Annotated in this window: 115 protein-coding genes, 4 tRNA genes, 2 pseudogenes and 1 riboswitch (2 of these 122 cut by a window edge); of the genes and pseudogenes, 51 read left to right on the top strand and 70 right to left on the bottom strand. The window is 59.4% G+C overall.

The features are described 5' to 3' along the window. The 26 genes and pseudogenes from KVG88_RS12395 to KVG88_RS12270 form a co-directional block, all read right to left on the bottom strand. Window positions 1–476 carry the 5' portion of a DNA adenine methylase gene (locus tag KVG88_RS12395; RefSeq protein WP_217871522.1) on the bottom strand. 319 nt of this gene lie to the left of the window's left edge, so 476 of the gene's 795 nt are visible here — the first part of the coding sequence; it begins with the start codon at window positions 474–476; its stop codon lies beyond the left edge, outside the window. A 150-nt stretch (window positions 477–626) separates the two neighbouring features. Then, window positions 627–1,169 (bottom strand): lysis system spanin subunit, encoded by a 543-nt coding sequence (locus tag KVG88_RS12390; protein ID WP_217871520.1) that lies wholly within the window; start codon window positions 1,167–1,169, stop codon window positions 627–629. After that, a complete protein-coding gene (locus KVG88_RS12385; RefSeq protein ID WP_217871519.1) occupies window positions 1,151–1,714 on the bottom strand; it encodes a glycoside hydrolase family 19 protein in 564 nt (187 codons plus the stop codon). Before KVG88_RS12385 ends, KVG88_RS12390 begins: the two co-directional genes overlap by 19 nt. 54 nt (window positions 1,715–1,768) lie before the next feature. Then, a complete protein-coding gene (locus KVG88_RS12380; protein WP_217871516.1) occupies window positions 1,769–2,815 on the bottom strand; it encodes a phage late control D family protein in 1,047 nt (348 codons plus the stop codon). An 80-nt stretch (window positions 2,816–2,895) separates the two neighbouring features. Continuing rightward, window positions 2,896–3,102, bottom strand: a complete 207-nt coding sequence (locus KVG88_RS12375; protein ID WP_217871514.1) for a tail protein X — start codon at window positions 3,100–3,102, stop codon at window positions 2,896–2,898. Continuing rightward, window positions 3,077–3,922, bottom strand: coding sequence for a phage tail protein (locus tag KVG88_RS12370; RefSeq protein WP_217871512.1), 846 nt, complete (start codon window positions 3,920–3,922; stop codon window positions 3,077–3,079). Before KVG88_RS12370 ends, KVG88_RS12375 begins: the two co-directional genes overlap by 26 nt. A 12-nt stretch (window positions 3,923–3,934) precedes the next feature. Next, window positions 3,935–6,409: a phage tail tape measure protein gene (locus KVG88_RS12365; protein WP_217871511.1), complete on the bottom strand. Its 2,475-nt coding sequence runs from the start codon at window positions 6,407–6,409 to the stop codon at window positions 3,935–3,937. A 148-nt stretch (window positions 6,410–6,557) separates the two neighbouring features. Then, window positions 6,558–6,863 (bottom strand): phage tail assembly protein, encoded by a 306-nt coding sequence (locus tag KVG88_RS12360; RefSeq protein WP_217871509.1) that lies wholly within the window; start codon window positions 6,861–6,863, stop codon window positions 6,558–6,560. A gap of 12 nt (window positions 6,864–6,875) precedes the next feature. After that, window positions 6,876–7,379: a phage major tail tube protein gene (locus tag KVG88_RS12355; protein ID WP_217871506.1), complete on the bottom strand. Its 504-nt coding sequence runs from the start codon at window positions 7,377–7,379 to the stop codon at window positions 6,876–6,878. Window positions 7,380–7,391: 12 nt separating this feature from the next. Continuing rightward, window positions 7,392–8,555 carry a phage tail sheath subtilisin-like domain-containing protein gene (locus tag KVG88_RS12350; protein ID WP_217871503.1) on the bottom strand — a complete coding sequence of 388 codons (1,164 nt, stop codon included), beginning with the start codon at window positions 8,553–8,555 and terminating at the stop codon, window positions 7,392–7,394. Window positions 8,556–8,656: 101 nt separating this feature from the next. Then, window positions 8,657–9,094: a phage tail assembly chaperone gene (locus KVG88_RS12345; RefSeq protein WP_225933970.1), complete on the bottom strand. Its 438-nt coding sequence runs from the start codon at window positions 9,092–9,094 to the stop codon at window positions 8,657–8,659. Between the two features lie 9 nt (window positions 9,095–9,103). Then, entirely contained in the window at window positions 9,104–9,820 is a 717-nt protein-coding gene (locus KVG88_RS12340) for a gp53-like domain-containing protein (protein WP_437179945.1), read from the bottom strand. 3 nt (window positions 9,821–9,823) lie between these two features. Further along, window positions 9,824–10,711 (bottom strand): annotated as a pseudogene (locus tag KVG88_RS12335) (phage tail-collar fiber domain-containing protein); the annotation flags it as partial. Beyond that, a complete protein-coding gene (locus tag KVG88_RS12330; protein ID WP_217871500.1) occupies window positions 10,704–11,312 on the bottom strand; it encodes a phage tail protein I in 609 nt (202 codons plus the stop codon). The gene KVG88_RS12330 and the pseudogene KVG88_RS12335, both read right to left, overlap by 8 nt. Beyond that, window positions 11,309–12,199, bottom strand: coding sequence for a baseplate assembly protein (locus tag KVG88_RS12325; protein ID WP_217871499.1), 891 nt, complete (start codon window positions 12,197–12,199; stop codon window positions 11,309–11,311). Before KVG88_RS12325 ends, KVG88_RS12330 begins: the two co-directional genes overlap by 4 nt. Further along, complete coding sequence (locus KVG88_RS12320) at window positions 12,196–12,522, bottom strand: GPW/gp25 family protein (protein WP_217871497.1); 327 nt, start codon at window positions 12,520–12,522, stop codon at window positions 12,196–12,198. Before KVG88_RS12320 ends, KVG88_RS12325 begins: the two co-directional genes overlap by 4 nt. A 5-nt stretch (window positions 12,523–12,527) precedes the next feature. After that, window positions 12,528–12,746 carry a hypothetical protein gene (locus KVG88_RS12315; RefSeq protein WP_217871496.1) on the bottom strand — a complete coding sequence of 73 codons (219 nt, stop codon included), beginning with the start codon at window positions 12,744–12,746 and terminating at the stop codon, window positions 12,528–12,530. Between the two features lie 52 nt (window positions 12,747–12,798). Beyond that, window positions 12,799–13,343 (bottom strand): annotated as a pseudogene (locus KVG88_RS12310) (phage baseplate assembly protein V). 44 nt (window positions 13,344–13,387) lie between these two features. Continuing rightward, window positions 13,388–13,897: a hypothetical protein gene (locus KVG88_RS12305; protein WP_217871494.1), complete on the bottom strand. Its 510-nt coding sequence runs from the start codon at window positions 13,895–13,897 to the stop codon at window positions 13,388–13,390. Continuing rightward, window positions 13,890–14,555 carry a hypothetical protein gene (locus tag KVG88_RS12300; RefSeq protein WP_217871493.1) on the bottom strand — a complete coding sequence of 222 codons (666 nt, stop codon included), beginning with the start codon at window positions 14,553–14,555 and terminating at the stop codon, window positions 13,890–13,892. The genes KVG88_RS12305 and KVG88_RS12300 overlap by 8 nt, the downstream gene beginning before the upstream one ends. Then, a complete protein-coding gene (locus tag KVG88_RS12295) occupies window positions 14,552–14,872 on the bottom strand; it encodes a head-tail joining protein (RefSeq protein WP_217871489.1) in 321 nt (106 codons plus the stop codon). The genes KVG88_RS12300 and KVG88_RS12295 overlap by 4 nt, the downstream gene beginning before the upstream one ends. Before the next feature lie 2 nt (window positions 14,873–14,874). Beyond that, window positions 14,875–15,870: a major capsid protein gene (locus KVG88_RS12290; RefSeq protein WP_074877060.1), complete on the bottom strand. Its 996-nt coding sequence runs from the start codon at window positions 15,868–15,870 to the stop codon at window positions 14,875–14,877. Window positions 15,871–15,930: 60 nt separating this feature from the next. Continuing rightward, entirely contained in the window at window positions 15,931–16,275 is a 345-nt protein-coding gene (locus KVG88_RS12285) for a head decoration protein (protein WP_217871487.1), read from the bottom strand. Then, window positions 16,272–17,420, bottom strand: a complete 1,149-nt coding sequence (locus KVG88_RS12280) for a head maturation protease, ClpP-related (RefSeq protein ID WP_217871485.1) — start codon at window positions 17,418–17,420, stop codon at window positions 16,272–16,274. Before KVG88_RS12280 ends, KVG88_RS12285 begins: the two co-directional genes overlap by 4 nt. Then, entirely contained in the window at window positions 17,417–18,895 is a 1,479-nt protein-coding gene (locus tag KVG88_RS12275; protein WP_217871483.1) for a phage portal protein, read from the bottom strand. The genes KVG88_RS12280 and KVG88_RS12275 overlap by 4 nt, the downstream gene beginning before the upstream one ends. Next, entirely contained in the window at window positions 18,895–19,101 is a 207-nt protein-coding gene (locus KVG88_RS12270; RefSeq protein ID WP_217871482.1) for a phage head-tail joining protein, read from the bottom strand. Before KVG88_RS12270 ends, KVG88_RS12275 begins: the two co-directional genes overlap by 1 nt. Before the next feature lie 295 nt (window positions 19,102–19,396). Here KVG88_RS12270 and KVG88_RS12265 point away from each other — a divergent pair, with 295 nt between their 5' ends. Next, the gene (locus tag KVG88_RS12265) at window positions 19,397–19,834 is read left to right on the top strand and encodes a hypothetical protein (RefSeq protein ID WP_217871480.1); all 438 of its coding nucleotides are present in this window, start codon (window positions 19,397–19,399) and stop codon (window positions 19,832–19,834) included. 2 nt (window positions 19,835–19,836) lie between these two features. Here the strand turns inward: KVG88_RS12265 and KVG88_RS12260 are convergent, their stop codons facing one another. From KVG88_RS12260 to KVG88_RS12225, 8 genes are all read right to left on the bottom strand, one after another. Next, window positions 19,837–21,852 carry a phage terminase large subunit family protein gene (locus KVG88_RS12260; RefSeq protein ID WP_217871479.1) on the bottom strand — a complete coding sequence of 672 codons (2,016 nt, stop codon included), beginning with the start codon at window positions 21,850–21,852 and terminating at the stop codon, window positions 19,837–19,839. Window positions 21,853–21,856: 4 nt separating this feature from the next. Then, window positions 21,857–22,447 (bottom strand): terminase small subunit, encoded by a 591-nt coding sequence (locus KVG88_RS12255; RefSeq protein WP_217871478.1) that lies wholly within the window; start codon window positions 22,445–22,447, stop codon window positions 21,857–21,859. Between the two features lie 233 nt (window positions 22,448–22,680). After that, the gene (locus tag KVG88_RS12250; protein WP_217871477.1) at window positions 22,681–23,181 is read right to left on the bottom strand and encodes a hypothetical protein; all 501 of its coding nucleotides are present in this window, start codon (window positions 23,179–23,181) and stop codon (window positions 22,681–22,683) included. Between the two features lie 35 nt (window positions 23,182–23,216). Beyond that, complete coding sequence (locus tag KVG88_RS12245) at window positions 23,217–23,561, bottom strand: phage holin family protein (RefSeq protein ID WP_217871475.1); 345 nt, start codon at window positions 23,559–23,561, stop codon at window positions 23,217–23,219. Window positions 23,562–23,747: 186 nt separating this feature from the next. Continuing rightward, window positions 23,748–24,206 carry a hypothetical protein gene (locus tag KVG88_RS12240; RefSeq protein WP_225933967.1) on the bottom strand — a complete coding sequence of 153 codons (459 nt, stop codon included), beginning with the start codon at window positions 24,204–24,206 and terminating at the stop codon, window positions 23,748–23,750. A 352-nt stretch (window positions 24,207–24,558) separates the two neighbouring features. Beyond that, window positions 24,559–27,261, bottom strand: coding sequence for a bifunctional DNA primase/polymerase (locus tag KVG88_RS12235; RefSeq protein WP_217871472.1), 2,703 nt, complete (start codon window positions 27,259–27,261; stop codon window positions 24,559–24,561). Then, window positions 27,258–27,461, bottom strand: coding sequence for a TraR/DksA C4-type zinc finger protein (locus KVG88_RS12230; protein ID WP_217871471.1), 204 nt, complete (start codon window positions 27,459–27,461; stop codon window positions 27,258–27,260). The genes KVG88_RS12235 and KVG88_RS12230 overlap by 4 nt, the downstream gene beginning before the upstream one ends. Next, entirely contained in the window at window positions 27,454–27,942 is a 489-nt protein-coding gene (locus KVG88_RS12225) for a phage regulatory CII family protein (protein WP_217871470.1), read from the bottom strand. Before KVG88_RS12225 ends, KVG88_RS12230 begins: the two co-directional genes overlap by 8 nt. 325 nt (window positions 27,943–28,267) lie before the next feature. Between KVG88_RS12225 and KVG88_RS12220 the strand changes: the two genes are divergently transcribed. The 11 genes from KVG88_RS12220 (at window position 28,268) to KVG88_RS12170 (ending at window position 34,888) form a co-directional block, all read left to right on the top strand. Next, window positions 28,268–29,059 (top strand): LexA family protein, encoded by a 792-nt coding sequence (locus tag KVG88_RS12220; RefSeq protein WP_225933966.1) that lies wholly within the window; start codon window positions 28,268–28,270, stop codon window positions 29,057–29,059. A gap of 336 nt (window positions 29,060–29,395) precedes the next feature. Beyond that, window positions 29,396–29,767 carry a hypothetical protein gene (locus tag KVG88_RS12215; protein WP_217871469.1) on the top strand — a complete coding sequence of 124 codons (372 nt, stop codon included), beginning with the start codon at window positions 29,396–29,398 and terminating at the stop codon, window positions 29,765–29,767. A gap of 10 nt (window positions 29,768–29,777) precedes the next feature. After that, a complete protein-coding gene (locus KVG88_RS12210; protein ID WP_217871468.1) occupies window positions 29,778–30,059 on the top strand; it encodes a phage antirepressor KilAC domain-containing protein in 282 nt (93 codons plus the stop codon). Beyond that, entirely contained in the window at window positions 30,056–30,439 is a 384-nt protein-coding gene (locus tag KVG88_RS12205) for a hypothetical protein (RefSeq protein ID WP_217871467.1), read from the top strand. Before KVG88_RS12210 ends, KVG88_RS12205 begins: the two co-directional genes overlap by 4 nt. Next, the gene (locus KVG88_RS12200) at window positions 30,436–30,678 is read left to right on the top strand and encodes a pyocin activator PrtN family protein (protein WP_217871465.1); all 243 of its coding nucleotides are present in this window, start codon (window positions 30,436–30,438) and stop codon (window positions 30,676–30,678) included. The genes KVG88_RS12205 and KVG88_RS12200 overlap by 4 nt, the downstream gene beginning before the upstream one ends. A 59-nt stretch (window positions 30,679–30,737) precedes the next feature. Then, on the top strand, window positions 30,738–31,079 hold the full coding sequence (locus tag KVG88_RS12195; protein ID WP_217871464.1) for a YfdP family phage-associated protein: 342 nt from the start codon (window positions 30,738–30,740) through the stop codon (window positions 31,077–31,079). Window positions 31,080–31,129: 50 nt separating this feature from the next. Further along, window positions 31,130–31,939: a DUF2303 family protein gene (locus KVG88_RS12190; protein ID WP_217871463.1), complete on the top strand. Its 810-nt coding sequence runs from the start codon at window positions 31,130–31,132 to the stop codon at window positions 31,937–31,939. A gap of 80 nt (window positions 31,940–32,019) precedes the next feature. Continuing rightward, entirely contained in the window at window positions 32,020–32,439 is a 420-nt protein-coding gene (locus KVG88_RS12185; protein ID WP_217871462.1) for a hypothetical protein, read from the top strand. A gap of 196 nt (window positions 32,440–32,635) precedes the next feature. Next, entirely contained in the window at window positions 32,636–33,844 is a 1,209-nt protein-coding gene (locus KVG88_RS12180) for a tyrosine-type recombinase/integrase (protein WP_217871461.1), read from the top strand. 22 nt (window positions 33,845–33,866) lie between these two features. Beyond that, the gene (gene folE, locus KVG88_RS12175; RefSeq protein ID WP_010456659.1) at window positions 33,867–34,412 is read left to right on the top strand and encodes a GTP cyclohydrolase I FolE; all 546 of its coding nucleotides are present in this window, start codon (window positions 33,867–33,869) and stop codon (window positions 34,410–34,412) included. A gap of 104 nt (window positions 34,413–34,516) precedes the next feature. Then, window positions 34,517–34,888: a glutathione S-transferase N-terminal domain-containing protein gene (locus KVG88_RS12170; protein WP_150702845.1), complete on the top strand. Its 372-nt coding sequence runs from the start codon at window positions 34,517–34,519 to the stop codon at window positions 34,886–34,888. 164 nt (window positions 34,889–35,052) lie between these two features. Here the strand turns inward: KVG88_RS12170 and KVG88_RS12165 are convergent, their stop codons facing one another. Then, entirely contained in the window at window positions 35,053–36,219 is a 1,167-nt protein-coding gene (locus tag KVG88_RS12165; protein ID WP_217871460.1) for an aminotransferase-like domain-containing protein, read from the bottom strand. 81 nt (window positions 36,220–36,300) lie between these two features. Here KVG88_RS12165 and KVG88_RS12160 point away from each other — a divergent pair, with 81 nt between their 5' ends. From KVG88_RS12160 to KVG88_RS12150, 3 genes are all read left to right on the top strand, one after another. Continuing rightward, complete coding sequence (locus tag KVG88_RS12160) at window positions 36,301–36,747, top strand: MarR family winged helix-turn-helix transcriptional regulator (RefSeq protein WP_217871458.1); 447 nt, start codon at window positions 36,301–36,303, stop codon at window positions 36,745–36,747. Between the two features lie 297 nt (window positions 36,748–37,044). Next, window positions 37,045–38,394, top strand: a complete 1,350-nt coding sequence (locus KVG88_RS12155) for an NCS2 family permease (protein WP_150702848.1) — start codon at window positions 37,045–37,047, stop codon at window positions 38,392–38,394. Window positions 38,395–38,466: 72 nt separating this feature from the next. Next, on the top strand, window positions 38,467–39,093 hold the full coding sequence (locus tag KVG88_RS12150) for a LysE family translocator (protein WP_150702849.1): 627 nt from the start codon (window positions 38,467–38,469) through the stop codon (window positions 39,091–39,093). Window positions 39,094–39,304: 211 nt separating this feature from the next. Here KVG88_RS12150 and uraH read toward each other — a convergent pair whose 3' ends face one another. Continuing rightward, the gene (gene uraH, locus KVG88_RS12145; RefSeq protein ID WP_003223171.1) at window positions 39,305–39,658 is read right to left on the bottom strand and encodes a hydroxyisourate hydrolase; all 354 of its coding nucleotides are present in this window, start codon (window positions 39,656–39,658) and stop codon (window positions 39,305–39,307) included. 436 nt (window positions 39,659–40,094) lie between these two features. Between uraH and puuE the strand changes: the two genes are divergently transcribed. The 8 genes from puuE (at window position 40,095) to KVG88_RS12105 (ending at window position 48,213) form a co-directional block, all read left to right on the top strand. After that, the gene (puuE, locus tag KVG88_RS12140) at window positions 40,095–41,021 is read left to right on the top strand and encodes an allantoinase PuuE (protein ID WP_150702850.1); all 927 of its coding nucleotides are present in this window, start codon (window positions 40,095–40,097) and stop codon (window positions 41,019–41,021) included. Continuing rightward, complete coding sequence (uraD, locus tag KVG88_RS12135) at window positions 41,018–41,533, top strand: 2-oxo-4-hydroxy-4-carboxy-5-ureidoimidazoline decarboxylase (protein WP_150702851.1); 516 nt, start codon at window positions 41,018–41,020, stop codon at window positions 41,531–41,533. The genes puuE and uraD overlap by 4 nt, the downstream gene beginning before the upstream one ends. A gap of 88 nt (window positions 41,534–41,621) precedes the next feature. Next, the gene (gene alc, locus KVG88_RS12130; RefSeq protein WP_150702852.1) at window positions 41,622–42,617 is read left to right on the top strand and encodes an allantoicase; all 996 of its coding nucleotides are present in this window, start codon (window positions 41,622–41,624) and stop codon (window positions 42,615–42,617) included. A gap of 138 nt (window positions 42,618–42,755) precedes the next feature. After that, entirely contained in the window at window positions 42,756–43,259 is a 504-nt protein-coding gene (locus KVG88_RS12125; RefSeq protein WP_150702853.1) for an ureidoglycolate lyase, read from the top strand. Between the two features lie 50 nt (window positions 43,260–43,309). Further along, window positions 43,310–44,614 (top strand): urate hydroxylase PuuD, encoded by a 1,305-nt coding sequence (locus tag KVG88_RS12120; RefSeq protein WP_217871456.1) that lies wholly within the window; start codon window positions 43,310–43,312, stop codon window positions 44,612–44,614. Between the two features lie 139 nt (window positions 44,615–44,753). Continuing rightward, window positions 44,754–46,106: a nucleobase:cation symporter-2 family protein gene (locus KVG88_RS12115; protein ID WP_150702855.1), complete on the top strand. Its 1,353-nt coding sequence runs from the start codon at window positions 44,754–44,756 to the stop codon at window positions 46,104–46,106. 161 nt (window positions 46,107–46,267) lie between these two features. Next, on the top strand, window positions 46,268–47,053 hold the full coding sequence (locus KVG88_RS12110; RefSeq protein WP_217871455.1) for an outer membrane protein OmpK: 786 nt from the start codon (window positions 46,268–46,270) through the stop codon (window positions 47,051–47,053). A 374-nt stretch (window positions 47,054–47,427) separates the two neighbouring features. Beyond that, complete coding sequence (locus tag KVG88_RS12105; protein WP_217871454.1) at window positions 47,428–48,213, top strand: outer membrane protein OmpK; 786 nt, start codon at window positions 47,428–47,430, stop codon at window positions 48,211–48,213. Between the two features lie 88 nt (window positions 48,214–48,301). Here the strand turns inward: KVG88_RS12105 and KVG88_RS12100 are convergent, their stop codons facing one another. Further along, window positions 48,302–49,456 carry a patatin-like phospholipase family protein gene (locus tag KVG88_RS12100; protein ID WP_217871453.1) on the bottom strand — a complete coding sequence of 385 codons (1,155 nt, stop codon included), beginning with the start codon at window positions 49,454–49,456 and terminating at the stop codon, window positions 48,302–48,304. A 35-nt stretch (window positions 49,457–49,491) separates the two neighbouring features. Continuing rightward, a complete protein-coding gene (locus KVG88_RS12095) occupies window positions 49,492–50,424 on the bottom strand; it encodes a lipid A biosynthesis lauroyl acyltransferase (RefSeq protein ID WP_150702859.1) in 933 nt (310 codons plus the stop codon). 118 nt (window positions 50,425–50,542) lie between these two features. On the opposite strand from KVG88_RS12095, the gene minC reads away from it, so the two are divergent. The 8 genes from minC to KVG88_RS12055 all read left to right on the top strand — a co-directional run bounded on the left by minC (window position 50,543) and on the right by KVG88_RS12055 (window position 58,229). Beyond that, window positions 50,543–51,280, top strand: a complete 738-nt coding sequence (gene minC / locus KVG88_RS12090) for a septum site-determining protein MinC (RefSeq protein ID WP_150702860.1) — start codon at window positions 50,543–50,545, stop codon at window positions 51,278–51,280. Window positions 51,281–51,480: 200 nt separating this feature from the next. Then, window positions 51,481–52,293: a septum site-determining protein MinD gene (gene minD / locus KVG88_RS12085; RefSeq protein WP_007974946.1), complete on the top strand. Its 813-nt coding sequence runs from the start codon at window positions 51,481–51,483 to the stop codon at window positions 52,291–52,293. 3 nt (window positions 52,294–52,296) lie between these two features. Then, window positions 52,297–52,551: a cell division topological specificity factor MinE gene (gene minE, locus KVG88_RS12080; protein WP_007974947.1), complete on the top strand. Its 255-nt coding sequence runs from the start codon at window positions 52,297–52,299 to the stop codon at window positions 52,549–52,551. A gap of 91 nt (window positions 52,552–52,642) precedes the next feature. After that, a complete protein-coding gene (locus KVG88_RS12075; protein WP_150702861.1) occupies window positions 52,643–53,278 on the top strand; it encodes an RluA family pseudouridine synthase in 636 nt (211 codons plus the stop codon). A gap of 153 nt (window positions 53,279–53,431) precedes the next feature. Further along, window positions 53,432–54,274 carry a protein kinase family protein gene (locus KVG88_RS12070; protein ID WP_217871451.1) on the top strand — a complete coding sequence of 281 codons (843 nt, stop codon included), beginning with the start codon at window positions 53,432–53,434 and terminating at the stop codon, window positions 54,272–54,274. A gap of 85 nt (window positions 54,275–54,359) precedes the next feature. Then, window positions 54,360–55,649 (top strand): M18 family aminopeptidase, encoded by a 1,290-nt coding sequence (locus tag KVG88_RS12065; RefSeq protein WP_150702863.1) that lies wholly within the window; start codon window positions 54,360–54,362, stop codon window positions 55,647–55,649. A 161-nt stretch (window positions 55,650–55,810) separates the two neighbouring features. Continuing rightward, a complete protein-coding gene (locus KVG88_RS12060; protein ID WP_191630491.1) occupies window positions 55,811–55,987 on the top strand; it encodes a hypothetical protein in 177 nt (58 codons plus the stop codon). A gap of 76 nt (window positions 55,988–56,063) precedes the next feature. Further along, window positions 56,064–58,229 (top strand): mechanosensitive ion channel family protein, encoded by a 2,166-nt coding sequence (locus KVG88_RS12055; RefSeq protein ID WP_217871449.1) that lies wholly within the window; start codon window positions 56,064–56,066, stop codon window positions 58,227–58,229. A 71-nt stretch (window positions 58,230–58,300) separates the two neighbouring features. Here KVG88_RS12055 and KVG88_RS12050 read toward each other — a convergent pair whose 3' ends face one another. Next, window positions 58,301–59,014 carry a UTRA domain-containing protein gene (locus KVG88_RS12050; RefSeq protein ID WP_217871448.1) on the bottom strand — a complete coding sequence of 238 codons (714 nt, stop codon included), beginning with the start codon at window positions 59,012–59,014 and terminating at the stop codon, window positions 58,301–58,303. Window positions 59,015–59,376: 362 nt separating this feature from the next. Between KVG88_RS12050 and KVG88_RS12045 the strand changes: the two genes are divergently transcribed. The 6 genes from KVG88_RS12045 to KVG88_RS12020 all read left to right on the top strand — a co-directional run bounded on the left by KVG88_RS12045 (window position 59,377) and on the right by KVG88_RS12020 (window position 64,737). Beyond that, complete coding sequence (locus tag KVG88_RS12045) at window positions 59,377–60,441, top strand: ABC transporter substrate-binding protein (RefSeq protein WP_217871447.1); 1,065 nt, start codon at window positions 59,377–59,379, stop codon at window positions 60,439–60,441. Window positions 60,442–60,627: 186 nt separating this feature from the next. After that, complete coding sequence (locus KVG88_RS12040; RefSeq protein ID WP_217871445.1) at window positions 60,628–61,434, top strand: alkaline phosphatase family protein; 807 nt, start codon at window positions 60,628–60,630, stop codon at window positions 61,432–61,434. Window positions 61,435–61,439: 5 nt separating this feature from the next. Then, a complete protein-coding gene (locus tag KVG88_RS12035) occupies window positions 61,440–62,276 on the top strand; it encodes an ABC transporter permease (protein WP_191630599.1) in 837 nt (278 codons plus the stop codon). Further along, a complete protein-coding gene (locus KVG88_RS12030; protein ID WP_150705481.1) occupies window positions 62,263–63,063 on the top strand; it encodes an ABC transporter permease in 801 nt (266 codons plus the stop codon). The genes KVG88_RS12035 and KVG88_RS12030 overlap by 14 nt, the downstream gene beginning before the upstream one ends. Continuing rightward, entirely contained in the window at window positions 63,060–64,049 is a 990-nt protein-coding gene (locus tag KVG88_RS12025; protein WP_150705482.1) for an ABC transporter ATP-binding protein, read from the top strand. The genes KVG88_RS12030 and KVG88_RS12025 overlap by 4 nt, the downstream gene beginning before the upstream one ends. 34 nt (window positions 64,050–64,083) lie before the next feature. Then, complete coding sequence (locus KVG88_RS12020; RefSeq protein WP_150705483.1) at window positions 64,084–64,737, top strand: HAD family hydrolase; 654 nt, start codon at window positions 64,084–64,086, stop codon at window positions 64,735–64,737. 95 nt (window positions 64,738–64,832) lie between these two features. On the opposite strand, the gene KVG88_RS12015 is transcribed toward KVG88_RS12020, so the two are convergent. After that, window positions 64,833–65,795: a zinc-binding dehydrogenase gene (locus tag KVG88_RS12015; protein WP_217871443.1), complete on the bottom strand. Its 963-nt coding sequence runs from the start codon at window positions 65,793–65,795 to the stop codon at window positions 64,833–64,835. 138 nt (window positions 65,796–65,933) lie between these two features. Between KVG88_RS12015 and KVG88_RS12010 the strand changes: the two genes are divergently transcribed. Together KVG88_RS12010 and KVG88_RS12005 are read left to right on the top strand one after the other, a co-directional pair. Beyond that, window positions 65,934–68,015 (top strand): carboxy terminal-processing peptidase, encoded by a 2,082-nt coding sequence (locus KVG88_RS12010; protein WP_217871828.1) that lies wholly within the window; start codon window positions 65,934–65,936, stop codon window positions 68,013–68,015. Between the two features lie 146 nt (window positions 68,016–68,161). Beyond that, window positions 68,162–69,952, top strand: coding sequence for a bifunctional diguanylate cyclase/phosphodiesterase (locus KVG88_RS12005; protein WP_217871442.1), 1,791 nt, complete (start codon window positions 68,162–68,164; stop codon window positions 69,950–69,952). 62 nt (window positions 69,953–70,014) lie between these two features. Here KVG88_RS12005 and KVG88_RS12000 read toward each other — a convergent pair whose 3' ends face one another. The 7 genes from KVG88_RS12000 to bamJ all read right to left on the bottom strand — a co-directional run bounded on the left by KVG88_RS12000 (window position 70,015) and on the right by bamJ (window position 78,041). After that, a complete protein-coding gene (locus tag KVG88_RS12000; RefSeq protein WP_217871441.1) occupies window positions 70,015–70,374 on the bottom strand; it encodes a hypothetical protein in 360 nt (119 codons plus the stop codon). After that, window positions 70,371–75,137, bottom strand: a complete 4,767-nt coding sequence (locus KVG88_RS11995; RefSeq protein ID WP_217871440.1) for an RHS repeat-associated core domain-containing protein — start codon at window positions 75,135–75,137, stop codon at window positions 70,371–70,373. The genes KVG88_RS12000 and KVG88_RS11995 overlap by 4 nt, the downstream gene beginning before the upstream one ends. A gap of 209 nt (window positions 75,138–75,346) precedes the next feature. After that, window positions 75,347–75,754: an SEL1-like repeat protein gene (locus KVG88_RS11990; RefSeq protein WP_217871439.1), complete on the bottom strand. Its 408-nt coding sequence runs from the start codon at window positions 75,752–75,754 to the stop codon at window positions 75,347–75,349. Beyond that, the gene (locus KVG88_RS11985; RefSeq protein ID WP_003223109.1) at window positions 75,755–76,126 is read right to left on the bottom strand and encodes a hypothetical protein; all 372 of its coding nucleotides are present in this window, start codon (window positions 76,124–76,126) and stop codon (window positions 75,755–75,757) included. Then, a complete protein-coding gene (locus KVG88_RS11980) occupies window positions 76,123–76,464 on the bottom strand; it encodes a helix-turn-helix domain-containing protein (RefSeq protein ID WP_150702808.1) in 342 nt (113 codons plus the stop codon). Before KVG88_RS11980 ends, KVG88_RS11985 begins: the two co-directional genes overlap by 4 nt. A 117-nt stretch (window positions 76,465–76,581) precedes the next feature. Beyond that, window positions 76,582–77,034: a YkvA family protein gene (locus tag KVG88_RS11975; RefSeq protein ID WP_150702807.1), complete on the bottom strand. Its 453-nt coding sequence runs from the start codon at window positions 77,032–77,034 to the stop codon at window positions 76,582–76,584. A 293-nt stretch (window positions 77,035–77,327) separates the two neighbouring features. Continuing rightward, window positions 77,328–78,041 (bottom strand): BamJ family beta-barrel-assembly machinery protein, encoded by a 714-nt coding sequence (gene bamJ, locus KVG88_RS11970; RefSeq protein ID WP_217871438.1) that lies wholly within the window; start codon window positions 78,039–78,041, stop codon window positions 77,328–77,330. Between the two features lie 267 nt (window positions 78,042–78,308). Here bamJ and KVG88_RS11965 point away from each other — a divergent pair, with 267 nt between their 5' ends. After that, window positions 78,309–80,117 carry a di-heme-cytochrome C peroxidase gene (locus KVG88_RS11965; protein WP_217871436.1) on the top strand — a complete coding sequence of 603 codons (1,809 nt, stop codon included), beginning with the start codon at window positions 78,309–78,311 and terminating at the stop codon, window positions 80,115–80,117. Beyond that, the gene (locus KVG88_RS11960; RefSeq protein ID WP_217871435.1) at window positions 80,114–81,283 is read left to right on the top strand and encodes a catalase family protein; all 1,170 of its coding nucleotides are present in this window, start codon (window positions 80,114–80,116) and stop codon (window positions 81,281–81,283) included. Before KVG88_RS11965 ends, KVG88_RS11960 begins: the two co-directional genes overlap by 4 nt. Window positions 81,284–81,414: 131 nt before the next feature. Here KVG88_RS11960 and KVG88_RS11955 read toward each other — a convergent pair. The 4 genes from KVG88_RS11955 to KVG88_RS11940 form a co-directional block, all read right to left on the bottom strand. Beyond that, window positions 81,415–81,491, bottom strand: a tRNA-Asp gene (locus KVG88_RS11955). A gap of 15 nt (window positions 81,492–81,506) precedes the next feature. Further along, window positions 81,507–81,582: transfer RNA gene (locus tag KVG88_RS11950), tRNA-Val, on the bottom strand. 187 nt (window positions 81,583–81,769) lie between these two features. Beyond that, a tRNA-Asp gene (locus KVG88_RS11945) sits at window positions 81,770–81,846 on the bottom strand. A gap of 19 nt (window positions 81,847–81,865) precedes the next feature. Next, window positions 81,866–81,941: transfer RNA gene (locus tag KVG88_RS11940), tRNA-Val, on the bottom strand. 159 nt (window positions 81,942–82,100) lie between these two features. Here KVG88_RS11940 and rdgC point away from each other — a divergent pair. From rdgC to sugE, 3 genes are all read left to right on the top strand, one after another. Next, window positions 82,101–83,021: a recombination-associated protein RdgC gene (gene rdgC, locus KVG88_RS11935; RefSeq protein WP_008060875.1), complete on the top strand. Its 921-nt coding sequence runs from the start codon at window positions 82,101–82,103 to the stop codon at window positions 83,019–83,021. 159 nt (window positions 83,022–83,180) lie between these two features. After that, window positions 83,181–84,146: a bile acid:sodium symporter family protein gene (locus KVG88_RS11930; protein ID WP_217871433.1), complete on the top strand. Its 966-nt coding sequence runs from the start codon at window positions 83,181–83,183 to the stop codon at window positions 84,144–84,146. Between the two features lie 119 nt (window positions 84,147–84,265). Beyond that, a complete protein-coding gene (sugE, locus tag KVG88_RS11925; RefSeq protein WP_217871432.1) occupies window positions 84,266–84,580 on the top strand; it encodes a quaternary ammonium compound efflux SMR transporter SugE in 315 nt (104 codons plus the stop codon). A gap of 122 nt (window positions 84,581–84,702) precedes the next feature. On the opposite strand, the gene KVG88_RS11920 is transcribed toward sugE, so the two are convergent. The 3 genes from KVG88_RS11920 to KVG88_RS11910 form a co-directional block, all read right to left on the bottom strand. After that, the gene (locus tag KVG88_RS11920) at window positions 84,703–86,571 is read right to left on the bottom strand and encodes an MFS transporter (protein ID WP_217871431.1); all 1,869 of its coding nucleotides are present in this window, start codon (window positions 86,569–86,571) and stop codon (window positions 84,703–84,705) included. A 97-nt stretch (window positions 86,572–86,668) separates the two neighbouring features. Then, window positions 86,669–87,820, bottom strand: coding sequence for a TDT family transporter (locus tag KVG88_RS11915; RefSeq protein WP_217871430.1), 1,152 nt, complete (start codon window positions 87,818–87,820; stop codon window positions 86,669–86,671). A gap of 174 nt (window positions 87,821–87,994) precedes the next feature. After that, window positions 87,995–89,191, bottom strand: a complete 1,197-nt coding sequence (locus KVG88_RS11910; RefSeq protein ID WP_217871429.1) for an MFS transporter — start codon at window positions 89,189–89,191, stop codon at window positions 87,995–87,997. Window positions 89,192–89,342: 151 nt separating this feature from the next. On the opposite strand from KVG88_RS11910, the gene KVG88_RS11905 reads away from it, so the two are divergent. Beyond that, entirely contained in the window at window positions 89,343–89,879 is a 537-nt protein-coding gene (locus tag KVG88_RS11905; protein ID WP_217871428.1) for a TetR/AcrR family transcriptional regulator, read from the top strand. A gap of 137 nt (window positions 89,880–90,016) precedes the next feature. Then, window positions 90,017–93,487: a hybrid sensor histidine kinase/response regulator gene (locus KVG88_RS11900; RefSeq protein WP_217871426.1), complete on the top strand. Its 3,471-nt coding sequence runs from the start codon at window positions 90,017–90,019 to the stop codon at window positions 93,485–93,487. 109 nt (window positions 93,488–93,596) lie between these two features. Here the strand turns inward: KVG88_RS11900 and KVG88_RS11895 are convergent, their stop codons facing one another. Beyond that, the gene (locus KVG88_RS11895) at window positions 93,597–94,940 is read right to left on the bottom strand and encodes a DNA recombination protein RmuC (protein WP_217871827.1); all 1,344 of its coding nucleotides are present in this window, start codon (window positions 94,938–94,940) and stop codon (window positions 93,597–93,599) included. Window positions 94,941–95,136: 196 nt separating this feature from the next. Beyond that, window positions 95,137–95,460 (bottom strand): SEL1-like repeat protein, encoded by a 324-nt coding sequence (locus tag KVG88_RS11890; RefSeq protein ID WP_150702796.1) that lies wholly within the window; start codon window positions 95,458–95,460, stop codon window positions 95,137–95,139. 996 nt (window positions 95,461–96,456) lie between these two features. On the opposite strand from KVG88_RS11890, the gene KVG88_RS11885 reads away from it, so the two are divergent. The 3 genes from KVG88_RS11885 to KVG88_RS11875 all read left to right on the top strand — a co-directional run bounded on the left by KVG88_RS11885 (window position 96,457) and on the right by KVG88_RS11875 (window position 98,849). Then, complete coding sequence (locus KVG88_RS11885) at window positions 96,457–96,681, top strand: hypothetical protein (RefSeq protein ID WP_003204606.1); 225 nt, start codon at window positions 96,457–96,459, stop codon at window positions 96,679–96,681. 275 nt (window positions 96,682–96,956) lie between these two features. Next, window positions 96,957–97,439, top strand: coding sequence for a hypothetical protein (locus KVG88_RS11880; protein ID WP_150702795.1), 483 nt, complete (start codon window positions 96,957–96,959; stop codon window positions 97,437–97,439). 147 nt (window positions 97,440–97,586) lie between these two features. Continuing rightward, entirely contained in the window at window positions 97,587–98,849 is a 1,263-nt protein-coding gene (locus KVG88_RS11875; protein ID WP_150702794.1) for an OmpP1/FadL family transporter, read from the top strand. Between the two features lie 89 nt (window positions 98,850–98,938). On the opposite strand, the gene KVG88_RS11870 is transcribed toward KVG88_RS11875, so the two are convergent. The 14 genes from KVG88_RS11870 to cobO form a co-directional block, all read right to left on the bottom strand. Continuing rightward, a complete protein-coding gene (locus tag KVG88_RS11870) occupies window positions 98,939–99,508 on the bottom strand; it encodes a glutathione peroxidase (protein ID WP_150702793.1) in 570 nt (189 codons plus the stop codon). Window positions 99,509–99,579: 71 nt separating this feature from the next. Further along, complete coding sequence (locus tag KVG88_RS31190; RefSeq protein WP_264084097.1) at window positions 99,580–99,702, bottom strand: hypothetical protein; 123 nt, start codon at window positions 99,700–99,702, stop codon at window positions 99,580–99,582. Further along, window positions 99,699–100,907 carry an MFS transporter gene (locus KVG88_RS11865; RefSeq protein WP_150702792.1) on the bottom strand — a complete coding sequence of 403 codons (1,209 nt, stop codon included), beginning with the start codon at window positions 100,905–100,907 and terminating at the stop codon, window positions 99,699–99,701. The genes KVG88_RS31190 and KVG88_RS11865 overlap by 4 nt, the downstream gene beginning before the upstream one ends. Window positions 100,908–100,959: 52 nt before the next feature. Continuing rightward, a complete protein-coding gene (locus KVG88_RS11860) occupies window positions 100,960–101,364 on the bottom strand; it encodes a MarR family winged helix-turn-helix transcriptional regulator (RefSeq protein ID WP_034146381.1) in 405 nt (134 codons plus the stop codon). 93 nt (window positions 101,365–101,457) lie between these two features. Next, entirely contained in the window at window positions 101,458–102,189 is a 732-nt protein-coding gene (locus KVG88_RS11855; RefSeq protein ID WP_217871424.1) for an adenosylcobinamide-GDP ribazoletransferase, read from the bottom strand. 2 nt (window positions 102,190–102,191) lie between these two features. Further along, entirely contained in the window at window positions 102,192–102,767 is a 576-nt protein-coding gene (gene cobC, locus KVG88_RS11850; RefSeq protein ID WP_217871423.1) for an alpha-ribazole phosphatase family protein, read from the bottom strand. Beyond that, window positions 102,764–103,819, bottom strand: a complete 1,056-nt coding sequence (gene cobT, locus KVG88_RS11845) for a nicotinate-nucleotide--dimethylbenzimidazole phosphoribosyltransferase (protein ID WP_217871421.1) — start codon at window positions 103,817–103,819, stop codon at window positions 102,764–102,766. Before cobT ends, cobC begins: the two co-directional genes overlap by 4 nt. Further along, entirely contained in the window at window positions 103,816–104,337 is a 522-nt protein-coding gene (gene cobU, locus KVG88_RS11840; RefSeq protein ID WP_217871420.1) for a bifunctional adenosylcobinamide kinase/adenosylcobinamide-phosphate guanylyltransferase, read from the bottom strand. Before cobU ends, cobT begins: the two co-directional genes overlap by 4 nt. Before the next feature lie 36 nt (window positions 104,338–104,373). Further along, complete coding sequence (locus KVG88_RS11835; protein WP_217871419.1) at window positions 104,374–105,825, bottom strand: cobyric acid synthase; 1,452 nt, start codon at window positions 105,823–105,825, stop codon at window positions 104,374–104,376. Then, window positions 105,822–106,814, bottom strand: a complete 993-nt coding sequence (cobD, locus tag KVG88_RS11830) for a threonine-phosphate decarboxylase CobD (RefSeq protein WP_217871416.1) — start codon at window positions 106,812–106,814, stop codon at window positions 105,822–105,824. The genes KVG88_RS11835 and cobD overlap by 4 nt, the downstream gene beginning before the upstream one ends. Further along, entirely contained in the window at window positions 106,807–107,715 is a 909-nt protein-coding gene (gene cbiB / locus KVG88_RS11825; protein WP_150702785.1) for an adenosylcobinamide-phosphate synthase CbiB, read from the bottom strand. The genes cobD and cbiB overlap by 8 nt, the downstream gene beginning before the upstream one ends. After that, window positions 107,712–108,362: a 5,6-dimethylbenzimidazole synthase gene (gene bluB, locus KVG88_RS11820; protein WP_217871415.1), complete on the bottom strand. Its 651-nt coding sequence runs from the start codon at window positions 108,360–108,362 to the stop codon at window positions 107,712–107,714. The genes cbiB and bluB overlap by 4 nt, the downstream gene beginning before the upstream one ends. Further along, window positions 108,359–109,759: a cobyrinic acid a,c-diamide synthase CobB gene (locus KVG88_RS11815; RefSeq protein ID WP_217871413.1), complete on the bottom strand. Its 1,401-nt coding sequence runs from the start codon at window positions 109,757–109,759 to the stop codon at window positions 108,359–108,361. Before KVG88_RS11815 ends, bluB begins: the two co-directional genes overlap by 4 nt. Next, window positions 109,756–110,367 carry a cob(I)yrinic acid a,c-diamide adenosyltransferase gene (gene cobO, locus KVG88_RS11810; protein ID WP_217871412.1) on the bottom strand — a complete coding sequence of 204 codons (612 nt, stop codon included), beginning with the start codon at window positions 110,365–110,367 and terminating at the stop codon, window positions 109,756–109,758. The genes KVG88_RS11815 and cobO overlap by 4 nt, the downstream gene beginning before the upstream one ends. Window positions 110,368–110,451: 84 nt before the next feature. After that, window positions 110,452–110,681: riboswitch (cobalamin riboswitch) on the bottom strand. Between the two features lie 148 nt (window positions 110,682–110,829). On the opposite strand from cobO, the gene KVG88_RS11805 reads away from it, so the two are divergent. Both KVG88_RS11805 and KVG88_RS11800 read left to right on the top strand, forming a co-directional pair. Further along, a complete protein-coding gene (locus tag KVG88_RS11805; protein WP_217871411.1) occupies window positions 110,830–111,414 on the top strand; it encodes a hypothetical protein in 585 nt (194 codons plus the stop codon). A gap of 68 nt (window positions 111,415–111,482) precedes the next feature. After that, window positions 111,483–112,518, top strand: the 5' portion of a protein-coding gene (locus KVG88_RS11800; protein WP_217871410.1) for a PQQ-dependent sugar dehydrogenase. 278 nt of this gene lie beyond the right edge of the window; the window shows 1,036 of its 1,314 coding nt (coding positions 1–1,036); the start codon lies at window positions 111,483–111,485; the stop codon falls past the right edge of the window.

Genomic DNA, 112,518 nt, shown 5'->3' with positions numbered 1-112,518 from the left:
CAGGGTAGGTTTTCGACGTAGGTGCCAGACAGCCGCTGCCACGCGGCCGAGAGGTTTTCCTCGATCCGCAGCAGGTTGATGGCCGGGGCAGTGGTCGCCGTGCCAAACGTCTGCCCCGAGACCTTGCCGGCGAAGGCGTGGTGCTGCAGGTAGAAGAATCGGGCGGCGCGCTGGATGTCGGTGAGGGTTTCGGGGCGGGTCATTTTCTGCCATTCGAACACCTGCCGGGAACTGAGCGCCCATTTGAACTGGCGCACGAACTCTTCGAGGTGGTGCTGCACGACGCGGTAAAGCGTGACCAGGTCGCCGTTGATGTCGTTCAGGACCTCGACAGGCGATGGCTGGGGCTTCATGAAGTAGAGCGCGGCACCGCCGGCAAAGACTTCGACGTAGCATTCGTGTGGCGGAAAAAGCGGGATGAGTCGGTCGGCCAGGCGGCGTTTGCCGCCCATCCAAGGGATGATGGGTGTGGACATTGAGAGCAAGACCTTTACTGTATGGATAGACAGGTGCTAGGCTCGCCGCGCTTCGTGCACGGAGTAAGAGCCTTGGCTGGACTTGCAGGGGCAATCTGCGGGGACGGCGACCGGATTGGATGTTGACGCATCCACTCCGGTCGCTCTTTTTCACTTCACTGTTGAGACTTCTTTGGCGTAGGCCTGACAGGCCGCCAGGGCGATCAGTCCTTGGTCGCCGGCATCGGTGATGCCGATAATTCGTTGAGCATGCGCTGGGTCAAGTTGGGCTCTTTTGGGGCCATGAACCACGCCGCCGGTGGCGGTGGTGGCTGACGCCGATCCGTTGCCGGCGCCAGTGGTGGCGTCGAGTAGGACTGACAGGCGCAGATCAGCAGTGGCAAGGCGGTCGCGCAGGCGACCTTGATCACGTTGGACATCGCTCAAGGCTCGGTAATGGGATTGTTCACTGGTTGCCAGGCGCTGCTCAAGCGCGAGGCGTTTTTCTTGTTCGACACGCTGCTGCGCGGCCGAAGCAAGGGTTATCTGATTGAGCGTTTCGGTGTGCAGCCGGCCCTGTTCGGCGAGCTGGTTGCCATATCGCCAGTCCTGGACTTGCCAGGTAATGGCCGCAGAACCACCGACCAAGACGACCATCAGCACACTTTTTGCCAGCAGCCGATACGGCGCCGGGATCAGTTCGCCGATACGCATAGCACCGCCCTCGCCCGCTCCCACAACTCCAACCGATCCTGCAGACCATTAAGACCACCGTTGATCCTGCGTGTGATCGTGTTGAACTCGTTTTGATCGGCCAGCGCGTTCAGCCCATTCACGAACCAGAACCACGCGGCCGATTCTGCGGCCCACTGCGGCAGCTCCAGCAGCTCAGGGGTGCGCAGCAATCGCTCGTCGCCGAACAACGCCAAGCTGCAGCGCAGATAATTGTCATGGCCGGTGATCTGGATCAGGCCGCGACCGCGATAACGCTGACCATCGCCATCCGCCTCTGGCGTATTGCCCAATCTGGCAGCCAGTGACCCGGTGTCGTACTTGCTCAGGTATTGATCACCGCCCAGTTCCCGCACGTACTGCAGTTGACCTGACTCATGGCCCGCTTGGGCGAGGAATGCCGCTTGGCGTTTCGGTGTATTGATCTGCCGGGGTGCCATCGCGGCATTCAGTGCGGATACAAAAACGCCCGCTTGTCGGCGGGCGTTGGGCATGATGCGTTGCAGCTGTTGCTCTGTAATGGGCATACAAACTCCAGACATAAAAAAACCGCACAGGGCGGCAATGAGGGTTTTGTGGCGTTACGCCAAGCTGACCACCTTAACCGGTTTGTCGGCTTTCTTTTTCTTGCCCTTGGCTTTGGCTTTACCCTTTTTTCCGCCGTTGCACTCGACCGTGGTCGACCAGCCTGCCTGGGTGTAAACCTGCTCCACCGAGTCGGCCAGGTACTCGCCATCGAGCCCGACCTTGAAGCCCTGGGCATTGATTGAGCGCTCGGCAAAAATGTCGGTGCGCCCGGGCATTTCAAAGCGCACGCCGGCGGTCGATCGGTTAAACGCGGCCAGGCGTGCTTTGGCCGCTGCCTCGGCGGCAGTCTTGTTGGGGTGAATGTGTCGATCGGTATGCACCGCCGGCAGGCCGTCCGGCACGTCATCGTTGTCCAGGGACACCACGGCGAGCTGGCCGGTCTTCTTGTCCTGATGCGTGGCGGCCACCGACTTGTGCGCGTTGCGATCGCCAAGGCGGAATTGCCAGCGGCTGACATCGCTACGCGTGAGGGTGATCACGCCAAAGGCCTTGCCGCTTGCACTTTCGCCCCCCTGGCGCGGCATCACCAACAGCTTTCCGTCGGCGACCTTGGCCGTGCAGTCGTATTGCTTGGCCAGGCGCGTGATGAAATTGAAATCAGACTCGCCAATTTGATCGGCGCGCTCGACCTTGGTGGCCACCGGGCACACCGGCTGCCAGCCGTTACGCGCAGCGATATCGGCGACGATCTTCGACAGCGGCACGTTTTCCCAACTGCCGCTACGAATGGTCTTGCCACTGCCGCGCATGTCGCTGGCTTTGCCCTGAATCACGATCGTGTCGGGCGGACCTGACACGGTGATTTCGTCCACCACGTAACGACCCATGCAGGACAGGGACGTCTCGGCGTAACCCAGGTAGACCTCGATCCCCGCGCCACGGCTCGGCAGCGCCACCAGGCCGTCTCGGTCATCAATGCGCAATTCGAACTCGTCTGACTCCATGCCGGTCTTGTCAGTGGTGCGAAGCTGAATCAGCCGATCATTGATCAGGCTAGTGATGTCGGCCCCGTCGGCCACGATGCGAAACATGGGCGTCATGAATTTTTTCCGTAAAAAAACCCGCACAAGGCGGGCTGAAGTAAGGAGCTTGATGAATCAAGCCAATCGAGTTTAGACCATCAATCCCAGAGTGTTACCTGCTCTTCGATCGGCTTGGGCAGATCCGGCAGCACGATCAGCACACCAGCGCGGTACGGCTGGGCCTCATCGGCCAGGCCCTGATTGGCGTTCAGGACCGCTTCCACACTGCCGACCAGATGGCCATAAAAGTTATGACAAATGGTGTCCAGCAGATCCCCGTCAGACGTTCTGCATGTCGTCGCCATAGCGCACAAACTCCAGTGAGAACCCTTGTTTACGTGGAATACCGCCCTGCATCAGCGCGCTTTGCTCTTCCTCAAGGTTTTTCAGGCACCAGGTGCCCAGCACATCCCCATAACCGGTGGTCAGGGTCAGCGGCTGGAGCTGGGCGCCGAGCATGCGCAGCGTGTCGAGCTGTTTCAAGCCGCCCTTAAGGCCGGGAATGATCGCGCCCTTGAGGGTGATTTTCTCGTCGCCCATGCCCACCGCTTGCTGCGCCGGGCGCCGTGATAGGCGCTCTTGCGAGGCCCAACGGAATTCAGTCGAGCGGCGCAGCTCATCAAAGGCGGCCGTGTCGAGGTTGAAGAAATACGGCGGCGCCTTGGGGTCTTGGGGCTGGATGATCAGCAGGTGCGGAAACGGCTTAACCGCCTCCGGCGCCGGCGTCTGATCCGTGGCAAAGGTGCCCGTGGGCACAATGTTGGCCAACGCCGGACTGGCCTTGCCGGCGATCTTGTTAATCGCCGTCGCCGCTTTCCCGGCCTGTTCCTTGAGCGTGCCCAAGCGCTCATCCATCCCCGACAGCGCCCGGGTTGCCTTGTTGTAGGTGGCAACCACCGCGCCGACCTTGGCTTGCGCGGCATTCACCCCGCGCATGACCCGCTGAAGCTTGGCTCCGACCACCGGGTCGACAAAGGGCAGATCCTCCAGCTCAGACGCGGCGCCGGTGATTTCGCTGATCGCGCCATTCATCGGCCCCAGCATACCGTCCAGGCTGCGCCGTCCGGTTTCCCCCGCCGAGGCCAGGTATTTGAGCCCCGACTGTAATTGGTCCAATGCAGGCATAAGCCCTCCGCGTTAAATGTTCGGCGAGTCGTACAACTTGCGGCTTTCCAGTTGCTGGGCGATGTTGCGTTGCTGTTGCTCCCAAAACGGCCGCAATTGCTCCGCGAGATGCGCCGGATCTTTCGCATCGCCCTGTACCGTTACCGTCAATGGCGCATGAATTTCGACCTTGGAATCGACCTTTACCCCTCCGGCCTCGGACTTGGCAGGCGATAGCGGGGCCAACTTGGCGACCGCCCCGTCGGCACTGGCCGGCGGCAACATCATGGCGCGTGCCGCATCACCGGGCTGCGTCTCGACCACCGGCGCCGCCCGGCCGGGACTGGCCAACAGCGACACACCACTGGCGCCAGGCTTGGCGAACGACTGCACAATGCTGCCCAGCGTCGGCGGAATGTCCTTGCCGGCGTTGGCCATCATCAGCGGACCCGCGTCAGGCAGACGCTTGAGTGATTCGTCGGCACCAAACATCGTCTTGCCGAGCACCCCACCCAACAGATCGCCACCCATACCGCCCAGGGCGGCGCCGATCGCGCCACCCACCACCGTGCCGATCACCGGCACCACCGAGCCGATGAAAGCCCCCGCCGAAGCGCCGGCGATCGCGCCGGCCAAACCGCCCGCCGCACCGCCGTAGCCCTCGGCCTTTTCGTCTTGGGTTTCGGCGTTCTGGTAGGTGTCCACTGCCTTAAACATGGAATCAACCGCCGCAAAGATCGCCGGCCCCTTCACCCCCAGTCCGATACTCGCACCGCGACCACCGCCAAACCGACCGCCCTTGCCACCCCTCTTGCCCTTGCCGCCGTCGGCATCGACGCCGGCACCATCCAGGCCACCGACCGGCATGTTGGTGACGATCACCTTTTGCGGAATGTTGGGATTGCCCCCCAGCGAACCGCGACCGATGTTCAGCAGGCCCTTGGCAATCTTGAAACTGCTAAACGCCGTCTGCGCGGCGATCACCGCCGCCACGGCCGCACCGATCCCCGTCATCAGGCGCGGCGATTCATCCGACAGCTTGCTCAGGCCCTGGGCGACCGACGTCAAACCACCGGCCACGGCATCCGTCACTGGCCGAAAGGCGTCGCCGATCGCGCGCATGGCGTCATCCATGCCCTGGGCCATTTCTGCCCACTTCTGCGCCGAGGACTGGCGCCGCTCTTCCAGGTTCTTATCCAAGATCCCGCTGGCATTGGCCGACTCGTTTTTCAACTTGTCGTAAAGATCCTTGTTCTGCATGTACGCCGTCAGCGCGCCCTTTACCTGCATGTCGGCGAAGAGGTCGCCGGTGCGCAGGGCCTGCTCCAGAGACGCAATCATGGCCTTGGCTTTTTCTGGATCGGCTTCCTTGCTGATCCTGGCGGTGGCTTCCGCCATCGCGGCGGCCTTCTTCGGATCGGTCGCGGCAATGTACTTCTGCGCCAATTCAAAGCTGGATTCCAGGGTCGACTTGCCATTCTGCAGGCCAGTGTTCATCGACGCTTGATAATCAATACCGGCGTCTGCATAGGCCTTGACGGTGTCGCCCGAGCCGATTTTTTCCATCCAGTTTTTGAGGTTGTTCGCTGCCTCATCGGAACCGCCGGCCGTCTTCATCTGGACCTGAAGCATGGCGCCCAGTTGCGACACCGAGTCCATACCAGTGATGCCCAGCTTGCCCATGCCCGCGAGTAATTCGGGGAACCAACGCGCCATGTCGGCCGCCTCAAAGCTGCCGGCCTGACCTTGGTAGGCGATCGCCTCAAGGGCCTTTTGCATCTGCGCCGGGTCGGTGATCTTGGCGTTCTGCCCCAGGGCATTGATCATGCGCGCCGTTTCGGTACCGTCCGAACCCTGGCCCACGGCAAACTTGGCCGCCGTCGGCGCATATTGCAGGGCCTTGTCCAGCTCCATGCCAGCACCGACCAGGGCATTGACCACTTCGGCCACCTTATTGCGCGCCATGCCGGTATCGCGCGACGTGCCGATAATCGTCTTGGACAGCTGCGCCTCTTCCGGCTTGTTGGCAATACCGGCCTTGATCGAAATGTCGCGAATGATCGCGCCATAGTCCGCGCTGACCTTGGTCGGAACAGCCATGGCCACCGTGGCCGCCGCTGCCTGGCCGACGCTGCTTTTCAGGTTCTGTTTGCCCTCATCGAGCTGCATGTGTCCCTTGGCTTTCAGCTCGGCCTTGGCCGCCACGGCGCCCATGCTGGTGTAAGCCTTGGTCAGATTGCGGACTTCAACGCCCTGTTTTTTCAGGCTACTGATATTGGACTCAAGCCGTTTCAGCAGTGCGCCGGCCCCCTGTTCACCCGCCAGATGCGCCTTACGCCACTCATCACGCAAGCGGATGGTGTCGCCAATGGTCTTTTCCAGCACCCGAGCTTTTTTGCCTTCGGCTTCCAGCTTCTTGATGCGCCCGGTGACATCCTTAAAGGCGTTGCCCACCGAGGAACTGACCGCCCCACCAATGACCAGGCCGAGCGCGAGTTTGTTCGCCATGTACGTGCCCTATGCGTCGAGTCGATCGAAGGCGGCTCAATCCGTGAGCCACCACACCATCCGATCAAAAGTCATGGCCTCGATCTCGGCCGCCGAGAACCCCGTCTCTTTAGACAAGCGTTTAGCCGCGATCTTGAGCGTGGTTGCGTTACACGTCGTCTTCTTCGACCAGGCGAAAATAGCCGGCCTGCAAGCGGTTATAGTCCTTGAGTTTCAGGGCTAACAGATCCGCCTCGGCGACCGAGAGCAAGGAGCAAAAAAGGTGCAGCTCCATCTTTTCCATGTCGCCGGCGGCGATGAGTTTCGCGGCGTTGAATTCCTTCACGCTGGGCGCGCGCATGGTCAACTTGTCGACCAGCACACCGTTGAAGCTGGCCTTATAACGCAGCGTTACGGTAACGCCTTCCTCGGTGACGGCGAGCCAGGCCGGCGACGCTTGGGTAACTAGGGTCATGTGTTTTTATCCTTAAAGGCCAACGGCCGAGCGTTCGGCAGCGAGTTGATCAACACCGTCGATCACCTGAATCATGTTGAGCGGATCGATCTCGTACATCACGCGCCCGTCGATTTCGAGCTTGTAGTAAACGAGCTTCACCGCGTGTTTGATTTCGGCCTGATCGCCCGGCTTCCAGTCGCCCATGTCGACTTCTTTCACGCCGCCGCGCATGGTGACGACCACTGGCGTGACCGCCCCCTTGAGGCCCTTGTACGCACCGCGAAACACCAGATTGCAGGCGGTCTGATCGGACAGACCCAAATACTTCAGCGTCTCGCGGCGCACGCCGTTGGTGGTAAACGCGGACTCCAGCTTTTCCATGCCCACAGCGAACTCAATCGGCACCGACATGCCTCCGCCCTGATAGTCGAGGGTCTTTTGCGTCAGCTTCGGCAGGGTCAGGCTGGGCACTTCACCGGACAGGCTCACGCCGTCGATAAACGCGACGCAGTTGGTCAGAACTTGAGGAATCATTGAACGGCCCCCTTAGGCTGTTTCGAGAACTTCGGTCAGCCACTCGTTGGTGACTTCGATAAGGAAATTCGGGTTTTCCGCCGGCGGCACGTCGGTGAAACGGATGCGCCAGTAAATTTTGCCCTGCTCGATTTGGCTGGCCGTGTTCATTTCCTTGTCCGCGTAGACTTCGAAATTGATCACTGCGCCGGCGTTTTTCTGATCGCGCATGAACGCTTGCAGACCTTCGGTGACGTCCTGCACGTAGGTCTTGGTGATCGAACGATCTACCGCCCACTTGTGCCCGGCCTGGATCGCATCCATCAGGATGTCGCAGGTACGCACGCGGGTGACAAACGACCACTTCGCATCTGCGGAGCAAGTGCGGTTGCCCCACAGGCGATAGCCGCCGTCGCGAATAATCGTGGTGATATTGGCGTTGTTGAGCAGGTTGGACCGGCAGGTGTCGTCGCCGTCCAGATACTCGATCGGGCGACTCGTGCCGGTGATGCCGACAAACTCTTTGTTCGACGGCGATGCCCAATAGCCGTAATTGGCATCGGTCCAGGCGAACAGGCCAGCGACCCAAGCCGAACCCGGCGCATCGACCGTCTTGCTTTGTGCCGTGTCCCAAAACTGCACACCGGGATCGACCAGATACACCCGCTTGCTGCCGAAGTTTTCGGCGTAGGCCAGCGCGTCCTCGTCGGTGGTGTTCGGCCCGTCGACAATGGCGATCGCGCGCAACTTGCCAGCCAGGGCATCCATGGCGGTGGCCACCGCTTGCGTGGCGGAATGCCCCGGGGCGATCAACAGTTTCGGTTGGGCATTGTGTTTGCTCTTGCCGTCCAGCAGCGCTTGCAGGCCGGTACGCTGGCCATTGGCGAGAACGCCGCCGATGATCGCCGAGGTTTGCAGCGCCTCGTCTTCCAGCTTGGGCACGCCGATGGCCACGATCACCGCTTTGGCGCGGACATAGATCGCCTGGCAGGCCCGGGTGATCGCCGAGTCAGCGCCGAACGCGGCAATGGCCTCGCGCTCGGTTGTGATCAGCACCAGTTCGCCGGCTTTGGCCGTGGCCAGAAGGCCCGGGGTAAAGGTGTCGCATAGACCAATGATCGACGACGACGGCAGCGAAATGGTGCGCGCGCCGGTATCAATCAGCGTCGTGGTGACGCCGTGAAAAAAGCCAGCCATAGATCAATCTCCAGAAACGAGAAAACCCCGCATGAACGAGGCTGTGAGGGTGTTGGTGATACGCGTAATGGAAAAGAAAACGCCCCGTCAGTGCGGGGCGTTTATTGGGTTTGTTCGGCGATCCACGCCGGCGCGATTGGCCGGTGCTGGCTATCGGGAAAGTCGAGCGATTGAGGCCAGTCGCGCAAGGCCTGAATGTACGTCAGCAGCTCGCTGAATTGCTCGGGCGTCAGCGTCGTTTGCTCGCCAATGTCGAGCTGGTCACGGTGCCGCTCACGCAGCCACTTTACACTCTCAATCTCTGCATCACGCCATGACCGCTCTCGCACCGAAAGCGCCTCGGCCGTTGGCGGTAAGGGATCGATCAGAATCGGCAGTCCCTGCGCATCGTGACCCCGAACCTTTCCGGGGTCCGGGTTGCCAATCACCAACAGAAAGCGCTCTTCATCGATCGGGACCACATCGGCCGGCATATTGGCGCCGTGCAAGCTTGTCACGTAGGTACAACCCGTGGTTTTACTGTAATAGCGAGTGTCCATGACGTTCCCCTAGGAACCGATAGAGAGATAAGTAACTTTGGCATTCTGGACAACTGCTGCGAACTCATTCGCCGCCCACGAGAAGCCCAGCAAACTCTTGCTAATGAGGTACACATTCCATTGGCCCGCGCCCGTTTCCCCACAGGACAGTAGTGTCTGATAGTGAGCATTAGGAAACGCGAGCGGCAGCGAGTAAGGCACTGCGGCGGCATTGGCAATGTCACCGACCTGAATTTGACCCCACTGAAGAATTAGGCCGCCCAACCAGGTCGGGAAAGTGATGTAACCATTGGCGGCGAGGCTAATCCCGAAGCCCCAGCGCATCTTTTTCGGGGTGACGATCGTGGTGTCATCCACGCCGGCATTCGTCAGCGCCTGGGTGGCGATTTTGGCCGTGCCCTGATTGGTTTCAGTGGCCTGAGCGGCCAACGCCACCAGCGCGGCAATGTCGATGTTTCCCTGATTAATCGGCGCGTTCCATGCCTTGATGCACATCACCACCGCGATGTTACGCGGGCGCGCCGCGCCGCCATGCAACGCAATCGGCACCGGATCGGCGGTAGACGCCCCGCTCGCCGACGTATACCGCACCGTGCCCGGCGCAGGCGCACCCGTGAAGGCGTCCCAGCCTAGACCGGCCTTATCGCCAGAGTTATGGACATAAATGTTTTCGTCGGCCGCGTTGTTGTCACCCGGCAGATAACTACCGATTTGCGCACTGCCCACAGCCCGGCCGACGTCTACGCCCCGCCCATGATCCCAGCCCCGCTCAAACTCACCGCGCGACTCCGGCAGACGGAAATTGCCCGCACCCTCATCGCCCTTGTTGAAAGCACCATCCAAGAACGCCGACAGATCCGGATAAGCCGCAACGCTCTTCACACTGCCGTCACGCTCCAGAAAGCCCGGCGGCACCTTGTTCACTGGAAATGAGACTTGCGCACCGACAGGCAACGCCGAAGCCTAGGCAATCATCGCCTCGATTTGCGTCTTGGTGTAAGTGTCGGTGATCCCCATCTCGGCCAAGGTGCTCGGGTTGTCACCCGACACCACAACCCCGCGATCGTTGGTCTTGACCCGAGTCCATTCGCCCGGCGTCTTGTTCTTCGGTAACACTTCCAGAATGGCCGCGTCGACGTAGGCGCGCGAAGCCAGCACCACCGCCGGGTCGATCTTCAGCGTGATGTTGCCGGCGTTGCTGACGATGAAATTCATCCGCACCACTTGCGTGCGGCCCGAGCCTTGCGACAACAGCGGCTTGTAGCTCGGCGCGCAGTTGGCCACTGCCACCAGATCGCCGGCCTCGTCATACAGACCGATTTCACGAATCCAGCGCCCGCCCTCGTCGGCCGGGACAATCTGCTCTGCGATGATGATCGCCGGGTTGGCCGGGTCGATTTTGAGCTGATTCAGCGGCCGGCGCCGCCACTCGTTGATCAGCTTGGTTTGCGTGGGAGACGGGACGGGGTTAGGTGGATCAGCCACCCCGGCAAGGTTGGCATCCCCCAGGCCCATGTCGGTGATCTTCCAGGGAATGCCGAGCGCGTCGGCGTTCGCCTGTTTGGCCAGCCCCACGTTGGTGAGGATGGCGAAAAACTGCGAATTCGCGTCAATCATAATAAACGTCCAGGGTGTCTATGGTGTGTTCATGGCCGAGCACGGAAAAGCTGCCCGTGACCTCGATGTCACGCATCACCGGCGGGTAAACGTCGATTTCGTCGCCGTCGTAGAGACAGGCCGCGATGTTCAAATGGCCTTGCGTTTCCAGGCTGATCGCAAGCCCAGTCAACTTGCGGCTGACAGGCTTCGCGTCGTCGATCAGGCGTTCAAGCTCCTGATACATTTCCTCGGTGATCCCGGTGTCCAACACGCCAACCTTCAGCGCAAAGGTGCCCGGCACCCCTTCGGGCACCGTCTTGAACCACTCGATGATTTCGATCAGATAACCCAGCGGCTCGACCACGCGGCGCAGGGCGCCGATCGTGCCCTTGTGGGCATGAATGTAATAAGACGCCTTGATCGCCGCGCGCTTGGTCGCTTCGGACCACCGATAATCCCAGCGGTCGACCGACCAGGCCCACGCCAGGTGGGGCAGCAAATGCACCGGGCACGTATCGGCGTTGTACAAGGTGCGCAACGGCACAATGGTTTTGTCATAGAACGACGCCTCCAGGGCGCGCTCCAGTTGCGTGCTATTGCTCGGCAGTAGGCTTCTCATGTTGCCCCCGCCAGAACCACGCTCCACTCGGTGCAATACGCCGCCTGCGCTTTGCTCGGGGCCAGGTCAACCCACCCGACCAGCTCAACCCGGGAAACGCCGGCGACGTGAAGTTGCGCATCCACCGCCGAGCGCGCCACCTCGACGCCTAGGCGCTTGCGTGGATTGACCCAGGCCGCCAGGCGCTTTTTGGCTTCGGCCAGGCTGGCATCGCCCTCCGGCCCGGCGCTGCTCATGTGCAAAATGGCGTCAACGCGATAGTCGAGAATCTCAGCGCTTTGCACCGTGACCCGATCGCCCACCGGCCTGACTTCATCGTCATCCAGCGCATCGGCGACGATCGCCAGCAGCTCGGGACCGGCTTCGCCTTTTCGTTCGGTACTCAACACCGTGACCGTCACGCAGGCGGGGGATGGGCTTTCCGCCGAGGCATCCACGACCAGGCCCGAGGCGTTGCGCGCATGCAGAATGTAGCTGTTACGCGGACCGGCCGTGGTCAACCCTTCAAAGGCCAACTGGATACGCTCGCGGTAAGGGTCGTCCAGCTCCATGACCTTCGGCACTGGCGGCACGGCCAGCAGATCCTCGGTCTGGATCACCAGGCGCGGCAGATTGACGTTGGCCCCCAGGTGATCCAGATCCGGGCCGATCGCGTGGGCCAACAGCAGAGCCTTGGCGCCATCGTTGACCCGGGCACGGTTGCCCACTTTGTTATAGGCCCCGACCTCGATCAGCTTCACCACCGGATCACTCTCCAGCGGCGCGCTCCAGTTTTCGCCCATGTAGCCACGAAAGGTGGCCAGCCCTTCCTCATACGTCGCCTCAAAGTCCAACGGCTCCAGCACATCCGGCGCCGGCAGTTCCGACAGATCCACGATGCTACTCATACGCTCACCTCTAGCAGAAAGCGGTCGCCGAGGTAGTCGCCGGCAATGCTCAGATCGATCTTCCCGCCCAGCACCGCCAGCACGCGGACGCTCTGCAACTTCAGGCGCGGCTCCCAACGGCCCAAGGCGCGCACGGCCTCGGCTTGCACCGAGCTTTTCCAGCCCTCGTTAACCGGCAGGTCGACATAAGCTCGCAACTTACTGCCGTACTCCGGCCGGTGCCGGCGGCTGCCCAGCGGCGTGCCGAGGATGTCGGCCATGGACTGACGCAAGTGCTCGATACCCGAAATGGGCTGCCCGGTGTGGCGATCCATTCCGATCATCGACATCACTCCTTCAGCGGTTCGAACTCAGGGTTGGCTTTCAGGTAACTGATCGCCTGCTCATCAGACGCCGACACCTCGACTCGCCCTTTGATCACGGCCAGCGAACGCTTGCTTCGAGGGAGGATCAGGGTGCGCGAGGTGTAGACCTTGTCGCGAAAGGTCAGCAACAGATCAGGCGCTGACGATGGTTCGTCAACGGGTACATCGGAAGGCTTGGCCATGTTTTCTCCAGACATGAAAAAGCCCGCACTGGGCGGGCTGGATGATTGCGGGTTAGTGCGAGTGATGATTGTCGCTATTGCCAGTGGCGAGAATATCGGCGCCGCTGGTGATGCTCCCCACCGCGTGCAAGGCGCCGCCAATTTCAACGCCTTCCGTTACACGTAACGGCCCTTGAATTTCCACGGCCGCGACAAACTTCATGTTGTTCGTCGTCACGGTGATATTGGTGTCGGTGGTGATGGATTCGGTCGCCCCCACTTTGGTGATCACTTTCCCCGTCGGCAGCGTGATGGTGTAGCTATTGGCTTCCCAGTCGTAGACAAGGGAGCCGCCATCGTCGAAGCGCCAGACCTCAACATGATCGCGGTTATCAGGGGGGGCCCGGCGTTGCCGTACAGCCCCGGGATAAACGTTCCCATGCCCGCCTGGCCGCTCGGGTTGAACAACACCCCTTGCTCGCCCAAGCTGGGCGCCCGCCAGTGCCGCGCCTTGCCGGCTGCGAGACTGTGCCAGCGCACCCAGGCGCTGGTCCATGCACCATTGGAGACGCGCACCGTCGCCGCTGGCAGATCCACACCGACCACCGCGCACGGCATCAGCATGGCGGCGATCATCCGATCATGTTCGGCCAAGGCGTGGCTCATAGATCCTCCGGACTTACCGGGCCATCGCCGGGCTCGATATCGAACACCAACGAGCCCGGCGGCTCATCTGGCCACGGCCACTCCTCAACACCCAGGTAAATCTGGTGCGTCCATTCCACCAGCCAGACTGTGTAACCATCGAGCTCCGGTTTGGTCCAGTCCTGCAAGGCCTGGACGAACTCGGCCGGTTCGATGGCGAGCCCCCAATTTTGCATGCGCAGCAATACCGCCAGTTGGGCCGCCAACTGCGCGGCCTGTTGGCAATGTTGCGGGCGGATGGGATCAACAATAATCCGTGCTTCGAAACGGCAAATCAGGGTTGTTTGTCCGGTACCAATATCCTTGCCCGGTTCAATCTCGGCCATCTCGATGAACACCACCGGTAACGCAATACGGTCCTTGATGGTCGGCCAGGCCGTGACCGCTTTGATGCCGGGTAACTGACTGAGCAGGTGTTGCTCAATCGCCTTGTACAACTGATCGAGGCTAAATGGTTCATCAGACATTCGCCGTCCCCTTCAGGTACTTCTGCAGCTCAAAGTTGAATTCTTGCTGCAGGATTTCCAGCAAGCGCGAATTGGCCTTTTTGATCCATTCGTCGAAGTGCGGCCGAGCTTGCTCCAGCGACACCTTGGCCTTGGCCAACGGAAAGCGATTGCCGTTTTCCGCCGCCCAGCCAGAGCTGGCACCAGCAGCACCTGACACGGTGCTGTCGGGGTAATCGTCCGCGTTGAAATGCTTGCTCGCGGTACGAATCCAGATGTCGGGTTTGTTACCGTAAACCTGCTTCAGGAAGGCCCCCTGATAGCGCCGCCCTGCCACCGACACACCACGGCCGGACTGCCGTGCACGGCCGATACGGCTGGACTCGATGGCATTAAGACCGAACCACAATTTGCCGCTGGTTGCGCCGCCGGATACCGGGTAAGCCCGCAGACGCTGACGGACCGCCGCGACGGCGATCCGCTCCTGGCGACTGACCGCCCGGGCAATGTGGGTACGTAGCCAGCCCAACGTTTTGTTGATCGCTCGACGCTGGGCTGCAGCGGCGGCTTTGGGTACCAGGCTGGAGAAGTTTTCAAAGGCTTGCAGATCTGCGGTCGACGCCTGGATAGAAATCATCCCGCCGTCGGCTGAGGGTTTGTAGAAGCTGCCGATACTCATGCGCGCATCCTCAGGATCAAGGCGACCAGACCGTCACCGCTCGGTTCGAGCTGCAGCAGGTCGTAATCGCCACCACCGTCCAGCTCGGGCAGATCGACTTTGACCAACATGCCCTGCTCCAGTCCTTGCGAATCGCTGACGCGAATCTCGAACCGAGGCTCACGCAGGCCGGTATTGAGTTTGCCGATCTTTGGCTGCAACCAAGGCGCCGAGAACATGCCGAGCACGGGTTCCTCGCGACCTTCGATCCGCGCGCTGTCGCCCAGGGTTTCGAACACCACCGCGTCGATGTCGGCGATCAGATCGCGAAAGCCCATGATCAGAGCTCCAGCAGGATCTGCGCCAGAGGGCGGGTGCAAAGGTGCAATGGGTTGGACTGCGCTTCACCGGCCATGCCTTTGTTGAACGGCATCGGCTCGATCTTGCTGTAGTACGGCACGCCCTCGGTGTTGACCGTTTCCATGTAGTCGGCCGGGGCGAAGACCGAGATGTACAGGTCCGGTACGCCTTCGGGAATCAGCAACGCTTTGTCGTCATGGATGAAGGTCACGCCGGCGATTTTGCCGCGATAGCGCTCCCAGACAATACCGCCGAACTCGAAGCTTTCACGGGCGTCGCCACGCAAGGCGGCGGCTTGCTGACTGTTGAGAAAGGTCTCTTTCACCGACTTGTGGACGATCAGCTTATTCCAGAAGTTTTTGCCACACAGGGCGCGCGAGCCACTGCTGGTAATGCTGCCCAGCGCATCTTCCTGCAGATCCAGCGCTTCACCGCACTTTACGCGCAGCTCCGTCTCAGCATTGGCGAGTCCCATGGACATTTTCTTGCGGGTCACGCCGAAGGTTTTGTAGATGTCCAACAGCACCGTCGATCCGTCGGCATCGAGAATCTGCCCGTTCAACGCGCCCATGCGCTGAAATTCGTGAGTGGCATCCAGCTGTCGACGCGCTTTCGCCAGGCGCTTATTCACCACGTCCTGGACAGCCTGCAACTCGGAGCGCGTTCCGAAGGCTCGGATACCCTGAATCTCATCGGCCTTGATCGCAAAGCGTTGCGGCAAGTGCACGGTATTGAACGGGATCAGGTTGCGTTTCGTGCCACTGACTACCAAGCCAGACGTACCGCGCTCACCGGCTGGCACCAAAGCAAGGATGTCGCCATCCTTTTCGATTTGCACCGTCAGGGTGGTAATGCCCTCTTCCTGGAACAGACCCAAGCTGCTGATGCGGCCCGGCAGGTATTCCTGTTCGTTGATGGCGGCGGTCAGCGAAGAGACCGAGAACGCGTCGTCGTTAAAGATTTCAATATCAGCCATGAAGCAATCTCCAGGAAATAAAAAACCCGCACTCGGCGGGCTGGAAAAACAGGGATCGTCTTAGCGGACGATCAGGAAGTGGGTGGCGAGCGCCTTTTCGGCAGCAGGGTCCAGGCCCGTGAGGTGGGCTTCGCTGACTTCAGCCAGACGCACCACGGCACGACCACGACGCACCACATCCGATTCGCCGAGCGGGCCGTAAAGGATGGCGATCGCGTTTTCGCTACCGTCTTCGGCCGTTGGGTTATACGGAGCAAATTCACCGGTCAGGCTGACCAGACCGAGGATCTGCCCAGGCTCCAGTGCAGGGCCGGCAGCGACGTTGATGGCTTCGCGGGAAATGGTGCCGGCTCCTTCGGACAGGAGGAATTCACCTGCATGCATCGGCTCTCGTTGAATGGTCATCGTCTTACTCCTGAAGCAGGTTGGGATTTACCGGTCTGCGCGGCTTGGCGGGCGGACCAGATGGAAGGTTGATCGATTTTTTTGGCCTGCACCTTCAGGGCAGGATCATCGTCCAGCGGCAAGCTGTTATCGATTTCGAAACCCTTGCCACTGCCGACGATCTTATCGAACAGGCGCGCACGCACCGCCGCGACGTCCAGGCCAGCGGCGACATACTCGGCACTGAACTCAGGCAACCGCGCAGCCACGCAAAGATCGTTCACCGCCTTAGCCCGCGTCAGGCCGGCCTGGACGATGGCTTCGCTTTCGAGTTTGGTGGAGCTGAGCAGTGGCTCAATCAAATTGCTGATGCCCGACTCGGCACAACGCTGGGTGATCATCAGGGCCAACTTCGTCGAGTCGACCACGGGAGGCGTCAACGGCGGATCATCTGGTTCCGGATCGGGCTCTGGCGGCTCGTCGAGCTGGGCCAGTAGCTCGGCCGGTGCGTGCTGATAACGCTGCAACACGGCACCTTGGCCGACGCACGCCTTGACCGTGACACCGTCACCCACTTCGTCAGCCAGCCCCAAGGCCACCGCTTCATTCGCGGTGAGCCAGGTTTCATTGGCCACAAGGCGCCGCAATTCGACTTCATCAATATCTGGTGCCTTGGCCTTATAGGCCGCGATGATCGCCTCCATGGTTTGGTCCAGGACATCGGCCACCTTGCGGAAGTCTTCGGCATCCCCTGCCGCATACGTCCAGGGGTTGTGAATCATCAGCATGGCGTTGGAGGCGATCACCACCCGGTGAGCCCCACACACCGCCACGCTGGCAGCACTGGCGGCCAACGCATCCACACGACCGGTGCAACGTTCGCCCAAACGCGACAACGCGTTGTGCATGGCAAGGCCGTCGAACAGGTCGCCGCCGATGCTGTTGAAAGCGGCGATCACGGGCGAGACGCCATCGTCCATGGCACGCAGATCCTGCACGAACTGGTTGGCGGTGATACCCCAGCCACCGATCTCGCCGTAGACAAAGACTTCGATCACCCGCTCGGTGGCTTCACCGCTCGCGTGTACCGCGTACCAGGTTTTGTCTTGCACCGGCACGCGCTCGCCCGCCCGGTTGTAAACGCGCGGTCGCGTTTTCTTGCTCATGGTTGCTCCTTGTCGTCGATCGGGACGAAAGCGTCGAGGGTGGTGTAATTGAGTCCGAGGGTGGTGGCCCGGGCCAGATCGGCTGCGTTTTCCGCGTCGACCGTTTCCGCGTCGTAACCGGTGCGCAGGACCATCTCGCTGCGTGAGGCGAAGCCGGCCTGCACTTCCATCCGCCGGGCTTGCACGTCCTGCACAGGCTGGATGTAGGCCCAGCCTTGGGGGACCCAACGCGTGCGCAAGTACTCACGGCGCCGTTGGGTGTAGTCCTCCAACACCAGAACACCCGACAACACTGCCATGTCCATCCAGGCCGCACGGATCGGTCGGCAAAGCTGATGCACGTAGACGCCGAACTGCAGTTGCTCCAATCGGCGCCGGAACTCGTTGAGCACTACCCGCAGCGCCCGGTCGTTGACCTCGCGCATGTCGCCGGTGAGGATCTCGTACGGTGTGCCGGTACCGGCAGCAGCTGCCATCAGTTGCTGTCGCATGAAGTCGGGATAGTTGTTGCCCGCATCCGGCGGTTTCGAGAACTCGACCTCTTCACCCGGCCCCAGCTCCTGCATGGTCCCAGGTTCCAGCGCCACCATCGGTGTGAAACCGTCGCGATCCATATTTAACGGTTGGCCGGTGACCGGGTCTCTAGGCGTCTGGACGCTATCCGGCGCCGGACGACTGATAAACCCGGCAAACAGGTTGGCGACTTCCTGGCGAAACAACACCGCATCGTCGTAGTTGTCGAGGCTGCGCAGGCGCTTCAACACCGGCGATAAACGCGGCACGCCACGCAACTGGCCTGGCTCGACCGGTTCGAAAATATGCAGCACCTGCGCGGCCGGCACTCGCACCAGTTGGTTGTAACCGGCATTCAGCGAAGAAGCATCACGCGGGTGCGAGAGGTACATCCAGTAGGCCACGCGCTTGCCTCCCGGGGTGAACTCGATCCCGGCGCGTATGAAGTTGCCGTCGCGAGTGGTTTCGAACTTATCGTGAGGGACAAACTCGGGGGCCAGGATCTGCAACTGCAACGGCACCGCGAGACCTTCGTCCAGGCCACGGGGGCGCAGCCGGATAAAACATTCGCCCGAGGTTTCCACGGTGCGCGCGACCAACGCCTGCTGGCCGTTGAAGTCGGTGCGCTCATCGGCGTCCGACTCGTCGACCCAGTCGTCCCAGAGTTCCTGCAGCAGTTTGCGCAGGGCTTCATCGTCGGTTTTTGGCCTTGGCGTAATACCGGTGCCGATCAGGTTGCTGACGCGTTTGTCGATTACGTTATAGGCATACGGATCGTTGCGAACCGCTGCCCGGGAGCGTGATCGCAAGTTGCGCAGCGCCGGGGTGTTGATGCTGTTGATTCCGTTGTCGGGCGCATCCCAGCCAGTGGAACGTCGGCCCTCTCCGGCGCCTTCGTAACTGGCCTTGATGTTCGACGGCAACACGAATCCGTTACGGGTGAGCGTCGGATAGCGGGCCATTAGAGTCCTTTGCCTCCGTGGTACAACCGAACCACGCGGGAGCGTGGCCCGGCTGCACTGATCAACGAGGTGCGAATTTCCTCGCGTGCCTTAAGCAGTTCGTCGACGGTGCGGTACTCCACGGTGCGGTCGGTGTAGCGCACAACTTTTTCACCGCGAGCGATGGCCGCCTCAACCGCGTCGAGGTGCTTTTGGGTAAATGACATGGAGGTGTGCTCTGGATGAGTACTGGCGGTTTGATATATAAACTGTTAGATGAAGATCTGGTTTCTCGATTGGATTTCTTGCCTGAAACTGCCGCCGGCCAAGATGTGAGTGAGTGCGTCGGCTAATTCTTCAACTGGAATATCCGGGAGCCGAGTTCGCCAGTAAGTACGTGCTCGGACCCAATCCATCCGACCAGTTAACTGATCTGCTACCACTCGGCGCAGCTCTAGCTGGAGCTCAGCGGTGGCCCTAACTTTTTGCGCGTGCTGCGTTTTTTCCTCGGAGTTTTCTGACATGGCTGTCTCCAATATTGAAAAGTTTGACGACATCACCGGCAAAATTTTTGCCGAGCTTTACCAAAGCTTTCCGCTTCCCCAAGCGCTCCTCGCGGAAGACTTCGTCGAAAAAGCCGTGCAGTTCGACGAACAAGTCGGCACGGAGGTACCTACAGATGAAACGGAATTTTTCATCGCAACTGCTACGTGGTTGATGCAAGCGGGATACATCACCTGTAAGACCTATCCTTACGTCGGGATTGACAACGCCGTCCTCACTGCCAAAGGTCTGGAAGTTTTAAAAGCCACACCTGAAAGCGTGTCCTCGAAATCCACCATCGGGGAACAACTAGCTGTCAGCGCCAAAGAGGGCGGTAAAGAAGTTGCTCGCGGACTGGTATCTGAAGCATTCGGTCTTGGAGTGAAAATTCTCAGCCCAATGATCGGCCTGTCCTGAAGCTAGCGTCTCTTTAGGTAACCGCTGCTGGAGCTTCGGCGTTGAGGTGGCGGTGCAGCGGGTCGCGACGGCACGACGACGGCAGCAGGTTGTGAAGCCGGTTGCGGTGCAACAGCTGGTGTTGCTGCAGCAGTGACGCGTTCACCTTGAACCGGTTTGATGCCCAAGGCGTCGTCAAACAAACCCGACTGCGCCAGGGATTGACGCACGCGCTCCCAGTCGTGTTCCTTGTAACGGTTGAGCCCGAGGTAATGCGCCATGGCCAGGCAGTACACCATCAGGTCCAGCGCTTCGTTTCGTTCGGCTTTTCCCTTGACCCATTCGATGCGCTTGTGGCCGCGTATGTAGCGTGCGACCTTGCGTTCCGCGACGCACTGGTCGAAGAAGTCGTCGGGCAGGTCATTTGCAAAGTGCAGTGCACCTGGCCCCGTGTCGAACGGATAGCGGTTGTAAATCCAGTCTTTGGCCGTGTCGGTACCGACGAACCAAAGCTCGGCGCCGTTGCGTTCGGTCTGGCCTTTCCAGGTTACGTCGACCATTGAGGGACGCTGAGCAATCACCGGTTTGCCCGGTTTGCTCGCGCCCTTGATGGCGAACACATTGCGCCAGCGCCGCACGCGGCAGAACTGGTATACCTCGTCGGTGTGGTGGCCACCGGAGTCGACCGCGACGGCGAGAACTCCCAAACCCACGCCACACGGATGGCGATATTTGGCTTTGAGCAATTCGTCCAGCGCCGCCCAGGTGCGCTCGTCTGAGGGATCCCCCGAAACGATTTGATAGTCGACGACCCAACGTTCCATGCCGACGCCCCACCCCATCGCCATGAATTCCAGGCGGTTGGCCTGGACGTCGACAGAGCCGGTGATCATCAAAACGGCCGCCGGCGGAGAGCCCAGGGTGAAGTCTTCCAGTCGCGCCCGCTGCCTCAGTACATCGGCTTTGGTTTGCTCTTGCGCCGCATCCCAGACCTTGGCCAGACGAGTGTTGTAGAACACCTGCATCGGTTCAAGATCACCCTTCGCCTGGGCTTTTTTGGCCTTCTCGAATTGCTTGGCCAGCGACTTCCAGTCCATCCAGCCGAGCGGCGAATACAGCGCGTTGAGGTGAAAGCCGATCGTTTCGCCGTCACCTTCCGCATGTGCACGCCACTCACCCTTTGCGAGCATTTCGCCCTTGTGATATTCCTCGATCAGGACGTCACAGTCGGGGCCGGCGCACTGGTAATGCACCACGCTGTAATCTTTCGAGTAATGCAGGCGCTCCCACTCCAGGGTCTGCATGTGTCCACAACTCGGGCATGGCACGTAGTAGTAACGCTGGTCGCTGCCCTCGAACAGATCATTGATGCGTGAGGCGCCCTTGATGGTCGGCGAGCTAGAAAAGTAGAACTTCGCGTTGCGGCCAAAAGTGCTGCCTCGGGTTTCGGCCAGTTCAATCGGGTCACCCTCTTCACCGATGTCCACCTCCCAACGATCAATCTCGTCGCCGTACACGTAGCGCGCCGAGAGCTCGGCAAGGTTAGCCGCCGAGCCGGCGGTCGTGACGTACAGCGAACCGCCTTCGAATTCCTTGGTGTCCATGGTGTTGCGCGAATCCCGCGAGCGGCTGGACGCCACACGCTCACGCAGTGCAGGCGTGGCTTTGATCGTCTTGCTGATCCGGGAAGACACCCGCTTGGCTAGGCCAAGGCTGGGTAGCAGTGTCAGGATATTGGACGGCGCCATGTGGATCAGGCCGCCTATCCAGTTCAAAGCGATCTGCGTTTTCATCAACTGCGAGGCCACCATAGTGACCACGCGTTTGCAGGGATGCGCCGGCGACAGGCAACGCATGGGCTCGCGGGCATACGGCGTGCGCGAGGTGCGGTACTTGCCGGGCTCAGCGGCGCCGGTGTCACGCGGGATCCGCATATATTCGTCGGCCCACTGATCGATCCAGACGTCTGGGTCGGGCCGCAGCCCACGGAAATACTCCTCGCGATACACCTCTGCACCGTCAGGAAATTCCGTGGACATAGGCTCAACTCGTGGTCAGTGCGTGTTCAAGGTCCGCCGACGACATGCGTTCAGCGTCTTCCAGGGAGCGACGAATCGCCGCCGTCAGATGCTTTTCGATTTCCCAAGGGTCGGTCATGGACGCCAGTTCGGGAGCGAGTTGTGGAGGCATGCCGAGCAACTGGTCGCGCAGCATGCGGCCGGCGTTGTATGCACCGGTTTTGACTGTTGCCAGAGCGACCAGCGAGCCCTTTGCTTTGTGCAACTCGATCTCGGCAAGCTGGGCCAGGTTGTGTTCGCGCAGTGCCCGGGCTTTCTGAAAATCGGGCAACTGCCCCGCAGGCATAATTGCGGGCGGCGGCGCAGCCGTTGAAGTCGGCTCGACGTGGCTGGCGAGCTGGCTGTAAACGTCACGCTGAAGCCGGTCTTGATGATGGCGATCGGCAACAGCGGCTTTGCTGGGATCAGCAGTCTGAGCCAGGAGTGCTTCCGTTGCTTCCAGGTCGACCTTGCCGTCCTGGGTCAACACCAACCGATCCTGATTGGCTAACTTGGAAACATAGGATTTAGCCCAGCCTCGCCTTGCCGCAAACTCCGTTTTGCTAACTACAGTCATGATGGAATGTCCTGTTCACCTCGGGTGTTCACCTGTTCACCTGAGTTCACTAAGCTGGTGAACTGTCCGCTAACACAGTCCCGCGGGTTTCCGACCCCGTACCCACAGAATACCCCCAGGGTCCCCGGCGATTTTCGGCGCCCCGCAGCGTTGCACCAACCCTGCCCGCCACGATGGCGGCACCCGTTGGCAACCGAGCACATGACGGCCCGGATTCGCAAATGAGGAAGGGACTACGCAAACTCCCGAAGCGCCTCTTGCAGGCGCTTGGCTTTCACAATGGCTTCGGCATTGCTTTCGCGTTCAGCCTCAACCGTCAGGGCTACCTCTTCGATACGGCCAGCCAACGCCTTCATGCGCTTGCTGAATTCATCAGACAGACTCACCACCTCGCCCGACAGAATCGCTAAAACATCTAGTGCGCCCTCGGTTGTTTTGTTCGATACAACGGCCTGCTTGGCTGGCTGAGTCACGGCCTGGTCCTTCTTTGATTTTGGGGTTGCTGCTTCACGTTGAAACTTTCCGCCTACCGGTTCTCTGATGAGCCCAGCATCTTTGAGTTCACCGAGCGCCCGACGCATGGCATAGGCCGATGCACCACTGGCGTTGGCAGCCAGGACAGCACGGTGAATATCGTGAACACTCCAGCATGATTGAATGGGTACATAACCAAAAATTTTTTGAGCAATGGAAGATTGCCCTGCAAGCATCTGCTGCTGCCTGGATTCATTCATTTCAGGAGACCTTCTTAAAGTAAGGCTGGTGAAAGCTATTCAGAGCGATTCGATTCAGCGGTAACTTCGCTGACACCCAACCGCTTCACTGCCCAACGCTCATAAAGGCCGATCGCAACATCCGCGCCGGCCATCGCGGTTAGGCATCCGACCGCACCGGCCGTCCAGACCGACAAACCGGCGCCGATCATCAGCATCATTGCCGACACACCGCAGACGATGCAGGCACCGGAGCGAAGAGCCAGCCGCCGCAACAACGCCCAACCGCGCGCGCCATCTTTATCCGCCCGCCACATTTCACCCGAAACACCGCCGACCAAGGCCAAGAGGATCACCAACCAGATCGGCATTTCAGCCAGCGCCTGCTGTTCATTCGTCATGTTCTGTCCTAATGGATTGCGCTATACGCCGAAAATAAAAACCCCGCCGAAGCGGGGTTAGGTGACCGGCTCAGGGAGGCCGGGTGAAACTGCACAGCACGTGCGAGGTCAGCGCCAAGGCGCAAATTTCATATCGTGGTGACTTTTTACCCCCTGAGTACGGAACCGAAAAGGGGGCATTTTCGGTTATCCAGCTCGACGCAACTTTGACGCAACTTTGAGGAGACTTTGAGGCAAAACGCCCCGACCAGCGGTAAGCCACTCGCGGGCGTCGGAACGCTCAGCCAGCACCACCAGCAACCGCTCATGTAGGCGATGCACCTGGTCGTAGTAAGTCTGTTTCGCCCTCGACTCTATCCCCAACAGATGCAACTGCATCAACCAGGTCGGCGCCGGGTCATCGCCATAACGCAAACCAGCCAACCGCATCAAACGATCGCCCTGCTCATCCTGACGCCCGATCTCCGACAGCGCAGCCCCTACTTGCTGGGCAACCGCATCAGGCCCAGCTCCTGCACCGAGGATGATCCGCGATCCCGGAGTGCCGCGAGGTGCCGACCCACCCCACTCCATGATGGTCGCCATTGGGCTCCCCATGCCGCCGCTTTCGCCGTTCAGTCGGCATTGCTCACCCCAGTGCTTCAAAACCGCCTCCATTGCCCCGATCATCGCCCTTCCCCCCGAAAAACCGAACCCAACACAGAAAACCCGCAACCCAACACAAACCCAGCACAAATAAATCCCTTAAAAATCAATATCTTCAATCTATCTGTGTTGAGTGTGTTGGGTTTGTTAGGTTTTTCTGCCCTCGCATAAGAAAAATTTCCGCCCTCGGTTTTCGCTGTAAATAACATCACGCATGCGCGCACGCGACGGCAAACCCAACACACCCAACACACTGCCCACAAACCCACGGGATTAAAGGCCTTAAACTGTGCTGGGTCGCCAAAACCAACCCGACACACATCCGACACACCCAACACACTATTAGGCGTATTCATGCTGCAGCCGCCTTGACGTGTTCCCAGTTGTCCACGTTCCAACCGGCCAACTTTGCCTGGGCACGCCAGTCACTGACCGTCTTGCCCAGATCGGCCGCCTTCAGTGATGGGGGCTGGGAAGCCCCGGGATCGTTCGGAAAGAAAAACGCACCAAACCGCCGATTGCTGCCTTCAGTCCAGGGAATTGATCGGGTCTTATCGACTTCGGACCCGATGAACAGTGAAAACTTCGTCTGGCTCATCACGTGTTCTTTGTTGCGGTGGCACCACTCCAGGAACAGCGAGTAGAGATCGGTCGAAAGGCACACGCCCCACAAATCACGCCCCAGCTCGCCGTACTTCCAAAGGTTGAGGAATGTCTGCCAGCCGGCCCGACTCAATGCCACCAGCCGTTCACGTGCCGCCGTACTCGGTGGCCGGGTGCGCTGGTCAAAGTCGCCGAGGTCAATCGACAACAGCCAGCCATACAGCGCCGCGACTCCGCCGTTCTTCAGCTCCTGGCCGATAGCCTGCTGGCGGTCTGGCGGCAGGGTTAGCTCGGGCCACATCACCAGCATTCGCCGGTCGCTTTCGCTGATGGGCCACGGCAAGATTTCATTGCTTAGGAACACCGCGTTCATGTGGTTGGCTTCTTCCCAGCCATTGATGAACTTCGACTCCATTCGCACCGTCTTGCCGGTGATCAAATGCTTGATCTTGCCCACCTGGTTGTACCGCTGATCGCGGCTGACAACCTCTTCAAACACCGACCAGAGCTTGCGGCTTTGCCAGGCGTTGAAGTTGCTTTCAAGCTGGGTTTGTCCAACGGTGGCCGCGTACTGACCATAAAGCATGCCCATCGCATCGGCGAACAGCAGGCTCTTGCCGGATCCCTCCATGATCGAGTGCATCAACACAGCCGTGTCCATCTTGGCGCCGAGGTGCTGCAACGGGAACGCCATCCAGCGCGTCAACCACCGCGTGGCATCCTGATCATGGTTGCAAAGGAACGAAATCAACCACCGTAGGTTCTCGCAGGCAGCCTCATCATGGGTCGGTTCGAGTGGTAGTCCATCGAACGTGTTGATGTACACACTCGGATCTTTAGTCATCGTCGGGTCAAACACGATATGGTCAACATCAACCACCCGACGCTCGCTGCTGTTCAACCACAAAGAGTAGGTATCACCCAGAGCCATCTTCACGGCGCCCTCGGCCACACGCCGTTTTTTCTCCCGGTCCCACACGTCCTTCGTGCCATCGATGTACACGTAACGCTCGGTTGGCGGCATACCAAAAGCACCACCTTTCTTGCCCGACATCCGCCGCGCCTGTTCGATGTCGCGAACATGGTCATCAGAAATCAACTTGCGCCGCTCGGTGTCTTCCAACCACTGCTTCGCCAAGGGTTTGCCGACGCGCGCTTCAAAAGCTGACTTCTTCATCACCCGCGATTGGTCGAAGTCCCAGACATGGGTCGTCCCCTCCACCAACGCAAACCGACGCAGGACGTGCTCAAGTGACAGCACCTCCCCCGCACCCCCATCAGGAGCCGGAGCGGACTCGCTGATGGCGCCGTTCGCGCAGCCCGGCCCGGGCATGTCACCAGATGGGGTCGGGGGAAGATCACGCGGATCAGGACGGGATGAATGCTGCATGCCCAACATGCGCGCAGCGTCCTTCACCGCGTTCGACTGATCACCGCCGTGCTCGAGCAAACAGAACACTTCAAAGGCGTCGTTCTGATGTCCGTTCGCCAGTGGATCGGCGCCGTGGTGCGAGTAGACCTTGCCTTCATCGCTGATCGTCACGCCCGGCAGACCGGTACTGCTCTGCGGGTACAGCCACTTGCTGCCCCGCTTGATATAGCCGTGGGAGCGAAGCAGCTCTTGCACATCGTGGCAACGATTGAACTCATCGATCACAGATGGCCGATTACCCGTTGCAGGTGCTGGACGCTTGACGACCTTCGCTGGTGGCGCGGCAGGTCTGATCGCCCAAGGGCACGCCGCTTCGGCATCACGCTTGAAGATGTCCCAGCCCTGCCAGATATTCAGCAAGTCAGCATTCAGCGTCGGCAGACCATCAGTGGCGCTCGGTGGAGTGCGCCAGATGTAAGGCTTGCCGGTGCCCGGGTGAATTGAAGGTGGGAACACATCCTGCACCAGCCCAGCGCGCAGCTCGAACACCGTGAAACGCTTGTACTCTTCTGCCTCGGCGCGTGCCGCAGCATCACCGGCCTCATCGCCCTGCTCTTTTGCCGCCTTGGCCTTAGCCATCAGACCTTTGTGGATCGAACCATCTGGGTCTTTTTCATTGGGCCACGACAGAGAATGCCGGGTCAGCTCGACGCCGTCCGGCACTTTGAAAACCACCCGGAACCGAGCGGGGTTACCGACAATAGTCGGATACACCACCGCCATGGCATCCAGATCGACGCCCAACAGTTCATACAACACATGCCGCGTCCACTGAACGTCATCAACGTCCAACGAGCAGACACGGCTTGGCCCAAGCACGACGCCAAGGTTGTGGTGAGGGTTTCGTTGCCAGAAAGCTTCAGCCTGGGCGGCATCAGTGATAAATCCACCCGGCTTGTTCCACCCCTTACCCTTGGGTCCTTTCTCACCGGGCTCAATAGAGACCAGGGCCAGGTCAAAGGTATCGATGTAACGTTTTGCCCAATTGGCGATGGCTATTCCTTTGGCCGGTTCACTCATCGCCGAGCCTCCCGCAACCCCTGACAGTCAACACAGGTTTGGCAACCCGCAATCGTCTGCTGTCGAAGTAACGGGATAGATTCGTCGCAATCAACACAGAATTCCGCGCTGACGCGATTCGATGGCGCACGACGGCTGCGCTGAAGCGCAACGTCGAGAAGGTATTGCGCCTGGTCGTTGGCGCGATCGATGTCATCCATTGACACGGTCCTCCATCGCCTGACGGGCACCGGCCATGATGCCGAGTACTTCGCGGATCACGTCCATACCATGCTTTTCAAGATCGAGGACTTCGTGAAGCTCCCACACATTGTCGGCAGCTCCGTCGTGCATAGCAGCCACGAATTCACCTGTTTCGCCCAGCAACTTGCCGACGGCTTTCAAGGCATCGCGTGTTGCCGGTACCGGTACCGGGCGATACCAGACAGCACCGGCCGGACGCATCAGCGCATCGAGTAGGCGTGAATCACCCGTCAACCGGATGACCTCCTCCAATTCGTCCGGGTTGAGCCAACGGCGCTCTTCATCAAGCTTGAGTTTCTTCTGCAGGGTGTCGTTGTCCAACACCATGTCAAAGGCAAGGGCGGTGATTCCGCCCTTGTAGTCACGACCAGCGCGATAGATCGCCTGGCGCAAAGGAAGGACCGGACCCGCGTCCGGCAATAGATCTGTGCGACTCATAACCGTAAATCCCCTGTTTACGGTGTAGCCATAAGACAGGGTAGTCCCTATCCTACAACCACGACCGATGTACATGTGCTGTGTATCGTCGTAGCTGGGCTGGGGGATCTTTGGTGAGAGGCCCCAGCCCGGCACCCATTCAAGCTGCCGACTTCAGGCCGGCAGTTTCTTTTTCTTGTAGGTAAAGGCACTCAATAGCCTTCCCTGTTACATACCGAACATCCGCACCTTTGGCGGCACGATTGATAGTCGGCTGCGTTGTCCCTACGCGATCTGCGATTACTCGCTGGGATAAACCCGACTGCAGTAACTCCGCGAGCATTTCTTGGATAGTCATAACGTTCACCGATGCGCTTTCGCATTGATCGATACAATACACAAACGTATTGATCGTTTCAATACAATCGCTGATACGTTTTTGAATCAGGGCAGAAAAAAAGTGATAGGCGACCGCATCGCTCAACGCATGCAAGAAATGGAATTATCAGAAGGCGAACTCGGGCGCCGTTCCGGAGTACCTCAGCCGACAATTCACAGAATCGTGACAAATGCGGTGGCTAGCCCCCGTCATGAAAACGTAGAAAAAATCGCCAAGGCCTTAAAAGTCAGTAGCAATTGGCTGTGGAAAGGCGGCGAACATAAAGATCCCAGTTCTGACGTAAAGCTCTCAGCTACCGCTGAACCAAATGTCGAACCAGGGCCGGCAATCAAAGGTTATGTCCCTCTGATTTCCTGGGTCCAAGCGGGAGCGTGGTGCGAAATTGAGGATGTTCGAACACTCGATGATGCGGAGATATGGCTGCCATGTGCCGCGTCTCACAGCAGTCAAAGCTATGCTTTAAGGGTTCGAGGGCTGTCGATGTTTAATCAACACGAACGTCGCTCTTTTAGAGATGGCGACATCATCTTCGTTGACCCGGCGAAGGATGCCGAGAACGGATCTCTCGTTATTGCCAAGTTGGTCGATAGCCAAGAGGCAACATTCAAACAGCTGGTTATGGAAGGCAAACGTCGGTTCCTCAAGCCACTGAACCCGGCTTGGCCAGAGCCAATCATCGAACTGGGAGACGATGCGATGATTTGTGGTGTTGTCTTCTCGAAACTCGAAATTTTCTAATACATCGCCGCATCAGTTGAAGCCCGCAGTCAGCGGGCTTTTTAACGTCCACTGAAAAATCAATTCAAATACGTATTGACCTTATCAATACGTATTTGTATCGTTTGCATCGTAGATCTCTCACCAAAGAGTACGAGCCATGCAAACCACACAGCACAGCAATATGCGCTGCCCTGTCTACCTGCACCCATCGGCGTGCAGTAGTCGGGCCGCCGTCGAAGCCATCCAGCGCCAAACCGGCCTCTTGGTAATCACCACCCCTAAAGGCCGTCCCGCCGCTGTCGCCCCTATCAGCACCACCGCCAATGGATCGCGGCCTTTTGGGGGTGACGCAGCATGAATAGCTATCTCATTCCCCTCGAAAAACAAGAGCTGCTGCATCACATGCTGCAGGTCGGCGGCGCAGCCGTATGCCCTCTCCAGCGACCCGAGCAAACCATCCACGCGAAATTTGCAGTCGAGCTCACGGCCACCACCGCAGTCATCAACGTCGACCTGGGCGGCCACACCGGCGAACTGACACTCAAGCGCGCGGACCGGGCCAATCACCTGCACCTGCGGGAATTCATCCAGGACATTGCCAACGGCCGAATCGAGTCCGCTCAATCCGCGCCGCCAGGGCAAGTCGGGCGTTTAGCACAGATCGATCAAGCGCTGGCCGACTCCGAAGCCTTGCTCGACCGCGTCCGCAAACTGATCGCCGCCTGAGGACAGCTCCATGAACCGCACCCTGGACGAAACGGCTGCCGTGCTCGGCCTCAAACCTCGGAAGTTTCGCGAGCAACTGCGTGCACTCCGCGTGCTGACCCAAAGCGGTGACCTCGCAAGCCAGCACCGCGATCGTGGCTACCTGTTCTCCGATCCGCGCAGTCGCTGGAACGACAACATCAAAGCCTACAGCCACTACGCCGTGGTGATGGTCACCGAGCGCGGCGTGGACTGGCTCGCAAAGCAGCTGGGCATCGGCATCAAGACACACAACAAGGACGCTGCAGCATGACTACCAACTACTTCAACGCATACACCCAAGCCCTCGGCGCCCTTCGACTGATTCCTATCTACCTGGACAGTCCGGGCGTGGTCAGCCGTGCGACGCTGATCGGTGCTGCGAGCGAAGCCATCGACCTGCTGGACAGCGTCCCCTGCCGCACCGTGGAACTGGCTGAGGTATTCCGCTGCGTCAATAACGTCATCCAAGAAGGCCAGGTGGCCTACGTCACCCCGACCAATTGCCCTGAGTACCCATTCGGCGCCGTGGTGGCAGACGCCAACGGCCACATCTGTGCCGCCGCCATGGGCAAAAGCAAAGAAGGTCTCGCCGAACTGATCCGCCTCAAGTTGGTGCCCCGATCGGAGGGGCTCGGGGAGGAAGCCGCGTGAGCAACACACTCGACCAATTGCGCCGACAGTTCGCCACGCCCTGCCCGACCTTGTCGGCCGTCCGTGAACAGTACTTCACACACATCCGCACCGACCGTTACCTGCTGAATGAAATCAAGGCCGGTCGCATCGCGCTGATCGTGACACGCCTGCACAACTCCGCACGGGCCAAACCCGTCGTGTACCTGCACAACCTGGCCGCTTACCTCGACGCTCAAGCGGCGAAGCAAGCGGCCTGATTCACCGGTGGCCCCTGCCGTCCAGGGGCGAACAACTGCAACTCAATGAGGCACAGCACATGAAAGCCACAGACACGAATGACTTTTTCAACTCACTCAATGCCGGCGTCTTCGCCCAACAGGTCGGCCAGGCGCTCTCGAACGTCGCGGCAGGCGTCATCGACCATGGCAAAGCCGGCGAAGTAACCATCAAGCTGAAGTTGAAACAGATCGGCCAAAGCAACCAGGTCGCCGTCAGTCACACCCTCGATTTTTCGCAACCGACCAAGCGCGGCAAGTTGCGAGAAGACTCGACCCTCGACACCCCGCTGTACCTAACGCCACAGGGGCTGACCTTGTTCCAGAACGACCCGACGGCGCAGCTCTTCAAAAGCGAAGACACCCCGGTGGCCGCTCGCTAACGCGATCACCTAGAAGCATCACCAAGTCCTCTCACCAAAAGGAAGCACCAATGCCACTTGCTAAAGACGCACTCGAACACATCCTGGCTCAAGCACATGCAGCTACCACCCTGCCGGCGACGCTGGTACCCGTGACCGCTTTGCCGGAAGACGTGAAAATTCACAATCTGGAAATCTTCCAGGCGTTGCGCTCCCGCTTCCGCGGCACGCTCAACACCAACAGCTTGCGTGACTTCGCCAACTACACCATTTCTCGCAATGGTGCAGAGGCGCAAGGTTTCATCAATCAAGACGACATGAGCTGCAAAGTGTTCTTCAACCTGGGCGACGAGATCACGCCCGGCCATGCGGATGACGTGGCGATCCTGAAACTCAAGCCCACCGCAGCGTACAAGGCACTGCAAGAAATCGCCGGCAAGAAACTCAGCCAACGTGACCTGGCCGAGTGGATCGAAGACTGGCACTTAAGCCTGGTGGCGGGTAAGGAAGGCGGGGGCACCATGACCATCAGCGCAGCCATCGCCAGTGTTCGCAACATCACCATCGAAGCCCGCAGCTCGGCCACAAGCAGTGAACACAACTTCGGCGCCTCCCGCAGCGCAATGGATAGCATCGAAGCTGCCAGCGCCGAGAGCCGTATTGAGGCGCTGTTCTTCGAACTGATCCCGTATGAAGGCCTGGGCACCCGCGTGTTCACGCTCAAGCTCAGCATCTTGACCGGTGACGACAAACCGACCCTCAAGCTGCGCTGGGCCGGCGAAGAACAGCAGGTAGAAGAAATCGCCCAGGAATTCAAAACGACACTCGCAAAAGAAGTCGGCGGCTCCGCGACCCTGACCCTGGGCACTTTCAACGCGTAACCACCCAAACTACGTAGCAACATCCTGCCGCCGGCCTCTCACCAAGCATCCCGGCGGTGGGTTCTACCGAGGCACAGCACATGACCACAATTCAAATTTGCGCACTGATCGTTCTAATCGTACTTGTTGGCCTGACTTATTGGGCAGGCTATCGCGGCGGCCTGATCGACGGCCGCATTGAAGGTATCGACGAAGGCAAGGCCATTCAGCAATCAGATAACTCTGGGATGATTCAGGACCTCAAGCTATCGCTTGATCAGGCACAGGCCCACTACAAGCAACTTTACTCCCACTATGAGCGGGCGTTGGCTGCATCAAAACTAGGGGAGCCGGCTCGCCAAACCCTATTGGAAATCGCAGAAAAATTGCGCATTGCAGCCGAAACATTCAGCGCCTTCCGCACCGGCAAGAAACTCGAGCGCGACTCACTCACCCTCCGCAATAAGGCCCTGGCTATAGCGGTCCTTTTAGAACCACAAGTGCTGGAGGATGCAGCATGAATACGCACGTCGACAACTCTGCGGAGGCACCGCTTCACACCTACCAGGTCGATAAGATCCCGGAGGAAAAAATGGCTGAGTTAGTCGGTACCACCCGCCGGGCGCTGCAAGGCAAACGCGCTAGGGGCGTTATCCCCAAAGGTGTCTGGAACAACATCGACAGCCGCATTTACTACAGCATCAGGAGATACGAGGAATGGCTCGAAAGCCAATGGGACTGCCCACCGGAGTTGAATTTGCTGGACAGTCCGTCCGCATTCGCTTCACCTGGAATGGGCAACGCCGTTGCGAAACCCTCCCCTATCCCCAAACGCCGAAGGGGATTAAGGCTGCCGCCGACCTACGCGCTAACGTAACCAGCCTGATCAAGCACGGCGTGCTGGATGATCAACGCTACGCCGAACTGTTCCCCAACTCCACCTATGCCAGCTACTCGGCGACTCCCCGTTTCGGGGAGTACACCCAGGAGTGGCTCAATAGTCGCGAGATCGTGGCAGGGACACGCAAGAACTACCTCGGCTCCCTCAATCTGTATTGGATGCCGTATCTGGCGATGCTGCCTATCGACAGCATCACGTCTGTGATGCTGCGCAAGGTGGTGGCCAATACCGAATGGCCGACGCCGGGCGTGAAGCGCGCGGCGATCCAGCGCCTGACCACGGTGTTCGGTACCGCAGTGAAAGACGGCCTGATCAACCGAAACCCGGTGGAGTCCATCGAACTGCCGGTAAAGGCCAAAAAGCCCATCGATCCCTTCACCGTGGGTGAGGCCAACCGAATCATCGATCACCTATATAAGACGCTGGCCCATTCGATGCGGATCTACGCGGCGTACTTCGAGTTCGCCTTCTACACCGGCATGCGCCCCAGCGAGATCGCGGCGCTGCGCTGGGAAGAGGTCGACAAGGAGAAGCGACTGGTCAACGTGTGTCGGATTGTCGCGGACTACAAGATCGAGGAGCGCACTAAAACCCGCAACAGCCGACAGGTTATGCTCAACAGTCGCGCCTTGCACGCCGTCAACGAGGCTGAGCGCATGGCTCAGGAACGTGCCAAGCAAAGCCGCCGCAAGCAGGCGGAATCGCCTTTCGTGTTCCCTCCGACCAAGAACTTCGAGTTCATTCAACAATCGAGCGTCACCGACAAACATTTCCGGGCCGCGCTGACCGCCCTGAAGATTCGCGCCCGTCGGCAATACAACTGCCGGCACACTTACGCTACCATGTGCCTCATGGCGGGTATGAACCCTGCATTTATTGCCACTCAGCTCGGTCATAGCGTTCAGATGCTGCTATCGACCTACGCCCGATGGATTAACTCCAGTACCGACTGGGGCGAACTCGGGAAGCTCGAAAACAGCCTGATTGGTACAAAATTGGTACAGACTGAAACAGTACCCCTCTGAAACCCTTATGGAATCAGCCCCTGTGACACTGGAACAGAACTACACCGCGATTCTCGGCCAATTGGGCGAGGACGTGTCCCGCGAAGGGCTGCTCGACACGCCAAAACGTGCCGCCAAAGCCATGCAGTACCTCTGCCGCGGTTATGAACAGACGCTCGAAGAAGTCACCAACGGTGCCTTGTTCAGCTCCGACAACAGCGAAATGGTGCTGGTCAAGGACATCGAGCTGTACTCGTTGTGCGAACACCACCTGCTGCCGTTCATCGGCAAGGCGCATGTTGCCTATATTCCGAGCGGCAAGGTCCTGGGCCTGTCGAAGGTCGCGCGCATCGTCGATATGTATGCTCGTCGCCTGCAGATCCAGGAAAACCTCAGCCGCCAGATCGCCGATGCGGTCCAGCAGGTCACCGGCGCCCTGGGCGTTGCCGTGGTGATCGAGGCCAAGCACATGTGCATGATGATGCGCGGTGTTGAAAAGCAGAATTCGTCGATGATCACTTCGGTGATGCTCGGTGAGTTCCGCGAGAACGCCGCTACCCGCAGCGAGTTCCTCAGCCTCATCAAGTAATTCGCAACACAAAGAAAACCGGCATTCATCGCCGGTTTTTTTTCGCCCGGGGAAAATCAGGTAAGCTGCGCGCCTTTCTTTATTCCCACCGTGAGGCTTTCAACGTGTTCGTAAAAGCGCTTCGTGTCGGCCTTGGCCAACTGATCATCTTCATCGACTTCATCACTCGCCCAAGCAAGAAGAAGCGCCCCGCCGCTGCTCAAGCCCAGGTCGAATCCGCCGCCAAGGGTCTGACCCTGTATCAATTCCACGCCTGCCCGTTCTGCGTGAAAACCCGTCGTACCCTGCGTCGCCTGAATGTGCCGGTGGCGTTGCGTGATGCCAAGAACAACGAACAGGATCGCCAGGCCCTGCTGGAGCATGGCGGCAAAATCAAGGTGCCGTGCCTGCGCATTGAAGAGAATGGCCAGACGACCTGGATGTATGAGTCCAAGGTGATCATTGATTATCTGGATAAGCGCTTCGCGGCAGCCTGAGGTTTTTGTGGTGTGATTAATGGCCTCATCGCTGGCAAGCCAGCTCCCACAGTGATCTGTGGTGCTCACAAAACCTGTGGGAGCTGGCTTGCCAGCGATGTGGCCGGTACAAACGCTACCAATCTCAGACATAAATAAACCGGCCCTTGAGCCGGTTTTTTTATCTATGCCGCTCGCGCAGCCTGAGCCTGCCGCACCACCGCCGCCAATCGCTTCAAGCCTTCATCCAATCGCGCCGGATCGATATGGCTGAAGTTCAGCCGCAAATACCCGTGATGCTTGTCCGGCTCAGGGAAGAACGGTTCGCCCGGCATGAACGCCACATCATCGGCCAACGCCGCATTGAGCAAGGTTCGCGTGTCCAGCGGCTGCTTGAGCTTCAACCAGAAGAACAACCCGCCCTGCGGCTCGTTCCAATCCGCCAGATCAGCAAAATGGGTGTACAGCGCCGCCTGGAACGCATCCCGCCGTCCCCGATAGAAATCGCGCAGCTCACTGCGATGTTGCTGATACTTCTCGCTGCCGATCCATTGCAAAGCCTGCCATTGGCCGACCCGATTGGTGTGCAAGTCCGCCGACTGCTTGAGCCTCAGCAAGTGCGGGAACAGGTCCGGGCTGGCGATCAGGTAGCCGACGCGCAAACCCGGCAACAGGGTTTTCGACACCGTACCGGTGTAGATCCAGCTGGCTTTTTTCAAGCGACTGACAATGGGCGTGGCGCTGCCGCCATCGAAGGTCAGTTCGCGGTATGGCTCGTCTTCAATCAGGGTGACGCCGAACTCATCGAGCAGCGCCGCCACCGCGTCACGCTTGGCTTCGCTGTAACGCACGGCGGATGGGTTCTGAAACGTCGGGATCAGGTAGATGAACGCCGGACGATGTTTTTCCAGGCGCGCCCGCAGTTGCGCCAGGTCCGGGCCATCGACCTCCAGCGGGACGGTGATGCAGTCTGCGCCGAACAACTGGAAGATTTGCAGGGCCGCCAGATAAGTCGGCGCCTCAAGCAGGATCTCGGTGCCTTTATCGATGTACAGCTTGGCAGCCAGATCTAGCGTCTGTTGAGAACCGCTGACCACCAGCACCTGGCTCGCCTCGCAGCGCACACCCAACATCCGGGCCTCTGCCGCCAACACCTCACGCAACGCCGGCTCGCCTTCGCTCATGCCGTATTGGCCGATGGACACCGGCATGTCGGCCCAATCGACCTTGGGCAGCATGGCTTCAGCCGGCAGGCCTCCGGCGAACGACATCACTTGCGGACGCTGCGCGGCGGCAAGGATTTCACGGATCAAAGAACTTTTAAGGCGCGAGACACGTTCGGAAAAAGCCATGGGGTCACCGGTAGCTTGGCATGGAGAAAATGAGTCAAACTGGTTGACTGAAATTACGACACCTCAGGCGGATACGTCAACATGATTGACCTTAAAAACCCGAATTCCCAACAACAGGCCATGGAAGCGTTTTTCTTCGGTTACCAGGCCTTCACGGCCAAGGCTGATGAAATGCTTGAGCGGCGAGGCTTGAGTCGGGTTCATCAGCGCATCGTGTTTTTCATCGCCCGGTACCCGAACCTCAGCGTCAAGGAGTTGCTGGCGTTGCTCGGCGTGAGCAAACAGGCGCTGAACATGCCGTTGCGGCAATTGCTGGAAATGCATCTGGTGGACAGCGTGGCGTCCGAGACCGACAAGCGAAAGCGCTTGCTGGCATTGACGGACGATGGCACACGTTTTGAGCAATCGCTGCGTCGCGAGCAGGTGAAATTGTTGGAGCGGGTGTTTGCCGAGGCTGGGGAGACAGCGGTGAATGGCTGGCTGGCGGTGAATTTGGGATTGGGGAAAAGTCAGACCGTTGTTGATTGACTGTTCTGGCCCCATCGCCAGCAGGCTGGCTCCCACAGTGACCTGTGGCGTACACAAAACCTGTGGGAGCCAGCCTGCTGGCGATGAGGCCCTCGAAGGCGATATATCCCTAAAGCCAAATATTTCGTAAACAAAACAAAAAACAATATTTGCTTTATTTGTACACAAAAGCATAATCCACTTCGTGCGAGTTCCTGACCATACGGTCAACAAATTCGCAAGTGCCTCAAAGGGCCGCTGCCACCCTCATGGGTCCGGCCCTGGAAATAAAAATAAAACTCTTGAGGAGTACTCGCTGTGGAAAGCCGCAAATCCGAAGCATCGACGCTGGATCTCTCGCCGCCATTACGCAATGGGCTGCTGGAACGTCTGTTTAAACTCAGCTTGCACGGCACCACGGTGAAGACCGAGCTGATTGCCGGTCTTACAACCTTCATCACCATGGCTTACATCATCTTCGTCAACCCGAACATCATGGCTGACGCCGGGATTGATCACGGCGCGGCCTTCGTCGCCACCTGCATCGCCGCCGCTCTGGGGTGCCTGTTGATGGGCCTCTACGCCAACTGGCCGGTCGGCCTGGCACCCGGCATGGGTTTGAACGCGTTCTTCACTTACACCGTCGTCGGTACCATGGGCTACAACTGGGAAACCGCACTGGGTGCAGTGTTTGTCTCCGGTGTGTTGTTCATGATTCTGACCTTCTCGCGGATTCGCGAATGGTTGCTCAACAGTATTCCTGTCAGCCTGCGCTATGCGATGGGCGCGGGCGTGGGTCTGTTCCTGGGCCTGATCGGTCTGAAAACCGCGGGTATCGTCGTTGATAGCCCGGCCACCCTGATCAAGCTCGGTTCCCTGCGCGAGCCTGGTCCGCTGCTCGCCGCCGTGTGCTTCCTGATGATCGCCATCCTCAGCTACCACAAAGTGTTCGGCGCGATCCTCATCAGCATCATCACCGTCACGCTGGCCGGATGGGGCCTGGGCCTCGTGCATTACGAAGGGATCATGTCGGCACCGCCGAGCCTGGCCCCGACGTGGATGGCCATGAACGTCGCCGGCGTGTTTAACGTCAGCATGATCAGTGTGGTCCTGGCATTCCTCTTCGTGCACATGTTCGACACCGCCGGCACCCTGATGGGCGTGGCCCAACGAGCCAACCTGGTGGGCGCCGACGGCAAGATCGAAAACCTCTCCCGCGCGATGAAGGCTGACAGTGCGTCCAGCGTATTTGGCGCCGTGGTCGGCGTTCCACCGGTCACCAGCTATGTGGAAAGTGCTGCCGGTGTAGCAGCGGGTGGTCGGACTGGTCTTACCGCAGTGACCGTAGGTGTGCTATTTATTGCAGCCATGTTCTTCGCTCCGCTGGCCGGCATGATCCCTGCCTATGCCACCGCCGGCGCGCTGATTTATGTAGCGATGCTGATGATGGGCGGAATGGCCCACATTGAATGGGACGAAGCGACCGACAGCATTCCGGCCATCGTCACCGCAATCATGATGCCGCTGACCTTCTCGGTCGCCGACGGTATCGCGCTGGGCTTCATCACTTACGTGGCGTTGAAGGCCGGTACCGGCAAGTACAAGGAAATTTCCGTCAGCCTGTGGGTGCTCTGCGCGATCTTCATCGCCAAGTTCATCTTCCTGTAAGCCTTACGCGGGACACGTTTCAAAACAGCCTCACCCCGTCGGGTGAGGCTTTTGTGCAAATGGAGGAAAGTGATGAGTCTGGAAACCTGGCTGCTGTTCAGCGGCGCTGCGCTGGTAGTGATCCTGATCCCGGGGCCACTGTCGTTGTTGATGATCAGCAACAGCCTGAACTACGGCCTGCGCCGTTCCTACCCGGCGTTTCTGGGTGGCGTGATTGCTTCGATCTGCCTGTTGAGTGCTTCGGCGCTGGGTTTAGGGGCGTTACTGCTGGCGTCGGAACAACTGTTTAGTGCTCTGAAAATCGTCGGCGCGCTGTACTTGTTCTACCTCGCCTGGCAGAGCTGGCAGCAATCGCGTCAGCCGTCCCATGGCGCTGTAGTGCCTCAGGCTGCAGCAGTGCCGCGCTTTCGCGCACTGTTCGGGCGCGCGTTCATGCTCGGCGCCAGCAACCCGAAAGACATTCTGTTCTTCGCCGCGTTTCTGCCGCAGTTCTTGAGCGCCGAACAACCGTTCCTGCCGCAGTTGCTGGTGATGATTGCCACCTGGACCGTGCTTGATCTGCTGTGCAAATTGGCCTACGGCCTCGGTGCCCATGGTGCGGCGCGGTATCTGCGCAGCGGCAAGGGCCAGAGCTGGTTTAACCGGGTGAGTGCGGGGTTGTTCAGTGGCGCAGGGGCTGCATCCCTGCTGAGCCGCTAAAAGCATCGCTGGCAAGCCAGCTCCCACAGGTTCAGGGGTGTTCACATCTTTTGTGTACGACCCGGACACTGTGGGAGCTGGCTTGCCAGCGATGGCGTCAGCACAGACACCACTTTTCCCCAGACGAAAAAAAGCCCGCAGTGTGAGCGGGCGAAAGACCAAAGAAGCTATATGCGCAGTCGCTTCCAGGTGGTGGCAGCTGCTTGGGGGATCAGCTGCCGCGGTACGTGGAGTAGCTGTAAGGCGAGATCAGCAGCGGTACATGGTAGTGATCCTGTTCGGCGGAGATGCCAAAACGCAGCACCACCACATCCAGGAACGCAGGCTCCGGCAGCTGAACGCCACGGGCGCGGTAGTAATCGCCCGCATGGAACTGAACCTGATAAACCCCGGTGCGATAATCATCGCCTTGCAGCAGCGGTGCATCGACACGACCGTCGCTGTTGGTTATCGCACTGGCGACCAATTCCAGGTGCGAGCCTTCAACGCGGTACAACTCGACCTTGATCGAGCTGCCCGGGCAACCATGTGCAGCGTCCAAAACGTGTGTAGTCAAACGTCCCATTGATTCTGCGCGCCTGCCTGCGTGGAAGCAGTCAGACTTCGCGCCTCCCGAAGTCAGGTGAAAAGGAGACCGCACCGATTCGGAGCACGAAAAGCTGCGGCGAGCGATTGATTAAGACACTTTTCAAAAAAATTGTACACAATAAAAACGACATTTTTACCGCCGACAGCGCCATCGACAGAAATTCCGCCAGTTTCCTGCGCAACCTTATGTTCTCTGAACCCAGCAATCATTAACTGACCAGTCAGGCAGGTTTCTTGCAGGTGCGTGTCAATACCACGTCAAGATGACCGTTAACGAAAAATGCAAAAAATCAGGCTTACAAAGTGAATATAAAGTTGTATACAATCAACCCATCGCTGTGACGCCAGCCAGTGATCCAACCTTTAGTCGCGTCACACCAACTGTCACCACGAATATAAGAAGGAAGACTGCAGTGAGCGCTGACTACCCTCGCGACCTGATCGGTTACGGCAGTAACCCTCCGCACCCACACTGGCCGGGCAATGCCCGCATCGCCCTGTCGTTCGTACTCAATTACGAAGAAGGCGGCGAGCGCAACATTTTGCACGGCGACAAAGAGTCCGAAGCGTTCCTCTCGGAAATGGTGTCCGCCCAGCCGCTGCAAGGCGCTCGCAACATGAGCATGGAATCCCTTTACGAGTATGGCAGCCGTGCCGGCGTCTGGCGGATTTTGAAGTTGTTCAAGGAATTCGACATTCCTCTGACCATCTTCGCCGTCGCCATGGCCGCCCAGCGTCACCCGGACGTGATCCGCGCAATGGTCGATGCCGGCCATGAGATCTGCAGCCACGGCTACCGCTGGATCGACTACCAGTACATGGATGAAGCCCAGGAACGCGAGCACATGCTCGAAGCGATCCGCATCCTCACCGAAATCACCGGTGAGCGTCCGCTCGGCTGGTACACCGGTCGCACCGGCCCCAACACCCGCAAACTGGTGATGGAAGAAGGCGGTTTCCTCTACGACTGCGATACCTATGACGACGACCTGCCCTACTGGGAACCGAACAACCCGACCGGCAAGCCGCACCTGGTGATCCCGTACACGCTGGACACCAACGACATGCGCTTCACCCAGGTCCAGGGTTTCAACAAGGGCGACGATTTCTTCGAATACCTCAAAGATGCGTTCGATGTGCTGTACGCCGAGGGTGCCGAAGCGCCGAAAATGTTGTCGATCGGCCTGCACTGCCGCCTGATCGGCCGTCCGGCGCGTCTGGCCTCGCTCAAGCGCTTTATCGAATACGCTAAAAGTCATGAACAGGTGTGGTTCAGCCGTCGCGTCGACATCGCGCGCCACTGGCAAGAAACCCACCCGTACACAGGGGCTGCCAAATGAGCACCTTTCAAACCGTCAAACCTTCGAGCCTGAGCCGTGACGCGTTCGTCGCCGCTTTCGCCGACATCTACGAACATTCGCCATGGGTCGCCGAAAAGGCCTTCGACCTGGGCCAGGACGCTTCGATCGACGACATCGAAACCCTGCACCAGCGCATGAGCGACATCCTGTTGAGTGCTGATCACGAAAGCCAACTGGCCCTGATCAACGCTCACCCGGACCTGGCCGGCAAAGCCGCCGTCCAGGGCCAACTGACCGAAGCCAGCACCCATGAACAGGCTGGCGCCGGTATTCACCAATGCACGGCCGAAGAGTTCCAACGCTTCACCGAGCTGAACGACGCCTACAAAGCCAAGTTCAAGTTTCCCTTCATCATGGCGGTAAAAGGCAGCAACCGGCATCAGATCCTCGCAGCGTTCGAAACGCGCATTCACAACTCGGTCGAGACCGAATTCAAATGCGCGCTGGCGGAGATCAACAAGATCGCCCTGTTCCGATTACTGACCCTATAGCAAGCCTTGCCCGAGTGTTCTTAAACGCAGAAAGCACCCAGGGCACTGCAAGCATCCCAAGCCACTTATTTAAAGGCAGACAAGAAGAATGAAAGCTTACGCCGTACCTTTCGAGAAGTTCGTCAACCTGGCCGATGCCCGCCTGGGCACCAAAATCATTTCGGTCACCGATGACTGGTTCGCAGACGCCAATCGTCTGTTCCAACCGACCCCGGCCGTATGGAAGGAGGGCGTGTTCGATGACAACGGCAAGTGGATGGACGGCTGGGAATCGCGCCGCAAGCGCTTCGAAGGCTACGACAGCGCTGTGATCCGCCTGGGCGTACCGGGTTCGATCAAGGGCGTCGACATCGACACTTCATTCTTCACCGGTAACTTCCCGCCATCGGCCTCCCTGGAAGCCTGTTTCCTGGCGGAAGGCGAGCCGAACGAAAACACCCAGTGGACTGAAGTGCTGTCGGCCGTCGAGCTGCAAGGCAACAGCCACCACTACCACGAAATCAGCAACGACCAAGCGTTCAGCCACCTGCGCTTCAACATCTACCCGGACGGCGGTGTTGCCCGTCTGCGCGTGTACGGCGTTCCGCACCGTGACTGGTCGGCTGTCGGCGACAACGAGCAAGTCGACCTGGCTGCAGCCCTCAACGGTGGCCGCGCCCTCGCCTGCTCCGACGAACACTTCGGCCGCATGAGCAACATCCTCAACCCGGGCCGTGGCATCAACATGGGCGACGGCTGGGAAACTGCACGTCGTCGTACTCCGGGCAATGACTGGGTCATCGTCGCGCTGGGCCACCCGGGCGAGATCGAGAAAATCATCGTCGACACCCTGCACTTCAAGGGCAACTACCCGGACACTTGCTCGATCCAGGGCGCGTTCGTGAAGGGCGGCACCGACAGCCAGATCGAAACCCAGTCGCTGTTCTGGCGCGAACTGCTGCCAAGCCAGAAGCTGGAAATGCACGCCGAACACACCTTCGCCGAGCAGATCAAGGCACTGGGCCCAATCACCCACATCCGCCTGAACGTGTTCCCAGATGGTGGTGTGAGCCGTCTGCGCGTTTTGGGCAAAGTCGCGAAGTAATGCTGAGCCTATAGGAGCTGGCGCAGCCTGCGATCTTTTGATCTTGATCTTAAAAAGCAAAGTCAAAAGATCGCAGGCTTCGCCAGCTCCTACAGGGAACGCAGTCAACCGAATACGAATTTGGAAAAGAAGAACAGCATGCGCACACTGACGATTGAACCGCTGACCAAAGAAGCCTTCGCCCCTTTCGGTGACGTGATCGAAACCGACGGCAGCGATCACTTCATGATCAACAACGGTTCGACCATGCGCTTCCATAAACTGGCCACGGTCGAAACCGCCAAGCCAGAGGACAACGCGATCATCAGCATCTTCCGCGCCGACGCGCAGGACATGCCGCTGACCGTCTGCATGCTGGAGCGTCACCCGCTGGGCAGCCAGGCTTTCATTCCGCTGCTCGGCAACCCCTTTCTGATCGTGGTCGCGCCACTTGGCGATGAACCTGTATCAGGCTTGGTCCGCGCCTTCGTCACCAACGGCAGGCAGGGCATTAATTACCATCGCGGCGTTTGGCACCACCCGGTGCTGACGATCGAAAAGCGGGATGACTTCCTGGTGGTTGATCGCAGTGGCACAGGCAATAACTGCGATGAGCATTTTTTCAAAGAGGATGAGCGTTTGATCCTCGCCCCCCACCAATAAGAGAAGGTCTGATCACTCGACAACAGAGTGACAGGCGAGAGGTAAAGACTGTGGAAGCACATCTGTTGGAATGGCTGAACCTGAGCGTGCGCTGGGTTCATATGATTACTGGTGTGGCCTGGATCGGCGCATCGTTCTACTTCGTCTGGCTGGAAAACAACCTCAATCGGGTCAACCCGAAAAGCGGTCTGGCCGGTGATTTGTGGGCGATCCACGGCGGCGGTATCTACCACCTGGAAAAATACAAACTGGCTCCACCGACCATGCCGGACAACCTGCACTGGTTCAAATGGGAAGCCTACTTCACCTGGATGTCGGGTATCGCGCTGCTGTGCGTGGTGTTCTACTCCAACCCGACGCTCTACCTGCTGGCTCCGGGCAGCACCCTGAGCGGTCCTGAAGGCGTGGCCATCGGTATCGGCTCGCTGTTCATCGGCTGGTTCATCTACTCCTTCCTCTGCGACTCGGCCCTGGGCAAACGCCCTGCCCTGCTTGGCGCCATCCTGTTCGTTCTGATCATCGCCGCGGCCTATGGCTTCAGCAAAGTGTTCAGCGGTCGTGGTGCGTACCTGCACGTCGGCGCGATCATCGGCACCATCATGGTCGGCAACGTATTCCGCATCATCATGCCGGCGCAACGCGCACTGGTAGCGGCCATCGCCGAGAACCGCACACCTGATCCGGCGCTGCCAGCCAAAGGCTTGCTGCGTTCGCGTCACAACAACTACTTCACCTTGCCCGTGCTGTTCATCATGATCAGCAACCACTTCCCGAGCACTTACGGCAGCCAGTACAACTGGTTGATCCTGGCCGGGATCGCGGTTCTGGCGGTGTTGGTGCGTCACTACTTCAACACCCGTCACGACAGCCACAAATTTGCCTGGACCCTGCCCGTGGCAGCGGTGGGCATGATTTGCCTGGCTTATGTGTCCGGTCCGAAGCCGATGTCCAGCGCCCCTGAAGTGGCCAAGGCACCTGCTGCCATCGAATACCAGCCATTGCCGGAAACCGCAGTGGGCGGTGGCTTGAAACCGACTGAAGCCAAACCTGCCGAGGCACCTGCAACCGCTCCGGCACAGGCATCCAACGCCGGTCCCGGTTTCGACAAGGTGCACAGCGTGATTCAGGAACGCTGCTCGGTTTGCCATTCGGCAAAACCGACCAGCCCACTGTTCAGCGCCGCGCCGGCTGGTGTGATGTTCGACACCCCCGAGCAGATCCGCCAGAACGCGGCGCGCATCCAGGCTCAAGCCGTCGCCAGCCAGATCATGCCACTGGGCAACATCACCCAGATGACCCAGCAGGAACGTGACCTGCTCGGTGCCTGGGTTGCACAGGGAGCTCCGACCAATTAATCGTTGAGACGCATCGCGGGCAAGCCCGCTCCCACAAGGATCACCTGAATCCTGTGGGAGCTGGCTTGCCCGCGATTGGCCGCGCCGCGGTCACCCTGATGCACAAAATCACAAGAATAAAAAAGATCCGAGGTGTTGCATGTCCGAGCTCTCCAAAGCGCGCATCCCCGACGCACCCGCCATTCAGCGTTTGCCCCTTTTGCAACTGATTCTGGTCGGTTTGCAACATGTTCTGCTGATGTACGGTGGCGCCATCGCGGTGCCGCTGATCATCGGACAGGCCGCTGGCCTGAGTCGTGAAGAAATCGCCTTCCTGATCAACGCCGACCTGCTGGTCGCCGGTATCGCCACTATCGTTCAGTCGCTCGGCATCGGCCCCATGGGCATCCGCATGCCGGTGATGATGGGCGCCAGCTTCGCCGCCGTCGGCAGCATGGTCGCCATGGCCGGCATGCCCGGTATCGGCTTGCAAGGTATCTTCGGTGCAACCATCGCCGCCGGATTCTTCGGCATGATCATCGCGCCGTTCATGTCCAAGGTCGTGCGCTTCTTCCCGCCTTTGGTGACCGGCACGGTCATCACCTCGATCGGTTTGTCGCTGTTCCCCGTGGCCGTGAACTGGGCCGGCGGCGGTGCTGGCGCCACTCAATTCGGTTCACCGATTTACCTGACTATCGCCGCACTGGTGCTGGGTACCATCCTCTTGGTGCACCGCTTCATGCGCGGTTTCTGGGTCAACATTTCCGTGCTGATCGGCATGTGCCTGGGCTACGTGCTCTGCGGCGTGCTCGGCATGGTTGACCTGAGCGGCATGGCCCAGGCGCCATGGCTGCAATTCGTCACCCCGCTGCACTTCGGCATGCCGAAGTTCGAACTCGCACCGATCCTGTCGATGTGCCTCGTCGTGGTGATCATTTTTGTCGAGTCCACCGGGATGTTCCTCGCACTGGGCAAGATCACCGGTCAGGAAGTGTGCCCACGCATGCTGCGCCGCGGCTTGCTGTGTGATGCCGGCGCCTCGTTCTTTGCCGGTTTTTTCAACACCTTCACCCACTCCTCCTTCGCCCAGAACATCGGCCTGGTGCAGATGACCGGCGTGCGCTGCCGTTCGGTGACCATCGTCGCCGGTGGTTTGTTGATCGTCCTGAGCCTGCTGCCCAAAGCCGCGTTCCTCGTAGCTTCAATTCCGCCCGCGGTACTGGGCGGTGCGGCGATTGCGATGTTCGGCATGGTCGCGGCCACAGGGATCAAGATTCTCCAGGAAGCCGACATCGGCGACCGTCGCAACCAGTTGCTGGTGGCGGTGAGCATCGGCATGGGCCTGATCCCGGTGGTGCGTCCGGAGTTTTTCGCCCACCTGCCCCTGTGGATGAGCCCGATCACCCACAGCGGAATTGCCATGGCGACGTTGAGTGCACTGGCGCTGAACCTGCTGTTCAACATCCTCGGCGGCCGCGAACGCGCGGCGATCAACGACTGCCACGCGCACTAACAAGTAACAACACAAACCCATGTGGGAGCGGGCTTGCTCGCGAAGAGGTCGGCACATCCAGCATCAATGTTGACTGGCAAACCGCTTTCGCGAGCAGGCCCGCTCCCACAAGGGGCGGGGCTGCCTGCGCCTCAAACAATAAAAACAAGAGGGAGCAACAGATGATTCGTACACAAACCAGCATGCTGTTGGGCAGTGGACTTCTGGCGGCCAGCCAGGCCATGGCCGGCGATTTACTGCTGTGGCAGACCAACAGCGTGAGCTATCTGTACGGCAAGGATTTTGCGGTCAACCCGTCGATCCAGCAGACGATCACCTTCGAACACGCCGACCGCTGGAAGTACGGCGACAACTTCATGTTCATCGACAGCACCTACTACAACGGCGAAAAAGACCGCAACAAAGGCGTCCACGCCTATTACGGCGAATTCAGCCCGCGCCTCTCCCTCGGCAAAATCCTCGACCGCCGTTTCGAATTCGGCCCGATCAAGGACGTTCTGCTGGCCATGACCTACGAGAATGGCGAAGACGACACCGAGGCCTACCTGATCGGTCCCGGCTTCGATCTCGCCGTACCTGGCTTCAACTTTTTCACCTTGAATTTCTATAACCGCCACACCGAAGGCTCACGCGCCGGCGACGATGTCTGGCAGATCACCCCGGCCTGGTCGTACACCATTCCAGTGGGCAATTCGAGCGTGTTGATCGACGGTTACATCGACTGGGTCGTGGACAACGACGAGAACGCCCACGGCACTTACCACGCCAACGTGCACGTTAACCCGCAAATCAAATACGACCTGGGCAAAGCCCTCGGCTGGCGCGAGAAACAGGTGTATGTCGGCGCCGAGTACAGCTACTGGAAAGACAAATACGGCATCGAAAACAACGGCAACCTCGACACCAATGAAAACACCACCAGCCTGCTGGTGAAGGTGCATTTCTAAGATGACCCGCAACTGCGCCCCAAACCTGTCGTCGGTGCGCTGTTGCGGGGCACTTGAGACCTGGCCAAGGAGTCAGTATTCTCCGCGGCCGCCTGAATCCGCTTTAAAAAAAAGCCCGGATTTAATTCCTGACCAGAAAGCCAACTTATCCCGGCTCTGGACGGTATCAAGGCATCCCCAAACCACTCTCAATCGACTGTTTTTGAGCAGCCGAACGGGAGTTTTTTGTTTTTGACATGCCTTGGCGCAGCTCTTGCTTACTGCATGAAAGCTGACCGAATGGATGATTTTTTTACCGAAACAGAAAAAGGCGCCACACCAGAGCGCCGACCTTAAAAAAACACGTGGAACACCTACTTTTTGGGAGCAACCGAATGAAACGTACGTGCACTAGCCTGATGCTGGCGGGTTCGATGCTGGCTGGGGGCCAGGCCATGGCGGGCGATCTGCTGCAATGGCAAGACAACAGCTTGACCTACCTTTACGGCAAGGACTTTCAGGTCAATCCGCGCATTCAGCAGACGGTGACCTTCGAACACGCCGATGGCTGGAAATACGGCGACAACTTCTTCTTCATCGACAAGATCTTCTACAACGGCAAGGAAGACTCTTTCGCGGGTGAGAACACTCACTACGGCGAGTTCAGCCCGCGTTTGTCGTTCAACAAGATCTTCGATCAGAAGCTGGAATTCGGCCCGATCAAAGACGTGCTGCTGGCCATGACCTATGAGTTCGGTGAAGACGATACCGAGTCCTACTTGATCGGTCCGGGTTTCGATCTGGCCATTCCTGGCTTCGATTATTTCCAGCTGAACTTCTACAACCGTCACACCGAAGGCAGCCGCGCGGGTGACGATGTCTGGCAGATCACTCCGGCCTGGTCCTACACCATCCCGGTGGGTGACTCGGACGTGCTGATCGACGGTTTCATGGATTGGGTTGTCGACAACGACGTCAACGACAAAGGCGAATACCACGCCAACCTGCACTTCAACCCACAGATCAAATACGACTTGGGCAAGGCGCTGAACCTGGGCGCCAAGCAGTTGTACGTCGGTGTCGAGTATGACTACTGGAAAAACAAGTACGGTATCGAAGACAGCCAGGGCTTCAAGACCGATCAGAGCGTGACCAGCTTCCTGGTCAAGGTGCACTTCTGATTTAACGTCAAAAGATCGCAGGCTTCGCCAGCTCCTACATTGGGATGCGTTCCCTCTGTAGGAGCTGCCGAAGGCTGCGATCTTTGCTTTACGGCAACCCCAAAAACCGACTCAACTCCTCCTTATTGGCCAACGCATCCCGCCGCCCCAAATCAATCAACTCACTGCAATACCCCGCCTCGAACAGCAAATAACTCAACACCCCTGCCCCACTGGTCTTGGTCGCCCCCGGCCCACGCAAAAACAGACGCAGCGCTGCCGGCAATTCCTGTCGATGACGCGCGGCAATCTCGTCGATCGGTTGACTCGGTGAAATCACCAGCACCTCCACCGGCGCCACGCCCAATGTGCGTGTCGGCGTACCGTCGGGCATCAGGTGGCTGAACTGATTCAAACGCTGCAACAACTCGATGTCGCTTTCCAGGCTGTCAATGAACGTACTGTTGAGCATGTGCCCGCCGATCTGCGCCAGGGTCGGTTGTTGCCCGGTATAGGCGCGTTGCAGAGGTTGCTCGGGGTCGACGCCACGCGGGTTGCCGCTGACGCCCACCACCAGCACACGACTGGCGCCCAGGTGCAATGCCGGGCTGATCGGGGCCGACTGCCGCACCGCGCCATCGCCGAAATACTCTTCGCCGATTTTTACCGGAGCGAACAACAACGGAATGGCCGAACTGGCGAGCAGATGATCGACGGACAGTTGCGTCGGTATGCCGATCCGGCGATGGCGCAACCAGGCGTCGATGGTGCCGCCGCCCTGATAGAAGGTCACGGCCTGACCCGATTCGTAACCGAACGCGGTTACGGCCACCGCCTGCAACTGCTTCTGAGCGATGGATTCGGCGATGCCGTCCATGTGCAATTTGTCGTTGAGCAAACCGCGCAGTGGCGAGCTGTTGAGCAGCGCCACCGGCACCTGAGCGCCAAGGCCCAGCAAACTGTGGCTGACAAACCGGCTGGCCTGGCGGATCACTCCGGGCCAGTCGCTGCGCAACACCAGATGGCTGCGAAAGCCTTGCCAGAACGCAGTCAACCGCTCAATGGCGGCGCGAAAATCCGTGGCCCCGCTGGCCAGGCTGACGGCATTGATCGCCCCGGCCGAGGTGCCGACAATCACCGGAAACGGATTGTCCGCGCCCAACGGCAACAGCTCGGCAATCGCCGCCAACACCCCCACCTGATAGGCCGCCCGAGCCCCGCCACCGGAAAGAATTAACCCTGTAACCGGTTCAGCAGGACTCATTGCAACACTCCATGGAGCTTATCGGGATCGGCGGATCAACCGCGTTTTGCGTAGAGCTTGGGCTCGCCGGGTGGACGGCTTTTGAAGCGGCGATGAGCCCAAAGGTATTGCTCCGGGCATTCGCGCAACACGCCTTCGATCCACTGGTTGATACGCAAGCAGTCAGCCTCTTCGGTTTCACCGGGAAAACCCTCTAGCGGCGCATGGATCACCAGGCGATAACCGCTGCCGTCCGCCAGACGCTCCTGGGTGAACGGCACCACCAGCGCCTTGCCCAGCCGTGCAAACTTGCTGGTGGCGGTGACAGTCGCCGCCTGAATACCGAACAGCGGCACGAAAATGCTTTGCTTGGCGCCGTAGTCCTGGTCCGGCGCGTACCAGATCGCCCGGCCCGAACGCAGCAACTTGAGCATGCCGCGCACGTCCTCGCGCTCGACCGCCAGCGAATCGAGGTTGTGCCGCTCGCGCCCCTGGCGCTGGACGTAGTCGAACAACGGATTCTTGTGTTCGCGGTACATGCCATCGATGGTGTGTTTCTGGCCGAGCAGCGCTGCGCCGATTTCCAGGGTGGTGAAATGCACGGCCATCAGAATCACGCCCTTGCCTTCGCGCTGGGCCTGCTGCAGGTATTCCAGGCCTTCAATGTGGGCCAGCTTCGCCAATCGCTCACGCGACCACCACCAGCTCATCGCCATTTCAAAAAACGCGATACCGGTGGAGGCGAAGTTTTCCTTGAGCAGGCGCTTGCGCTCAGCCGCGGACTTTTCCGGGAAACACAGCTCCAGATTGCGCTTGGCAATGCGCCGTCGGTCGCCCGCCGCGCGATACATCAAGGCCCCGAGCACGCGACCGAGCCACAGCAATGCCGGATAGGGCAGCTGGACGATCAGCCACAACAGCCCCAAGCCACACCACAGCGGCCAGAAACGTGGAGATAGAAAGGTTTTTTGAAAACGCGGGCGATCCATTCATGCATCCGGAAAGACAATGGCCGCGCATTCTACATCGTTCGACCCGGCTTGCGGCCTGCGGGCGTTCTCGTTATAAGTCTCGGCACTTTTAGTGACAAGTCGTTGTATGCCGACCATGAGCCAAACCGAACTGCTAGACCAAGATCCCGTGTTCCAGCTGAAGGGCAGCATGCTCGCCATTACGGTGCTGGAACTGGCCCGTAACGACCTCGAAAGCCTCGACCGGCAACTGGCCGCCAAAGTTGCCCAGGCGCCTGGTTTTTTCAGCAATGCGCCGCTGGTACTGGCCCTGGACAAACTCCCGGCCAGCGAAGGCGCGGTGGATCTGCCGGGCCTGATGCGCGTTTGCCGACAGCACGGCCTGCGCACCCTGGCAATCCGAGCCAGCCGAATCGAAGACATCGCGGCGGCCATCGCGGTCGACCTGCCGGTGCTGCCGCCGTCCGGCGCCCGTGAGCGTGCATTGGATTTGAACGAAGGCGCGGTCGCAAAAAAACCGGAAAAACCACCGGAGCCGACGATCAAGCCGACCAAAATAATTACGTCGCCAGTACGTGGTGGCCAGCAGATATATGCACAAGGCAGCGATTTGGTGGTGATCTCCTCGGTCAGCCCGGGGGCGGAACTTCTCGCCGATGGCAACATCCATGTATACGGCCCCATGCGAGGTCGAGTGTTGGCCGGCGTCAAGGGCGACACGAAAGCCAGGATTTTCTGTCAGCAGATGAGCGCTGAACTGGTCTCCATCGCAGGACATTACAAGGTGTCCGAAGATCTGCGCCGCGACCCGTTGTGGGGTTCGGGCGTGCAGGTCAGCCTGTCGGGCGATGTGTTGAACATCATTCGGCTTTAACGGATACTGCCGCATTTTCCAAGCATCTCTAAAACGTAGCGAAAACGGCTCAAACGAAGTAGGAAAAAGGCTAAAAGCAGTGTTTACCGGGGGTAAGCGCCGCTCAAAACCGAATTCCAGCCAAGGCTGTCCGACTGCAGTAGTTTTCAGGAGATGTTTTTCAGGGGCTAAAAGTCCTTTTTCCTTAGGGGTGAAACACCTTGGCCAAGATTCTCGTGGTTACATCCGGCAAGGGTGGTGTGGGTAAGACCACCACCAGCGCCGCTATCGGTACCGGCCTCGCTCTGCGCGGCCACAAAACAGTGATCGTCGACTTCGACGTGGGCTTGCGTAACCTCGACCTGATCATGGGTTGCGAGCGCCGCGTGGTGTATGACTTCGTCAACGTGGTCAACGGCGAAGCCAACCTGCAACAGGCCCTGATCAAAGACAAGCGCCTGGAAAACCTCTACGTACTGGCCGCCAGCCAGACCCGCGACAAAGACGCGCTGACCGTCGAAGGCGTGGAAAAAGTCCTGATGCAACTCAAGGAAGACTTTGAGTTCGTGGTCTGCGACTCCCCGGCAGGTATCGAGAAAGGCGCCCACCTGGCCATGTACTTCGCAGATGAAGCGATCGTCGTGACCAACCCGGAAGTGTCCTCGGTACGTGACTCCGATCGCATGCTCGGCCTGCTGGCCAGCAAGTCCCGTCGCGCCGAACGTGGCGAAGACCCGATCAAGGAACACCTGCTGATTACCCGTTATCACCCGGAACGTGTGAGCAAAGGCGAAATGCTCGGCGTAGAAGACGTCAAGGAGATCCTCTCGGTGACCCTGCTCGGCGTGATCCCGGAATCCCAGGCGGTGCTCAAGGCATCCAACCAGGGCGTTCCCGTGATCCTCGACGACCAGAGCGATGCCGGCCAGGCCTACAGCGATACCGTAGATCGCCTGCTGGGCAAGACCGTGGATCATCGATTCCTCGATGTACAGAAGAAGGGATTCTTCGAGCGCCTGTTTGGAGGCAACTAAGCAATGAACCTTTTTGACTTCTTTCGTGCCAACAAAAAGCAAAGCACCGCGTCGGTAGCGAAAGAGCGTCTACAGATCATCGTGGCGCACGAACGCGGCCAACGCAGTACCCCGGACTACCTGCCAGCCTTGCAGAAGGAACTGGTCGAGGTGATTCGCAAGTACGTCAATATCGGGTCCGATGACGTGCACGTCGCACTGGAAAGCCAGGGCAGCTGCTCGATTCTGGAACTCAATATCACCCTGCCAGATCGCTGAGTCGATCCGGCTGGAGCCACGGCGGTTCAGGCCCCACGCGCGACTGCGGGGGGCCTGAACCGCCGTTGGCGTTTGTTACGAGGCTGTTTTAATGCCGCTGTCCAACGTCCACATCATTCATCAGGACGCCGCCGTATTGGTGGTGAACAAACCGACCTTGTTGCTCTCTGTCCCCGGCCGGGCCGAAGACAACAAGGACTGCCTGATCACCCGCCTGCAGGAAAACGGTTACCCGGAAGCCCGTATCGTCCATCGCCTGGACTGGGAGACCTCCGGCATCATCCTGCTGGCTCGCGATCCCGATACGCACCGTGAACTGTCCCGACAATTTCACGACCGCGAAACCGAAAAAGCCTACACCGCCCTGTGCTGGGGCCAACCCGAGCTCGACAGTGGCAGCATTGATTTGCCGCTGCGCTACGACCCACCGACAAAGCCTCGCCATGTGGTCGACCATGAGTTCGGTAAAAACGCGCTGACCTTCTGGCGTGTGCTGGAACGCTGTGGCGACTGGTGCCGCGTGGAACTCACGCCGATCACCGGGCGCTCGCACCAGTTGCGCGTGCACATGCTGTCGATCGGTCACCCCTTGCTGGGCGATGGGCTCTACGCTCACGAGCAAGCGCTGGCCGCGTGGCCACGCCTGTGCTTGCACGCCAGCATGCTGAGTTTCACTCACCCGCAAAGTGGTGAGCGTCTGCGCTTCGAGTGCCCCGCACCCTTTTGACAAGCGTGTGGCATTCATCAAAAGCCCTTCGACTGAAGGGTTTTTTTATTTCTCGTTACAAATAATACGACATAAAAATGGCGTGAAAATATTGTCATAAATTTGTAAAAAAACGTAAAATGCTAGCACTTTGATAGTAGGCAGGATGCCCTCGTGCTCAGCAGTAAAGCGCTTCAATGCGACTACCCCATCACCTTTGTCTTCGGCAACACCACCCTGCATCTGTCGGAACAGCCTAGCGTCGAAGCACGTCAGGCCCTGGAAAAGCTCATTGAGAAGCGCCGCTCGCGCAAACTCACCCGTGCCAGCGCACCGTTGGCTGCGGGAACTACGCCACTGTTTGCCAAGGTCCAGCCACTGGATACCTTCAAGGCGAAAGTGCGGGTAACCCTGGGCAAACCCCAGCGCAACGGACGATTCGACTGGCCCCTCGAAGAGCTGAAAAACACCCTCGAAGCGCAACGCCGGGGTGTACGAATGCCGCCGTTGCAAGGTTTTGGATACACGCGGGATCGACTGGGGCTGACCCAGGAATATTTCATCATCACGCGCTTGCTCGATGATCATATCGACGGCGTGCGGTGGCTCAAACGTAACCCGGACAAAGTCGAATCCTTCATTCTCGATGCGTTCGACCTACTGAGTTCCCTGGCTCGCAAGAACATCACGCACATGGATTTCTGGATCGGCAACATCATGATTCCAGAAACGTCGCACAAACCGCTCAAAGCCATCGACTTCGAAAACTGCTTCGCCGGACAGACGGCTCACCTGAGCGAAACGCTCGGTTTCCAGTTGGGCTTTTTCTACCGCCGGGACATCTACAAACTCATCACCGAAGCCGATTACGATCGGTTGGTGTATGAATACGTCGGACAATTTCCGGGCATCTCCCGAAAAAAATTCGATGATGTCTATTTTGCGAGCAAGCACGAATATGTGGGCCGCAAGCAACGTCGCGAAGTGTTTCTCAACGGCACGCTGATCACCGGCTGACTCCAGGCGCGCGCCAAACGGCATTGTGTCTGCAATGCCGTGAGCCAATACGTTAAACTGGCGCCATTGCTGTCTGGAGCTACTTATGCGCGAAGAGTTGAACCAAGGCCTGATCGACTTCCTCAAGGCCTCCCCTACCCCGTTCCATGCCACTGCCAGCCTTGTTCAGCGACTGGAAGCGGCGGGCTATCAACGCCTCGACGAGCGTGAACCATGGGCCACCGAAGCCAATGGCCGCTACTACGTCACCCGTAACGACTCTTCGATCGTCGCGATCAAAATGGGCCGCCACTCGCCGCTGCACGGCGGTATTCGCCTGGTCGGCGCCCACACCGACAGCCCGTGCCTGCGGGTCAAGCCGCAACCGGAACTGCAACGCCAGGGCTTCTGGCAGCTGGGTGTCGAAGTCTATGGCGGCGCACTGCTGGCGCCGTGGTTCGACCGCGACCTGTCCCTGGCCGGCCGCGTAACCTTCCGCCGTGACGGCAAGGTCGAGAGCCAGCTGATCGATTTCAAGGCACCGATCGCGATCATTCCAAACCTGGCCATCCACCTCAATCGTGAAGCCAACATGGGTTGGGCGATCAACGCCCAGACCGAGTTGCCGCCCGTGCTGGCGCAATTTGCCGGTGACGAGCGCGTGGACTTCCGCGCCGTGATCACCGACCAACTCGCCCGCGAACACGGTTTGAACGCGGATGTGGTGCTCGACTATGAGCTGAGTTTCTACGACACCCAAAGCGCCGCCGTCATTGGCCTGCACGGTGATTTCATTGCCGGCGCGCGCCTGGACAACCTGCTGTCGTGCTACGCCGGCCTGCAAGCGCTGCTGACTGCCGACACCGATGAAACCTGCGTACTGGTTTGCAACGATCACGAAGAAGTAGGTTCGTGCTCGGCCTGCGGCGCCGACGGCCCGATGCTCGAACAAACGCTGCGTCGCTTGTTGCCCGAGGGTGATGAATTCGTACGCACCATTCAGAAATCCCTGCTGGTCTCGGCCGACAACGCCCACGGCGTGCACCCCAACTACGCCGACAAGCACGATGCCAACCACGGCCCGAAACTCAACGCCGGCCCGGTGATCAAGGTCAACAGCAACCAGCGCTACGCCACCAACAGCGAAACCGCCGGGTTCTTCCGTCACCTGTGCATGGCCGAAGAAGTGCCGGTGCAGAGTTTCGTGGTGCGCAGTGACATGGGCTGTGGCTCGACCATCGGCCCGATTACCGCCAGCCACTTGGGCGTGCGCACCGTGGACATCGGCCTGCCGACGTTCGCCATGCACTCGATCCGCGAACTGTGCGGCAGCCACGATCTGGCGCACTTGGTCAAGGTGCTGAGCGCGTTTTACGCCTGCCGCGAACTACCGTAAACCCTGTAGGAGCTGCCGAAGGCTGCGATCTTTTGACCTTGATTCTGATGTGAGGCGCAATTGCCAACGATCAAAATCAAAAGATCGCAACCTTCGGCAGCTCCTACGCACCTCCAAAAGCCACCTAGACTTTCATTATCCCTTTCGACAAGGCAGTCGCCATGATCACGATGTCCTCGTTCCACGCCATGCTGATCCCCATTCTTATCGGGATGTTCATGCTGGCTATCGGCTTCAACTTCCGTGACAAAAACGCTGGCGTACTTGCCATGTGGCTCGGCATGCTGCTGATCCTCGCCACGGTGATCTTCAAGATCCTCGCCAAACTCAACGAATAAATCCTCACCGAACTCGCTTTGAATTTAACGGGCTCGTACACTCGGTCGACCCGCTCACTCCGAGGTTGACCGCCTAGTGTTCGCTCGTCTTTTCGCCCTTCCGTGCTTGTTCCTCGTCTGCCTGATGACGCTGCTGCCGATGGCACCTGCCCAGGCGGTCGGTTTGCCGAGCCTGCTCAACAGCTCATCGAAAACCCAACCAGAGGCGCAAGAGCCACTGGGGCAATCGCTGGATGAAGTAATCAAGTCCCTGGAAAACGATCAGCAACGAACCAAGTTGCTGGCGGACCTGAAGAAGCTGCGCGACGCCACGAAAAAGGCGCAACCGGTCACCGAGGAAGGTGTTCTGGGCTTGATTGGCGGCACGCTCGCCAGCTTCGAAAAACAGTTTTCCGGTCCCGACAGCCCGCTTACGCGCTGGTCCAACGAGTTCGACCAGGCCAAGGACGAACTCACAGCACTGATACTGCCGGCCAACGAATGGCTGCCGATCATCTTCGCGTTCGCCGTGATTCTGATGGTCTGGAGCCTGCTGGCCGCGGCGCTGATCTGGATCAGCCACCGGGTGCGCATGCGTTTCGGGCTGACCGAAGAACTGCCGCAACACCCCAGGGCCCTGGACATGTTGCGCTTCGCGTTGCGCAAGCTCGGGCCATGGCTGATTGCCTTGGTCATCACGGTCTACATGAGCTACGCCCTGCCGTCGTCGTTGGGCAAAAGCCTGGCCATGGTGCTGGCCTATGCGCTGGTGGTCGGTACCTGTTTCTCTGCCATCTGCGTGATCGCCTTTTCCCTGCTCGACGGCCCGCACCGCCACCGCGCCTTGTACATCTTGCGACATCAGGCGTTTCGTCCGCTGTGGCTGATCGGCAGCTTCGCCGCTTTTGGTGAAGCCTTGAACGATCCGCGCTTGATCGAAAGCCTCGGTGTGCATCTGGCGCACACCGCCGCGACAGTGGCCAACGTCCTGGCGGCGTTGTCCACCGGCTTGTTCATCCTGCGATTCCGCCGCCCGATTGCACACCTGATTCGCAACCAACCGCTGTCGCGCCGCCTGACCCGCCGCGCCCTCAGCGACACCATCGAAATCCTCGGCACCTTCTGGTACGTCCCGGCGCTGGTGCTGGTGGGCATTTCGCTGTTCGCCACATTCGTCTCGGCGGGCGATACCAGCACAGCGTTGCGCCAGTCGCTGATCTGCACGGTGCTTCTGGTGTTGTGCATGGTGATCAACGGACTGGTACGCCGCCATTCACTCAAACCGCAACGCGGAGTCAAACGCCACGCCCTGTATTCGGAGCGCCTGAAGAGCTTCTTCTACACCCTCGCCCATCTGCTGGTATGGCTGGCCTTCATCGAACTCGGCCTGCGGGTCTGGGGCATGTCGCTGATTGCGTTCACCGAAGGCGAAGGTCATGAGGTCAGCGTCAAACTGTTCAGCCTCGCCGGCACATTGATTTTTGCCTGGCTGATCTGGATCCTCAGCGACACCGCCGTGCACCACGCCCTCACCCGCTCGCGCAAAGGCCTGGCCAACGCCCGCGCGCAAACGATGATGCCGCTGATTCGCAACGTGCTGTTCGTGGCGATCTTCATCATTGCGCTGATCGTCGCCCTGGCCAACATGGGCATGAATGTCACGCCACTGCTGGCCGGTGCCGGTGTCATCGGCCTGGCCATCGGCTTTGGTGCGCAGTCGCTGGTAGCCGACTTGATCACCGGCCTGTTCATCATCATCGAAGACTCCCTGGCCATCGACGACTACGTCGACGTCGGCGGCCACCTCGGCACCGTTGAAGGCCTGACCATTCGCACAGTGCGTCTGCGGGACATCGACGGCATCGTCCACACCATCCCGTTCAGCGAAATCAAAAGCATCAAGAACTATTCCCGGGAATTCGGCTACGCGATTTTCCGGGTGGCGGTGCCTGCGAGCATGGACATCGACAGCGCGATCAAGTTGATGCGCGAAGTCGGCCAGAAAATGCGCACCGACCCGCTGCAACGACGCAATATCTGGTCGCCGCTGGAATTTCAGGGCGTTGAAAGCTTCGAGTCAGGCAATGCGATCCTGCGCGCGCGGTTCAAGACCGCACCGATTAAACAGTGGGAGGTTTCCCGGGCGTTCAATCTGTCGCTGAAACGGCATCTGGATGAGGCCGGGATGGATTTGGCGACGCCGCGCTTGAGCGTGCAGGTCGTCACGGCCGGTGGTGGCCCGGAGAAAGACCAGCCGCTGTAGGAGCTGCCGCAGGCTGCGATCTTTTGATCTTTTTAAAAACAGAGTCAAAAGATCGCAGCCTGCGGCAGCTCCTACAGGACGTCGACGCCGACATGAATCGCATCATGCCGCCAGAACTCCAGGTCACAATCGATCAACCGTTCATGCTGGTCATAGTTGACCCGGGCAATCCGTAATCCGGGGCTGCCCACCGACACCCGCAATGCCGCCGCGGCATCCACCGACAATGCCGTCGGCACAATCTCGAAGCGCACCCGCCCATAGTGCAAATCGTAATGCCGGGCATAAAGCTCGGTGATCGACTGGTTCAGATCAAAATCCAGAATCCCCGGAAAGTATTGCGGGTTCAGGTAATGCTCCACGTACAAGACCAAACGCCCGTCGATGCGCCGCGACCGGCAGATCTGTATCACGCTCGACAGTGCCGGCAGCTGCAACCAGGCACACACCGCCGCGGACGCCGGCTGCAAGCGCGCCGAAATCACTTCGGTAGACGGCACCCGCCCTTGCGCACTGACCATCGCGTGAAAGTGGCTGCGCTGCATCAGGTTGTAGGCCAGGCGTGGTGGCGAGACGAACCAGCCTCGGCGCTCCTCGCGATAGATCTGCCCCTGAGCCTCCAACTGCAATAAGGCCTCACGCACAGTAATGCGCGTAGTGCCAAACAACTCACTGAGCTTGCGCTCGGCCGGTAGCTTGCTGCCGGGCGCCAGCAACCCGTGATCGAGTTGCTCCTGAAGAACCTGCCCAATCGCTGTCACCGCTTTTGTTGCCTCATCACGCATCAACGTTACCTATCTGGACTAGACCAGCACTGTTTCGGGGCAGAACCGCGCTGCAAATCGGCTCAATCAACGTCCTGCAAGCGTAGGCAGTGCAGATGACTGAGAGATGACAAGTCTCCAGACGGTCATCCCTGCGGTCATTTAAAAACCGTGCAATACATCGGCCAAGTCCTTACGCAGCGGGCCTTTGACTATGGTCTACGCTTAGTTGGCAGCCGTCAGTACCGGGCAAACAAAACGCCTGTCGGGCGACGAACGACATCAAAGTGTCATCCAGCCCCCTTAAATTGGCTCAGGTATTGCTGACCTAGACCAACACAAACCGCAATCGCAGCGTTGAACACGACCCAAGGAGCTTCGGAATGAAACAGTTTTTCCTGGCATCACTGTTAGGCTCGACCATTGCCATGTGCACCGCCGCCATGGCGGCTGATGATTTGAAAACCCTGGAAGCCGCTGCGAAAGCGGAAGGCGCAGTCAACAGCGTCGGCATGCCCGATGACTGGGCCAACTGGAAAGGCACCTGGGAAGACCTGGCCAAGAAATACGGCCTGAAACACATCGACACCGACATGAGCTCGGCACAGGAAATCGCCAAATTCGCCGCTGAAAAAGACAACGCCAGCGCCGACATCGGCGACGTCGGTGCCGCCTTCGGCCCAATCGCGGTCAAGCAGGGCGTGGTGCAACCGTACAAGCCTTCGACCTGGGATCAGATTCCAGACTGGGCCAAGGACAAGGACGGCAACTGGGCACTGGCCTACACCGGCACCATCGCCTTCATCGTCAACAAAAAGCTGCTGCACGGTTCCGAAGTGCCAACCAAATGGTCTGACCTCAAGACCGGCAAATACAAGGTTTCCATCGGTGACGTCAGCACCGCTGCCCAGGCGGCGAACGGCGTTCTGGCTGCGGCACTGGCCAACGGTGGCGACGAGAAAAACCTGCAACCTGCGCTGTTGCTGTTCGCCGACATCGCCAAGCAGGGTCGCCTGTCGATGTCCAACCCGGTCATTGGCGCCATGGAAAAAGGCGAAATCGAAGTCGGCGTGGTCTGGGATTTCAACGGCCTGAGCTACAAGGCCAAGATGGCCAATCCGGATGATTACGTGGTGCTGATCCCGTCCGACGGTTCGGTGATTTCCGGCTACACCACCATCATCAACAAATATGCCAAGAACCCCAACGCCGCCAAGCTGACCCGCGAATACATCTTCAGCGACGCCGGCCAGATCAACCTGGCAAAAGGCAACGCCCGTCCGATCCGCGCCGAGCACATCACGCTGCCGGATGACGTGAAAGCCAAGCTGCTGCCGAACGAGCAGTACAAAAAGGTCACGCCGATCAAGGACGCGGATGCATGGGAGAAAACCTCCAAGGCCCTGCCGCAGAAGTGGAACGAAGAAGTCATCGTCGAAATGAAGTGATGCTTTAGGCACCCACATTGGAAATCCAATGGAGATCCAATGTGGGAGCGAGCCTGCTCGCGATGACGGAGGGTCAGTCAATGTTAATGGCGACTGATTCACCGCTATCGCGAGCAGGCTCACTCCCACAGGGGTTTGAGTCGAACCCGAGATTTCCGAATTCCTGTTTTGCGGAGTCCCATCCCCATGAAGCACAACGTCATCCTTGTCGTGCTCGACGGCCTCAACTACGAAGTCGCCCGGCACGCCATGGGGCACTTGCAGGCCTACGTCGGCGCAGGACGCGCGGCGCTCTACAAACTTGAGTGCGAGTTGCCGGCCCTGTCCCGCCCGCTTTACGAATGCATCCTGACCGGCGTCACGCCGATCGACAGCGGCATCGTCCACAACAACGTCTCGCGCCTGTCCAATCAGCGCAGCATTTATCACTACGCCACCGATGCCGGCCTGAAAACCGCAGCGGCGGCTTATCACTGGGTCAGCGAGCTGTATAACCGCTCGCCGTTCGTGGCAGCCCGGGATCGCCACACCGACAACCCCGACCTGCCGATCCAGCACGGGCATTTCTACTGGAGCGACCACTATCCTGATTCGCATCTGTTCGCCGACGCCGAAAACCTGCGCCTGCGTCATGCGCCGAATTTTCTGCTGATCCACCCGATGAACATCGACGACGCCGGGCACAAGCACGGCCTCGACACCCCGCAGTACCGCAACAGCGCCCGCTTCGCCGACATTTTCCTCGCCGACTACCTGCAAGGCTGGCTCGACGCCGGTTACCAGGTGCTGGTCACCGCCGACCACGGCATGAACAACGATCGTTCCCACAACGGCTTGCTACCGGAAGAACGCGAAGTCCCGCTGTTCGTGCTCGGTGACGCCTTCAGCCTGAACGCCGCCGCCACGCCAAAACAGACCGAGATCTGCGGCACCGTCTGCGAATTGCTGGGCGTGCCCCACGACAAACCCGTGTGCCGGGAGCTGCTCAAGTGACCTCCATGACTCGTGGCAAATGGTTGGCAGCCTTGTGTCTGTTGCCCTTCACCCTGTTCTTTATCGTGTTTGAAATCGCCCCGCTGGTGTGGGTGATGATCAACAGCCTCGAGTCGGAAGAGTTCGGCTGGGGTATTGCCAACTTCACCAAAATCTTCAGCTCGAAGTTCTACCTCCAGGCGATCCAGTACAGCCTCGAAATCAGCTTCTGGTCGAGCGTATTCGGCATCGTGATCGCCGTGCTCGGTGCCTACTCCCTGCGCCGGGTCGATTCGAAACTGCGCAACTTCGTCAATGCTTTCGCCAACATGACCAGCAACTTCTCCGGCGTGCCTTTGGCCTTCGCCTTCATCATTTTGCTGGGTTTCAACGGCAGCTTCACCATCCTGCTCAAGCAGGCCGGGATCATCCAGGACTTCAACCTGTACTCGAAAACCGGGTTGATCATTCTCTACACCTACTTCCAGATTCCCCTCGGCGTGCTGCTGCTGTACCCGGCCTTCGACGCCCTGCGCGAAGACTGGCGCGAGTCCGCCGCGCTGCTCGGCGCCAACGGCTGGCAGTACTGGCGGCACATCGGTTTGCCGGTGCTGACCCCGGCACTGCTCGGCACCTTCGTGATTCTGCTGGCCAACGCCCTCGGCGCCTACGCCACGGTGTACGCCCTGACCACCGGCAACTTCAACGTGCTGACGATCCGGATTGCAGCGATGGTCTCGGGCGACATCTCCCTGGACCCGAATCTGGCCAGTGCCCTGGCCGTGGTACTGGTGGCATTGATGACCCTGGTGACCATCGTCCATCAACTGCTGTTGAAGAGGAGCTACCATGTCTCGCGCTGAATTGGGGCCCGCCGGCATCTACCATCGCGTGGTGGTTTACCTGCTGTTTGCCATTATGTTGCTGCCGCTGCTCGGCACTTTTATCTACTCGATCTCCAGCAGCTGGTCGGCAACCATTCTGCCCAGCGGTTTCAGCATCAAATGGTACGCACAGCTGTGGAGCGATCCGCGCTTCCTGAACGCTTTCGGCCAATCGCTGTTGGTGTGTGTTGGCGCATTGATCCTGTCGGTGGTGCTGATTCTGCCGCTGCTGTTCGTGGTGCATTACCACTTTCCGAAACTCGATGCGCTGATGAACATCCTGATCCTGCTGCCCTTCGCCGTACCGCCCGTGGTGTCGTCGGTGGGGCTGTTGCAGCTCTACGGTTCCGGGCCGTTCGCGATGGTCGGTACGCCGTGGATCCTGATCGGTTGCTACTTCACCGTAGCGCTGCCGTTCATGTACCGGGCGATCACCAACAACCTGCAAGCGATCAACCTGCGTGACCTGATGGACGCCGCGCAACTGCTCGGCGCCAGTACCTTTCAGGCTGCGTTCCTGGTGGTCCTGCCGAACCTGCGCAAGGGCTTGATGGTGGCGTTGCTGCTGTCGTTCTCGTTCCTGTTCGGTGAGTTCGTCTTCGCCAACATCCTCGTCGGCACCCGCTACGAAACCCTGCAGGTCTACCTAAATAACATGCGCAACAGCAGCGGCCATTTCACCAGTGCGCTGGTGATCTCCTACTTCTTCTTTGTGCTGGTCTTGACCTGGATTGCCAACATCTTGAACAGGGACAAAAGCGAATGAGCTATGTCAGCGTCCAACATCTTCAGAAAAACTACGCGGGCACCACGGTGTTCAGCGACATCAATTGCGAAATCCAGAAAGGCGAATTCGTCACCCTGCTCGGCCCGTCCGGTTGCGGCAAATCCACTCTGCTGCGCTGCATCGCCGGGCTGACGCCGGTGGATGGCGGCAAGATCCTCCTCGATGGCGTCGACATCGTGCCGCTGAGCCCGCAAAAGCGCGGCATCGGCATGGTCTTCCAGAGCTATGCGCTGTTCCCCAACATGACCGTGGAGCAGAACGTCGCCTTTGGTTTACGCATGCAAAAGGTCAACGCCGATGAGAGCCACAAACGCGTCGCCGAAGTCTTGAAACTGGTCGAGCTCAATGATTTTGCCGCACGTTATCCGCATCAACTGTCTGGTGGTCAATGCCAGCGCGTGGCCCTTGCCCGCTCATTGGTGACCCGCCCTCGCCTGTTGCTGCTGGATGAACCGCTGTCGGCCCTCGATGCACGCATTCGCAAGCACTTGCGCGAACAGATCCGTCAGATCCAGCGCGAACTGGGCTTGACCACGATTTTCGTCACACACGATCAGGAAGAAGCCCTGACCATGTCTGACCGAATTTTCCTGATGAATCAGGGAAAAATCGTACAAAGCGGCGATGCCGAAACCCTCTATACCGCACCGGTCGATGTGTTCGCCGCCGGCTTCATCGGTAACTACAATCTGCTGGACGCCGAGAGTGCGACGAAACTGTTGCAGCGGCCGATCAATCATCGGATTGCGATTCGCCCGGAAGCCATCGAACTGAGCCTCAACGGTGAACTCGACGCACAGATTCGCAGCCACAGCCTGCTGGGCAACGTGATTCGCTATCGCATCGAAGCCCGTGGCGTAGAACTGGTGGTGGATGTGCTCAACCGCTCGGCTTCCGACCTGCACCCCGATGGTCAGCGCCTGGCGCTTTCCATCGATCCGACGGCCCTGTGTGAGGTAGCCTGATGACCTTGCTGACGTTGAAGAGAGAACTGCACTGATGGCCCTGGCAATTTTTGATCTGGACGAAACCCTGATCCACGGCGACTGCGCCTCGCTGTGGAGCGAACAAATGGTCCGCCTCGGCTGGGTCGATGGTGAATCGTTCTTGCGTCGCGACAAGGAACTGATGGACGCCTACGGCCGTGGCCACCTGGCGATGGAAGACTACATGGCCTTCAGCCTGGAGCCGTTGATTGGTCGTACGCCTGAAGAAGTCACGCATCTGGTTGGCCCGTGGGTGGAAGACTTCATCGAACCGATCATCTTCAGTGACGCGACCAAAACCATCGCCGCGCACCGCAAGGCCGGTGACCGTATTCTGGTGATCTCCGCGTCGGGCACACACCTGGTCGCACCGATTGCCGAGCGCTTGGGCATCGACGAGATTCTCGGGATCGAACTGGAAGTGGATCGCGGTACTTACACCGGCAAAACCGTCGGCACCCTGACCTACCGCGAAGGCAAGATCACCCGGCTGCTGGAGTGGCTGGATGCGGAAGAGGAAAATCTCGAGGGCGCGAGTTTCTATTCCGACTCACGCAATGACCTGCCGTTGTTGCTGAAGGTGGATTACCCACACGTGGTCAACCCGGACCCGGTGCTCCGCGAGCAGGCGGAAAAGGCCGGCTGGCCGATCCATCTCTGGAAATAAAAGAAAAAGATCGCAGCCTGCGGCAGCTCCTACAGGGGGTCGCGTTCCATGAAGGGGCTGCCGCAGGCTGCGATCTTTTCAAAGCCAACCCGATATCAGGTCAGGCTGGCATCAATCACCAACACCAGTTTCCCCGCCACCGTGTTGCTCGCCAGCTCCGCAAACGCCGCTTCGGCGTCCTTGATCGGGAAGGCCTTGGCCAGTTGCGGGCTCAATCGACCTTCCGTAAACAACGGCCACACGTGCTGACGCAGATCGCTGAACAGATCCGCCTTGAACTGATCATCGCGGCTGCGCAAGGTCGAGCCCAACAGTTGCACGCGCTTGGCCAGCACTTGCGCAAGGTCCAGCTTGGCTTCGCGGCCCCCCATCAACCCAATCAGCACCCAACGGCCGTCCAGCGCCGTCAGCTTGAGGTTCAGCGCCGCGTAATTGCCGCCCACCGGGTCGAGGATGACATCGAACGGTCCCAAGTCACTCAGACTCTCCAGGTCGCCGGTGCGAACCACACCGCCCTGGGCGCCGAGTTTTTCGCAATAAGCCAACCGTTCGGCCGACCCGACACTGACCCAGCACGGATTACCGAACGCCTTGCACAGCTGAATGGCAGCTGAACCGATTCCACTTGCGCCGGCGTGCAGAAGAACTTTCTGACCCGGTTTGAGCGCAGCGAGTTGAAATAAATTCAACCACACCGTGGCATAGACTTCCGGTAACGCTGCCGCTTCCGCAAGCGACATTTCGTCGGGTACTGGCAGCACGTGCCGTCCGTCGACAACCACCTCTTCGGCCATCCCACCCCCGGCCAGCAAGGCGCAAACCCGATCGCCGACTTGCCAGGACGAACCCGGGCCGACCTCGCTGATCACTCCCGAACACTCTAGACCCAGCACCTGACTGGCCCCCGGTGGCGGCGGATATAGCCCTGCCTTCTGTAATAAATCGGCGCGATTGAGACCCGCTGCCGCCACTCGAATGCGAACTTGTCCTACATCACACGTAGGACTCGGCTCTTCAACCCACTCCACTTGACCGTCAACGCCTTGCAATGCTTTCACAGTGCCTCCATAGTGAGTCTGGACTGAGCCCGAAGCTGTAGCGCCGGGCTTTTTGCATTATGCGACCGGCCCTTGTGGAACCGGCGACTTCAAAGACGGCCTAATATGCGTTATCAATTGTCCCCGCGTCGAATCAACATGAAGCGTTTGTTCCCCAGCACTGCCCTCGCCCTTTTCATCGGTATCGGCCTGCTGCCGATGTCCGGCAATACTTTCGCAGCCAACAGCTGGGACAAGCTTCAACCTGATCGTGACGAAGTCATCGCCAGTCTGAATGTCGTGGAACTGCTCAAGCGCCACCACTACAGCAAACCGCCGCTCGACGATGCGCGCTCGGTGATCATCTACGACAGCTACCTGAAATTGCTCGACCCGTCGCGCAGCTACTTCATGGCCAGCGACATTGCCGAATTCGACAAGTGGAAGACTCAGTTCGACGACTTCCTCAAGAGCGGCGACCTCAACGCCGGGTTCACCATCTACAAGCGCTACCTGGACCGCGTCAAAGCGCGTCTGGACTTCGCGCTTGCCGAGTTGAACAAGGGTGTCGACAAAATGGACTTCACCACCAAGGAAACCTTGCTGATCGATCGCAAGGACGCTCCTTGGCTCAAGTCCAACGCAGAACTTGACGACCTGTGGCGCAAGCGCGTCAAGGACGAGGTCCTGCGCCAGAAGATCGCCGGCAAGGATTCCAAGCAGATCAAGGAAACCCTGACCAAGCGCTACAAGAACCAGTTGGCGCGTCTGGACCAGACCCGCGCAGAAGACATCTTCCAGGCGTACATCAACACCTTCGCCATGTCCTACGACCCGCACACCAATTATCTGTCGCCGGATAACGCGGAAAACTTCGACATCAACATGAGCCTGTCCCTCGAGGGCATCGGCGCCGTATTGCAGAGCGACAACGACCAGGTAAAAGTCGTGCGCCTGGTCCCGGCAGGCCCTGCCGACAAGACCAAGCTGGTGGCACCGGCCGACAAGATCATCGGCGTGGCCCAAGGCAACAAGGAAATGGTCGACGTGGTCGGCTGGCGCCTGGACGAAGTGGTCAAGCTGATCCGCGGTCCGAAAGGCACCGTGGTGCGCCTGGAAGTGATTCCGGCCAGCAATGCGCCGAACGACCAGACCAGCAAAATCGTGCCGATCACCCGTGAAGCGGTGAAACTTGAAGACCAGGCCGTGAAAAAATCGGTCCTCAACCTCAAGCAGGATGGCAAGGACTACAAGCTCGGCGTCATCGAGATCCCGGCCTTCTACCTGGACTTCAAGGCGTTCCGTGCGGGTGACCCGGACTACAAGAGCACCACCCGCGACGTCAAGAAACTGCTGACCGAACTGCAGAAAGACAAAGTCGACGGCGTGGTCATCGACCTGCGCAACAACGGCGGCGGTTCCCTGCAAGAGGCCACCGAGCTGACCAGCCTGTTCATCGACAAAGGCCCGACCGTACTGGTGCGTAACGCCGATGGCCGGGTTGACGTGCTGGAAGATGAGAACCCGGGCGCCTTCTACAAAGGCCCGATGGCGTTGCTGGTCAACCGCTTGTCTGCCTCGGCTTCGGAGATTTTTGCCGGCGCCATGCAGGACTACCACCGCGCGCTGATCATCGGCGGCCAGACCTTCGGCAAAGGCACCGTGCAGACCATTCAGCCGCTCAACCATGGCGAACTGAAGCTGACCCTGGCCAAGTTCTACCGGGTTTCCGGCCAGAGCACCCAGCATCAGGGCGTACTGCCGGACATCGATTACCCGTCGATCATCGACACCAAGGAAATCGGCGAAAGCGCCCTGCCGGAAGCCATGCCGTGGGACACCATCCGCGCAGCAATCAAGCCTGCGGTCGACCCGTTCAAGCCGTACATCACCCAGCTCAAGTCCGAGCATGACGTGCGTACTGCCAAAGACGCCGAGTTCGTGTTCATCCGTGACAAGCTGGCCCTGGCCCAGAAGCTGATGAACGAAAAAACCGTCAGCCTCAACGAAGCCGAACGTCGCGCTCAACACGCCGACATCGAAGCCAAGCAGCTGACCATGGAAAACATCCGTCGCAAGGCCAAGGGCGAAGAACCGCTCAAAGAGCTGAAGAAAGAAGACGAAGATGCAATCGCGGCCGAGCAAGACAAGACCAAGCCGGAGGACGATGCCTACCTGAGCGAAACCGGGCGCATCCTGCTGGACTACCTCAAGCTCAACACCGCGGTGGCCAAACACTGAGTGTTTATCCGCAATTGATGGCAATTTAATGCTGACGCTCCCCGGAGCGTCATCATACAGTCATCAATCTGTCGTGAAATATAGGGCTGGGCGTGCTCTCTTTATCGAGAGCCCACCCAGCCCTTTTTTTATCGCCAGAGATCGCCATGACCACAACCGAACAGCTGAGTGCATTGAGCTCAATTCTGACTCAAGGCGGTTTACACAGCCTGTTCCAGCCCATCATCAGCCTCTCTGAGCGACGGATTCTGGGCTACGAAGCCCTCAGTCGCGGCCCCTCCAACAGCCCGCTGCACTCCCCTATCACATTGTTCGCCGTCGCCCGCCAGGCCGGACGCTTGAGCGAACTGGAAATCGCCTGTCGGCAGAGTGCTTGCCGACGTTTCAACGAGCAGCAGTTGCCCGGCAAGCTGTTCCTCAATGTGTCGCCCGAATCCCTCCTCGAAGCCGCGCATCAACCGGGCCGTACCCTGCAACTGCTGCAGGACTTCGGCATACCGCCGAACCAGGTGGTGATCGAACTCACTGAACAAACCCCGATCGACGACTTCCAGTTGCTGCAAACCGCGCTGCATCACTATCGGGCGATGGGGTTTTCGATTGCCCTGGACGACTTGGGAGCGGGTTATTCAAGCTTGCGCCTGTGGTCGGAGTTGCGACCGGATTACGTGAAAATCGACCGGCATTTCATCGACGGCATTCATCAGGATGCCCTCAAGCGCGAATTCGTGGGCTCGATCCTGCAAATTGCCAAGGCGTCGCGGGCGCTGGTGATCGCGGAAGGTATAGAGCTGCCGGAAGAATTGGCGGTATTGACCGAGATGGGCGTCGATCTGGTTCAGGGCTATCTGCTTTGCCGGCCGCAGGAGCATCCGCCCAAGGATGCCCGGACCTTGATGCCAAGACAGGACAGCACGGCCGTGGTGCTGAGCGAAGAAGCCAGCGACCTCAGTGCCCTGCTCAACGACCAGCCGGCCGTGGACCGCGATACCCCCACCGCCACGGTACTCGAAGCCTTCCGCCGCCAGGCCAACCTCAACTCACTGGCGGTGCTGGATGAACGCGGCCAGCCCTGTGGCATCGTCCACCGGCATTCGCTCTCCGACGCGCTGCTCAAGCCGTTTGCCACTGACCTGTTCGCCCGCAAACCCATCAGCCGTTTGATGAACGATGACTTTCTGGCTGTGGAGATGAGCCAATCGCTGCAACAGGTCAGCCGCTTGATCACCAGCCGCGCCCGGCAACGCATTGAAGAAGATTTCATCATCACCCTCAACGGCGGCTACCTGGGCCTGGGGCGGGTGATCGATGTGCTCAAGCTCATCACTGAGCTGAAAATCCAACAGGCCCGCTACGCCAACCCGCTGACCCTGTTGCCGGGCAACGTACCGATCCAGCAATGCCTCACGCGGCTGTTGCAGCAGAAGCGCGAATCGGTAATTTGCTACGTCGACATCGACAGCTTCAAACCCTTCAACGACATCTACGGCTACGGTCGGGGTGATGAAGTCTTGCTGTGCCTGGCGCAATGCCTGAACGACCGCGTCGACCCCTCCCGCGACTTCGTTGGCCACATCGGCGGTGATGATTTCCTGCTGGTGCTCGGCCCGGAAGACTGGGGTAAACGTCTGAATCAGCTATTGGACGACTTCCAGAGCCAGTGCCGCCGCTTCTACCGTCCCGAACACCTCGAAGCCGGCTGCTTCATCGCCCCCAACCGCCAAGGTATGCGCCAGGAGTTCCCGCTGCTGTCGCTGTCCATCGGCGTGGTGCACCTGCACCCCGAGGCCTGCGGGGAAATCGATGCCAGCCAGTTGGCAGAAATGGCCTCACAGGCTAAACACCACGCGAAGAATGTGCCGGGGTATAGCGTGCATGTGATTGATAGCCTCACTGCCCCTGACCTTCATTCACCTCAGGTCATAGGCCAACGCTGATTTTCCGAACACCACAACTCCCCCGCGAAATGACTAGCTCAATCAGTCTAACTGTTTCGGCTTTACCCCGCCTTTGGGTCTTCGTTGTGATACTTCAATAAGCAACTTAATAAAACCTGCATAAACTGACGTTGATCCTCTACATCATCATCAAAATAGGTTGTAATTTTTGTGAATACAGCATCAAAACTGTCACCAACCTCCAAGTAGTATTTCAGAGTGTCAATACACCACTCGCGCTCCTGAAAATTATAAGAAAGAAACTCAGGCCTCATAAGAATATCGAACAATTCAGCAAGCTCTTCCTTGTCATTGACATTCTTAGAGACAATGATCTTTTCACGAGCATCGTTGTGAGTATTTTCTATATCAAATAGAAAGAGCAGACCACGCAGAACAAAATATTCAGGCTTACGTTTCATTCCATAAATTCCGTATAAGAGGTTATCGGCTGAGCTACACCATCAAGGATTACTATCGCATGTGTTTGCTGTCCGTAAACTACTCCCCCCCTTTTGTACCCCTCACCAACGACCTTACCCATATCCATCGGTTCCTTCGACGCCATTTGCCCATTTCGCCTGAAAATAAGCTGAGCACGATGTATGGCATTCAGCTGGTCTCGATAACTAAAAAAATGAGTGGCCGCACTGGGTATTTTTGGCTGCCCTGCTCGTCTCCCGTTGGTGTAAACCTCAATGTTTCCAGTTGTTGGGTTTCTTCCCGTAATTGAACGTTCCTGCTGAGAGGCCAGCGTGGTTTGTTTGCCATGTTTCTCTAAAAAGTGTGCGCCTTGCGTGGCTTTCTCCATCTCGTCCAAACGCCGATAAGCATTCTCCTCCGCTAGCTCATCAATCCTCGCCCGCCGTTGCTCTGCCGACATTTTCGGTAGTGCAGGCTCCCCCACATCAACCTTAACCTCAACAACATCATCCGGCGCCGAACACCCCGGCCTATTCCCCCCTGGACAATTCCCACTCAACCCCAGCGGATCCACCCACCCCGTCGGGTTCGGCGTGTAGCGGTAGGCATTCAACCCACCCGCCAGCTTCACCGGATCCGGCGTCAGATAACGTCCCGTATCCGGGTGGTAATAACGATGGCGGTTGTAGTGCAGCCCACTCTCAGCATCGAAGTACTGCCCCTGAAATCGCAGCGGTTGTTCCAGCTGTTCGCCGCCGCCGTGGCTGAGCTGGCTGAGTTTTCCGTAGGCGCTGTACTTCGCTGACCAGACGATCTCGCCGCTGTAGTCGGTCAGTTCCTGCGGGGTGCCGAGGTGGTCGAGGTGGTAGTAGAACGGGCAGGCGTTTTTCGGGCCGTGGCCGTCCAGCAGTGCCAAGGGGCGGAAGCTGCCGGGTTCGTAGACGTAGCCGCGGTAGTGCCCGGGGCTGCTTTCGGCGATGAGGTGGTCGCCTTGCCAGAAAAACGCGGTGGTCTGGCCGTCGACGGTTTTGTCGATACGCCGGCCGAAGGCGTCGTAGCGGTAGGCCGTTTCTTGGCCGTCGGGCGCGGTGAAGCGGATCAGGCGGTGCTGGCTGTCGTAGGTGTAGGCGGTGACGGTCTCGCCGCGGCGTTCGCGGATCAGGTTGCCGTAGGCGTCGTAGTCGTAATGCCGGTCGGCGTGGCGCAGCAGGCGGTTGCCCTTGAGGTGCCAGGGGCCGGGGCGATCGTGGATCAGCAGGTTGCCGGCCGGGTCGTGGCTGAAGTTCTCCGGGTCTTGATCGCGGGCATGGCGCACGCCGGTCAGGCGGTCGAGCGGGTCGTACTGGTAGCGGCGTTCGCCGTGACGGGTGTCGTTGACCTGTGCGAGGTTGCCGTTGGCGCTGTAGGCATAATCGCGGCGATACAGTGGACGTTGCTGTTGGCTGACGGCGTGGGCTTGCAAACGGCCCTGGTCGTCGTAGGCAAAGTCGCTGTGCAGTAGGCCTTGTTGGCGTTGTTGTTCTCTGCCCCCGACAAAGGTGTGGGCGGTCAGCCGCGAACCATTGAGGTCGATCGCCGTCAGCGACCCACCTTGCGCGCGGTGATATTCAAGACGACTGTTGTCCGGCAAGCGCAGGTGCTTGAGCTGGCCGCAGGCGTCATAGCCATAACGCAACGTGCCCCAGCCCTGATGCTCGGTGATCAGCCGGTCATGGGCGTCGTATTCGAACTCCAGCGGATGATCCTGACCGTCGTCGACACTGACCAGCCGCCCCAGCCCGTCGTAGCGGTAGTCGACCTTGAGCCCGTCGGGCAGGGTCTTGACCAACAGGCGTCCGGCCGCATCACGCAGGTAAGCGGTGACGCGCTGCGAGCCGTCATCGCCGAACTCGGTTTTCTCCAACAACTGGCCGTTGAGGTCGTAGGCATACGCCGTACGGCGACCGTCGAAACCGGTTTCTGCCTGAATCAAACCGCTGGGCGTGTAGTCCAGCCGATAGCGCTCGCCAGACTCGTTCTCGATCTCGGTCAGCAGCAGCTGCGCATGCTCGTAGCGGTACTTCAGTTCGCTGCCGTCAGGGTTGATCCGTCGGCTGACCAGGTGCAGATCGTCAGCGTATTCAAAACGCGTGACCCGCCCCAGCTCATCGGTTTCGGCGGTAACCTGGCCATAGGCGTTGTAGCTGAAACGACGACTGGCCCCGCTCGGCAGCGTGCTTTGCAGTAGACGTCCAAGCGCGTCCCACTGATAACGGCTGACAGCGCCGTGTTCGTCCTGAAACGTAATCCGCCGCCCAAGCGCATCGTAGGAAAACTGCCGCCGCCCACCGTCGGGCAAGGTTTCCGCGAGCAGTTGTCCAAGGCCGTTCCACTCAAACAGATGGCGGCTGTGGTCCGGATAACGAATCGCCAGCAACCGGCCCTGAGCGTCGTACTCGTGATAGGTGCTCTGGTCGTCGGGATCGATCAGCCAGGTGACATCGCCCTGGGCATTACGCTGGTAGGTCCACTTGGCCCGGCCGCGATAACGGGCGTGCAGGAAACCGTTGCGATACTCGTAGGACGTCGGCTCGTCTTCCGGCGGAATCAGCGCGATCAAGCGCCCGAGTTCGTCGTAGCGGTATTCGGTGACGGCACCGAGCGCGTCCTGCTCGGCGATCAAACGGCCCTGGGCGTCATAGGCCTTGCGCTGCTCGCCACCGTCGGCCGCGACCCGCCGCACCAACCGCGCCCGGTCATCGTGGACGTAGGTTTCTTCGCTGCCATCAGCGTGCTTGAGCAACACGCTGCCGTCGTCGTCCCAGCGATAACGGGTGTCCATCTGCGCAAACGAGGCCCAGTGCCGGGCACAGCGCACCGCTTTACCGCTGCGTTCCCACTCCCAGTAAAAACTCGCGCCACCGGCCAGTTGCCGCTGCAAAATGACGTGCTGTTCGTCGTAGTCGTAGCGCTCACTTTCGCCCGCCGCATTACTCGCTTCGATCAGCCGCCAGCGGGCGTCGTAGCGATAAGTCACCAGTGTCTGCTCGGTGCGCCAGCCCTCGTCGGTCGGGTGGAAACGCTGATAGTCGACCGCGATCAGGTGCTGGCGGTCGTAGCGCAAAAACAGGCAGCGACCGGCGCCGTTATCGAGCCGTTGAATGCGTCCAGACACGTCGCGCTGTACGCCCAGACGATTGTCGTAGGCATCGCTGATCGCGCTCAGGCCGCCATCACGAAAGTGATAAAACCGCGCCGATTCACCCGCCAACGCAACAATCAACTCTTCCGCCGCATCGCCCAGATAAATCGCCGCGCGCGACAAACTGTTATGGATCGCCGGACGCGTCAGGCTCGGCAGCGGAAACGGTGTGCGACGGTTTTCCGCGTCGATCCACACCACGGATTCGCCATCGATTTCCAGGCGCTGGGCCAGCGAATGGCTCCAGCCAAAACCGAGGCCGCTGTCGAGTTCGACGGCGCTGGTGCGATAAAGGCGGGTGAATTCGAATGGCAGCAAACCATCCAGAAAACCATCGCTGAGGGTCAGCAGTTCTTCGCCAGTGACCAGCGACACCGGGCAGCCGTGGGTGGCGGTGCGCTCGGCTGAATCGGCGCTGTCGCCGTTGGGGTTTTTGGCCTGGGCCGGGGCGTCGTCGAAGGGTTCGTGCTTTTTCACTGCGCTGTTTTGGCGAGCATTCCAACGCAGCTGCATCCGGCCTTTTTTCAGCCCCGCCGTGGCACCCCGCGCAGCGAGTTTCTTGTAGCGGTCGACGTAACCGCTGAAGCTATCCAGGATCTTGAACAACGCATTGACCAGCCGCGTCACCGCACCGATCAGCTGTGCGCCACGCCCGGCTAAACGCATCGCCAGATAGGCAACACCTGCCCCTGCCGTGGCGAAGGTCAGGACAACGGCGATCAGGATGTCGATCAGCAACTCGACCACGACTTTCGACAGCGCTTCAGCGGTGTTCCCGGCGATGGCGCTGGGCGGGAGCATTTCCAGCCAGAGACTGGCCGTGCGCAACAGCAAACACAGCGCTGCTTCATCACTGGCCAGCAGCTGGATTTTTGCCATCGTCTGCGGCGTTTTTTCGGCCAACGCCTTCAAGCGCTCGACGCCAGCGCCCAGTCGCTCAACAAATTTGCCCGGATCCTGAAGTATCTCCGACAGCAGATTGATGCTGTCCCACACCCCTTCTATCGCGGCCCAACTGCCGGCCAATAAGCCGTTGCCTACGGCAGTCAGAGGCGAGTTCGACCATTGCGGTTTGTACCCTTCCCACTCTTTACGCAGCCACGTTTCCAGTGCATTGCCGAGGCCGTCGTACGCAGTAAAAAGCGCATCGACCTGCTGCGGCGTCACTTCACTCTGGACCCGCACGCGGTAGAACTTGCCCGCCTCGCCCTGGAACTGCCCCTTGCCGTTTTCATCGAGGGTGATCGTGGTCGACTTGCCGTCCTCGACCGCAATCACATCGACCTCAATGCCCCCCAGAGGAATGTCATGCACCGATTCGAACTGGCTCTCGATCTGCAGAACCCCGCCCTGCGGACACTGCGCAACCGTCGACATGAAGTCATCGTCACCGGTGCTGACTACCGTGCTGGTGTTGCCCAGTTTGATGACCCGTTCCATGCCCATTAGCGATGGCATGTCGGTGGCGTGGCTGACCTTGTCAGCGGCGTGAATGAACCAGCGTTTGAGCTGTTGGCGATAGAGCGTCAGGGTGTCCGGGAAGCTGTCGAGCTCGTGCTCGATGCGGGCGATGTGCTCCATCAACCCACCGAAATGTCAGGGGCCACATAAAAAACCGGGTCGAACATAAGCAATCCTTCGCGCAGGAAATTGGGCGCAATGGACTTTGCGGGGGTTCAGCGAGGAAAGAAGTCAGGGAAGGATGATGTTGATGTAGGGCGATTCGCTAAAACGAAAACGTGGCGTAGGGATCAGTCCCTACGCCACGTTTTTCAATTGAAAAGTCTCGTTCACTTCAAAGAGTCGCGGGAGACCAGCTCCTTCAACTTGATCTCTGCCAGCGGATGCCCGGCCTTCACGGCAATGCCCCAGAAGCGCGCCGCCTCTGCTGGATCCGGCGCTTTGCTCGGCGTGCCGGCGAGACTGAGCACGCCCACCTGATAGGCCGCTTTGCCATCCCCGGCCAGTGCCGCCAGACGCAGCAAGCGCACACCTTCTTCGCGAGCCCCCAGACCGACGCCGCGGAAGGTCAGGATGTGCCCGTAGAAGCTCTGGGCGCCGACATCGCCCAGGTTCGCCATGCGGGCGAACTGGCCTTCGAGCCACTTCCAGCCGCGCGGTTGGCGCACGAACCATGACCAGTGAAACAGCCTGCGCGCCAGCCAGTAACCGACCCGCGCCTTGAGTCGAAGAAACACTCAGGCTTCCGCCGATTCCGGGTACTCGTATTCGAAAACGCGCACCACTTCCGAGGCGTGCCACGACGCGGCAGCAACGCCATCGGATGGCCCGGAAAAGCGCCCCAGCCGCTCGACACATTCAAAGAATCCAGTGCGAGGCAAACGACTGGCACCCTGGCTGATCACCAGCGAACTGCGCAACGGTTGCTCGGCCTTGGCGTCCAGCGCGGCCAGGTGTTCAAGCGCCGCGGTCAGGGTTTGCATGGCGGGCGTCGGCAACTGCAAGCGCTCCAGCAATGCCCGATAAGTCAGCAAGTGACGCTGACGACGCGCTTGATCCAGTTCGCCCAGCAATCCGTCCCAGTGTTGACGACTGATGCGTACGCTCACGATTCATCCCTCCACCCTGGCACCGTCAACTCCCAGGCCAGACTGCGGCGAATTGCGGCGTCGGGCAGACGCTCGCCACTTTCGATCATGGCCAGATAAGACGGGCTGATGCCTACCGTGCGGGCCAGCGCCTCGATGGCGATGCCCTTCCCTTCGCGCAAACTGCGTAGTTGATCAAGACCTGGAAGAATCGGGTCCTGGGTTGTCGCTGACGGCGCCGGGGCCGCACGCGACGGTGCTTCATTGATGCCTGCCGCTTTCAGAAGAGCCTGATACTGAGCCCATGGCAGAACCGCGTATTCGGGCTCGCCTTCGCGTGTAATTATCTGAATATCCATGACTACCCCGTAGGACAACAACACTTAGCGAGTCGGCACTTTTCCCTAGAAGTGTAATCCTAACAGCGGCTAAGGTCGCGGGGGGTATCTATCTGAGGATGAGACTGAATCGAGGCGCTATTTTTTAGGGCCCTGAAGGTGAAGTTGCTCCGGCGAATCAGGCAGACGCTCGACCACTGCAAGCTTCTCCGGCACTTGGCGTTTGCGCCAGGCACGGAACGCATTGAGCTCATCGTCGAGGACTTTCATCAGCCAGGCGAGTACGGCGATGTCGTCGATCATGCCGAACAGCGGCAGAAAATCCGGAATCGCATCCACCGGGCTGAGGAAGTACATCAAGCCGGCCACCACCGAAACCAACGCTTTTGGACTGATGGCTCGGTACTCGCCGCGCCAGTACGCCAGGCAAAGTGCCTGCAACAGGCGTAAATCGTCCTTGAGCTTGCCCAACCGGTTGCCTTGGCTGGCACCTTTGCTGGCCACCGCGAACAACAAGGTCGGCAAACGCCCACGAGCAATCAAGCGTCCGGCCAGTGGCAAGAAACGAGCGAAACTCCAGGGTGCTTTCATCATTCCTCCCACGCAAATGTTATCCACACAAATTGTGGATAACCTTGTGAACAGACCTGCTTTTCACGGCTGAGAGCCCCGAAATACAAGGGCTGCGCTCAGATCGGGCGTTTTTTACTCATCGAAAAAAACCCAATATTTCATTGACTTGAAGGTCCCGCGCGGTTAGCAGCGGTCCTACATTGGCTATGACTCCAGCCTACAGCATCTGTTCGCTTTGTTTACCCACACCAGATGCCAGATGCAACAACGCCCCGCATAAGCGAGGCGTTGTTTTTGAAACAGGCGCCGAATTACTTGGCTGCGCCTTCTTTTGCCGGATCTTTGATCGCCAGCAGTTCCAGGTCGAATACCAGCACCGAGTTGGCTGGGATGGCCGGGCTTGGGCTCTGAGCGCCGTAAGCCAGTTCGCTAGGAATGTACAACTTGTACTTCTCGCCAACGTGCATCAGTTGCAGACCTTCGACCCAACCCGGGATCACACCGCTGACCGGCAGATCGATCGGGCTGCCGCGCTCGACGGAGCTGTCGAATACGGTGCCATTGGTCAGCTTGCCGGTGTAGTGAACGGTCACTACATCAGTCGGCTTAGGCTGAGCGCCATCGGCTTTCTTTTCCACTTCGTACTGCAAGCCCGAAGCGGTGGTCACTACGCCAGCTTTCTTGGCGTTTTCTTCGAGGAACTTCTTGCCGGCAGCTGCCGACTCTTCGCTCATCTTGGCCATACGTTCTTCGGCACGCTTTTGCAGTGCGGCGAACGCTTCAACCAATTCTTCGTCTTTGAGCTTCTGTTCTTTTTTGCCGACGGCATCTTCGATGCCCTGGGCTACGGCTTTGGAATCCAGGTCATCCATGCCTTCCTGAGCCAGGCTCTTGCCCATGTTCAGGCCAATGCCGTAGGAAGCTTTTTGCGCCGGGGTTTTCAGCTCTACGCTGGTCTGCGAGTCGCAACCCGCAAGTACCAGGCTAACCAGGGCAACCGCCGCCGCCAACCGATGCTGTTTCATGCTATTTCCTTGTTCATGCGCCGAAAGGGCAATCGAGTAAAGCCGCGAGCTTATCAGGCCGCCACGACCAATGGCTACCGGCATGAGAGCCAGAGTTTTCCGATAAGTTCAGGTGTTTAAACGCATTTGCAGATGAGGATGATGAAACTTCTGTCAGATTGATCTGAAGGAGGCAGTTTTGCCCTCACGACATCTGGCGTAATGGCCTCTTGCCGCTAATTGGCCACTCAGGCATAACGGAGGAATAAATCGACAAGGACGTTCATCTTGCGCCTACTCTACCGCTTGCTGGTTGTGGTCATTGTTCTGTTGGCGGCTGGCCTGAGCGTGCTCCTGTACTACGTCGCCAACCCGAAACTCCCCTTCTATACGCCTGCGCAGCAGGTGCATTACCTGAACCAGTGGACGGAAGAAGAGCGACAAACCTATTACTTCACGCCTCAAGGCACACAGGTCAAAGGCCTGCGCTACGAGTGGTTTCAGGCCTTGGAGCTGCCGTTCTCGCAACAGCGTTTCGCCTCCCCCGAGTACCTCGCTCGCTTCGGTTTTTTGATTGATCCCCAGCAAAAAGCCACGCCGAACAATCCCGGCAACTTGCCCGTAGGCTTCGCCCGGCACCGGAACCCCGGGAGCCCGGAGCAATATCTGGACATAACTTGCGCCGCTTGCCACACCGGTGAACTGCGCTTCAACGGCCAGTCGGTGCGCATCGATGGCGGCTCGGCGCAGCATGTTATGCCTTCCAGCGTTCCTACCCTGCGCGGCGGCAGTTTCGGACAGGCATTGGTCGCCAGCCTGACGTCTACGTACTACAACCCTTGGAAGTTCGAACGTTTCGCCCGTCAGGTACTGGGCGAAAACTATGATGCGGCGCATAAACAGCTGCGTGCGGACTTCAAAAAGTCACTGAACACTTTCATCAAAGTTGCCTGGAACGATACCCATCGCGGCCTATACCCCACCGAGGAAGGCCCTGGCCGCACCGATGCCTTTGGAAGAATTGCCAATGCGACGTTCGGCGACGCCATTTCGCCGGTCAACTATCGCATCGCCAACGCCCCCGTGGATTATCCACAGCTTTGGGACATGTGGACCTTCGACTGGGTGCAATGGAACGGCTCCGCGCAACAGCCGATGGCGCGCAATATCGGCGAAGCATTGGGCGTTGGCGCCACCTTGAACTTCTTCGATGCCAACGGCCAGCCGCTGCAAGGCGACGCGCGCTATGCCTCCAGCGTTCGCGTGCGCGATCTGCATGCGATCGAAGAAACCCTGCAGCGCCTGAAACCTCCCGCCTGGCCGGAAGCGTTGTTGGGCGTTGTCGATAAAACACTGGCAGCCAAGGGCCGCACGCTGTTTGCCGAAAACTGCGCTGGCTGCCACGTCCCGCGCAAGACTCAGGAAGGTGAGCGCTGGGTGCAACACCTGCACATGCTGCCCGTGAGTGACATCGGCACCGATCCGGGCGCAGCCAACAACATCGCCAATCACCGGTTTGACCTGACCGCGCTGCAATGGAATCTAGCGGAGCTCGATCAAATGGACGTGAAGTTGCACCCCACGCCCACTGAACCGCTGGACCTCAGTCAGCTGTCAGTGGCCAAAGGCCTGGCCTATGTAACGGCTTTCGTCGAACAGCGCGCCTATCGTGAGGCCAATGTCACCCCGCAGGAAAAGCCTCGGCTCGATGGTTTCGGCCTGCCCATCGGCGTGCGCGAGAAAGTTGCCTACAAGGCCCGGCCACTCGCCGGGGTGTGGGCCACAGCGCCCTTTCTGCACAACGGCTCGGTACCAAGCCTATATCAGTTGTTGTCGCCTCAAGATGAACGCGCCACCACCTTCTATAAAGGCACTTTCGAGTACGACCCACGGCATTTGGGCTATCGCACCGAAGCGTTCACCAACGGATTCCTGTTCGATACCCGCATCACCGGCAACCACAACAGTGGCCATGAATTCCGCGCCGGAGAGCGTGGCAGAGGCGTTATCGGCCGGCTCTTGCTGCCCGAAGAACGCTGGGCGCTGTTGGAGTATTTGAAAGTATTGGGCGGCCCGCTGGAGGCGCAACTGCCATGATCATGACCACCTTCAAAAAGGATCTGCCCTTGGCCGCCCGACTGTGGTTGCGACTGGGTCGGCTGCTCGGTAAAACCCTGCTGATTGTGCTCGGTGCGGGCCTGCTCATCTGGGCATTGGCTGCCGCATGGTTCGCCTGGCAGCATCGCGGACCGGTGTCTGCGCTGGAACAGATTCCCGATGGCGAATCAGCCATGACCCAGGACGTGATCCAGACAGCTGTGCGCATTGTCGATCAACACCGTGAAAGCACCCGTTACCTGCGCGATGCCCACGCCAAGGCCCACGGCTGCGTAAAAGCCCAAGTACAGGTGCTGCCGCAATTGGCGCAGGAACTGCGCCAGGGTGTGTTCAGTGAACCGGGCAAGGTTTGGCAGGCCACGGTGCGTCTGTCCAACGGTAATGCCTATCCCCAATTCGACAGCATGCGCGACGCCCGAGGCATGGCGATCAAATTGCTCGATGTGGCGGGGGCGCCGTTGCTTGCAGACCGTCAGGGGCAACACGAACAGGATTTTGTGATGTTCAGCCACCCGAATTTCTTTGTCAGCGATGTTGCCGAGTATCGGCAGAATGTCGCCGCGCAGGCCAATGGCCAAAAAATCATGGCGTTCTTTCCGGACTGGGACCCGCGAACCTGGCAGATCCGCCATCTGTTTATTGCGCTGGCGACGCTGTCCCCGCCGCCAGAGAGCCCGACGCAAACCACTTACTTCTCTGTGTCGCCGTACAAATTCGGCGAGGCTAACGCGAAGTTTCGGGTGATGCCGGATCCGGATAATTGCCCGGCCTACGCTTTGCCCAAGCAAAATCGGGATCTGCCGAACTTTCTGCGCAATGCGTTGAGTCAGCAATTGTCCACGGACCGGGTGCCGGCGTGTTTTGCCCTGCAGATCCAGCGCCAGGATGCGAACAAGTACATGCCGATCGAGGACACCAGTATCGAATGGCGCGAACAGGACTCACCCTTCGAGACGGTGGCGCGGATGACCTTGCCGCCGCAGGATTTCGATACGCCGGCGCAGAATCTGCAATGCGACAACCTGTCGTTCAACCCGTGGTTTGGTCTGGAGGCGCATCGGCCGATCGGCGGTATCAATCGCTTGCGCAAAGCCGTTTACGAGGCGATCAGCGACTACCGCCATGCACGTAATACAGGAACGTAGCAGCCGGCTTCGCCTGCTGCGACAACGTATGTTCGAGGTGACTCTGAGCAAAACGCCAGACAGCAAAAAGCCCGCATTAAGCGGGCTTTCTGTGTGGTGACCTGGCGTTCAGCGTTCCAGGTTACCGAATATGGCGCAGCGGACGGGACTCGAACCCGCGACCCCCGGCGTGACAGGCCGGTATTCTAACCGACTGAACTACCGCTGCGCGTAGCGTTGAAAGTGGTGGGTGATGACGGGATCGAACCGCCGACATTCTGCTTGTAAGGCAGACGCTCTCCCAGCTGAGCTAATCACCCTTTACCTTCGTTGCGGGGCACATTATGCCACAGGTTTTTATAAAGTGTTGATTTAATTGAAGTTTTTTCAAATAAATCTAAAAACCGGTGAAACGATGCAACCTGCAGGAACTTCTTTCATAAAAAAACCCGCCTTAGCGGGTTTTTCCGTGGTGACCTGGCGTTCAGTGTTCCAGGTTACCGAATATGGCGCAGCGGACGGGACTCGAACCCGCGACCCCCGGCGTGACAGGCCGGTATTCTAACCGACTGAACTACCGCTGCGCGTAACACTGAAAACGAATGGTGGGTGATGACGGGATCGAACCGCCGACATTCTGCTTGTAAGGCAGACGCTCTCCCAGCTGAGCTAATCACCCTTCGCTTCGGTGTGGCGCGCATTCTACGGAGCACCCCTACCTCTGGCAAGCACTTTTTAAAATAATTTTCCGAGGCCTTCCAAAGGCTTAGAGAAAGGTTGGCCTATGGCACGGCGAAGTCAATAATGCCCCCCTTTGTATAAAGGAGAGACTCACCCCATGTGGTTCAAAAACCTGCTTATCTATCGCCTGACCCAAGATCTGCCTGTTGATGCCGAGGCGTTGGAAACTGCACTGGCCACCAAACTGGCGCGCCCATGTGCAAGCCAGGAGTTGACCACCTACGGTTTCGTCGCACCGTTCGGCAAGGGCGAAGATGCGCCGCTGGTACATGTCAGCGGTGATTTCCTGCTGATCAGCGCGCGCAAGGAAGAACGCATCCTGCCAGGCAGCGTCGTGCGTGACGCGGTGAAGGAAAAGGTCGAAGAGATCGAAGCCGAGCAAATGCGCAAGGTCTATAAGAAGGAACGCGACCAGATCAAGGATGAAATCATCCAGGCGTTCCTGCCGCGTGCTTTTATTCGTCGCTCGTCGACATTCGCCGCCATCGCACCGAAACAAGGCCTGATCCTGGTCAACTCGGCCAGCCCGAAACGCGCCGAAGACTTGCTGTCGACCCTGCGCGAAGTGATCGGCACTCTGCCGGTGCGCCCGCTGACCGTGAAGATGTCCCCGACGGCGACCATGACCGAATGGGTCACTACGCAAAAAGCTGCCGACGATTTCTTCGTACTGGACGAGTGCGAACTGCGCGATACCCACGAAGACGGCGGCATTGTGCGTTGCAAGCGCCAGGACCTGACCAGCGAAGAGATCCAACTGCACCTGAGCACCGGCAAAGTGGTCACTCAATTGTCGCTGGCCTGGCAGGACAAGCTGTCCTTCGTGCTCGACGACAAAATGGTGGTCAAGCGCCTGAAGTTTGAAGACCTGCTGCAAGACCAGGCCGAACAGGACGGCGGCGACGAAGCCCTCGGCCAACTGGATGCCAGCTTCACCCTGATGATGCTGACCTTCGGCGATTTCCTGCCGGCGCTGGTTGAAGCGCTGGGTGGCGAAGAGACTCCGCAGGGGATCTGATTTCTTTTCCCGGATAGTCGACGCCTTTAAAAGATCGCAGCCTGCGGCAACTCCTACATCGGATGCGTTTTCCTGTAGGAACTGCCGTAGGCTGCGATCTTTTTTTGCCAGCAGCGTATGCTTAGCTCCCTAACGCTTTCACATAATAAGGATCAAGCCATGCGCGCACTGGCTGCATTAAGTCGTTTTGTCGGCAACACCTTCGCTTACTGGGTACTGATTTTCGCGGTCGTGGCGTTCCTGCAACCGGCATGGTTCATCGGCCTCAAGGGCGCCATCGTGCCGTTGCTGGGGCTGGTGATGTTCGGCATGGGCCTTACGCTCAAACTCGAAGACTTCGCCGAAGTCGCCCGCCACCCGTGGCGCGTGGCATTGGGCGTGGTTGCGCATTTCGTGATCATGCCTGGGGTGGCGTGGTTGCTGTGCCAGGCATTCCATTTGCCGCCGGAAATCGCCGTCGGTGTGATTCTGGTGGGCTGCTGCCCGAGCGGCACGTCGTCGAACGTGATGACCTGGCTGGCCCGTGGCGATCTGGCACTCTCGGTGGCCATCGCGGCCGTCACCACCCTCCTCGCCCCGCTGCTGACCCCGGCGCTTATCTGGCTGCTGGCTTCGGCGTGGTTGCCGGTGTCGTTCATGGAGTTGTTCTGGTCGATCCTGCAAGTGGTGCTGCTGCCGATCGTGTTGGGCGTGGTTTCCCAGCGCCTGCTCGGCGACAAGGTGCGTCATGCCGTGGACGTGCTGCCACTGGTCTCGGTGGTGAGCATCGTGATTATCGTCACGGCCGTCGTCGCCGCCAGCCAGGCGAAAATCGCCGAATCGGGCTTGCTGATCATGGCCGTGGTCATGCTGCACAACAGTTTCGGTTACCTGCTGGGTTACTTCACCGGTCGCGTATTCAAGCTGCCATTGGCTCAGCGAAAATCCCTGGCCCTGGAAGTCGGCATGCAAAACTCCGGTTTGGGCGCCGCCCTGGCCAGTGCGCACTTCTCGCCGCTGGCGGCGGTGCCGAGCGCGTTGTTCAGCGTCTGGCACAATATTTCCGGAGCGCTGCTCTCGACGTATTTCCGTCGTATGAGTGAGAAACAAGATCGCGAAGTCGCTGCACAACAAACCACGGACTGATCCGAAAACTTGATCCCCGGATTAATGCTGGGCACTATATTGCGCAACGCGGGGACGACCTCGCGGCTCGATCGAGTCATTAATCTGGGGACGACCCCGTCACACGATGGAGGTCTCTCTTGTCCTGGATCATTCTGTTTTTCGCCGGCCTGTTCGAGGTCGGCTGGGCCGTCGGCCTGAAATACACCGACGGGTTCAGCCGCCCGTTCCCCACTGCCCTCACCGTCGCGGCCATGGCGATCAGCCTTGGTTTGCTGGGCCTTGCCATGAAGGAGTTGCCGCTGGGCACGGCCTATGCGATCTGGACCGGTGTGGGTGCTGTCGGCACCGTGATTGCCGGGATCATTCTGTTTGGTGAGTCGATGGCATTGTTTCGACTGGCCAGTGTGGCGTTGATTATTGCCGGGTTGGTTGGGCTCAAAGTCAGCGCTTAAGCGACTGGCCCCATCGCGGGCAAGCCCGCTCCCACAGGTTCTGTATCGTGTACCGATACTGTGAACGACCTAGATCACTGTGGGAGCGGGCTCGCCCGCGATAGGGCCGGCACAGACACCAACTATCTAACAGCGCCCCGCAATTCTCCCACCACCCGCTGCAACTCCGCAGGCTCAGCCGCTTCAACAGCCGGTCCCGCCACCAACGTCACCCGCGACCACAACCGGCGAAACAATCCCTTGCCCGGATCGCGGCTGAAGAAGCTCCCCCACAACCCCTGCAAGGCCAAAGGGATCACCGGCACCGGCGTTTCTTCGAGAATCCGCGTGAGCCCGCCCTTAAACTCGTTGATTTCGCCATCGGCAGTCAATTTGCCCTCGGGGAAGATGCACACCAACTCGCCGTCCTTCAGATAACGGGCGATGCGCGTGAAGGCCTGTTCGTAAATCTGGATATCTTCCTGGCGTCCGGCAATCGGAATCGTGCCTGCGGTGCGAAAGATAAAATTCAGCACCGGCAGGTTGTAGATTTTGTAGTACATGACAAAGCGAATCGGCCGACGCACCGCACCGCCAATCAGCAAGGCATCGACGAACGACACGTGGTTGCACACCAGCAACGCGGCGCCTTCATCGGGAATCAATTCCAGATTGCGGTGTTCGACACGGTACATGGAATGGCTGAGCAGCCAGATCATGAAACGCATGGTGAACTCGGGGACAATCTTGAAGATGTAGGCATTCACGCCAATGTTGAGCAGCGACACCACGAGGAACAATTGCGGGATCGACAGTTTGGCCAGGCTCAGCAGGATGATCGAAACGATCGCTGAGATCACCATGAACAATGCGTTGAGAATGTTGTTGGCGGCAATCACTCGCGCCCGTTCGTTCTCGGCGGTGCGTGACTGGATCAGCGCGTACAGCGGCACGATGTAGAAACCACCGAAAATGCCGAGGCCGAGGATGTCGAGCAACACCAGCCAGGTATGGCCAAAGCCGAGAATTTCGAGCCAGCCATGGCCCGCAACACTGTCCGGGATTCCGCCGGAATGCCACCACAGCAGCAAACCGAACACGGTCAGGCCGAACGAACCGAACGGCACCAGGCCGATTTCGACTTTGCGCCCCGAAAGTCTCTCGCAGAGCATCGAGCCCACGGCGATACCGACCGAAAACACTGTGAGAATCAGCGTGACCACAGTTTCGTCGCCGTGCATCCACTCCTTGGCGTAGGCCGGGATTTGCGTCAGATAAATCGCCCCGACAAACCAGAACCACGAGTTGCCGACAATGGAACGCGACACCGCCGGGGTTTGCCCCAGCCCCAGCTTCAACGTGGCCCAGGACTGGCTGAAGATGTTCCAGTTCAGGCGCATTTCCGGGGTTGCCGCTGCGGCCCGCGGAATACTGCGGCTGGCCAGGTAGCCGAGCACGGCGATGCCGATAATCGCAGTAGACACCACCGGAGCGTAGTGACTGGAAGACATCATGATCCCGGCGCCGATGGTCCCCGCGAGAATCGCCAGGAAAGTGCCCATCTCCACCAGACCGTTGCCTCCCACCAGTTCATCTTCATGCAGCGCTTGCGGCAGGATCGAATACTTCACCGGCCCGAACAGCGCCGAGTGCGTGCCCATGGCGAACAGCGCCACCAGCATCAGCGACAGGTGATCGAACATGAAGCCGACCGCACCGACCGCCATGATGGCGATTTCACCAAGCTTGATCAGGCGGATCAACGCGTCCTTGGCGAATTTCTCCCCGAATTGCCCGGCCAGCGCCGAGAACAGGAAAAACGGCAGGATGAACAGCAGCGCACACAAATTGACCCAGATCGAACGGTCACCGTCGATGGTGAGCTTGTACAGGATGGCGAGGATCAACGACTGCTTGAAGATGTTGTCGTTGAACGCCCCGAGGGACTGGGTCACGAAGAACGGCAGGAAGCGCCGTGTGCGCAGCAAGGTGAACTGTGAGGGGTGACTCATCTTCCATGTGTCCCTGATGTTGGGTAAAGAGTGGCCGGGTTCTCTGATTGGAATGTCGAACGTCGATCCAGGCCACACATTACCTAAACTTTGCAGGTTATTTCTTTAATCCTGCAATGCAGGGCGAGACAAACAACTCACCCCGCCAGGCGCCCTGGACAGTGCGCTTGCCTACGATCAGCCACATCACCGCCAGCATCGCCACCAGCGCACAGCCAAACACATTGAAAAACGTCAGGTGCAGAGTGCTGGCCAGCTTCAGCGTTGCCAGAGAATAGACGCCCAACGGAAAGGTGAAGCCCCACCAGCCAAGATTGAAAGGAATGCCGGCGCGTAGATATCGAAGGGTGATCAGCACCGCCATCAGCATCCACCACAAGCCAAACCCCCACAGCGTGATGCCCGCGACCAGACCCAACCCGGCGGCAATCTCACCGACACCCGCCATACCGTTGGCGGCAAAGATTGCCGGCGCATCGGCGCCCAGCAGCAACATGCCCAGCGCGCCGGTCCCGATCGGCCCCAATGCCAGCCAACTGGAAGCCGCCATGTTTTCGTGGGGCAATTTGTGCAGGGCCATGCGCAACAGCAAAATCGTCAGAATGCTGAACGCCACCGGCAGTGAAAATGCCCACAGCACGTAGCTGGTCACCAGCACCACCAGTTGCGAATGGGCGTCGACCAGGTGCGGCGCCAGCAAGCCACCGCTGGCGGCTGCTACTTCTGCGGCCACCACTGGCAGCAACCAGACAGCCGTCATTTGGTCGATGCTGTGTTCCTGTCGGGTAAACATCAGGTAGGGAATCAGCACGCCACACGCCAGCGACATCGCCACGTCCAGCCACCACAAGCCGTGCGCCAGCGCGATCACGCCTTCGCCCCAGCGGGGCAAGCCGAACAGCAGAAAGCCGTTGATGATGGTCGCCAACCCCATCGGGATCGTGCCGAAAAACATCGAGACCGTAGAATGGCCAAAAATTCGCCGAGCTTCGTCGTAAAACAATGTCCAGCGCGCGGCGTACAGGGCCGTGAACATCAGAAACAGCGCAATATTGAACAGCCAAAGGCCTTGGGCGACAGTGTGCAGAACGGGATTGGCGCCGGGCAACTGTGCCAGTGCCAACGCCAAGACGCCGGTGCCCATGGTGGCGGCGAACCAGTTTGGGGTGAACTGGCGAATGACTTCCATGGGGTGCTGCAAATGGCTGAACGGTTTGAAACCGGGTTTGGCGATGGGGGTGCAAGTCATGATGAACTCCTGTCCTCTGGTGAGGTGGAGCCCATCATAGATCCGAATCGAATATCGATATAACGGGTAATATCTCTATATATTATCTGTTTTGTAGATGTTAATCGGTAGTGTCAACCCAGCCCTGCAATCTGATCTCTGACAACCAAAACGACGCCACTCAGGTGCTGTTTTTTATGGCTGCCCGGTAGCGCTGCAGACGCTGCCAGAGCGTCGGCGCATCAACGCGAACAAGGCGCTGAGGGATAAGATGATCAGCACAGCACCATAACCATCGGTGGTAGTGACCAGCCCAAAGGTGTGGGTGAGATTACCGGCCAGCAGCGACGGCAGGCAGAACGCCAGGTAACTGAGCACGTAATACGCCGACATCAGCCCGGCCCGTTCATGAGGCAAAGCCAGTGGCACCAGGCTGCGCACTGCACCAAGAAAGCCGGCGCCAAAGCCACACCCGGCGACGAGGGTGCCAAGGAAAAACAACGCCAGACTGGCGCTGTGCACACCCAGCAAAATCAGGATCAGGCCGATCGGCAGCAGGCTAGCCCCCAACTGCAACGATCGGGCGGCCGCTCGATTGCGCAGGGTGTAGATCATCAACGCGCCCGTCAGGGTCAGTGCGGCAACGGTCGCGCCGCCAATCAAGTTGGAGGTCGAGCCAGTTGCCGTGCGCACCAACGACGGTGCCAGGGAAGCGTAAAAACCACCGAGCGCCCATGTCGCGGTGTTGAGCGGCAACACCCGCCACAACGTCAACCGGGCCTGCACCGGCACATGCAATGTCGGCCTCAAGGAAGCCCATGCTCCGGGTTGGCGCGAGACGCTTTCCGGCAAGTGCCAGACGCACACCGCCTGCATCACAAATAATGCCAGCAGCAGCCAATACGTCAGATGCAGCGGCGCTGGCGCAAACTGCGCGAGCAGACCGCATCCCAATCCGCCCAACGCCATGCCGATCAACGGGGCCACACTGTTGATCAGAGGTCCCTGCTGGCGGTCGGTGTCCAGCAGCGTTGCGCTCAACACGGCAGTCGCCATGCCGGTAGCGAAGCCTTGCAGTACTCGGGCACTGATCAGCCAAGTGACGCTGTCGGCGTAGATGAACAACAGCATCGCCACGGCATTGAGTATTACCGCCACGAAAATCACCGGTTTACGGCCCAGGTGATCCGAGAGCGAACCGACCGTCAGCAGCGCTGCCAGCAGACTGAGGGCATACACGCCGAAAATCAGGGTCAGCACCGCCGCCGAGAATTGCAGTTGCTCCTGATACAGGTGATACAACGGTGTTGGCGCCGTAGACGCCGCCAGGAAACTGAGCAAAGTGATTGCCAGAAACCACAGGCTGGATCGGTTGGAATGAGTACTGGACATGCGCACGCTCCGCAAAAGCTAATTTTTTGCTTTTGCGGAGTGTGCTACCGGATTGCGCTTAAAGCAAATTCTTTGTGTTAAGGTCCGATGCAGTGTTTTTCAGAACCGAAGCTCTGGCGAAAAGACTCCGGCCCGAGACAGGAAACAAGCAATGACCGCTCCCACTTTACGCCCCGGAGGCCGCAGCGCCCGGGTGCAAGAATCGATTCACACCGCCGTGCGCGCACTCCTCGAAGAACAGGACCGCGCCAGCATCACCGTGCCGCAAATTGCTGCGCGCGCCGGGGTCACGCCCTCGACCATTTATCGACGCTGGGGAGACTTGTCGGTGTTGCTGGCGGACGTCGCCCTCGCCCGCATGCAGCCGGAAACAGAGTCGGTCAACACCGGCAGCCTGCCAGGCGATGTGCGTGCCTGGGCCGAACAATATCTGGACGAGATGAGTTCTGCCCCCGGCCGCAACATGTTGCGCGACGTGCAGTCGAGCCCCAAGCCGAGCTATTGCGCGACGATCATTGGCGGGCAATTGCAGGTGATCCTCGATCGCTACCCGGATCAACCGAACCCGGGTGTCGATCGCTTGATCAATATGGTCGCGGCGCCCATCGTGTTTCGCATTCTGTTTTCCGAGGCGCCGCTGGAGATTGAAGAGCTGCATCGGATGATCGAAATTGCTTTGAATCAGTGAGGCCCAATCCGTCAGCCCCTCCCCCTGCGACACCCCGCCACGCCACGACCTTGGTCGACACTGACTAACCCCTGCCATCGTGCGAGACTGTCTGTCCGGGCGGGAGGCCCGGGTGTCTTTGGTTGCCTGGAGTTCCCATGTCGCTGTCCAGCGGGCTGATCGCCGCCGTCGCCCTGGCCTATATGGCCGTCATGTTCGCCATCGCCTTTTACGGTGACCGTCGCAGCGCGCCGTTGCCGCCGCGAGTGCGTGCCTGGGTGTACAGCCTGTCGCTGGCGGTCTATTGCACCAGTTGGACGTTCTTTGGCGCCGTGGGCCAGGCGGCCGAACAGCTGTGGTCATTCCTGCCGATCTACCTTGGGCCGATCCTGCTGCTGATCGGGGCGCCGTGGGTCCTGCAAAAAATGGTGATGATCAGCAAGCAGGAGAACATCACTTCGATTGCCGACTTCATTGCCGCGCGCTATGGCAAATCCCAGTCGCTGGCGGTGGTGGTGGCGCTGATCTGCCTGGTCGGCGTACTGCCCTACATCGCATTGCAGCTCAAGGGCATCGTGCTCGGTGTGAACCTGCTGATCGGTGCCGGCGCCGATGCCATGGGCGTTCGCGCCCAAGACACCGCGCTGGTCGTTTCGCTGGTGCTGGCGTTGTTCACCATTGTCTTCGGTACGCGCAACCTCGACGCCACAGAACACCACCGCGGCATGGTGCTGGCGATTGCCTTTGAATCGCTGGTGAAACTGTTCGCGTTTCTGGCGGTTGGCGCCTACGTGACCTTCGGCCTGTACGACGGTTTCGATGACCTCTTCGATCAGGCCATGCTCGCGCCGCGCCTCGAAGAATACTGGAAAGAAACCATCAACTGGCCGTCGATGGTGGTGCAGACCGGCGTGGCGATGATGGCGATCATCTGCCTGCCGCGCCAATTTCATGTGACCGTCGTGGAAAACATCGACCCGCAGGATTTGCGCCTGGCCAAATGGGTGTTTCCAGCCTACCTCGCCCTGGCCGCATTGTTTGTCGTGCCGATCGCATTGGCCGGTCAAATGTTGCTACCGAGTTCGGTGCTGCCGGACTCCTTCGTCATCAGCCTGCCGCTGGCCCAGGCCCACCCTGCCCTGGCACTGTTGGCGTTCATCGGTGGCGCCTCGGCGGCCACCGGCATGGTGATTGTGGCCAGTGTGGCGCTGTCGACCATGGTCTCCAACGACATGCTGCTGCCGTGGCTGCTACGTCGCAACAACGCCGAGCGCCCGTTCGAAGTGTTCCGCCAGTGGATGCTCTCGGTCCGTCGCGTGAGCATCGTGGTCATTCTGCTGCTGGCCTACGTCAGCTATCGCTTGTTGGGCTCGACCGCCAGCCTGGCAACCATCGGCCAGATCGCTTTCGCCGCCGTCACGCAACTGGCACCGGCGATGCTCGGCGCGCTGTACTGGAAACAGGCCAACCGCCGTGGGGTGTTCGCCGGTCTCGCTGCCGGGACATTTCTATGGTTCTACACGCTGATTCTGCCAATCGCGGCCCACAGTCTCGGCATGTCCCTGAACAGTTTCCCGGGCCTGGCGTGGCTGCACAGTAATCCGCTGAACCTGCCGATCACCCCGCTGACCCAAGGTGTGGTGTTGTCCCTGGCGGGCAACTTCACGCTATTTGCCTGGGTCTCGGTGCTGTCGCGTACTCGGGTTTCGGAGCACTGGCAGGCCGGCCGTTTCATCGGCCAGGAAATCAGCGCCCGCCCCAGTGCGCGCTCAATGCTAGCGGTACAGATCGACGATTTGCTGCAATTGGCCGCCCGCTTTGTCGGCGAGGAACGCGCCCGCCAGAGCTTCATCCGCTTTGCCTACCGCCAGGGCAAAGGCTTCAACCCGAACCAGAACGCCGACGGCGAATGGATCGCCCACACCGAACGCCTGCTCGCCGGTGTACTGGGTGCCTCGTCGACGCGCGCGGTGGTGAAAGCGGCCATCGAAGGTCGGGAGATGCAGCTGGAAGACGTCGTGCGCATCGCCGACGAAGCTTCGGAAGTCCTGCAGTTCAACCGTGCGCTGCTGCAAGGGGCAATCGAAAACATTACCCAAGGCATCAGCGTGGTCGACCAGTCACTGAAACTCGTGGCCTGGAACCGGCGCTATCTGGAGCTTTTCAACTATCCCGACGGCTTGATCAGCGTTGGCAGACCGATCGCCGACATCATCCGCTACAACGCCGAGCGCGGGTTGTGCGGCCCCGGCGAAGCCGAAGTGCACGTCGCCCGGCGGCTGCACTGGATGCGTCAGGGCCGGGCGCATACGTCAGAGCGGCTGTTCCCTAACGGGCGGGTGATCGAACTGATCGGCAACCCGATGCCCGGCGGCGGTTTTGTCATGAGCTTCACCGACATTACCCCGTTCCGCGAAGCCGAGCAGGCATTGACCGAAGCCAACGAGAGCCTCGAACAGCGAGTGACGGAACGCACCCATGAACTGTCGCAACTCAACGTCGCCCTGACGGAAGCCAAGGGCACCGCCGAAGCAGCCAACCAGTCGAAAACCAGATTCCTCGCAGCGGTCAGCCATGACCTGATGCAACCGCTGAACGCCGCGCGACTGTTCTCCGCGGCCTTGACTCATCAGGACGACGGCTTGTCCGGCGAGGCGCAAAAACTGATCCAGCACCTTGATAGCTCGCTGCGTTCTGCCGAAGATCTGATCAGTGATCTGCTGGACATTTCCCGCCTGGAAAACGGCAAGATCAATCCCGATCCCAAGCCATTCGCCCTCAGTGAGTTGTTCGACACCCTCGGCGCCGAATTCAAGGCACTGGCCCGCGAGCAAGGGCTGCAATTCCGTGTCCGGGGCAGCAAGCTGCGCATCGACAGTGACATCAAACTGCTGCGCCGCATCCTGCAGAACTTCCTCACCAACGCCTTTCGCTACGGCAAAGGACCGGTGTTGCTCGGCGTTCGTCGACGCAAAGGCAAGCTATGCCTAGAAGTCTGGGACCGCGGACCGGGGATTCCGGCGGACAAGCAGCAGGTAATTTTCGAAGAATTCAAACGTCTCGACAGCCATCAGACCCGTGCGGAAAAAGGCCTTGGGCTGGGATTGGCGATTGCCGATGGTCTATGCCGGGTGCTGGGACATACCTTGATGGTACGTTCGTGGCCCGGGCGCGGCAGCGTGTTCAGCGTCAGAGTACCGCTGGCCCGGGCGCAAACGGCGCAGCCTGCCAAGGTTGCCGAACTTAATGGCAAGTTGCTCAGCGGCGCCCAGGTGCTGTGCGTCGACAACGAAGACAGCATTCTCATCGGCATGAACAGTTTGCTGACGCGTTGGGGCTGCCAGGTGTGGACCGCACGCAATCGCGAAGAGTGCATGACCCTGCTCAACGAGGGGGTGCGACCGCAATTGGCGTTGGTGGATTACCACCTGGACGACGGCGAAACCGGAACCGAATTGATGGCCTGGTTGCGCACTCGCCTGGGTGAGCCCGTGCCGGGGGTGGTGATCAGTGCCGATGGGCGACCGGAAACGATGGCCCAGGTGCATGCAGCGGGATTGGATTACCTGGCCAAACCGGTTAAGCCGGCGGCGTTGCGGGCGTTGTTGAGTCGGCATTTGCCGTTGTAGTGGAAGTCCTTGAGCTGGAGGTATCGGCGCAGAGATCGCAGCCTTCGGCAGCTCCTACGGGATTACCCGGTTTTTGTAGGAGTTGCCGCAGGCTGCGATCTTTTGATCCTTACTCCGGCAACTCGACCAGCCCATCCACATCGGTCATCGCCCGTTCCAGCAAATCTGCCGGCAGGCTCTTGCTGGCCCGGGCGCCCAGCAACTTGAGTTGTTCACTGCGGCTGACCAGATTGCCACGCCCTTCTGTCAGCTTGTTGCGTGCTGAGCTGTAGGCCTTGTCCAGTTGCTGCAAGCGATTGCCGACCTCGTCCAGATCCTGAATGAACAGCACAAACTTGTCGTACAGCCACCCGGCCCGCTCGGCGATTTCCCGAGCGTTCTGGCTTTGCCGTTCCTGTTTCCACAGGCTGTCAATCACCCGCAGCGTGGCGAGCAATGTGGTCGGGCTGACGATCACGATATTGCGATCGAACGCCTCCTGAAACAGCGTCGGCTCAGCCTGCAATGCGGCGGAAAATGCCGCTTCGATCGGCACGAACAGCAACACGAAATCCAGGCTGTGCAAACCGTCGAGCCGTTTGTAGTCCTTGCCGGACAGGCCTTTGACGTGATTACGCAGTGACAGCACATGTTGCTTGATGGCGATCTGCCTGATGCCTTCGTCTTCGGCCGCCACGTATTGCTGGTAAGCCGTGAGACTGACTTTGGAGTCGACCACCACCTGCTTGTCGCCGGGTAAATAAATGATCACGTCGGGTTGGAATCGCTCGCCGTCCGGCCCCTTGAGATTGACTTGGGTCTGATACTCGCGGCCCTTCTCCAGCCCGGCATGCTCAAGCACCCGCTCCAGAATCAACTCACCCCAGTTGCCTTGGGTTTTCTGCCCTTTCAAGGCACGGGTCAGGTTGGTGGCTTCGTCGCTCAGGCGCAGATTCAGCTGTTGCAGGCGTTCCAGTTCCTTGGCCAGGGAGAAACGCTCACGGGCTTCGGCCTGATAACTTTCCTCGACGCGTTTTTCGAACGATTGAATGCGTTCCTTCAGCGGATCGAGCAATTGCCCCAGACGCTGCTGGCTGGTCTCGGCAAAACGCTGCTCACGCTCATCGAAGATTTTCCCCGCCAGCTCTGCGAATTGCGCACGCAACTCATCTCGCGAGCCTTGCAGGTCATTGAGACGTTGTTGATGGCTTTCCTGCTGCTCGCGCAGTTCAGCCTTGAGCGAAGCTGCCTGGGCGTCCAGGCGTCGCAATTCGGCTTCTTTGCCGGAGCGCTCGATGTTCCAGGCGTGGGAAGCATCCCGGGCGTCATCGCGTTCGATCTGCAACAACTCGACTTCACGGCGCACAGCGGCCAATTCTGCCTGCCTGGCGGCGTTTGCCTGTCCCAGATCAGCCACTTCATCGCGACAGGTTTCAAGTTGCGCATTCAAGCCGTCCTGCGCCAGTTGGGCCATGGCCAGGCGCTCTTCCAGTAACGCGACGTCTGCTTGCGAGTTGCTCGCCCGACGCTGAAGTTGCCAGGCCAATACCAGCAACGGCAATGCCGCGCCTGCCAGACCAAGCAAAACGCTGGTCAAGTCCATAGCCATAGCCATTCCTGCCTTCGAATTAAAGTTTGAAGGTTAACCAAGGCGTCAGGTCTTGGACAGCTCAGTCTTCGATCAGGCCCAGTTCCTGTTGCGCGCGCAGATCACCTGCCCGTGCGGCCTGACGTAGCAGATCCTGGCCGATCCGGCGGTCTCGCGCATTCCCGCACTCACGGCACATCAATTGGCCTAGGCGGCTTTGCGCTGCCACCACACCTTCACGGGCGGGTTGCTTGAGCAAGCGGCCGGCGATGTGTTTGACGTTCGGGTTTTCCCCCAGACGCGGGCTGTCCAACAACCACTCTGCCACCCGCATCTTAAAACGCTTGGGCGCGGCAACCGGGGATGTTTTGGAGGAAGAGGAATCGGATGGTGTACGAAACTTCATAAAGCACTGTGGGCAGATCGGAAGGCGCGCCACTCTACTCTTTTTTTCTTACAGGTAAAGCCGAAAAATTCCCGGCACGCCCGTCCTAGAGCAAGCGCTCGGGACAATCCACAGAAGCTGTGGATAACTCAGTGGACAACCGTCCCTGAAGGGCCGCAAAGCCCTGTGGAATGGGGCCTCCAGTCAAACTGACGATTTTTTCACCAGTAAAAAAAAGCGATGTTTTTCATTGACTTAAATTTTGGTTACAGGCACCCACTGCGCTTGAAGACTCCATGACAGTGGTGTGACAGCTTGGGCAACTAATGTGCACAAGTAGCTCGCGGATGGTTATATCGATGCGCTTTTTCGGCGCATTTTGTCATCCAACCTGGGGATAAACCGTGCCAAACCCGCGGTCCAGCCCGGTTTTTACCCGCTGGATGGTCATGACCACCGGTCGGAATCCGGATCGTTTTGGAGCACTTGCGTGGCGCACGACGCACTGGGAACGGCCTTTTGCAGGCGCACAAGACGCCTTTGAACATTATTTTCGCTAGCACACTTCCCTTTGCCAATTCAATCCGTTAGTATCCGCGGCGTTAGTACCAAGCTGAAAGTCAATTCTGGTCGAACAAATCCCCCCGGATAGCCTTCCCAACGGAAGCCTCTGCCGATAAAAGCGGGATCGACCACCTCGATGGTTTCCAGGTAAATCTTGCGTCAACACAGCCTTTGAATCGAAAGCAAAGGGTGTTGCCAGGCTCACTTACTCTGACCGAACCAGCCTGCAAATTGATCAGGATCTTCACCCCGGGCCCAGAACCTTTGCCCTTGATGTGTTGCCTGCCCTCCTAAGTACCTACCTGCCAGCCCAAGCGCGCCAATTTATCAGCGCTTCAAACTGGCTGCTTTGTTCCAGTCAGGTTCTTCGCTCGACCAACGGTGGTCGTCGTCACTGGAACGTTTTAATTTTGCACGGCTCTTATCCGTGTCGCTTGTAGGAACACCATGACTATGTCTACTCAAATCCATGCACAGGATGCCATCCGCACCCTAACCAACGCTTTTGCACCAATGAACTGCCTGATCATGGCTGCTCGCAAAGGCTGCTTCAGCTTCACCCTGGTCAACGAGCACGGCATCGCACGACACAGCGAACGCCTGTACCCCGATCAGTACTCCAGCGCTGAACCGCTGCAGGCCGTGATCGAACGTACCCGTCAGGCACTGGTTGCCTGAGACGCCAGAAAGGCTGAAACACCAAAAGCCCCGCTCAATAGCGGGGCTTTTTGTTGCCTGGGATTTCAAATTGCCTTCACACCGGTTAAGTACCAACCGATATAACGGTTATAACTGGAAGCCGAAAATATTTTAAAAACAGGCCTTTACGCAGTGAATATGACACTACACTTCAACTCAAGCGGCTTGATCCGCTTCCGGCGAGCCTGAGTCGATCCATCGCTGCCAAGGCCCCCATCAGGCATCGCCGACCATTTCATGGATTCGAGGGTTTTATGGGTATCGCTGCCAGCGAACTGTGTCGTTATGTGATCCGTCCGACGCTGATCTACCTTGGACGCCATAGCGCAACTGCCGAATCCCTGCTGCTGGGCATCGCCGCCAGCCAGTCAGCCCTTGGTTCCGCCCTGCATGACCGCCGTGGACACGGCCTGTACCGGATCGCCGAGCCCCGCCACCAGGCACTTTGGGACCACTATCTGGCGCTCGATCCCGAACGCGCAAGCCTGGTCCGCGGCCTCGCCAGCCAGCATGCTTTTCTCAGTGGCCCGCACGTAGAACTGACCGTTAATCTGCGTTACGCCACAGCCATCGCCTGGCTGCTGGTCGAAGAACAGAACACCCCGCTCCCCGAAGCAGACGACCTGCTGGGAATGGCCCGAATCTGGCGCCAGACCTTCCAGCCCCAAGGACGCCTGAGAGACTTCACCTTCGCTTGGCAAACTTGTGTTTCACCGCTGAATCAGGTTGCCTGCTGATCAAATCTGGATCCAAAGATCGCACAACACGCTGCGAATCTGGTCGGATTGTCCTACAAAACCGCTCTAAATCAAGCGATACAGCCTATAGCGCTGGGACGAAAATGTTGGTAATTTTCGCCCCGGTGATCACCAGGAGTTCTAATAATGAAAAAAGTAATGCTCAAAACCACCATTAGCCTCGCCGTTGCCATGGCATCCACCCAGATCTTTGCAAGTGGCTTTGCCCTGAACGAACAAAGCATCAGCGGGATGGGTACTGGTTTTGCCGGGCGATCTTCTTCTGCCGACGACGCATCCACCGTTGTTGGGAACCCTGCCGGCATGTCTCGCATTAAACGCGAACAAGTCACCGGCGGTGTGGCATTTATTGACGCTCACACCGACATCAGCGATGCCAGCGCCCGCAATGGTGGCACCAACAAGGGTGACATGGTCCCCTTCATGGGCGTGCCGATGGGCTATTACGTAAAACCAATCGATGACCAATGGGCATTCGGTTTCGGCGTTTATGCACCATTCGGCCTCGTAACCGATTATGAAAACGGCTTTGCCGGCCGTTACTTCGGCAGCAAGAGCGAAGTCCAAATCATTACGCTCCAGCCAACCGTCAGCTACGCCTTCAACGACAAGGTGTCGATCGGTTTCGGCCCGACCATCAACCGTATCGACGGCAAGCTGGAATCGAACCTGTCGCTGAGCCCGAACCCGGCTGCACCGGACGGCGAAGTCAAAATCAAGGGTGACGACACTGCGCTTGGCTACAACATCGGTATTCTGGTTCAGGCCACCGACTCCACTCGCGTGGGCCTGACCTACCACTCGAAAGTGAAGTACAAGCTCGACGGTGATACCAAGCTTAGCTACAGCCCGCTCGGCCCACTGGGTCAACAGAAGTTTGATGCTTCGCTGGACATTACTACCCCTGAGTCCGTGGACTTTTCGGTCACTCATCAACTGGACGACCAGTGGACCCTCTACGCAGGCAGCACCTGGACTCGCTGGAGCCGCCTGAAAGAAATCTCCGTCGAGAATAGTGGTGTGCCCGCTCCTTTGAACCCAGCGTTCGGCACCATCACTGAAGAGCAGGACTGGCATGACACCTGGGCTCACGCCATCGGTGCTTCGTACCAGCTGAACAAGCAGTGGGTACTGCGTACCGGTCTGTCTGTTGACCAGTCGCCAACCAACAATGAAAACCGCTCCCCACGCATCCCGACTGGCGATCGCACGATTTTCAGCCTGGGCGCCGGCTGGAGTCCGACCGACGACCTGACCATCGACGTGGCGTACTCGTACCTGCGTGAAGAGTCGGTCAAAGTCAACAACAACAATGGCCGCCAGAACTACAGCGCCAAGTATGAAAACTGGGCGAACGGTTTCGGTATCGGTGCCACCTACCGCTTCTGATGATTCACGGCGAGCCTGAACCACTCGCCGGCTGTATCAAAAAAGCCCCGCTCTCTTGCACAGAGGCGGGGCTTTTTATTGGGCGTCGATCAGGGCGCGGAGGCCAATGGTGGTGAAGCCAGGGCCTTTTCCACTGCCGCGATGAATTCGGGATCATCAGGTTTGGTCAGGCTGGAGAAGCTGGCGATTACCTTGCCCTGACGATCGACCACGTATTTGTAGAAATTCCACTTCGGGGCGTTTTTCGACTGCTTGGCGAGCACCTTGAACAGGTTTGTGGCATCGTCACCGCGGACTTTCTGCGGCTCGGTCATGGTGAACGTCACGCCGTAGTTCACGTAGCAGACCTTGGCGGTCTCGGCACCGTCCTTGGACTCCTGCTTGAAGTCATTGGACGGCACGCCGATCACTTCCAGCCCCTGCCCCTTGTACCGCTGATTGAGCGCCTCAAGGCTTTTGAACTGCGGCGCGAAGCCACAGAAGCTCGCGGTATTGACCACCACCAGCGGCTTGCCGGCGAAGCGCTGGCACAGGTCGATGGATTCATTGGCGCGCAGCTTGGGCAGTGAACCCTGCAACAGCGCCGGGCACTCTGCCGCTTGAGCCAATCCGGTAAACGCTACCAGTAACGCGGGAACTGCCAGCCAGCGCATCAGCATATCGGTGCTTCCTTGAGTGAACGTGTGAGATCGAAGTTACTCGCCCTGGCGTCCCGCTAGCAAGCTTCCTGCTAACAAGCCCCCATGCCCAACTGCATCAACGCCAGTCCACCCTGATGCCAGCCCCACCAGGCCGCCGCGAGCAACACCGCGCAGACGGCAAGAACGGCGATGCGCGGCCAGAGGCTGCTCATGTCGCGCTCATCTGCGTTTGCAGGCGCGCGACCGGACGCTCACGCACCGGCCAGTTCAACGCAGCAGCCAAGAGGCTCAAGAGAATCGCTACCTGCCAAATCAAGTCATAGCTCCCGGTCCGGTCATACACCACCCCGCCCAACCAGCCGCCAAGGAACGAGCCGAGCTGGTGGAACAGGAAAACAATCCCACCGAGCATGGACAGGTTTCTAACACCGAACAAGGTCGCAACCGTACCGTTGGTCAACGGCACCGTCGACAACCACAGGAAGCCCATCGCCATGCCGAACAGGTACGCCGTGGTCGTTGTCACCGGTGCCCACAGGAACAGCCCGATCACCACCGCCCGCAACAGGTACAGACCGGTGAGCAAGCGCGGCTTGGACATGCGCCCGCCGAGCCAGCCGGCGGTGTAGGTGCCGAAGATGTTGAACAAGCCAATCAGCGCCAGCACCGTTGTACCGACGGTGGCAGGCAAATGCTGATCGACCAGGTAGGCCGGCAAATGCACGCCGATGAACACCACTTGAAAACCGCAAACAAAAAAACCGAAGGCCAGCAGCCAGAATCCCGAGTGAGAGCAAGCCTCGCGCAGTGCCTCAGAGAGGGTTTGTTCGTGGCCGAGCACCGGCAACGGCTTGTCTTTGAGCATGCTCACCAGCGGCACGATCAGCGCCACCAACAGCCCCAACGCCAATAGCGCCGCAGACCAGCCGAGCCAGCCAATCAACCCAAGCGTACCCGGCAGCATGGCGAACTGGCCGAACGAACCGGCAGCACTGGCGATGCCCATGCCCATGCTGCGTTTCTCCGCCGGGACAGCCCGACCAACCACGCCCAGAATCACCGAAAAAGACGTCCCCGACAGGCCGATGCCGATCAACAGGCCGGCACTCAATGACAACGTCATCGCCGAGTCCGACAAGCCCATGAACACCAGGCCCACGGCGTACAGGACGCCACCGATCAGCACCACTTTGGCTGCGCCGAAGCGGTCGGCCAACGCGCCGGTGAACGGCTGTGCCAGCCCCCAGATCAGGTTTTGCAAGGCGATGGCAAAGGCGAACACCTCACGCCCCCAGCCGAACTCAGCACTCATCGGCGCCAGGAACAGCCCAAAGCCATGTCGTACCCCCAGAGACAACGCAAGGATCAGCGCACTCCCCAGCAGAACCCAACCGCATGTACGCCACATCGATGTCATTCTTGTTCTCCGGTCGCGGGTATATACCCGCTTAAGATCGAACAAACCGGCATCAAGCCAGTTCGTCCAGCAACTTCAATAACGTTTCACGCTTTTCAGCGCCCAGGCGATCAACCAATCGCTGTTGCGCCGCTTCCCAGGCCGGCAGGGCAGCCTTCAGACGCTCGGCACCGGCTTCGGTCAGCCTGACGATGCGGTTGCGCATGTCCTCGCCCTCAACCAGCATCACCAGCCCTTCGCCTTCCAGCACGCGCAGATTGCGCCCCAGTGTGCTTCGGTCCAGCCCCATCGCCTCGGCGAGGGTGGAAATGCTGGGTTGATCCAGCCGCTGCAGATTGCACAGCAAAGAATACTGCGCAACGTTGATCCCGAAGCCATCGAGAGCGCCGTCGTAATGCCTGCTGACGCCACGGGCGGCGCGACGCAGGTTGATGCATAAACATTGGGAATCGAGCATGGTGCGTGTATATACCCGCGAGTGTGTTAAATCAAGTTTCCTGAGCTTCGGGGCCTGCTCGCGATAACGCCGGAACCGCCAGCGCAAAAACAATCAAACCAGTGCCAAGCCCACAAGCATCGCAACTTCCAGCAATTCGAGCAACGCCCCGGCCGTGTCGCCGGTCGTCCCGCCAAGACGCCGCAGCATCACCTGCCGCAGCCAGACAAACCCGGCAACCGCCACCACCAGCGCCACAACACCACCGACACCTGCAATCAAAACACACACCACGGCACTGATCGCCAACACCTGCTTGCCCGCTGAACGCGGAAGGTGATCAGCCAGCGCCTGCCCCAAACCACCGGCGCGCACATACGGCGTGGTCAGGAACAACCCCAGCAACGCACTGCGGCCGATCAAGGGAACGATGATCAGCATCAGTGCCTGTTGCTGTTCGATCAGTGCAACAAGAGCGACGAATTTCAGCAGCAACACCAGCACCAGCGTGACGACCGCGATCGGTCCGCTGCGTGGATCCTTCATGATCGTCAGCGTCCGCTCGCGATCACCAAAACCACCCAGCCACGCATCGGCGCTATCGGCCAGCCCATCCAGGTGCAGTGCACCGCTGAGCAAGACCCAACCCGTCAATAACAGTGCGGCATGCAGCAACAGAGGCGTCCCCAGCAACAGCCAGTTCAACCCCCACAAGATAATGCCAAACAACAACCCCACCAGCGGATAGCACAGCAGCGAGCGCCCCAGCTCCTGGGGTGCCGGCATGCCCGGCAGACGAACCGGCAGGCTGCTCAAGAACTGCAGGGCGATCCAGAACGGCAACATGTTCAGCTCACTTCCCTTAATAATCCGTCAGTGTCGACCGACAGCGAGAACAGCGCGCCATGGCCGACTTCGACGTTCAGCAGTTGCTCACGGGGCAATCCTCGGGCCTGCGCCAGCAACAAACGCATGACGCCACCATGGCTGATCAACAACACTCGCTCGCCTGTGTACGCCGACTGCAACCTCGCCACTGCGCCAAGCACCCGAGCGGAAAAATCGGTCACCGGCTCACCGTCAGGCGGGGTAAATGAATAGGGGTCGGCCCAGAACAAACCCAAGGCTTGTTCATCGGTTTCCATTAATTGGGCAGCGCTCTGCCCTTCCCATGCGCCGAAGTGCAGTTCTTGCAGATCTTTTTCCAGCGCCACCGGCAAACCCAATTGCCCACCGAGTTCTTCGGCGAACCGCGCACAACGCTGCAACGGCGAACTGATCAGACGGTCCCAAGGTCCCTGCTCAATCACTGCCGCACGCATCTGCGCCCAGCCTTTCTCGGTCAGCGCATCGTCGAGACTGCCGCGCAAGCCACCGCCCAGTTCGGTTTCACCGTGACGCAACAGATCCAGGCGCAATGTCATACCGGACGATCCGCTACCGCCGCTTCGGCAAAGGTCGCCATCTGGCCATGCAGATCACACGCCAGACGCAGCAACGGCAAAGCCAACGCGGCACCGCTGCCCTCGCCTAAACGCAGCCCGAGGTCGAGCAACGGTTCGGCGTTGAGGGTTTCCAGTACGTGGCGATGGCCCGGCTCGGCACCGCGATGGCCGAACAACAGCCACTGACGGCAATCGGCGTTCAAGCGCACCGCAACCAAAGCCGCGACGCTGCAAATGAAACCGTCCACCAGCACCGCGACACCTTCCTGCGCGCACGCGAGATAAGCACCCACCAGCGCCGCAATTTCAAAACCGCCAAGGTTGAACAGTGTACGCAAGGCATCGCCACGCTGATCGGCGTGCACGGCCAGCGCCTTTTCGATTACCTGAATCTTGTGGCTGACACCTGCTGCATTCAACCCGGTGCCCGGCCCGGTCATGTGCATCACCGGGCAATCCAGCAAGGCACACGCCAACGCGCTGGCGGCGGTGGTGTTGCCGATGCCCATCTCGCCACCGATAAACAACTGCGCGCCGGAAACGATCGCCCGCAACACACTGTCACGACCCGCCTGCAAAGCGAGTTCGCCTTGCGCCTGAGTCATCGCCGGGCCCTGAACGAAGTTCGCCGTGCCCGGGCCGATGTTCAGATGACGCACGCCCGGCAGGTTCAATGACGGTGTTACGGTGCCGAGATCGACCACTTCCAGGGAGGCGCCCAACTGCCGCGCCAACACGCTGATCGCGGCACCGCCGTTGACAAAGTTGTGCAACATTTGGCCGGTGACTTCTTGGGGAAACGCCGACACCCCTTCGGCGACCACGCCATGGTCACCGGCAAAAATTGCGATCCACAGATGATCCAGGCTTGGCTTGATCCGCCCTTGCAGCCCGGCCAGTTGCACCGCCACCGTCTCGAGTTGCCCCAGGGAACCGGCCGGTTTGGTCAGTTGCTGTTGCCGGGCTTGCGCCTGTTCGAGCGCGTGGGCATCGATGGGTTTGCACGGGGCCAGCCACCAGGATGGAGTCATAACGCAGGTCCTTTCAGAGTCAGGGGCAGGCCGGCAACGGTCAGGACGACTCGCTGACACCGCTCGGCCAGAGCTTGATGCAGCCAACCGGCTTCATCGACATAGCGGCGAGTCAATTCGCCCAGCGGCACGACACCCATTCCGGTCTCGTTGCTGACAAAAATGATTTCACCCGGCAGCGATGCCAGGCAATCGAGCAAGGCATCGCGTTCCGCGTTCAAGCGTCGGGCATCGTCGAGCATCAGCAGGTTGGTCAGCCACAACGTCAGGCAATCCACCAGCAGGCAATGATCGGCGTGGGCGTTTTCACGCAGGACGCGGGCCAGTTGCAGCGGTTCTTCAATGAGTGCCCATTCGGCCGGGCGACGGGCGCGGTGATGGGCGACCCGTGCGTTCATTTCACCATCCAGAGGCTGGCTGGTGGCGATGTAGGTGACCGACAGTTGACTGTCAGTCGCCAGTTTTTCGGCCAGGCGGCTTTTGCCGGAGCGGGCGCCGCCGAGGATTAGTTGGAGCATGGTTCAATCCTTAGAATCTTTGGTGAGACAGCCGGCTTAAATCCCACAGAGCTCACGCAACAACCCGGTATCCAGATGCTTCTCCACCAAATCCGCCAGCCGCTCGATATCGCGCTCGCGCAATCCGTGGTAATCCACATCCTGCACAGCCTGCAAACCCGCCCAGCGCAACACCGCGCTGCACGCCGCTGGTGATTCGAACAAGCCATGCAGGTAGGTCCCGAAAATCTGCCCATCACGGCTCTGCGCACCGTCGCAACGACCGTCATCGAGTTGCACCGCGGCGTTTTCCAGTGCCGGCCCGGTGGTCACGCCCGCATGGATTTCATAGCCGACGACTTCAGCATTCTCCAGCGCCAGACGTCCGCGCACATTGCGCAGTTGCTTGTCCTGCTCAAGCTGCGTTTCAAACGCCAGCAAGCTCAGACCGGCGCTGGAGCCTGGCGCACCTTCCAGGCCGAATGGGTCGTGTACCTGCTCGCCGAGCATTTGCAGGCCACCGCAAATGCCCAACACTTTTCCGCCATAGCGCAAATGTCGGGCGATCGCGGTTTCCCAGCCGTTGGCCCGCAGATACGCGAGGTCGCTGCGCACACTTTTCGAGCCGGGCAAAATGATCAGGTCGGCCGGCGGAATCACCTGACCGGGACCGATGAATTGCAAATCGACTTGCGGGTGCAGGCGCAGCGGATCGAAATCGGTGTGGTTGCTGATGCGCGGCAGCACCGGCACCACGACCTTCAAGACTTGCTCAGCCTTAGTGGTCTGGCGCTGGTCGATTCCGTCTTCGGCTTCCAGATGCAGGTCCATCACATAAGGCAGGACGCCGATCACCGGTTTGCCGGTGCGCTGTTCCAACCAGTCGAGACCGGGTTGCAACAAGGCGATGTCGCCACGAAAACGATTGATGATGAAGCCTTTGACCCGCGCCTGCTCGCTCGGCGACAGCAGTTCCAGTGTGCCCACCAGATGCGCGAAAACTCCACCACGATTGATGTCGGCAATCAGCACTACCGGGCAATCCACCGCTTCGGCGAAGCCCATGTTGGCGATGTCGCCGGCACGCAGATTGATCTCGGCCGGCGAGCCCGCACCCTCGACCATCACCACCGGATACGCCGCGCTCAACCGTTGGTGCGAGGCCAGTACCGCCTGCATCGCGATGGTTTTGTAATCGTGATACGCCACGGCGTTCATCGTGGTGACGGCACGACCGTGGATGATCACCTGAGCACCGGTGTCACTGTTGGGCTTGAGCAGCACCGGGTTCATGTCGGTGTGGGGTTCGAGATAGGCGGCCTGAGCCTGCACCGCTTGTGCGCGACCGATCTCGCCACCGTCGGCGGTTACCGCGCTGTTAAGCGCCATGTTCTGCGGCTTGAATGGCACCACGCTCACACCCTGACGCGTGACCCAGCGGCACAGCGCCGTCACCAGCGTACTTTTACCGGCATCGGAGGTGGTGCCCTGCACCATCAACGTGGTCATGGGTGTTCCTTGGCGAAAGCATCGAGTGCGGCTTCGAGACGCGCCCAATCGGCGTCGTCTGCCGGCAAGCCAAAACGCAGGCTACTGTTGTGGGTGAACAAGCGCAGCAGAATGCCGCGCCGAGCCATGAATTCGTGGAGTTCTTCGGCACGATCTGTAATCAGCCACTGGAACAAAGCACAGCCGCCCTGGGGCTTGAAGCCGTACTGTTCGAGCACCGCCGCCAGCCGCTCGCTGGCCTCATCGGTGCGTATTCGTTGCTGCGTTTGCCCTTCGGTATCGCGCAGGCACGCCTGGCCCAGTACCCGGGTCGGGCCACTGACGGCCCACGGTCCAACCTGCTCGGCGAGCAACTTGAGCAATTTGCGCTCGGCCAGCACGAAGCCCAAGCGCACCCCGGCCAGACCGAAAAACTTGCCGAACGATCGCAGCACGATCAGGCCGACCTGATGGGCAAACGGCGCCACGCTCAAGTGCGGCGTGTTGTCCATGAACGCTTCGTCCACCACCAGCCAGCCACCGCGCTGCGCCAATCGCGCATGCCAGTCCAGCAACCGCGCGGGCGCCAAGTTAAGGCCGGTCGGGTTGTTCGGATTGACCACCACCAGCACGTCGAGACTGTCGACAAAAAAGTCGACTTCCTGCTCCAGCACTTCACGCACGATGTACCCATTGCGACGCCAGGCCTCGGCATGTTCGGCATAACACGGCGACAGCACGCCCACCTTGCCGGCCCGGCGCAAGCGCGGCAGCAATTGGATGGCCATTTGCGAACCGGCCACCGGCAGCGCCTGTAAAGTGCCGTAATAATCGCAAGCAGCCTGCTCGAGGCCGTCATCGGTTTCCGGCAACCGCGCCCAGGCGCGCATCGGGATCTCCGGTACTGGAAATGGCCAAGGCGCTAGACCGCTGGACAGGTCCAGCCAATCGGCTTCCTCGATGCCGTATTCGAGCGCGGCCTTGCGCAAGCGTCCACCGTGCTCAAGCATAAAATTCAGCCCCCACGCAGAGAATCAGCAGCCACAACCATACCCCGCGCTGGACCAATTGCCAGCCCCGATCAATGGAGTCGGCATCTGCCGGCACTCCTTCGCCCAGTTGCGGACGTTCATGCAGTTCGCCGTGATAAATCGCCGGCCCGCCCAATTCGACACCCAATGCACCGGCGCCTGCGGCCATCACCGGACCCGCATTCGGACTGTCCCAGGTCGGGCCCTGGGTGCGCCAGCATTTCAGCGCCAGGCGGGTTTTGCCCAGCAGCGCGTAGGTCAACGCCACCAGTCGCGCAGGAATGTAATTGAGCACGTCGTCGATTTTCGCCGCCGCCCAGCCAAAGCGTTCGAAACGTTCGTTGCGATAGCCCCACATCGCATCCAGCGTGTTACTCAGACGGTAGAGCACCACGCCCGGCGCACCGGCCACGGCAAACCAGAACAAGGCGGCGAACACCGCATCACTGCCGTTTTCCAGTACCGACTCGGTGGCGGCACGGGCGACTTCGGTTTCATCCAGTTCACTGGTTTTACGGCTGACCAGATAACTCACGCGTTGACGGGCTTCTTCAAGGTCGCCGCCGCGCAGGGCTTTCGCCACCGGCTCGACATGTTCGCCCAGGCTGCGCATACCGAGGGCGCAATACAGCGCAAGAATCTCGACCACCCAGCCCACGTAAGGCGCCCAGGAAAATGCCGTGGCCAGCAACGTCAGCGGCAAAACGGCAATGACCCACGCGGTGACGCCATGGCTGCGCCAGCCACGCCCGCCACCGTTGAAACGTTGTTCGATGCGCTCGGCAAAACGGCCGAACGCCACCAGCGGATGCCAGCGTTTGGGTTCGCCCAGCAGCGCATCCAGCGCAACCGCGGCGACACTCAACAACGCCACACTCATTGATTCACTCCCCAATAATTCTCATACAACAATTCGCTCAGCGGACGCGCCTGCGCCCAGCCTTCGAGCACCAGCATCGGCGCCGGATAGAATTCCTTGACCGGTCCCAGGCACAGAATGGCCAGAGGCTTGGCGCCGGATGGCAGGCCCAGCAAATCCGCGAGGGCTTGCGGTTCGAACAATGACACCCAGCCCATGCCCAATCCTTCGGCACGGGACGCCAGCCAGAGGTTCTGGATCGCGCAGGACAACGACGCCAAATCCATTTCCGGCAAGGTGCGACGACCGAAGATATGCCGCTCGCGGTCATCCATCAGCGCCGCCACCAACACCTCGGCACAATCATTGATACCTTCGACCTTGAGCTGCATGAATTCGTCGGTGCGCTCGCCGAGGGCTTCGGCGGTGCGGATGCGTTCTTCTTCCACCAGCGCCTGGATCCTGCCGCGTAATTGGCGATCGCTAATGCGAATGAAACGCCAGGGCTGCATCAGGCCGACGCTCGGTGCCTGGTGCGAAGCTTCAAGCAGACGCCGAAGCAACTCGGGCTCGACCGTGCCGCCGCTGAAGTGGCGCATGTCGCGACGTTCGGCGATGGCGCGATAAATCGCTTCGCGTTCGGCTTCGCTGAAGGCGTTGTCAGTCATGTCCTCATCGCTGGCATGCCAGCTCCTACAGGGGATTGCATTTCTTCAGGTATCACACCGCTCACTGTAGGAGCTGGCTTGCCAGCGATAGCGGCCTCAAGGTCCGGCGCAAACAACGCGGCGATCGCCTGTGGATTGGACGGAAAATAAAAGTGCACATAAGAGGCAGTCATCCGCCCCTCACGATAAACCGCCTCCGCCCCCCGCCCGCCGTTAGGGCTCAAGCCACGGGCAATCGGCGTCAGTTCGGTGGTTGTCAGCGAGTGGTGATACGTGTGCCCACGCAGCGAACCTTCCGGCAGCTCGACCGCTTGCAAGGCCAGCGCGGCGAGGCGCTTTTGCATCACCGCGTCACCGTTGAGCAAACCGACCAGCTCGGCCCGAGTGCCTTCGACATCAGTCAACGAATCGAGCAGATAAAGCATGCCGCCACATTCGGCCAGCAACGGCTTGCCCGCCGAATGGTGCGCGCGGATGGCGTTCAACATCGAGGTGTTGTGCGCCAGCGCCACGTGATGCAATTCCGGATAGCCACCCGGCAGGTACAGGCTGTCCGCCTCGGGCAAAGCGCTGTCGCGGATCGGCGAGAAAAACCGTAACTCGGCACCCATCGCCCGCAGCAGATCGAGGCTCGCACCATAGGTGAAGGCAAATGCTTCATCCCTCGCCACGGCAATGCGCACGCCGACCAACAGCGGCTCGGCCGTCATCACGTCCGGCGCAGCGAACTCAACTGCTGGTGGCAGCGCTACCTCGCAACTGCTGGCCAAGGCATCGGCCGCCGCATCGAGACGCACATCGAGGTCGTTCAACTCGCTGGCCTGCACCAGCCCCAGGTGGCGACTCGGCAGCTCGATGCCGGTTTCCCGGGACAATGCCCCATACCAGCGCAAACCTTCGGTCAGGCTGCCTTCAAGCAATTGCGCGTGACGCAAGGTGCCAACGCGATTGGCCAGGACACCGGCAAACGGCAAGTCCGGCTGATAACGCGCCAACCCCAAGGCCAACGCGCCAAAAGTCTGGGCCATGGCGGTGCCGTCGATCACACCAAGCACCGGCACACCGAAGTGCCGCGCCAGATCAGCGCTGGACGGTGTGCCGTCAAAGAGCCCCATCACGCCTTCGATCAGAATCAGATCAGCTTCGCCCGCCGCTTCCCACAACAGGCGACGGCTTTCCTGCTCGCCGACCATCCACATGTCCAGTTGATAAACCGGCGCACCACTGGCGCGCTCGAGAATCATCGGGTCGAGAAAGTCCGGGCCGCATTTGAACACGCGCACCTTGCGCCCCTGATTGCGATGCAAACGGGCGAGCGCGGCGGTGACGGTGGTTTTGCCCTGACCGGAGGCCGGTGCGGCAATCAGGACCGCTGGGCAATGACGAGGCTGACTCACAGCTCAACGCCTTTTTGCGCTTTGATACCGGCCTGGAAGGCGTGTTTGATCATGCCCATTTCGGTCACGGTGTCGGCCAGTTCGATCATCTCCGGCTTCGCGCCGCGACCGGTCACCACCACGTGCTGCATCGGCGGACGCGCCTGCAAATCACTGAGCACCTGATCCAGATCGAGATAACCGTGCTTGAGGGCGATGTTCAATTCGTCCAGTACCACCAGGCCAATGGACGGGTCACGCAGCAGTTCTTGCGACACGGCCCAAGCCGCTTCGGCAGCGGCGATATCGCGCTGACGATCCTGGGTTTCCCAGGTGAAGCCCTCGCCCATCACATGAAAACGCACCTGCTCGGGAAAGCGTCGGAAGAACAATTCTTCCCCTGTGCTGTTACGCCCCTTGATGAACTGCACCACGCCGCACTGCATGCCGTGGCCCAGGGAACGCGCGAGCATGCCGAACGCCGAGCTGCTCTTGCCTTTGCCGTTGCCGGTCAGCATCAGCAACAGGCCACATTCGTTGGGCGAGTTGGCAATACGCTCGTCGATCACGGCTTTTTTGCGCAGCATGCGCGCCAGATGACGTTCGTCACGATCAGGGGTATCAGTCATGGGGGAGCTCTCCGTTGAGGCAGGAAATAACGGCGGGCAGGCACAAGAATAGACGGCAAGAAGCCTGGCATCGCCCACCGTGATGCCGCTTGGATGGATCAGGCCGGTCTCCGGGCTCACGAGCGGCTTGCGCCTGACTGCGCGCCTTCCCATGTCAGTCGACACAGTGGCTCAAGGCGCAGTCTTTCACTCGTTTACCGTTGCGGGGGCAGCGTCGGGATTGCACGCCTTCAGCATTGAAGGGCTCGCTCACCGACTTCCCTGTTTCACTCTGTCGACCCAAGCCACAGAGCACCTGAAACAAGCCGCGAAGGTTAGAGGGTTGGGGGTGGAGCGTCAATTGAAGACAGGGCGCAGAGATGAATAACTGCCGCCGAGCAAGAATCTGACGCCAATCTTGTGCCACACTCCCAGCAGTGATATCAAAGAGCCATAACACAAACAATAACAAGGGTGGGCATCATGCAAGGCTTGATCATCAGCAACCCGAAGCTGGAATTCCTGCGGCCGGTGCTGGAGCGCTGGTTTGACTGTATCGATCGCTATAACGCCGTGCGCGGCGACAACGAAACGCCCTACTGGCTCGATGAAAAAGCCAACCTTGGACTTCTCTCCTCCGCGGCCTGGATGGCCGAGCTGATCACCCTCCAGCAATCACCCACCCGCAAACAGATTGAGGAAGGCGAGCGCAACGCCCGCGCTGACCTGTTCATCGCCACCACTGAAACCCGCGCCTGGCTTCAGGCCAGCCAGCGCTGGCCGCGCGTCAACAACCTCAATCTGACCCAGGCGCTGCAGGACATCACCGGTGACGCCAAACGCATCAGCTACGCCAGTGACCTGAAGCTTGGCTGCCTGTTTGTGGCACCCCATAAAACCCAGCATGGTGCCACCCCCGAAGAGCTCCAGGACATGGTCGATGACCTGCAAAAGGAACACACCTGCGCCGTGGCCTGGTATTTCCCTTACGCCTACCGCAAGTTGCACAACGAAGCGGGCCAGTATCATCCGGGTATCGCCGTGCTGTTCAAGGAGGCTCGCGGCTGAAGGGTTGAACCATCCAGCCTTCCGGCTTCTCTATGATTAAATCAAGGCATTCATAGGGAAGATCAGCAATGCGCAAGCCTCAGCTCGTTCTCGTTATCGCGCTCGCCGGAGGGCTCGCCGCTTGCGGTGAAACCTCCAGCCTGCAAGTTTCCGACGGCACCGGCCCGTCCCCCAAGTTGCCCGAACCTAATAAAACCCTGTTCCCGACGATGAACATCGCCCCCGCCATCGGCTGGCCGGACGGCGCGAAACCGGTGGCAGCCAGTGGCACCCGAGTCGCCGCGTTTGCCGAGGGCCTTGATCATCCGCGCTGGCTGTACGTGTTGCCCAATGGCGACGTGCTGGTTGCCGAAACCAACGCGCCCCCCAAACCCGATGACAACAAAGGCATCAAGGGCTGGATCACCAAGAAAGTCATGGGCCGCGCCGGGGCAGGCGTACCGAGCCCGAACCGCATCACGTTGCTGCGCGACACCAACCACGACGGCATCGCCGAGACCCGCACGGTATTTCTGGAAAACCTCAATTCGCCCTTCGGCATGACCCTGGTCGGCAATGATCTGTACGTGGCCGACACGGATCGCTTGCTGCGCTTTCACTATGAAAACGGCGACACGGCGATCAAGTCGCAGCCGATCAAAGTGGTCGACTTGCCGGGTGGCACCTTGAATCACCACTGGACCAAAAATGTCATCGCCAGCCAGGACGGCAGCAAGCTGTACGTCACCGTCGGCTCCAACAGCAATGTCGGCGAAAACGGCATGGACCAGGAACAAGGACGCGCAGCGATCTGGGAAGTGGATCGCGCCACCGGCAACCACCGGATCTTCGCCTCCGGCCTGCGCAATCCCAACGGCATGGCCTGGGAGCCGCAAAGCGGTGCGCTATGGACGGCGGTTAACGAGCGCGATGAAATCGGCAGCGATCTGGTGCCCGACTACATCACCTCCGTGAAGGACGGCGGATTTTATGGCTGGCCGTTCAGCTATTACGGCCAGCACGTCGATGTGCGCGTCGAACCACAAAACCCCGACCTGGTGGCCAAGGCAATTGCGCCAGATTACGCCGTCGGCCCGCACACCGCGTCGCTGGGCCTGACGTTCG

Source organism: Pseudomonas azerbaijanoccidentalis, assembly GCF_019145495.1.
GTDB classification, from domain to species: domain Bacteria; phylum Pseudomonadota; class Gammaproteobacteria; order Pseudomonadales; family Pseudomonadaceae; genus Aquipseudomonas; species Aquipseudomonas azerbaijanoccidentalis.
Note: the sequence above shows the minus strand (reverse complement) of the source record. Positions and strands in the feature narration are given on the sequence as shown.

Excerpts from the sequence above, each read along its gene's own strand:
- cbiB (WP_150702785.1), bottom strand. The coding sequence starts at position 107,715 with ATGAGTGTGGCGTTGTTGAGTGTCGCCGCGGTTGCGCTGGATGCGCTG.
- KVG88_RS11855 (WP_217871424.1), bottom strand. The coding sequence starts at position 102,189 with ATGTTGCCGTTCTGGATCGCCCTGCAGTTCTTGAGCAGCCTGCCGGTT.
- KVG88_RS12000 (WP_217871441.1), bottom strand. The coding sequence starts at position 70,374 with ATGAAACGTAAGCCTGAATATTTTGTTCTGCGTGGTCTGCTCTTTCTA.
- KVG88_RS11875 (WP_150702794.1), top strand. The coding sequence starts at position 97,587 with ATGAAAAAAGTAATGCTCAAAACCACCATTAGCCTCGCCGTTGCCATG.
- KVG88_RS12300 (WP_217871493.1), bottom strand. The coding sequence starts at position 14,555 with ATGAGTATCGGCAGCTTCTACAAACCCTCAGCCGACGGCGGGATGATT.
- KVG88_RS12320 (WP_217871497.1), bottom strand. The coding sequence starts at position 12,522 with ATGATCGGAATGGATCGCCACACCGGGCAGCCCATTTCGGGTATCGAG.
- rdgC (WP_008060875.1), top strand. The coding sequence starts at position 82,101 with ATGTGGTTCAAAAACCTGCTTATCTATCGCCTGACCCAAGATCTGCCT.
- KVG88_RS11870 (WP_150702793.1), bottom strand. The coding sequence starts at position 99,508 with ATGCTGATGCGCTGGCTGGCAGTTCCCGCGTTACTGGTAGCGTTTACC.
- KVG88_RS12250 (WP_217871477.1), bottom strand. The coding sequence starts at position 23,181 with ATGAATGAATCCAGGCAGCAGCAGATGCTTGCAGGGCAATCTTCCATT.
- KVG88_RS12185 (WP_217871462.1), top strand. The coding sequence starts at position 32,020 with ATGACCACAATTCAAATTTGCGCACTGATCGTTCTAATCGTACTTGTT.
- KVG88_RS12180 (WP_217871461.1), top strand. The coding sequence starts at position 32,636 with ATGGCTCGAAAGCCAATGGGACTGCCCACCGGAGTTGAATTTGCTGGA.
- uraD (WP_150702851.1), top strand. The coding sequence starts at position 41,018 with ATGAGCACCTTTCAAACCGTCAAACCTTCGAGCCTGAGCCGTGACGCG.
- KVG88_RS11960 (WP_217871435.1), top strand. The coding sequence starts at position 80,114 with ATGATCATGACCACCTTCAAAAAGGATCTGCCCTTGGCCGCCCGACTG.
- KVG88_RS12205 (WP_217871467.1), top strand. The coding sequence starts at position 30,056 with ATGACTACCAACTACTTCAACGCATACACCCAAGCCCTCGGCGCCCTT.
- KVG88_RS12245 (WP_217871475.1), bottom strand. The coding sequence starts at position 23,561 with ATGACGAATGAACAGCAGGCGCTGGCTGAAATGCCGATCTGGTTGGTG.
- KVG88_RS12365 (WP_217871511.1), bottom strand. The coding sequence starts at position 6,409 with ATGGCGAACAAACTCGCGCTCGGCCTGGTCATTGGTGGGGCGGTCAGT.
- cobC (WP_217871423.1), bottom strand. The coding sequence starts at position 102,767 with ATGACATTGCGCCTGGATCTGTTGCGTCACGGTGAAACCGAACTGGGC.
- bluB (WP_217871415.1), bottom strand. The coding sequence starts at position 108,362 with ATGACTGACAACGCCTTCAGCGAAGCCGAACGCGAAGCGATTTATCGC.
- KVG88_RS12030 (WP_150705481.1), top strand. The coding sequence starts at position 62,263 with ATGTCTCGCGCTGAATTGGGGCCCGCCGGCATCTACCATCGCGTGGTG.
- KVG88_RS12035 (WP_191630599.1), top strand. The coding sequence starts at position 61,440 with ATGACTCGTGGCAAATGGTTGGCAGCCTTGTGTCTGTTGCCCTTCACC.
- KVG88_RS12160 (WP_217871458.1), top strand. The coding sequence starts at position 36,301 with ATGATTGACCTTAAAAACCCGAATTCCCAACAACAGGCCATGGAAGCG.
- KVG88_RS12260 (WP_217871479.1), bottom strand. The coding sequence starts at position 21,852 with ATGTCCACGGAATTTCCTGACGGTGCAGAGGTGTATCGCGAGGAGTAT.
- KVG88_RS12125 (WP_150702853.1), top strand. The coding sequence starts at position 42,756 with ATGCGCACACTGACGATTGAACCGCTGACCAAAGAAGCCTTCGCCCCT.
- KVG88_RS11915 (WP_217871430.1), bottom strand. The coding sequence starts at position 87,820 with ATGACTTGCACCCCCATCGCCAAACCCGGTTTCAAACCGTTCAGCCAT.
- minE (WP_007974947.1), top strand. The coding sequence starts at position 52,297 with ATGAACCTTTTTGACTTCTTTCGTGCCAACAAAAAGCAAAGCACCGCG.
- KVG88_RS11980 (WP_150702808.1), bottom strand. The coding sequence starts at position 76,464 with ATGGATATTCAGATAATTACACGCGAAGGCGAGCCCGAATACGCGGTT.
- KVG88_RS12325 (WP_217871499.1), bottom strand. The coding sequence starts at position 12,199 with ATGAGTAGCATCGTGGATCTGTCGGAACTGCCGGCGCCGGATGTGCTG.
- KVG88_RS31190 (WP_264084097.1), bottom strand. The coding sequence starts at position 99,702 with ATGAGCAGCCTCTGGCCGCGCATCGCCGTTCTTGCCGTCTGCGCGGTG.
- KVG88_RS12115 (WP_150702855.1), top strand. The coding sequence starts at position 44,754 with ATGTCCGAGCTCTCCAAAGCGCGCATCCCCGACGCACCCGCCATTCAG.
- KVG88_RS12290 (WP_074877060.1), bottom strand. The coding sequence starts at position 15,870 with ATGGCTGATATTGAAATCTTTAACGACGACGCGTTCTCGGTCTCTTCG.
- cobO (WP_217871412.1), bottom strand. The coding sequence starts at position 110,367 with ATGACTGATACCCCTGATCGTGACGAACGTCATCTGGCGCGCATGCTG.
- KVG88_RS12385 (WP_217871519.1), bottom strand. The coding sequence starts at position 1,714 with ATGCCCATTACAGAGCAACAGCTGCAACGCATCATGCCCAACGCCCGC.
- KVG88_RS12355 (WP_217871506.1), bottom strand. The coding sequence starts at position 7,379 with ATGATTCCTCAAGTTCTGACCAACTGCGTCGCGTTTATCGACGGCGTG.
- KVG88_RS12150 (WP_150702849.1), top strand. The coding sequence starts at position 38,467 with ATGAGTCTGGAAACCTGGCTGCTGTTCAGCGGCGCTGCGCTGGTAGTG.
- cobU (WP_217871420.1), bottom strand. The coding sequence starts at position 104,337 with ATGCTCCAACTAATCCTCGGCGGCGCCCGCTCCGGCAAAAGCCGCCTG.
- uraH (WP_003223171.1), bottom strand. The coding sequence starts at position 39,658 with ATGGGACGTTTGACTACACACGTTTTGGACGCTGCACATGGTTGCCCG.
- KVG88_RS12060 (WP_191630491.1), top strand. The coding sequence starts at position 55,811 with ATGATCACGATGTCCTCGTTCCACGCCATGCTGATCCCCATTCTTATC.
- KVG88_RS12305 (WP_217871494.1), bottom strand. The coding sequence starts at position 13,897 with ATGTCTGATGAACCATTTAGCCTCGATCAGTTGTACAAGGCGATTGAG.
- KVG88_RS12390 (WP_217871520.1), bottom strand. The coding sequence starts at position 1,169 with ATGCGTATCGGCGAACTGATCCCGGCGCCGTATCGGCTGCTGGCAAAA.
- KVG88_RS12275 (WP_217871483.1), bottom strand. The coding sequence starts at position 18,895 with ATGGCCCGCTATCCGACGCTCACCCGTAACGGATTCGTGTTGCCGTCG.
- KVG88_RS12375 (WP_217871514.1), bottom strand. The coding sequence starts at position 3,102 with ATGGCGACGACATGCAGAACGTCTGACGGGGATCTGCTGGACACCATT.
- KVG88_RS12190 (WP_217871463.1), top strand. The coding sequence starts at position 31,130 with ATGCCACTTGCTAAAGACGCACTCGAACACATCCTGGCTCAAGCACAT.
- KVG88_RS12010 (WP_217871828.1), top strand. The coding sequence starts at position 65,934 with ATGAAGCGTTTGTTCCCCAGCACTGCCCTCGCCCTTTTCATCGGTATC.
- KVG88_RS11865 (WP_150702792.1), bottom strand. The coding sequence starts at position 100,907 with ATGACATCGATGTGGCGTACATGCGGTTGGGTTCTGCTGGGGAGTGCG.
- KVG88_RS11905 (WP_217871428.1), top strand. The coding sequence starts at position 89,343 with ATGACCGCTCCCACTTTACGCCCCGGAGGCCGCAGCGCCCGGGTGCAA.
- KVG88_RS12165 (WP_217871460.1), bottom strand. The coding sequence starts at position 36,219 with ATGGCTTTTTCCGAACGTGTCTCGCGCCTTAAAAGTTCTTTGATCCGT.
- KVG88_RS11930 (WP_217871433.1), top strand. The coding sequence starts at position 83,181 with ATGCGCGCACTGGCTGCATTAAGTCGTTTTGTCGGCAACACCTTCGCT.
- KVG88_RS12295 (WP_217871489.1), bottom strand. The coding sequence starts at position 14,872 with ATGGGCTTTCGCGATCTGATCGCCGACATCGACGCGGTGGTGTTCGAA.
- KVG88_RS11890 (WP_150702796.1), bottom strand. The coding sequence starts at position 95,460 with ATGAAGTTTCGTACACCATCCGATTCCTCTTCCTCCAAAACATCCCCG.
- KVG88_RS12370 (WP_217871512.1), bottom strand. The coding sequence starts at position 3,922 with ATGCCTGCATTGGACCAATTACAGTCGGGGCTCAAATACCTGGCCTCG.
- KVG88_RS12330 (WP_217871500.1), bottom strand. The coding sequence starts at position 11,312 with ATGAGAAGCCTACTGCCGAGCAATAGCACGCAACTGGAGCGCGCCCTG.
- KVG88_RS11975 (WP_150702807.1), bottom strand. The coding sequence starts at position 77,034 with ATGAAAGCACCCTGGAGTTTCGCTCGTTTCTTGCCACTGGCCGGACGC.
- KVG88_RS11885 (WP_003204606.1), top strand. The coding sequence starts at position 96,457 with ATGTCTACTCAAATCCATGCACAGGATGCCATCCGCACCCTAACCAAC.
- KVG88_RS12020 (WP_150705483.1), top strand. The coding sequence starts at position 64,084 with ATGGCCCTGGCAATTTTTGATCTGGACGAAACCCTGATCCACGGCGAC.
- KVG88_RS12235 (WP_217871472.1), bottom strand. The coding sequence starts at position 27,261 with ATGAGTGAACCGGCCAAAGGAATAGCCATCGCCAATTGGGCAAAACGT.
- KVG88_RS12215 (WP_217871469.1), top strand. The coding sequence starts at position 29,396 with ATGAATAGCTATCTCATTCCCCTCGAAAAACAAGAGCTGCTGCATCAC.
- KVG88_RS11900 (WP_217871426.1), top strand. The coding sequence starts at position 90,017 with ATGTCGCTGTCCAGCGGGCTGATCGCCGCCGTCGCCCTGGCCTATATG.
- KVG88_RS12075 (WP_150702861.1), top strand. The coding sequence starts at position 52,643 with ATGCCGCTGTCCAACGTCCACATCATTCATCAGGACGCCGCCGTATTG.
- KVG88_RS12255 (WP_217871478.1), bottom strand. The coding sequence starts at position 22,447 with ATGACTGTAGTTAGCAAAACGGAGTTTGCGGCAAGGCGAGGCTGGGCT.
- KVG88_RS12050 (WP_217871448.1), bottom strand. The coding sequence starts at position 59,014 with ATGCGTGATGAGGCAACAAAAGCGGTGACAGCGATTGGGCAGGTTCTT.
- bamJ (WP_217871438.1), bottom strand. The coding sequence starts at position 78,041 with ATGAAACAGCATCGGTTGGCGGCGGCGGTTGCCCTGGTTAGCCTGGTA.
- cobT (WP_217871421.1), bottom strand. The coding sequence starts at position 103,819 with ATGACTCCATCCTGGTGGCTGGCCCCGTGCAAACCCATCGATGCCCAC.
- KVG88_RS12040 (WP_217871445.1), top strand. The coding sequence starts at position 60,628 with ATGAAGCACAACGTCATCCTTGTCGTGCTCGACGGCCTCAACTACGAA.
- minC (WP_150702860.1), top strand. The coding sequence starts at position 50,543 with ATGAGCCAAACCGAACTGCTAGACCAAGATCCCGTGTTCCAGCTGAAG.
- KVG88_RS11880 (WP_150702795.1), top strand. The coding sequence starts at position 96,957 with ATGGGTATCGCTGCCAGCGAACTGTGTCGTTATGTGATCCGTCCGACG.
- KVG88_RS12360 (WP_217871509.1), bottom strand. The coding sequence starts at position 6,863 with ATGACCCTAGTTACCCAAGCGTCGCCGGCCTGGCTCGCCGTCACCGAG.
- KVG88_RS12045 (WP_217871447.1), top strand. The coding sequence starts at position 59,377 with ATGAAACAGTTTTTCCTGGCATCACTGTTAGGCTCGACCATTGCCATG.
- KVG88_RS12095 (WP_150702859.1), bottom strand. The coding sequence starts at position 50,424 with ATGGATCGCCCGCGTTTTCAAAAAACCTTTCTATCTCCACGTTTCTGG.
- KVG88_RS12270 (WP_217871482.1), bottom strand. The coding sequence starts at position 19,101 with ATGTCATTTACCCAAAAGCACCTCGACGCGGTTGAGGCGGCCATCGCT.
- KVG88_RS11910 (WP_217871429.1), bottom strand. The coding sequence starts at position 89,191 with ATGTCCAGTACTCATTCCAACCGATCCAGCCTGTGGTTTCTGGCAATC.
- KVG88_RS12210 (WP_217871468.1), top strand. The coding sequence starts at position 29,778 with ATGAACCGCACCCTGGACGAAACGGCTGCCGTGCTCGGCCTCAAACCT.
- KVG88_RS12195 (WP_217871464.1), top strand. The coding sequence starts at position 30,738 with ATGAAAGCCACAGACACGAATGACTTTTTCAACTCACTCAATGCCGGC.
- KVG88_RS12350 (WP_217871503.1), bottom strand. The coding sequence starts at position 8,555 with ATGGCTGGCTTTTTTCACGGCGTCACCACGACGCTGATTGATACCGGC.
- KVG88_RS12345 (WP_225933970.1), bottom strand. The coding sequence starts at position 9,094 with ATGGACACTCGCTATTACAGTAAAACCACGGGTTGTACCTACGTGACA.
- alc (WP_150702852.1), top strand. The coding sequence starts at position 41,622 with ATGAAAGCTTACGCCGTACCTTTCGAGAAGTTCGTCAACCTGGCCGAT.
- KVG88_RS12065 (WP_150702863.1), top strand. The coding sequence starts at position 54,360 with ATGCGCGAAGAGTTGAACCAAGGCCTGATCGACTTCCTCAAGGCCTCC.
- KVG88_RS12005 (WP_217871442.1), top strand. The coding sequence starts at position 68,162 with ATGACCACAACCGAACAGCTGAGTGCATTGAGCTCAATTCTGACTCAA.
- KVG88_RS12110 (WP_217871455.1), top strand. The coding sequence starts at position 46,268 with ATGATTCGTACACAAACCAGCATGCTGTTGGGCAGTGGACTTCTGGCG.
- KVG88_RS11895 (WP_217871827.1), bottom strand. The coding sequence starts at position 94,940 with ATGGCCCAACTGGCGCAGGACGGCTTGAATGCGCAACTTGAAACCTGT.
- KVG88_RS12380 (WP_217871516.1), bottom strand. The coding sequence starts at position 2,815 with ATGACGCCCATGTTTCGCATCGTGGCCGACGGGGCCGACATCACTAGC.
- KVG88_RS11860 (WP_034146381.1), bottom strand. The coding sequence starts at position 101,364 with ATGCTCGATTCCCAATGTTTATGCATCAACCTGCGTCGCGCCGCCCGT.
- KVG88_RS12025 (WP_150705482.1), top strand. The coding sequence starts at position 63,060 with ATGAGCTATGTCAGCGTCCAACATCTTCAGAAAAACTACGCGGGCACC.
- KVG88_RS12105 (WP_217871454.1), top strand. The coding sequence starts at position 47,428 with ATGAAACGTACGTGCACTAGCCTGATGCTGGCGGGTTCGATGCTGGCT.
- KVG88_RS12225 (WP_217871470.1), bottom strand. The coding sequence starts at position 27,942 with ATGAGTCGCACAGATCTATTGCCGGACGCGGGTCCGGTCCTTCCTTTG.
- KVG88_RS12285 (WP_217871487.1), bottom strand. The coding sequence starts at position 16,275 with ATGACCATTCAACGAGAGCCGATGCATGCAGGTGAATTCCTCCTGTCC.
- KVG88_RS11920 (WP_217871431.1), bottom strand. The coding sequence starts at position 86,571 with ATGAGTCACCCCTCACAGTTCACCTTGCTGCGCACACGGCGCTTCCTG.
- KVG88_RS12100 (WP_217871453.1), bottom strand. The coding sequence starts at position 49,456 with ATGAGTCCTGCTGAACCGGTTACAGGGTTAATTCTTTCCGGTGGCGGG.
- KVG88_RS11805 (WP_217871411.1), top strand. The coding sequence starts at position 110,830 with ATGCAAGGCTTGATCATCAGCAACCCGAAGCTGGAATTCCTGCGGCCG.
- KVG88_RS11835 (WP_217871419.1), bottom strand. The coding sequence starts at position 105,825 with ATGACCACGTTGATGGTGCAGGGCACCACCTCCGATGCCGGTAAAAGT.
- KVG88_RS11995 (WP_217871440.1), bottom strand. The coding sequence starts at position 75,137 with ATGGAGCACATCGCCCGCATCGAGCACGAGCTCGACAGCTTCCCGGAC.
- cobD (WP_217871416.1), bottom strand. The coding sequence starts at position 106,814 with ATGCTTGAGCACGGTGGACGCTTGCGCAAGGCCGCGCTCGAATACGGC.
- KVG88_RS12315 (WP_217871496.1), bottom strand. The coding sequence starts at position 12,746 with ATGGCCAAGCCTTCCGATGTACCCGTTGACGAACCATCGTCAGCGCCT.
- KVG88_RS12230 (WP_217871471.1), bottom strand. The coding sequence starts at position 27,461 with ATGGATGACATCGATCGCGCCAACGACCAGGCGCAATACCTTCTCGAC.
- KVG88_RS12265 (WP_217871480.1), top strand. The coding sequence starts at position 19,397 with ATGGCTGTCTCCAATATTGAAAAGTTTGACGACATCACCGGCAAAATT.
- KVG88_RS12280 (WP_217871485.1), bottom strand. The coding sequence starts at position 17,420 with ATGAGCAAGAAAACGCGACCGCGCGTTTACAACCGGGCGGGCGAGCGC.